The 115,343-nt window shown below is 40.3% G+C and carries 121 protein-coding genes, 1 pseudogene and 2 riboswitches (2 of these 124 only partly in view); of the genes and pseudogenes, 45 read left to right on the top strand and 77 right to left on the bottom strand.

Going from position 1 to position 115,343, the window contains the following annotated elements:
* Positions 1-829, top strand: partial view of a BCCT family transporter gene (locus tag IR135_RS06290; RefSeq protein WP_135097784.1) — the 3' portion only. Its footprint begins 800 nt before the window's first position; the window shows 829 of its 1,629 coding nt (coding positions 801-1,629); the start codon falls outside the window, past its left edge; its stop codon occupies positions 827-829.
* A gap of 52 nt (positions 830-881) precedes the next feature.
* On the opposite strand, the gene IR135_RS06285 is transcribed toward IR135_RS06290, so the two are convergent.
* The 3 genes from IR135_RS06285 to IR135_RS06275 all read right to left on the bottom strand — a co-directional run bounded on the left by IR135_RS06285 (position 882) and on the right by IR135_RS06275 (position 3,384).
* On the bottom strand, positions 882-1,988 hold the full coding sequence (locus IR135_RS06285; protein WP_135097782.1) for an alanine racemase: 1,107 nt from the start codon (positions 1,986-1,988) through the stop codon (positions 882-884).
* Between the two features lie 20 nt (positions 1,989-2,008).
* Positions 2,009-2,386, bottom strand: a complete 378-nt coding sequence (locus IR135_RS06280; protein ID WP_135097779.1) for a RidA family protein — start codon at positions 2,384-2,386, stop codon at positions 2,009-2,011.
* An 80-nt stretch (positions 2,387-2,466) separates the two neighbouring features.
* Positions 2,467-3,384 (bottom strand): cation diffusion facilitator family transporter, encoded by a 918-nt coding sequence (locus tag IR135_RS06275; RefSeq protein WP_228063440.1) that lies wholly within the window; start codon positions 3,382-3,384, stop codon positions 2,467-2,469.
* Here IR135_RS06275 and IR135_RS06270 point away from each other — a divergent pair.
* From IR135_RS06270 to IR135_RS06260, 3 genes are all read left to right on the top strand, one after another.
* Positions 3,343-4,647, top strand: a complete 1,305-nt coding sequence (locus IR135_RS06270) for an MFS transporter (protein WP_318272293.1) — start codon at positions 3,343-3,345, stop codon at positions 4,645-4,647. The two genes, IR135_RS06275 and IR135_RS06270, sit on opposite strands and share 42 nt — an antisense overlap.
* A 142-nt stretch (positions 4,648-4,789) precedes the next feature.
* Positions 4,790-5,779: an NAD(P)/FAD-dependent oxidoreductase gene (locus IR135_RS06265; protein ID WP_135097776.1), complete on the top strand. Its 990-nt coding sequence runs from the start codon at positions 4,790-4,792 to the stop codon at positions 5,777-5,779.
* Between the two features lie 211 nt (positions 5,780-5,990).
* The gene (locus IR135_RS06260; RefSeq protein WP_135097774.1) at positions 5,991-6,188 is read left to right on the top strand and encodes a hypothetical protein; all 198 of its coding nucleotides are present in this window, start codon (positions 5,991-5,993) and stop codon (positions 6,186-6,188) included.
* 13 nt (positions 6,189-6,201) lie between these two features.
* Here IR135_RS06260 and IR135_RS06255 read toward each other — a convergent pair whose 3' ends face one another.
* The 3 genes from IR135_RS06255 to IR135_RS06245 all read right to left on the bottom strand — a co-directional run bounded on the left by IR135_RS06255 (position 6,202) and on the right by IR135_RS06245 (position 7,831).
* A complete protein-coding gene (locus tag IR135_RS06255; RefSeq protein WP_135097772.1) occupies positions 6,202-6,519 on the bottom strand; it encodes a DMT family transporter in 318 nt (105 codons plus the stop codon).
* Positions 6,516-6,839, bottom strand: a complete 324-nt coding sequence (locus IR135_RS06250; protein WP_135097770.1) for a DMT family transporter — start codon at positions 6,837-6,839, stop codon at positions 6,516-6,518. The genes IR135_RS06255 and IR135_RS06250 overlap by 4 nt, the downstream gene beginning before the upstream one ends.
* A 70-nt stretch (positions 6,840-6,909) precedes the next feature.
* Positions 6,910-7,008, bottom strand: a riboswitch (guanidine-I (ykkC/yxkD leader).
* A gap of 31 nt (positions 7,009-7,039) precedes the next feature.
* Positions 7,040-7,831 (bottom strand): class I SAM-dependent methyltransferase, encoded by a 792-nt coding sequence (locus IR135_RS06245; RefSeq protein ID WP_135097768.1) that lies wholly within the window; start codon positions 7,829-7,831, stop codon positions 7,040-7,042.
* An 85-nt stretch (positions 7,832-7,916) separates the two neighbouring features.
* On the opposite strand from IR135_RS06245, the gene IR135_RS06240 reads away from it, so the two are divergent.
* On the top strand, positions 7,917-8,465 hold the full coding sequence (locus IR135_RS06240; RefSeq protein WP_135097766.1) for a DUF4256 domain-containing protein: 549 nt from the start codon (positions 7,917-7,919) through the stop codon (positions 8,463-8,465).
* A 25-nt stretch (positions 8,466-8,490) separates the two neighbouring features.
* On the opposite strand, the gene IR135_RS06235 is transcribed toward IR135_RS06240, so the two are convergent.
* From IR135_RS06235 to IR135_RS06210, 6 genes are all read right to left on the bottom strand, one after another.
* Complete coding sequence (locus IR135_RS06235) at positions 8,491-8,835, bottom strand: DUF488 domain-containing protein (RefSeq protein ID WP_135097764.1); 345 nt, start codon at positions 8,833-8,835, stop codon at positions 8,491-8,493.
* Between the two features lie 34 nt (positions 8,836-8,869).
* Positions 8,870-10,324: an APC family permease gene (locus IR135_RS06230; RefSeq protein ID WP_135097762.1), complete on the bottom strand. Its 1,455-nt coding sequence runs from the start codon at positions 10,322-10,324 to the stop codon at positions 8,870-8,872.
* Between the two features lie 64 nt (positions 10,325-10,388).
* Positions 10,389-11,105 (bottom strand): hypothetical protein, encoded by a 717-nt coding sequence (locus tag IR135_RS06225; protein ID WP_135097760.1) that lies wholly within the window; start codon positions 11,103-11,105, stop codon positions 10,389-10,391.
* A complete protein-coding gene (locus tag IR135_RS06220; protein ID WP_135097758.1) occupies positions 11,092-12,000 on the bottom strand; it encodes an ABC transporter ATP-binding protein in 909 nt (302 codons plus the stop codon). Before IR135_RS06220 ends, IR135_RS06225 begins: the two co-directional genes overlap by 14 nt.
* Positions 12,000-13,175 carry a hypothetical protein gene (locus tag IR135_RS06215; RefSeq protein WP_135097756.1) on the bottom strand — a complete coding sequence of 392 codons (1,176 nt, stop codon included), beginning with the start codon at positions 13,173-13,175 and terminating at the stop codon, positions 12,000-12,002. The genes IR135_RS06220 and IR135_RS06215 overlap by 1 nt, the downstream gene beginning before the upstream one ends.
* Positions 13,176-14,393, bottom strand: a complete 1,218-nt coding sequence (locus tag IR135_RS06210) for a hypothetical protein (protein ID WP_167753377.1) — start codon at positions 14,391-14,393, stop codon at positions 13,176-13,178.
* Between the two features lie 153 nt (positions 14,394-14,546).
* Between IR135_RS06210 and IR135_RS06205 the strand changes: the two genes are divergently transcribed.
* Positions 14,547-15,170, top strand: coding sequence for a LysE/ArgO family amino acid transporter (locus IR135_RS06205; protein ID WP_135097752.1), 624 nt, complete (start codon positions 14,547-14,549; stop codon positions 15,168-15,170).
* A 69-nt stretch (positions 15,171-15,239) separates the two neighbouring features.
* Positions 15,240-15,593: a hypothetical protein gene (locus IR135_RS06200; protein ID WP_135097749.1), complete on the top strand. Its 354-nt coding sequence runs from the start codon at positions 15,240-15,242 to the stop codon at positions 15,591-15,593.
* A gap of 38 nt (positions 15,594-15,631) precedes the next feature.
* Here IR135_RS06200 and IR135_RS06195 read toward each other — a convergent pair whose 3' ends face one another.
* The 4 genes and pseudogenes from IR135_RS06195 to IR135_RS06180 form a co-directional block, all read right to left on the bottom strand.
* Entirely contained in the window at positions 15,632-15,973 is a 342-nt protein-coding gene (locus IR135_RS06195) for a DMT family transporter (protein WP_135097747.1), read from the bottom strand.
* 12 nt (positions 15,974-15,985) lie between these two features.
* Entirely contained in the window at positions 15,986-16,303 is a 318-nt protein-coding gene (locus IR135_RS06190) for an SMR family transporter (RefSeq protein WP_318272291.1), read from the bottom strand.
* Between the two features lie 48 nt (positions 16,304-16,351).
* The gene (locus IR135_RS06185; RefSeq protein WP_135097741.1) at positions 16,352-17,017 is read right to left on the bottom strand and encodes an ABC transporter ATP-binding protein; all 666 of its coding nucleotides are present in this window, start codon (positions 17,015-17,017) and stop codon (positions 16,352-16,354) included.
* Positions 17,018-17,029: 12 nt separating this feature from the next.
* Positions 17,030-18,084, bottom strand: a pseudogene (locus IR135_RS06180) (ABC transporter permease).
* Between the two features lie 224 nt (positions 18,085-18,308).
* Between IR135_RS06180 and IR135_RS06175 the strand changes: the two are divergent.
* Genes IR135_RS06175 through IR135_RS06165 form a run of 3 tightly spaced genes read left to right on the top strand, consistent with a single transcriptional unit; the run spans position 18,309 to position 19,403 of the window.
* Positions 18,309-18,512: a helix-turn-helix transcriptional regulator gene (locus tag IR135_RS06175; RefSeq protein WP_135097738.1), complete on the top strand. Its 204-nt coding sequence runs from the start codon at positions 18,309-18,311 to the stop codon at positions 18,510-18,512.
* Complete coding sequence (locus IR135_RS06170) at positions 18,513-19,205, top strand: DUF3169 family protein (RefSeq protein WP_135097735.1); 693 nt, start codon at positions 18,513-18,515, stop codon at positions 19,203-19,205.
* 39 nt (positions 19,206-19,244) lie between these two features.
* Positions 19,245-19,403: a hypothetical protein gene (locus IR135_RS06165; RefSeq protein ID WP_167753376.1), complete on the top strand. Its 159-nt coding sequence runs from the start codon at positions 19,245-19,247 to the stop codon at positions 19,401-19,403.
* Positions 19,404-19,536: 133 nt separating this feature from the next.
* On the opposite strand, the gene hisIE is transcribed toward IR135_RS06165, so the two are convergent.
* From hisIE to IR135_RS06125, 8 genes are read right to left on the bottom strand one after another with little or no spacing between them, the layout of a single operon-like run.
* Positions 19,537-20,160: a bifunctional phosphoribosyl-AMP cyclohydrolase/phosphoribosyl-ATP diphosphatase HisIE gene (gene hisIE / locus IR135_RS06160; protein ID WP_135097732.1), complete on the bottom strand. Its 624-nt coding sequence runs from the start codon at positions 20,158-20,160 to the stop codon at positions 19,537-19,539.
* A complete protein-coding gene (gene hisF, locus IR135_RS06155) occupies positions 20,160-20,921 on the bottom strand; it encodes an imidazole glycerol phosphate synthase subunit HisF (RefSeq protein ID WP_135097730.1) in 762 nt (253 codons plus the stop codon). The genes hisIE and hisF overlap by 1 nt, the downstream gene beginning before the upstream one ends.
* Positions 20,918-21,619 carry a HisA/HisF-related TIM barrel protein gene (locus IR135_RS06150; protein ID WP_135097727.1) on the bottom strand — a complete coding sequence of 234 codons (702 nt, stop codon included), beginning with the start codon at positions 21,617-21,619 and terminating at the stop codon, positions 20,918-20,920. Before IR135_RS06150 ends, hisF begins: the two co-directional genes overlap by 4 nt.
* Positions 21,620-21,664: 45 nt before the next feature.
* Positions 21,665-22,249, bottom strand: a complete 585-nt coding sequence (gene hisB / locus IR135_RS06145) for an imidazoleglycerol-phosphate dehydratase HisB (RefSeq protein WP_135097725.1) — start codon at positions 22,247-22,249, stop codon at positions 21,665-21,667.
* Complete coding sequence (locus IR135_RS06140; RefSeq protein WP_135097722.1) at positions 22,242-23,228, bottom strand: pyridoxal phosphate-dependent aminotransferase; 987 nt, start codon at positions 23,226-23,228, stop codon at positions 22,242-22,244. Before IR135_RS06140 ends, hisB begins: the two co-directional genes overlap by 8 nt.
* A gap of 1 nt (position 23,229) precedes the next feature.
* A complete protein-coding gene (hisD, locus tag IR135_RS06135; protein ID WP_135097720.1) occupies positions 23,230-24,462 on the bottom strand; it encodes a histidinol dehydrogenase in 1,233 nt (410 codons plus the stop codon).
* Positions 24,459-25,064 (bottom strand): ATP phosphoribosyltransferase, encoded by a 606-nt coding sequence (hisG, locus tag IR135_RS06130; RefSeq protein WP_135097717.1) that lies wholly within the window; start codon positions 25,062-25,064, stop codon positions 24,459-24,461. The genes hisD and hisG overlap by 4 nt, the downstream gene beginning before the upstream one ends.
* Positions 25,061-25,867, bottom strand: a complete 807-nt coding sequence (locus IR135_RS06125) for an ATP phosphoribosyltransferase regulatory subunit (protein ID WP_135097714.1) — start codon at positions 25,865-25,867, stop codon at positions 25,061-25,063. The genes hisG and IR135_RS06125 overlap by 4 nt, the downstream gene beginning before the upstream one ends.
* Positions 25,868-26,010: 143 nt before the next feature.
* On the opposite strand from IR135_RS06125, the gene IR135_RS06120 reads away from it, so the two are divergent.
* A complete protein-coding gene (locus tag IR135_RS06120) occupies positions 26,011-26,298 on the top strand; it encodes a YerC/YecD family TrpR-related protein (protein WP_115884926.1) in 288 nt (95 codons plus the stop codon).
* 50 nt (positions 26,299-26,348) lie between these two features.
* On the opposite strand, the gene IR135_RS06115 is transcribed toward IR135_RS06120, so the two are convergent.
* Complete coding sequence (locus IR135_RS06115; RefSeq protein ID WP_135097712.1) at positions 26,349-27,218, bottom strand: LysR family transcriptional regulator; 870 nt, start codon at positions 27,216-27,218, stop codon at positions 26,349-26,351.
* 146 nt (positions 27,219-27,364) lie between these two features.
* On the opposite strand from IR135_RS06115, the gene IR135_RS06110 reads away from it, so the two are divergent.
* From IR135_RS06110 to IR135_RS06100, 3 genes are all read left to right on the top strand, one after another.
* Positions 27,365-28,783, top strand: coding sequence for an MFS transporter (locus IR135_RS06110; RefSeq protein WP_228063439.1), 1,419 nt, complete (start codon positions 27,365-27,367; stop codon positions 28,781-28,783).
* A 25-nt stretch (positions 28,784-28,808) separates the two neighbouring features.
* On the top strand, positions 28,809-29,768 hold the full coding sequence (speB, locus tag IR135_RS06105; protein ID WP_135097707.1) for an agmatinase: 960 nt from the start codon (positions 28,809-28,811) through the stop codon (positions 29,766-29,768).
* A gap of 266 nt (positions 29,769-30,034) precedes the next feature.
* Positions 30,035-31,063, top strand: a complete 1,029-nt coding sequence (locus tag IR135_RS06100) for an acyltransferase family protein (protein ID WP_135097704.1) — start codon at positions 30,035-30,037, stop codon at positions 31,061-31,063.
* 54 nt (positions 31,064-31,117) lie between these two features.
* Here the strand turns inward: IR135_RS06100 and IR135_RS06095 are convergent, their stop codons facing one another.
* The gene (locus IR135_RS06095; RefSeq protein ID WP_167753375.1) at positions 31,118-31,939 is read right to left on the bottom strand and encodes a PepSY domain-containing protein; all 822 of its coding nucleotides are present in this window, start codon (positions 31,937-31,939) and stop codon (positions 31,118-31,120) included.
* 147 nt (positions 31,940-32,086) lie between these two features.
* On the opposite strand from IR135_RS06095, the gene IR135_RS06090 reads away from it, so the two are divergent.
* Positions 32,087-34,048, top strand: coding sequence for a fructose-1,6-bisphosphatase (locus IR135_RS06090; protein WP_135097699.1), 1,962 nt, complete (start codon positions 32,087-32,089; stop codon positions 34,046-34,048).
* Positions 34,049-34,108: 60 nt separating this feature from the next.
* On the opposite strand, the gene IR135_RS06085 is transcribed toward IR135_RS06090, so the two are convergent.
* Positions 34,109-34,837, bottom strand: coding sequence for an SDR family NAD(P)-dependent oxidoreductase (locus tag IR135_RS06085; RefSeq protein WP_135097696.1), 729 nt, complete (start codon positions 34,835-34,837; stop codon positions 34,109-34,111).
* Between the two features lie 201 nt (positions 34,838-35,038).
* On the opposite strand from IR135_RS06085, the gene IR135_RS06080 reads away from it, so the two are divergent.
* From IR135_RS06080 to IR135_RS06070, 3 genes are all read left to right on the top strand, one after another.
* Entirely contained in the window at positions 35,039-36,148 is a 1,110-nt protein-coding gene (locus IR135_RS06080) for a hypothetical protein (RefSeq protein ID WP_135097694.1), read from the top strand.
* 18 nt (positions 36,149-36,166) lie between these two features.
* Positions 36,167-37,282 (top strand): 5,10-methylene-tetrahydrofolate dehydrogenase, encoded by a 1,116-nt coding sequence (locus tag IR135_RS06075; protein WP_135097691.1) that lies wholly within the window; start codon positions 36,167-36,169, stop codon positions 37,280-37,282.
* A gap of 68 nt (positions 37,283-37,350) precedes the next feature.
* Positions 37,351-38,196 (top strand): aldo/keto reductase, encoded by an 846-nt coding sequence (locus tag IR135_RS06070; protein ID WP_209307407.1) that lies wholly within the window; start codon positions 37,351-37,353, stop codon positions 38,194-38,196.
* Between the two features lie 343 nt (positions 38,197-38,539).
* Here IR135_RS06070 and IR135_RS06065 read toward each other — a convergent pair whose 3' ends face one another.
* Together IR135_RS06065 and IR135_RS06060 are read right to left on the bottom strand one after the other, a co-directional pair.
* Positions 38,540-40,057 carry an ABC transporter permease/substrate-binding protein gene (locus IR135_RS06065; RefSeq protein WP_135097688.1) on the bottom strand — a complete coding sequence of 506 codons (1,518 nt, stop codon included), beginning with the start codon at positions 40,055-40,057 and terminating at the stop codon, positions 38,540-38,542.
* The gene (locus tag IR135_RS06060) at positions 40,054-40,992 is read right to left on the bottom strand and encodes an ABC transporter ATP-binding protein (RefSeq protein ID WP_135097686.1); all 939 of its coding nucleotides are present in this window, start codon (positions 40,990-40,992) and stop codon (positions 40,054-40,056) included. Before IR135_RS06060 ends, IR135_RS06065 begins: the two co-directional genes overlap by 4 nt.
* A 136-nt stretch (positions 40,993-41,128) precedes the next feature.
* Between IR135_RS06060 and IR135_RS06055 the strand changes: the two genes are divergently transcribed.
* Together IR135_RS06055 and IR135_RS06050 are read left to right on the top strand one after the other, a co-directional pair.
* The gene (locus IR135_RS06055; RefSeq protein ID WP_135097683.1) at positions 41,129-42,490 is read left to right on the top strand and encodes an aldehyde dehydrogenase; all 1,362 of its coding nucleotides are present in this window, start codon (positions 41,129-41,131) and stop codon (positions 42,488-42,490) included.
* A 36-nt stretch (positions 42,491-42,526) separates the two neighbouring features.
* Positions 42,527-43,192, top strand: coding sequence for an NAD(P)-binding oxidoreductase (locus IR135_RS06050; protein WP_135097680.1), 666 nt, complete (start codon positions 42,527-42,529; stop codon positions 43,190-43,192).
* Between the two features lie 111 nt (positions 43,193-43,303).
* Here the strand turns inward: IR135_RS06050 and IR135_RS06045 are convergent, their stop codons facing one another.
* From IR135_RS06045 to IR135_RS06025, 5 genes are all read right to left on the bottom strand, one after another.
* Positions 43,304-44,716 carry a YfcC family protein gene (locus IR135_RS06045; protein ID WP_135097677.1) on the bottom strand — a complete coding sequence of 471 codons (1,413 nt, stop codon included), beginning with the start codon at positions 44,714-44,716 and terminating at the stop codon, positions 43,304-43,306.
* A gap of 96 nt (positions 44,717-44,812) precedes the next feature.
* Positions 44,813-45,493 carry an ABC transporter ATP-binding protein gene (locus IR135_RS06040; RefSeq protein WP_135097674.1) on the bottom strand — a complete coding sequence of 227 codons (681 nt, stop codon included), beginning with the start codon at positions 45,491-45,493 and terminating at the stop codon, positions 44,813-44,815.
* 1 nt (position 45,494) lies between these two features.
* A complete protein-coding gene (locus IR135_RS06035; protein ID WP_135097671.1) occupies positions 45,495-46,523 on the bottom strand; it encodes an ABC transporter permease in 1,029 nt (342 codons plus the stop codon).
* Positions 46,524-46,604: 81 nt separating this feature from the next.
* The gene (locus tag IR135_RS06030) at positions 46,605-47,990 is read right to left on the bottom strand and encodes a sensor histidine kinase (protein WP_135097668.1); all 1,386 of its coding nucleotides are present in this window, start codon (positions 47,988-47,990) and stop codon (positions 46,605-46,607) included.
* On the bottom strand, positions 47,987-48,664 hold the full coding sequence (locus IR135_RS06025; RefSeq protein ID WP_135097666.1) for a response regulator transcription factor: 678 nt from the start codon (positions 48,662-48,664) through the stop codon (positions 47,987-47,989). The genes IR135_RS06030 and IR135_RS06025 overlap by 4 nt, the downstream gene beginning before the upstream one ends.
* Before the next feature lie 133 nt (positions 48,665-48,797).
* Between IR135_RS06025 and IR135_RS06020 the strand changes: the two genes are divergently transcribed.
* Together IR135_RS06020 and IR135_RS06015 are read left to right on the top strand one after the other, a co-directional pair.
* Positions 48,798-50,132: a PepSY-associated TM helix domain-containing protein gene (locus IR135_RS06020; protein WP_135097663.1), complete on the top strand. Its 1,335-nt coding sequence runs from the start codon at positions 48,798-48,800 to the stop codon at positions 50,130-50,132.
* An 11-nt stretch (positions 50,133-50,143) separates the two neighbouring features.
* Complete coding sequence (locus tag IR135_RS06015) at positions 50,144-50,608, top strand: FixH family protein (RefSeq protein ID WP_135097661.1); 465 nt, start codon at positions 50,144-50,146, stop codon at positions 50,606-50,608.
* 48 nt (positions 50,609-50,656) lie between these two features.
* Here IR135_RS06015 and IR135_RS06010 read toward each other — a convergent pair whose 3' ends face one another.
* The 3 genes from IR135_RS06010 to IR135_RS06000 form a co-directional block, all read right to left on the bottom strand.
* Positions 50,657-51,799: a globin domain-containing protein gene (locus IR135_RS06010; RefSeq protein ID WP_135097658.1), complete on the bottom strand. Its 1,143-nt coding sequence runs from the start codon at positions 51,797-51,799 to the stop codon at positions 50,657-50,659.
* A gap of 170 nt (positions 51,800-51,969) precedes the next feature.
* Complete coding sequence (locus IR135_RS06005; RefSeq protein ID WP_167753374.1) at positions 51,970-53,325, bottom strand: MFS transporter; 1,356 nt, start codon at positions 53,323-53,325, stop codon at positions 51,970-51,972.
* A gap of 14 nt (positions 53,326-53,339) precedes the next feature.
* Complete coding sequence (locus tag IR135_RS06000; protein ID WP_135097652.1) at positions 53,340-54,431, bottom strand: 5-methyltetrahydropteroyltriglutamate--homocysteine S-methyltransferase; 1,092 nt, start codon at positions 54,429-54,431, stop codon at positions 53,340-53,342.
* A 122-nt stretch (positions 54,432-54,553) separates the two neighbouring features.
* On the opposite strand from IR135_RS06000, the gene IR135_RS05995 reads away from it, so the two are divergent.
* Both IR135_RS05995 and IR135_RS05990 read left to right on the top strand, forming a co-directional pair.
* Positions 54,554-55,468 carry a LysR family transcriptional regulator gene (locus IR135_RS05995; RefSeq protein WP_135097649.1) on the top strand — a complete coding sequence of 305 codons (915 nt, stop codon included), beginning with the start codon at positions 54,554-54,556 and terminating at the stop codon, positions 55,466-55,468.
* Positions 55,469-55,532: 64 nt separating this feature from the next.
* Positions 55,533-55,817, top strand: coding sequence for a GNAT family N-acetyltransferase (locus IR135_RS05990; protein ID WP_135097647.1), 285 nt, complete (start codon positions 55,533-55,535; stop codon positions 55,815-55,817).
* Between the two features lie 42 nt (positions 55,818-55,859).
* Here IR135_RS05990 and IR135_RS05985 read toward each other — a convergent pair whose 3' ends face one another.
* From IR135_RS05985 to IR135_RS05965, 5 genes are all read right to left on the bottom strand, one after another.
* The gene (locus IR135_RS05985) at positions 55,860-56,729 is read right to left on the bottom strand and encodes a cation diffusion facilitator family transporter (RefSeq protein WP_135097645.1); all 870 of its coding nucleotides are present in this window, start codon (positions 56,727-56,729) and stop codon (positions 55,860-55,862) included.
* A gap of 174 nt (positions 56,730-56,903) precedes the next feature.
* A complete protein-coding gene (locus tag IR135_RS05980) occupies positions 56,904-57,752 on the bottom strand; it encodes a DUF368 domain-containing protein (RefSeq protein WP_135097642.1) in 849 nt (282 codons plus the stop codon).
* Between the two features lie 48 nt (positions 57,753-57,800).
* Entirely contained in the window at positions 57,801-58,628 is an 828-nt protein-coding gene (locus IR135_RS05975; RefSeq protein WP_228063438.1) for a sulfite exporter TauE/SafE family protein, read from the bottom strand.
* Positions 58,629-58,646: 18 nt separating this feature from the next.
* Entirely contained in the window at positions 58,647-59,234 is a 588-nt protein-coding gene (locus IR135_RS05970) for a class I SAM-dependent DNA methyltransferase (protein WP_135097637.1), read from the bottom strand.
* Between the two features lie 8 nt (positions 59,235-59,242).
* Positions 59,243-60,103 (bottom strand): fructosamine kinase family protein, encoded by an 861-nt coding sequence (locus IR135_RS05965; RefSeq protein ID WP_135097635.1) that lies wholly within the window; start codon positions 60,101-60,103, stop codon positions 59,243-59,245.
* Positions 60,104-60,269: 166 nt separating this feature from the next.
* On the opposite strand from IR135_RS05965, the gene IR135_RS05960 reads away from it, so the two are divergent.
* Positions 60,270-60,752: a CHAP domain-containing protein gene (locus tag IR135_RS05960; protein WP_135097633.1), complete on the top strand. Its 483-nt coding sequence runs from the start codon at positions 60,270-60,272 to the stop codon at positions 60,750-60,752.
* A 12-nt stretch (positions 60,753-60,764) separates the two neighbouring features.
* Here IR135_RS05960 and IR135_RS05955 read toward each other — a convergent pair whose 3' ends face one another.
* A complete protein-coding gene (locus IR135_RS05955; protein ID WP_135097631.1) occupies positions 60,765-61,136 on the bottom strand; it encodes a YbgA family protein in 372 nt (123 codons plus the stop codon).
* A gap of 158 nt (positions 61,137-61,294) precedes the next feature.
* Between IR135_RS05955 and IR135_RS05950 the strand changes: the two genes are divergently transcribed.
* The 4 genes from IR135_RS05950 (at position 61,295) to IR135_RS05935 (ending at position 65,174) form a co-directional block, all read left to right on the top strand.
* A complete protein-coding gene (locus tag IR135_RS05950) occupies positions 61,295-62,098 on the top strand; it encodes an ABC transporter ATP-binding protein (RefSeq protein ID WP_135097628.1) in 804 nt (267 codons plus the stop codon).
* Entirely contained in the window at positions 62,091-63,146 is a 1,056-nt protein-coding gene (locus IR135_RS05945; protein WP_135097625.1) for a FecCD family ABC transporter permease, read from the top strand. The genes IR135_RS05950 and IR135_RS05945 overlap by 8 nt, the downstream gene beginning before the upstream one ends.
* Positions 63,143-64,174 (top strand): FecCD family ABC transporter permease, encoded by a 1,032-nt coding sequence (locus IR135_RS05940; protein ID WP_135097623.1) that lies wholly within the window; start codon positions 63,143-63,145, stop codon positions 64,172-64,174. The genes IR135_RS05945 and IR135_RS05940 overlap by 4 nt, the downstream gene beginning before the upstream one ends.
* A gap of 94 nt (positions 64,175-64,268) precedes the next feature.
* Positions 64,269-65,174: an iron-hydroxamate ABC transporter substrate-binding protein gene (locus IR135_RS05935; RefSeq protein WP_135097620.1), complete on the top strand. Its 906-nt coding sequence runs from the start codon at positions 64,269-64,271 to the stop codon at positions 65,172-65,174.
* Positions 65,175-65,237: 63 nt separating this feature from the next.
* Here the strand turns inward: IR135_RS05935 and IR135_RS05930 are convergent, their stop codons facing one another.
* From IR135_RS05930 to IR135_RS05915, 4 genes are all read right to left on the bottom strand, one after another.
* Complete coding sequence (locus IR135_RS05930) at positions 65,238-65,588, bottom strand: zinc ribbon domain-containing protein YjdM (RefSeq protein WP_135097617.1); 351 nt, start codon at positions 65,586-65,588, stop codon at positions 65,238-65,240.
* Positions 65,589-65,681: 93 nt separating this feature from the next.
* Positions 65,682-65,903, bottom strand: a complete 222-nt coding sequence (locus IR135_RS05925; RefSeq protein ID WP_115884963.1) for a heavy-metal-associated domain-containing protein — start codon at positions 65,901-65,903, stop codon at positions 65,682-65,684.
* Between the two features lie 91 nt (positions 65,904-65,994).
* Positions 65,995-67,848: a heavy metal translocating P-type ATPase gene (locus IR135_RS05920; RefSeq protein WP_135097615.1), complete on the bottom strand. Its 1,854-nt coding sequence runs from the start codon at positions 67,846-67,848 to the stop codon at positions 65,995-65,997.
* A 140-nt stretch (positions 67,849-67,988) separates the two neighbouring features.
* Complete coding sequence (locus tag IR135_RS05915; protein WP_115884965.1) at positions 67,989-68,633, bottom strand: Crp/Fnr family transcriptional regulator; 645 nt, start codon at positions 68,631-68,633, stop codon at positions 67,989-67,991.
* Between the two features lie 123 nt (positions 68,634-68,756).
* On the opposite strand from IR135_RS05915, the gene IR135_RS05910 reads away from it, so the two are divergent.
* Positions 68,757-69,329: a thymidine kinase gene (locus IR135_RS05910; RefSeq protein ID WP_092595880.1), complete on the top strand. Its 573-nt coding sequence runs from the start codon at positions 68,757-68,759 to the stop codon at positions 69,327-69,329.
* Positions 69,330-69,440: 111 nt separating this feature from the next.
* Here the strand turns inward: IR135_RS05910 and IR135_RS05905 are convergent, their stop codons facing one another.
* Positions 69,441-70,223: a hypothetical protein gene (locus IR135_RS05905; protein ID WP_135097612.1), complete on the bottom strand. Its 783-nt coding sequence runs from the start codon at positions 70,221-70,223 to the stop codon at positions 69,441-69,443.
* Between the two features lie 137 nt (positions 70,224-70,360).
* Between IR135_RS05905 and IR135_RS05900 the strand changes: the two genes are divergently transcribed.
* A complete protein-coding gene (locus tag IR135_RS05900) occupies positions 70,361-71,392 on the top strand; it encodes a S66 family peptidase (protein ID WP_135097610.1) in 1,032 nt (343 codons plus the stop codon).
* Positions 71,393-71,421: 29 nt separating this feature from the next.
* On the opposite strand, the gene mgtE is transcribed toward IR135_RS05900, so the two are convergent.
* Both mgtE and IR135_RS05890 read right to left on the bottom strand, forming a co-directional pair.
* The gene (gene mgtE, locus IR135_RS05895; RefSeq protein WP_135097607.1) at positions 71,422-72,774 is read right to left on the bottom strand and encodes a magnesium transporter; all 1,353 of its coding nucleotides are present in this window, start codon (positions 72,772-72,774) and stop codon (positions 71,422-71,424) included.
* Positions 72,775-72,792: 18 nt separating this feature from the next.
* On the bottom strand, positions 72,793-73,425 hold the full coding sequence (locus IR135_RS05890; protein WP_167753373.1) for a helix-turn-helix domain-containing protein: 633 nt from the start codon (positions 73,423-73,425) through the stop codon (positions 72,793-72,795).
* A gap of 113 nt (positions 73,426-73,538) precedes the next feature.
* Here IR135_RS05890 and IR135_RS05885 point away from each other — a divergent pair, with 113 nt between their 5' ends.
* Positions 73,539-74,219 (top strand): phosphatase PAP2 family protein, encoded by a 681-nt coding sequence (locus IR135_RS05885; protein WP_135097602.1) that lies wholly within the window; start codon positions 73,539-73,541, stop codon positions 74,217-74,219.
* A gap of 39 nt (positions 74,220-74,258) precedes the next feature.
* Here IR135_RS05885 and IR135_RS05880 read toward each other — a convergent pair whose 3' ends face one another.
* The 8 genes from IR135_RS05880 to IR135_RS05845 all read right to left on the bottom strand — a co-directional run bounded on the left by IR135_RS05880 (position 74,259) and on the right by IR135_RS05845 (position 81,261).
* Positions 74,259-75,929 carry an ABC transporter substrate-binding protein gene (locus tag IR135_RS05880; protein WP_135097599.1) on the bottom strand — a complete coding sequence of 557 codons (1,671 nt, stop codon included), beginning with the start codon at positions 75,927-75,929 and terminating at the stop codon, positions 74,259-74,261.
* Between the two features lie 99 nt (positions 75,930-76,028).
* On the bottom strand, positions 76,029-76,736 hold the full coding sequence (locus IR135_RS05875; RefSeq protein WP_135097596.1) for a gamma-glutamyl-gamma-aminobutyrate hydrolase family protein: 708 nt from the start codon (positions 76,734-76,736) through the stop codon (positions 76,029-76,031).
* Positions 76,737-76,820: 84 nt separating this feature from the next.
* Positions 76,821-77,525 (bottom strand): gamma-glutamyl-gamma-aminobutyrate hydrolase family protein, encoded by a 705-nt coding sequence (locus IR135_RS05870; protein WP_167753372.1) that lies wholly within the window; start codon positions 77,523-77,525, stop codon positions 76,821-76,823.
* A 166-nt stretch (positions 77,526-77,691) separates the two neighbouring features.
* Positions 77,692-78,285: an alpha/beta hydrolase gene (locus IR135_RS05865; protein ID WP_135097591.1), complete on the bottom strand. Its 594-nt coding sequence runs from the start codon at positions 78,283-78,285 to the stop codon at positions 77,692-77,694.
* Positions 78,286-78,303: 18 nt separating this feature from the next.
* Positions 78,304-78,918, bottom strand: a complete 615-nt coding sequence (locus IR135_RS05860; RefSeq protein ID WP_135097588.1) for a flavin reductase family protein — start codon at positions 78,916-78,918, stop codon at positions 78,304-78,306.
* 13 nt (positions 78,919-78,931) lie between these two features.
* Entirely contained in the window at positions 78,932-79,825 is an 894-nt protein-coding gene (locus IR135_RS05855; RefSeq protein WP_135097586.1) for a VOC family protein, read from the bottom strand.
* Between the two features lie 17 nt (positions 79,826-79,842).
* Positions 79,843-80,802, bottom strand: coding sequence for a ring-cleaving dioxygenase (locus tag IR135_RS05850; protein ID WP_135097583.1), 960 nt, complete (start codon positions 80,800-80,802; stop codon positions 79,843-79,845).
* Between the two features lie 18 nt (positions 80,803-80,820).
* Positions 80,821-81,261, bottom strand: a complete 441-nt coding sequence (locus IR135_RS05845; RefSeq protein ID WP_135097581.1) for a MarR family winged helix-turn-helix transcriptional regulator — start codon at positions 81,259-81,261, stop codon at positions 80,821-80,823.
* A gap of 198 nt (positions 81,262-81,459) precedes the next feature.
* Between IR135_RS05845 and IR135_RS05840 the strand changes: the two genes are divergently transcribed.
* The 4 genes from IR135_RS05840 to IR135_RS05825 are packed head-to-tail and all read left to right on the top strand — an operon-like array spanning position 81,460 to position 85,739.
* Positions 81,460-82,269 carry a GNAT family N-acetyltransferase gene (locus IR135_RS05840; RefSeq protein ID WP_135097578.1) on the top strand — a complete coding sequence of 270 codons (810 nt, stop codon included), beginning with the start codon at positions 81,460-81,462 and terminating at the stop codon, positions 82,267-82,269.
* A complete protein-coding gene (gene menC, locus IR135_RS05835; RefSeq protein ID WP_035809937.1) occupies positions 82,269-83,375 on the top strand; it encodes an o-succinylbenzoate synthase in 1,107 nt (368 codons plus the stop codon). The genes IR135_RS05840 and menC overlap by 1 nt, the downstream gene beginning before the upstream one ends.
* A gap of 18 nt (positions 83,376-83,393) precedes the next feature.
* The gene (locus IR135_RS05830; RefSeq protein WP_135097576.1) at positions 83,394-84,443 is read left to right on the top strand and encodes a hypothetical protein; all 1,050 of its coding nucleotides are present in this window, start codon (positions 83,394-83,396) and stop codon (positions 84,441-84,443) included.
* A gap of 24 nt (positions 84,444-84,467) precedes the next feature.
* A complete protein-coding gene (locus IR135_RS05825) occupies positions 84,468-85,739 on the top strand; it encodes a M20 family metallo-hydrolase (protein WP_135097573.1) in 1,272 nt (423 codons plus the stop codon).
* Positions 85,740-85,781: 42 nt separating this feature from the next.
* Here the strand turns inward: IR135_RS05825 and arsC are convergent, their stop codons facing one another.
* The 12 genes from arsC to IR135_RS05765 form a co-directional block, all read right to left on the bottom strand.
* A complete protein-coding gene (gene arsC, locus IR135_RS05820) occupies positions 85,782-86,183 on the bottom strand; it encodes an arsenate reductase (thioredoxin) (protein WP_135097570.1) in 402 nt (133 codons plus the stop codon).
* Between the two features lie 13 nt (positions 86,184-86,196).
* Positions 86,197-87,486, bottom strand: a complete 1,290-nt coding sequence (arsB, locus tag IR135_RS05815) for an arsenite efflux transporter membrane subunit ArsB (RefSeq protein WP_265588369.1) — start codon at positions 87,484-87,486, stop codon at positions 86,197-86,199.
* On the bottom strand, positions 87,486-87,800 hold the full coding sequence (locus IR135_RS05810; protein ID WP_135097564.1) for an ArsR/SmtB family transcription factor: 315 nt from the start codon (positions 87,798-87,800) through the stop codon (positions 87,486-87,488). Before IR135_RS05810 ends, arsB begins: the two co-directional genes overlap by 1 nt.
* A gap of 59 nt (positions 87,801-87,859) precedes the next feature.
* Positions 87,860-88,864 (bottom strand): sensor histidine kinase, encoded by a 1,005-nt coding sequence (locus IR135_RS05805; RefSeq protein ID WP_135097562.1) that lies wholly within the window; start codon positions 88,862-88,864, stop codon positions 87,860-87,862.
* Positions 88,854-89,519 (bottom strand): response regulator transcription factor, encoded by a 666-nt coding sequence (locus tag IR135_RS05800; protein ID WP_135097559.1) that lies wholly within the window; start codon positions 89,517-89,519, stop codon positions 88,854-88,856. Before IR135_RS05800 ends, IR135_RS05805 begins: the two co-directional genes overlap by 11 nt.
* A gap of 224 nt (positions 89,520-89,743) precedes the next feature.
* A complete protein-coding gene (locus IR135_RS05795) occupies positions 89,744-90,472 on the bottom strand; it encodes an ABC transporter permease (RefSeq protein WP_135097557.1) in 729 nt (242 codons plus the stop codon).
* Positions 90,469-91,305, bottom strand: coding sequence for an ATP-binding cassette domain-containing protein (locus IR135_RS05790; RefSeq protein ID WP_135097553.1), 837 nt, complete (start codon positions 91,303-91,305; stop codon positions 90,469-90,471). Before IR135_RS05790 ends, IR135_RS05795 begins: the two co-directional genes overlap by 4 nt.
* 111 nt (positions 91,306-91,416) lie before the next feature.
* On the bottom strand, positions 91,417-92,757 hold the full coding sequence (locus IR135_RS05785; RefSeq protein ID WP_135097551.1) for an MATE family efflux transporter: 1,341 nt from the start codon (positions 92,755-92,757) through the stop codon (positions 91,417-91,419).
* Between the two features lie 288 nt (positions 92,758-93,045).
* A complete protein-coding gene (locus IR135_RS05780; protein WP_135097549.1) occupies positions 93,046-93,381 on the bottom strand; it encodes a DUF779 domain-containing protein in 336 nt (111 codons plus the stop codon).
* Entirely contained in the window at positions 93,382-94,902 is a 1,521-nt protein-coding gene (locus IR135_RS05775) for an aldehyde dehydrogenase family protein (RefSeq protein ID WP_135097546.1), read from the bottom strand. It lies immediately after the preceding gene.
* A 135-nt stretch (positions 94,903-95,037) separates the two neighbouring features.
* Positions 95,038-95,442 (bottom strand): universal stress protein, encoded by a 405-nt coding sequence (locus IR135_RS05770; RefSeq protein WP_135097544.1) that lies wholly within the window; start codon positions 95,440-95,442, stop codon positions 95,038-95,040.
* A gap of 17 nt (positions 95,443-95,459) precedes the next feature.
* Positions 95,460-96,911 carry a SulP family inorganic anion transporter gene (locus tag IR135_RS05765; protein ID WP_135097542.1) on the bottom strand — a complete coding sequence of 484 codons (1,452 nt, stop codon included), beginning with the start codon at positions 96,909-96,911 and terminating at the stop codon, positions 95,460-95,462.
* A 159-nt stretch (positions 96,912-97,070) separates the two neighbouring features.
* On the opposite strand from IR135_RS05765, the gene IR135_RS05760 reads away from it, so the two are divergent.
* A complete protein-coding gene (locus IR135_RS05760; RefSeq protein ID WP_135097539.1) occupies positions 97,071-97,412 on the top strand; it encodes a DUF6176 family protein in 342 nt (113 codons plus the stop codon).
* An 88-nt stretch (positions 97,413-97,500) separates the two neighbouring features.
* A complete protein-coding gene (locus IR135_RS05755; protein WP_135097536.1) occupies positions 97,501-100,518 on the top strand; it encodes an efflux RND transporter permease subunit in 3,018 nt (1,005 codons plus the stop codon).
* A 41-nt stretch (positions 100,519-100,559) separates the two neighbouring features.
* On the opposite strand, the gene IR135_RS05750 is transcribed toward IR135_RS05755, so the two are convergent.
* Genes IR135_RS05750 through ribD form a run of 5 tightly spaced genes read right to left on the bottom strand, consistent with a single transcriptional unit; the run spans position 100,560 to position 104,341 of the window.
* Positions 100,560-101,039 (bottom strand): nucleoside deaminase, encoded by a 480-nt coding sequence (locus IR135_RS05750; protein WP_135097534.1) that lies wholly within the window; start codon positions 101,037-101,039, stop codon positions 100,560-100,562.
* Between the two features lie 17 nt (positions 101,040-101,056).
* On the bottom strand, positions 101,057-101,524 hold the full coding sequence (ribE, locus tag IR135_RS05745; RefSeq protein ID WP_135097532.1) for a 6,7-dimethyl-8-ribityllumazine synthase: 468 nt from the start codon (positions 101,522-101,524) through the stop codon (positions 101,057-101,059).
* Positions 101,525-101,536: 12 nt separating this feature from the next.
* Positions 101,537-102,706, bottom strand: coding sequence for a 3,4-dihydroxy-2-butanone-4-phosphate synthase (gene ribB / locus IR135_RS05740; protein ID WP_135097530.1), 1,170 nt, complete (start codon positions 102,704-102,706; stop codon positions 101,537-101,539).
* The gene (locus tag IR135_RS05735) at positions 102,699-103,313 is read right to left on the bottom strand and encodes a riboflavin synthase (protein ID WP_135097528.1); all 615 of its coding nucleotides are present in this window, start codon (positions 103,311-103,313) and stop codon (positions 102,699-102,701) included. The genes ribB and IR135_RS05735 overlap by 8 nt, the downstream gene beginning before the upstream one ends.
* Complete coding sequence (ribD, locus tag IR135_RS05730) at positions 103,298-104,341, bottom strand: bifunctional diaminohydroxyphosphoribosylaminopyrimidine deaminase/5-amino-6-(5-phosphoribosylamino)uracil reductase RibD (protein WP_228063437.1); 1,044 nt, start codon at positions 104,339-104,341, stop codon at positions 103,298-103,300. Before ribD ends, IR135_RS05735 begins: the two co-directional genes overlap by 16 nt.
* Positions 104,342-104,483: 142 nt before the next feature.
* A riboswitch (FMN riboswitch) is annotated at positions 104,484-104,626 on the bottom strand.
* Positions 104,627-104,858: 232 nt separating this feature from the next.
* Here ribD and tcuA point away from each other — a divergent pair.
* Positions 104,859-106,361 (top strand): FAD-dependent tricarballylate dehydrogenase TcuA, encoded by a 1,503-nt coding sequence (gene tcuA / locus IR135_RS05725; protein WP_135097526.1) that lies wholly within the window; start codon positions 104,859-104,861, stop codon positions 106,359-106,361.
* A gap of 37 nt (positions 106,362-106,398) precedes the next feature.
* Here the strand turns inward: tcuA and IR135_RS05720 are convergent, their stop codons facing one another.
* Positions 106,399-107,268, bottom strand: coding sequence for a LysR family transcriptional regulator (locus IR135_RS05720; RefSeq protein ID WP_135097524.1), 870 nt, complete (start codon positions 107,266-107,268; stop codon positions 106,399-106,401).
* Between the two features lie 168 nt (positions 107,269-107,436).
* On the opposite strand from IR135_RS05720, the gene IR135_RS05715 reads away from it, so the two are divergent.
* The 6 genes from IR135_RS05715 to IR135_RS05690 all read left to right on the top strand — a co-directional run bounded on the left by IR135_RS05715 (position 107,437) and on the right by IR135_RS05690 (position 114,047).
* Positions 107,437-108,552: a Bug family tripartite tricarboxylate transporter substrate binding protein gene (locus IR135_RS05715; protein ID WP_135097522.1), complete on the top strand. Its 1,116-nt coding sequence runs from the start codon at positions 107,437-107,439 to the stop codon at positions 108,550-108,552.
* A gap of 10 nt (positions 108,553-108,562) precedes the next feature.
* Positions 108,563-110,047 (top strand): tripartite tricarboxylate transporter permease, encoded by a 1,485-nt coding sequence (locus IR135_RS05710; RefSeq protein WP_135097520.1) that lies wholly within the window; start codon positions 108,563-108,565, stop codon positions 110,045-110,047.
* Position 110,048: 1 nt separating this feature from the next.
* The gene (locus IR135_RS05705; protein WP_135097518.1) at positions 110,049-110,492 is read left to right on the top strand and encodes a tripartite tricarboxylate transporter TctB family protein; all 444 of its coding nucleotides are present in this window, start codon (positions 110,049-110,051) and stop codon (positions 110,490-110,492) included.
* 20 nt (positions 110,493-110,512) lie between these two features.
* Positions 110,513-111,682, top strand: coding sequence for a 2-methylaconitate cis-trans isomerase PrpF family protein (locus IR135_RS05700; protein ID WP_135097516.1), 1,170 nt, complete (start codon positions 110,513-110,515; stop codon positions 111,680-111,682).
* Between the two features lie 157 nt (positions 111,683-111,839).
* Positions 111,840-113,279: a phosphate--AMP phosphotransferase gene (locus IR135_RS05695; protein ID WP_135097514.1), complete on the top strand. Its 1,440-nt coding sequence runs from the start codon at positions 111,840-111,842 to the stop codon at positions 113,277-113,279.
* A gap of 39 nt (positions 113,280-113,318) precedes the next feature.
* Positions 113,319-114,047, top strand: coding sequence for an SDR family NAD(P)-dependent oxidoreductase (locus IR135_RS05690; RefSeq protein WP_135097512.1), 729 nt, complete (start codon positions 113,319-113,321; stop codon positions 114,045-114,047).
* A gap of 39 nt (positions 114,048-114,086) precedes the next feature.
* Here IR135_RS05690 and glnA read toward each other — a convergent pair whose 3' ends face one another.
* Positions 114,087-115,343: the 3' portion of a type I glutamate--ammonia ligase gene (glnA, locus tag IR135_RS05685; protein ID WP_135097510.1), read on the bottom strand. 78 nt of this gene lie beyond the right edge of the window; the window shows 1,257 of its 1,335 coding nt (coding positions 79-1,335); its start codon lies beyond the right edge, outside the window — the gene reads right to left on this strand; it ends in the stop codon at positions 114,087-114,089.

The raw sequence follows: 115,343 nt of genomic DNA, 5'->3' as shown, positions 1-115,343 counted from the left end.
TGCAGGTCTGCTGTTTGTCATTATTCTTGTTGTCGGACCGACAATGCTTATCTTAAATGTAATGACGACAGGCACAGGCGGCTATTTAAGTTCATTCTTATACAATAGCTTTGACGTTGCGCCACTAAATGCACAAAAAACTGAGTGGCTGAGTTCATGGACAATTTACTACTGGGGCTGGTGGATGAGCTGGAGTCCATTTGTCGGTATCTTCATCGCCCGCGTTTCTAAAGGACGTACAATCAGAGAATTCATCATAGCAGTTCTCCTCGTACCGACTGTTATTGGTATTATCTGGTTCAGTGTATTCGGTATTACAGGTATTTCAACGGGTCTTGCAAATAATGAAATATTCAATATGGCGACTGAAGTACAATTATTTGCTATATTTAATGAATTACCGATGGGAACAATCTTATCGATGCTTGCTATTTTATTAGTATCATCATTTTTTATCACATCGGCAGACTCTGCCACATTCGTTCTCGGCATGCAAACATCTCACGGTGATTTGACGCCTTCAGGAAAAACTAAACTTACATGGGGCATCGCTCTTTCCGCCATAGCTTTTACATTATTAGCTGCCGGCGGAGAAACAGGATTAAACGCCTTGCAATCTGCAGCAATTATCGCGGCGCTGCCTTTCAGCTTTGTCGTTATTGCGATGATGGTTGCCTTTTATAAAGACGCGAACAATGAACGTAAGTATTTAGGGTTATCCATTACTCCAAATAAAGAACGCATGAAAAATTATAAGGAAAGCTCTCTTGAAGAATATCAAGAGGAACTTGAAGCTTATGCTGACGAAGATAAGCCTAGAGGTGTATAGATATAAAATAAAAAAGCGTTCCGGTGATTTAAATCACCGGAACGCTTTTGTTTTATTGAAGTTTTCCCTGAGCTGCAATATCTATTTCTTTAACAATTTCATCATTATTGATGAGATAAGCTTTATGATATAAATTCGAAACTGGACATATATGGTTCGGAATAATACGGACTTTATCGCCGATATTTACTTTGTCACTGAATTCTCTATTGTAAATAATTGCATGTTCATCAAATACACCGTGAACATAAGCTCCGTCATATTCTTTAATCTTACCGAACCCTTCTGTCGCGGTCAGTCCTTTGCTGCGCGACTGCGCTGTCAGTCCCTTAGCCCCGACATCTGTAATAACACGTTCATGTGTCGGCTTACTGATCACAGTAGTCAAAACGCTCGCTGCTGAATAATCATATGAATTAATCGCATTAGATTGTGATCCATCCATTAAAATATACGTTCCCGGTCTGATTTCAGTCACCCCTTCCGGTATGTCAAAACCAAACATAAACGGAGGAGTTGAACCGATGCTGACTGTTTCAATATCAAAATCCATATCTCTCGCGATATTTGCAAAATGCAGTGTACGGGTTGTTGCTGTCATAAATAAGTCATAACAGTCATCTTTGTCGACAGCCTTATATGTATGACCATCATGAGAGAATATTCCTTTCAATTCCACGTTTTTAGATGCACGTATACTGTTTAACAATAATTTATAGTCGATTTCCTCAATGATACCGGAACGCTCCTCGCCGACTTCTATTTCAATCAGTACCTGTGCTTTTTTATCGGCACCTTCAAATACTTCGTCAATTTCTTCGATATGGTGAACGCTGTCCACGCCGAAAGAAATATTTATCTGTTCAGCCAGTTTTTTAATTCTTTCCAGCTTTTGTTTTCCAACAATCTGATTGGCGATAAAAATATCCTTGAGTCCATATACAGCCATGATTTCCGCTTCCCCTACTTTAGCAACTGTGATGCCTGTTGCACCGTGCTCTCTTTGCTTCATTGCTAAATACGGCATTTTATGCGTTTTCGTGTGCGGGCGCAGCTGAACATTTTGCTTTTTCGCATAATCACCCATGTACTCCAGGTTTTTATTAAGCACAGTTTCATCAATTAACAATGCAGGTGTATCTATGTCTTTATAATTCATCATTACATCCCCTTAGTTCATTATTTTATCGCTGCGACGGCTTCAATCTCAATCAAACATCCATAATGCAGTTCTCTCGTCGGAACAACTGCACGTGCAGGCTTGTGGTCTCCAAAATAATTGCTGTATTCTTCGTTAATAATATCCCAGTTATCAACGTCAGATGTGTACAGCCTGACCATTACGATATCTTTTTTAGTCAAATCTGCTTCTTTCAATACCATTTCCATGTTCTCAAGCGCTCTTTTAGTTTCAGCAGCAATACCGCCCTCGACTATTTCCCCGGTGTCAAGGTCCAATGATAACTGCCCTGAAATGTATAAAGTATCGTTATGTATCATTCCCGGTACGTAGTGCCCTTTACTGTTTCGTGAGTATTTTGTATGAATTGCCCTCATTAAATCCTCTCCTTATAATTGTTCATAAATCTATAATAACAAAAAGTATTCTGAAAATTGAATTCCAGAATACTTTATAACTAATTGCACAAAATTTGATCATGATGATCATGGTGCTTACATTCCACCTGAACCGTTACATGTTCGATGCTTTCATGTTTCATCTGTTCCTCAATACGCTGAATAATCTTTTGTGTTTCATGAACATTCAGCATACCATTAACTACAATGTGAACACTCAACGCATTCATTCCGCTTGTAATGCTCCAAACGTGAATGTGATGTGCGTCTTCAACCCCGTCTACATTGTTAATTTTTTCGATAATACGATTGAAGTCTAGAGTCTCCGGTACACCTTCCATAAGAATATTCAAAGATTGACGGAGTATTCTAAAGCCGCTGATTGAAATTAATACCGCGACGATAACACTCGCCAGCGGGTCCATAATTCCCCAGCCGAAGAACATAATTGATAAAGCAGCAACAATCGCCGCAACTGACCCGAGCAAATCTCCTAAAACATGCAGCAGAGCACCTTTCATATTTAAGTTATCGTGTGTATCTCCAGACATTAATATTTTTGCAACAACGATATTTACCAAAAGTCCAAGAACCGCAATAATCAGCATACCCGTGGTTGCCACTTCAGGTGGATTTATAAAACGGCCGGCCGCTTCTATAATGATAAACACCGCAATAACAATCAGTGTCACACTATTAAAAACAGCTGCCAGTATTTCAAATCTTCTGTAGCCGTATGTCCTTGCTGAATCAGCAGCTTTCTCACCCATTTTAAATGCAGCAAGAGCCACTGCCAGCGATATAGCATCGCTCAGCATATGACCAGCATCAGACAGCAGGGCAAGACTATTTGTCAGCACTCCCCCGATGACCTCAACAATCATAAATGATGCAATTAATATTAAACTTATTGTCAGTGCTTTTTTATTCGCTCCATGTGTATGATCGTGGTGATGATTATGATTATGCTCCGTCAAAATTCCCACCTCAATTTATCTATTTTTTACTATTATTTTCCTATTTTCGAGTGTAATATATACCTTAGCATATGCAAAAATGTAAGAAGGTGCAATTTTATGAAGAAAAAATATCAACTCTATTTATTATATAGCAGTATTTTCCTGATTTTCCTAGGAATAAGTCTTGTCATCCCGGTTCTCCCGTCAATCATGAATGAATTGAATATCAGCGGTGCAGGTGTCGGTTATCTAACCGCCGCTTTTGCTTTTACGCAATTAATTTTCTCTCCATTTACAGGTCGTGCCGCAGATAAGTTCGGACGTAAAATTATTATCGTTCTCGGGCTGTTTATCTTTGCATTTTCCGAGCTCTTATTCGGTCTCGGACAATCGATTGAAGTACTATTTGTTTCGCGAATGCTCGGCGGTTTGGCCGGTGCATGTATTATGCCTGCTGTAACAGCCTTTATCGTAGATCTGACAACTGATAAAAACAGAGCCCGGTCGCTAGGTTTTATGACCGCAGCAATTAATTTCGGATTTATTATCGGCCCCGGTGTCGGCGGTGTTCTGGCAGAAGTTGGTACACGTCTGCCGTTTTTCGTCGCAGCAGCACTTGGTTTATTGGCAGCATTCGGAGCTATATTCATGCTCTCTGAACCTAAAAAAATAACAGAAGTTGCAGCTGATAAAACTGAAGTTACAACAAGTAACTTCAAACGTCTATTTACACCGATATTTTTTATTGCCTTCCTCGTTATTTTTATATCATCATTTGGACTCGCAGCTTTTGAATCTTTCTTCAGTCTGTATTTCGATCGTAAACTCGGATTTACACCGACTGATATTGCAATCGCAATTACAGGCGGCGCCATGATTGGCGCTTTTGCACAAATCTTTTTATTCGAGCGTCTCACACGCAGCTACGGCGAGTTGAACATTATAAGGGTATCGATTATATATACCGCAGTGCTTGTTTTTGCAATTACATTTTTAGAATCATACTGGTCGGTTATGGCCGTCGCCTTTATCATCTTTATAGGTTTTGATTTGATACGCCCGTCCGTGACAACCTTCCTGTCCCATATCGCCGGTAATAACCAGGGATTTGCAGGCGGCATGAACTCGTTTTTCACATCGCTTGCAAACGTTGTTGGTCCTGTTATTGCCGGTATCTTATTCGATATGAATTTGGATTTTCCGTACTACTTCAGTGCAGCCGTTCTCGTCATCGGATTCTTTATCACAGTATTTTTCTGGCGTGATCCGCGTAATGCATAATGTCATTCGAAAGTCTGAATTACGCGTTACATCGACGTTACAGCATGCCAAACACTTTTATTTTCATCCCTCCTTGTGCAATAATGTTTAATGGAATGAAAATATAAAAACATTTTTCGTATATTACTGGAGGGTTATATTCATGAAAGACGAAATTGTAGATGTAACCATAATCGGTGGCGGACCTACCGGTTTATTTTCTACTTTTTATGCGGGCATGAGACAGATGTCTGTCAGACTGATAGACAGTCTGCCTGAACTAGGCGGTCAATTAACGGAATTATATCCGGATAAATATATTTATGACGTCGGCGGGTTCCCTAAAATCCTTGCTAAAGATTTAGTTTCCAATCTCGTGACACAGGCGCAGTATGCAGAACCTGACCTTCACCTTGGAGAAACAGTTCAGTCATACGAGCGCAAAGATGATCACTTTGTTTTGAAAACTGATCAAGGTGAATACCTTACAAGAACTATCTTAATTACAGCAGGAGTCGGTGCTTTTCAACCGCGTAAAATCGGCCTCGATAACGAAGCTGATTTCGAAGGAATTTCACTGCAGTATGCCGTTAGAGATCTTGAGAAATTCAGAGACCAGGATGTTGTCGTACTCGGAGGGGGAGACTCTGCTCTCGACTGGGCACTGATGCTGCAGGAACTTGCTAAATCAGTAACACTGGTACACCGTCGCAACCGCTTTACGGCACATGAAACGAGTGTGCAGCAGGTCATGGACTCACCTGTAGAAGTTAAGACATCATTGAATGTCACTGAAATTAAAGGTGAAAATGGGCAGATTGATGAGCTGGTACTGACTGCAAAAGACGGTACTGAAGAAGTCATTAAAGCAGACCAGCTGATTGTTAACTTCGGTAATATTTCGTCACTCGGGCCATTAAAAGAATGGGGTCTTGAGCTTGAGAAAAACTCCATTAAAGTTAATGCTCATATGGAAACAAACATACTCGGCATATTTGCTGCAGGTGATATAACGACATTTGAAGGTAAAGTTAAACTGATTGCGACAGGCTTCGGTGAAGCACCGGTAGCAATTTCATACGCTAAATCTTTTTATGATCCAAAATCACGCTTACAGCCTAAACATAGTACAAGCGTCTTTAAACAAGACTAAAAAAATTCCGTATGCAGATTTAATGCATACGGAATTTTTTTGTGTTTGCTTCTGGTGTTTCATGTGAAACTCGTTCTTTCAATCGCTAGTGTATAAACGATAATGCAGATATTATTTATGTCTGATATAGTAGAATCATTCGCAGTTATTGGAGGGTTTCACTATTTCTTCTTTTATTATTATTATCATTGCAGCAGTAATTATTCTAAGCTTGTCTCACCAAAATAAAAAGCTCCAGCAGTCAGCTTTCAAAGCTGCATTACAAAATTCAGAACTGTACCGTGATATCCGCAGCATGATCAGCTCGAACAAAATGGATGTTCAAATTATTAAATATATAAGAGAAGAAACTGGTCTTGGTCTTGTTCATTCGAAAAATCTTCTTGAAGAAGTAAAAGTTGGAGAATAATCTCTAACTTTTACTATCCTGTCACAAGTCTTAAACCAATTACTGCAATGATAATAAACGACAGGTACATAACACGTTTATAACTCGCAGACTCTTTATAAAAGATAATTCCAATTAACGCACTTCCTACTGTTCCGATTCCAGTCCATATAGCATAAGCAACACCTAAAGGAATAGTTTCCATAGCAAATCCAAGCAGGCCAAGACTGATCGGAAATCCGATGAGCAGCATCAGCCAACCTTTTAGTTTTTTACTCTGGCCGATTAAAGACATACCTGTTACGCCCGCTACTTCCATGAATCCTGCTAATATTAATATCAACCAGCTCATTTAACATCCTCCTCATAATCTGTCACTGTTTTCAGACCGATAACTCCAAATACAAGCAGTGCCACAAATATAATAATGCCAATGTTGAATGCTCCGCCGAAAACGATAATATCTACTAGCACTGTCCCGACCGCCCCAATACCGACAAAGACCGCGTATACTGTGCTTGCCGGCATTTTCGTCGACACGTATACGAGCAGTCCAAAGCTGACAACGACAGCAATAACCGTCAATCCCCATTCAAACCACGTATCAGCATATTTCAAGCCTGTTGCCCAGCCGATTTCAAACATAGCTGCAATAATGACTAATAACCACATAATTTTTCTCCTTTTAATTCTTAAATTTAAGAATTAAGAATAAACAAGCCCGGAAGAATAACTTTCGTTACTCTCCCAGGCTTTTATCCTTCCGTGTACTGGAATTAATTCCAGCGTTTCCTCTCGGTCCAGACTTAAATAATTTAACGGAACCCTAGAAAACTTCTTATTCAGTTACTTACATCATAAATTATTATTTTCTAAGAGTCAACTTCAGTCTCAGTATTGATAACTCCGTAATGCACTTTACTCGTCTTTCTGATTTGTTGGATGAAACCGAATTGTTCAAATCGTCTGCTTCTGAAGTGATCTTTCAAAACAACTGTTTTGGCTGCCACACGTTTTGCCTCATTTATCGCAGTTTCTGACAATGTTTTGGACTGTGTCACTGCGGAGATTGCTCTTAAGCTCTCGGAATTACTGATTTCTTCTTCGAACATCGGATCAAAATAAACAATATCAAAACTGTTATCTGCCAAGGTTTTTAAATATGTCTCGTGGTCTTCATGCAGCACTTCAACATTTTTCATTGCATCGCTGATAACTCCAATATTCGCATCATATGACGACAGTCCTTCTTTAGTCAGCAGGTAAAGTATTAAACTGTCTTCCAGTGCCGTCACTCTGCCAGAGTTTCCGACTGTTAAACTCGCGATAACACTATCTGCTCCGAGTCCCATCGTGCAGTCTAAAAATGACATACCAGCTGTAAGTTCTGCCGCTTCGACCAGGGCGTCGTGTTCATTTTTCAATAATCTTTTAGCACGGACCATGGAAAAGTTCGGATGGTACTTGACCGACTCGTTTCCAGTGAGTGGTGTAATACTGATTCCATCTCTTCCAACGACTAATACATCGTCATTGTAACGCTCCCGAAGTTCTTTAACAGAGCGCTTTTTACGCATTACAAAGTCCAGCTTATAACGCATAGCGATATCCTTAGCTTTTTGTAATGAATGTTCATTATAACGGCCGCCTGTTGTTACTATCATCATCTTTCTCCGTTCTGTATAATATGTTTATCAGTATAGTTTACCATGGTATTATTAACTAAATAAGATAAACGGAGGATGCTGAATGACATTAAAGAATAAGCTTACTCAATCAGAACAGGAAGAACTGCTGAACACTCTCGAATCCCGTTTTAATACTCATATGGAACGCCACGAAAATATCTCATTTCAGAATATCGCTGATAAACTGAATGATACACAGCTCACTGCACTTTACAATATGGAAGCCACAGAAGGTGAACCTGACGTTATCGATTTTGACGGCACGCTTTATTTTGCAGACTGTTCAAAAGAAAGCCCGAAAGGACGGCGCAGCGTTTGTTATGATAGAGCTGCCCTTGAAGCGAGAAAGAAATATAAGCCTGATAACTCGGCTGTGGATTTAGCAAAAGAAATTGGCATCGATTTACTCACTGAAGAAGATTACAGACTCCTGCAGCAGTTCGGCGACTTTGACCTGAAGTCTTCAAGCTGGGTTAAGACTCCTGATGAGATTAGAAATCTCGGGGGAGCTTTATTCTGTGATAAACGTTACAACACCGTCTTCCTTTACCATAATGGAGCCGATTCTTATTACGGAGCACGCGGTTTTAGAGGAAAGTTAAAAATCTAAGAAAAAAGACGGCAGCCGCCGTCTTTTATTTGTTTTCGATATATTCTTTTATCACCACTGCCTGATTGTGCTCTTCGTCTTTAGCTGCGTATAACAGTGTGACATTGTGGCCGTCTGAGTCCTTTTTAATTTGATCTACCAGACCTTTTTGTTCTTTTAATTCTTTTTTATATTTCTTTTTAAATTCTTCCCACTTATCAGGATCGTGATCAAACCACTTTCTTAAATCCGACGAAGGTGCGATTTCTTTATACCACTCATCATGTTCCAAATCTTCTTTTTTAATGCCGCGCGGCCAAACACCGTCTACCAGAATCCGCTTGCCGTCCTGTTGTGAAACGTCATCGTAGACACGTTTTAATTTCAGCATAGTATCATCTCCGAATAATATATTATATTATTCTTTACCCTTCTTTTTTTGTTTCATTCATCGCTGCTTCTCTCGTCTTGTTTAAAATCATAAAGTCCAGCTCTTCTTTCGACATCGATTTTAATGTTTTATATTTTAACAGGAGGAAGACCGCACCGAGTATAATCCAGCAAAGTAAAGCATAGTAAGATGGTGCTGTTAAGGCTGCCGGCGAACCCGGGAATAATAGCAGTATCAGGAATACTAGTGAAATGATTACACCGAGTACACCAAATATTACATAAACAATATTTTTATGTTCAGCTCTTGCAAAGAATTTAACAGTCACTGCACTCGTTGCCAGAAACGCTACTGATACACCCACTGACGACATATCAACAATCCAGCTTAAAGCAGTTCTCCCGAGCCAGGGAGCAATCAAACACACTCCCAGCACGAATAAGACTGCATAATGCGGTGTTTTATTTTTCTTATGCACTCTGGCAAAAACTGCCGGTACAAAGTTTGCACGCCCCATCGCGAAAATCAGTCTGGAAGATGACATATAAAACCCGTTAAGCCCCGTAAAAATACCGAATGATATTGAAAATGCGAGAAATACCATTCCAACAGTGCCCATAGACGACTGTATAACAGAACCTGTTACCCAGACCGCCCCGTCCATTGAGTTCTGGTCAGGATAGATCCATGATGTTACTAAAATCATTGCAACATAGGTTAAAATAGACGCGACAATCCCAAATACAATTAATTTAAATGTTTTGTCAGCACTGAATTTAAATTCTTCAGCTGCCTGAGGAATGTTATCAAATCCTACATACATCCAGGGCGCTATTGCCACGATTAAGATAATCGAAGTCCATACTCCCGCTTCATTATTAAAGAGCGGCTGTGCATTTTGAAATGAAAATTCTCCGGTGAAAAATGACGCGAACATTAACCCTGCTACAACAAAGGCCATGAACAAACAGAATATAAACTGCAGATTCCCGGAAAGACCAGAACCTTTCATACTGATAAACGCGAATACTATGAGTACTGCTGACGACAGGATGACTTCCATAATGTAAACATCCCATCCTGCGATGGTGTATAAGTAACCAGTCTCGAGAAAATCCGGGAGTACAAATTTAAACAGCAGACTAAACGCACTCGCATTCAGAGCAACTACACATATATAACCCAATACTAAAAACCATGAGGCAATAAAGGCGCTGAATTTACCGAATCCCGCGTATGTAAATGCGAACTCTCCGCCGGAGACGGGAAACTTGGCTGTTAATGCACCGTAGCCTACCGCAATAATCAGCATCAGTATACCGCCGATAGTAATTCCGAGTGAAGCCCCGAGTGTACCTGATGAAATCAGCCAGTCTCCCGGTAAAATAAATGCACCCCAGCCGATTGACGACCCGTAAGCTATTGCCCATATGAAACGTTTCGACATCGTATTATCTAATTCTGTTCTCGTCTGATTATCAGCAGACATATTTCCAACTCCAGTTTTTTTATTAATTCTTGTGACTAAGTATCGCATAGTAAAAGATCTATCGCTAGTGCTTTTCCAGTACGAGCGGATGTTCTGTAATTATTGTATCCCCTTTATACAGCGTGACAGGAATCCCCGATTCTCTGTCTATCTCGTTATCCGGGTTGGATAAACTCATCGAATTCATCCCCGCTGCATTGAAATAAATATTATCTTCAGAGTTCTCGCGTCTGACAGGCAATTCTTTTGTTAAAAGGGTGTAACCGCCTGCTTCAAGATGTGTTCCAACTGTATGGATGCCTGCAGGAAGCACAGTGTCATATCCTTCGGCGAACGGCATGAGAGTAATCTCACCCTGTCTGGTGATGTAATCGACACGGTAACCTTCCTGCAGTTCCAGCACGGCTTCTGTACTGTAATAATTTAAGGCTGTTTCCAATACTCTGTCCCCCTGGTCATCATACACAACGATTGCAGAGGCTGAATCTGTTGCCGCCTTGTAACGCCCCGGTTCTATATCTTTGCCGGTCATGTATGAACCAGGAGAAAATGTTTTTTCCACCCCGCCTTCTGTAATGCCTTCAAAGACAGTATTGCTATTCAAAAAAGCATAACGGGATTCCAAACCATCCTTTATTAAAAGATTTTCATCTTCAAATAATTCAGCAGCCTCCTCATCAGTCTGCACCTTTTCACCATTATACGACTCACTCATAAGACCGTTAAAACTACACCCCATCAAAAACAGTACAAAGAAAAATAAAACGCTAAACCGTTTCATATTTTCTCTCCCCTTTATAAATACGCAAATAATGTTCATGCGTACCTAACGCTCCCAGTGATACTTCTGTTGAACTGTGTTTTTTCAAAGTGCTCATCATTTTGAATACTTCTTCTTCTGGTAGATCGTCAGCGGGGATACATATACGATCTCCGTCCAGATACAGCGTGCCTTCTCTAAGCGGACTGAGAAACTTTAATTTATCTTCTGAAATATAACCTTTAACGTACTCTCTGTGTGATTCATTGCGGACATATGTGTAATAAATTTTCTGTTCATTTAAAAAATAAATCTGGTCCGCGTAATCATCAAGATTTTCCAGTAGATGAGATGCGACAATAATAATTTTTCCATCTTCTTTTATTTCCTGAAGCACCGAGCTGACCAGCTCCACATTCACCGGGTCCAGGCCGTTCATGATTTCGTCCATAAACATAATCTTTGTATCTGCAGCAATCATCATCGCAAAACAGAGCCGCTGCCTCATCCCGAGAGAATAAGTTTTTACTTTATTTTTCACATAACCTTCCATATTCAGCCGTTCTATTACCTCTTCTATATTGCTGCTGTCTGGATTCCATATATCTCTGTACATCTCAATATGTTCAACACCAGAAAAATCTTCATAGAGTTCAGCCTGATCCGGGAAGAATGTAATTTTACTGTGCAGCGCTTTAACATCTTTTGTCGTATTTTTATACACAATATCATCGATCAAAATTTCTCCCGTATTAATCGGAATGAAACGTATAATTGCATTAAATAAAGTTGTTTTCCCCGTGCCGTTCGGCGCAACCAGACCGATAATTGTGTTATCCGGAATATTAAAATTAACATTCTTCAGTACCGTCTTAGTTCCGTAATTTATCGTTAAATTCTTGACTTCCAATGACATTAGTTCTTCCTCCTTTCAAGCTTGCCTGTACGGGTCGGTATCAATTTAAAAACAAAGTGAAACACGACTTCAACGATTATATATAATACCGCCATACTGATGAGCAATTTGGTAATTGTCACATTATTTAATGACTCCCATGACCCTTCCAGCACCGGTATTATCTGCAGGTACAATAGAGGGTTCCAGGCCGCAGCAGACCCGGTCAGAGCAATGACATAAGGCAGATAAAATATGGCAACTGCGATGGTAATTGTCAGGTAGATATTCCTGAATACAAAGGACAGCCCGGTTGAAAACTTAACGATGATGTAACTCAAAACCATCGTCATAAAGACTGTGATTAAAACATACTGCATTATACTGATATATACGGTTTCTTCACCTGCATACAGCGGCACTGGATATTTCAGTGTTCCACTGTCTGTATAAAATGTACTGAGTAAATATGAGACGAAGATGCCGCTCAAGGTAATAATCCATATCAATCCCCAGCTGATAAATGTCCTTTGCCTCCATTGATAGGCAAAGGAATAAGGTATTCCTTGGGAAATACTCCAGTTAAATTCCTGATCCCGACTGAAGCGGTCAGCCCCGAATACCGCTGCAATAATAAATATAAATACGCCGGCAACAATGTTAATCAGATTAAATAAAACAAGTGACGGTGATAACGGATTCCAATCAATATCAACATTATTCTCTTTCAAATATTTTAAAATTTTTAAATCATTCTCAATTTCTTCCCGGCTTGGCATAAAGGAGAGCAGTAGTTCCTGCGATTCAAAATCATCCGCTTCATAAAAGAACAAACGGTTTTCCGCAAGCTCAAGGCCCTGATCGACGTAATCGCTGACCACACTCTCAAGCCCGGAAACTGTATTGCCTTCCTGTTCGCTTAAAATATACCGCTGCATACCAATTATGCTTTGCTGGCGGGCAAGTTTATCATAGATTTCTTGTCCCCGAGCCGATTCAAAGTGGTCTTCCGGAATCGCATTGAAAATCTGCTGTGTATCTTCGTATTCGCTCCGCAATTCTTCCAAAGGAAGTGCAAGATCGCGGTCCTGGTAAAATGCCGAATAACTTGCCAGAAAAAGAAACAGCGCTACTAAAAGTATTCTTACTTTCCAGTCTCTTATAATTTTAAGGAAATCCCATTTGAACAGTTTCATTCAGTCCACCTGCCTGACAAATTTCTGACGTGTCATCCAGCCCGCAAGAAGCCCTAATATTATTTCGATAATAATAATTGTTATAAGCAGCACCATGATGCCCGTCTCGAAGGTGAAATTATTTGATAAGGTTAAAAAGTTCTGACGGCCGCTTAAAATATTTCCAAACTCAAAATAGTTCTGCGGGAATAAATGAGCTCCAAGGCCGAGAAAACGATCTTCACCGCCGCCGCTGTATAAACGGTTAAATGCGATAATTGCAAAGCCTGCAATCATCACGATAACGTCATGTCTGAATAGCAGGGAAAGTACAGCATTTAAACGTATGAAAAGATACAAAAGCACTGCTGTTAATATCAGCGACTCCAAAATCAAGTCAATGACAGGCGCGGTAAAGAAATTCTCTTCGGCTGCTCTGTATCCTTCAGTGTATGCGTAATGGGTAGTTAACAGAGACATATCACCAAAACCGTAGAGCAGTGATATAAGCAGGAAGAAGAACATCAGGAAAAAAGCGATACCAGTTGCGATAAAGATAAATACCGACACAGACTGATAAAATATGTACTTTCTCCATCCGAGCGGCTGGCCAGCTTTTAAAGTATGGTGCTTCCGGTCATCAACCAGTACTTCACTCGCTACAAAAATAGTTATAAATAATAAAATTAAAGGACCGTAATTTAAGAAGAAGGAATACAACTGCTGTATTCCTGTTTTACCGTTAAATTCATGTGTTGTCGGGTGGTCTATCTCAGACAGCGCAAACAAATTATTATTAATTACCGCCCTTTCAAAATCCATATCTAAAAACTGGCCGTCGTGTTTCCGCTCCAAATAATCATTCAGTGCATCGACCGTAAACATAGGAACATAGTCGGTACTTTTCAACTCGAAAAGACGTGAAATATCACCTTTTTGCAACGCATCATAAAACATAAAATTATTCTCGTAATCATATTTAGCGAGACTATATGTATCGACTCCTGTAAAGCTGTTTACAGCAATATCACCCTCAGCAAGTCTGCTTTCTTTCATGCCGTATGCTGATTCAGTTTCAAGGGCCAGCTCATCTGCATCAATTGTCAACGGGTTATTCACCGTCGGCAAATATAAAAATGAGTATAATATTATGCCGATAAATGCCAGCAGAAATAACAGTCTGTTCTTTTTATTACGGTATAATTTTTTAAACGTTTCTAAAAATACAGTTCTAAACATCATCCATCCCCATTTGTCTTTATTATGACGTATTTATAACTATTATAGAAAACGCTTCCATAATTTACAAACTATTTTAAAAATTTTCTATTGTATCTTAGCTGTTATTATATTAATCTTAATTTACTTATTTCATCAGTCAGGAGCTTTACTATGTTTCTCGCTTTTTTGCACGGATTCGTTTTATCGGCAGGATTAATTCTTCCTCCCGGCGCTCAAAATGTGTTTTTAATTAACCAGGGAGCCAACCATAAAAAATTTATTCATACTCTGCCGGCCATAATTACTGCAGGACTCAGTGATACACTATTGATTATACTCTCTGTAGCCGGTGTCTCCTTAATTATCCTGTCCATTCCGACACTGCAGCTCGCTATGTATATTATCGGATTTTGTTTTCTCACTTATATGGCAATAACGTTATGGTTTGTAAAACCCGAGACTGCTCACGCACCCGCCAAGCTCAACCCTTTTAAACAAATTGGTTTTGCTTTATCAGTATCATTGCTCAATCCTCATGCAATACTGGATACAGTTGGCATTATCGGAACAAATTCCACAGCTTATACAGGCAGCGATTTACTGGTATTCACCTTATCCTGCATCGCAGTTTCATGGATTGCTTTTGTGATTCTCGTATTCTTCGGCAGAATTCTCGGCAGTATAGATAATAATGGTAAAATTATTGTCTATATTAATAAAATATCTGCAGCCGTAATATTTATAATTGCTTGTATTCTTCTTATTAATATTATTAAAATGATTTCAGGAATCTGATCTTTTAAGTTATCCGGCCTCTGGTCAGGGTAAATATAAATATCAATTCTATAAGGAGAGAGGAAGAAAATGAAAACTATTATGAGATATATACTCGCAGCTGTTTTCGGTGTTGCAGGTGTCGCGCACTTCACAAGGACAGAAGGTTTTACCAATATCGTTCCGCATTATTTGCCGTTTAAAAACTTTATCGTTAAAGCAAGCGGAGTGGCAGAACTGATTATCAGTTTCCTCTTGTTAATTAAACGGCCGGGCAATTTTTTAAAGAATGTCATCAACAGCTTCCTGATGCTTGTTCTTCCGGCTAATGTTTACATGGCCCGAAAAGCATTGCCGCTTGGCAATATTGAAGTTCCTAAGCCGCTGCTCTGGGCAAGAGTCCCGCTTCAGTTCGTTCTCGTAAAAATGGTAAATAAATTATAAAATAAAAAAGGATAGCGACCCTGAGTCGTTATCCTTTTTTACTGCGCAGTTTCTTCCTTATCTTTTTTAGAAATATTCATTATAATGACACCGAGTATAATGACGCATAAACCGATAATATTTACTGCAGACAGCTGTTCATTAAATAAAAATACTCCGATAATTCCTGCTCCCGCTGTACCGATTCCTGCCCACACGCTGTAAGCGATACTTAACGGAATGGTTTTAAGCGCGCCGATTAAAAATGTAAATGATAATCCGAAACAGATAAACATAATAACCGTCGGCACGATGTTCGTAAAGCCGTCCGATAAATTCAGCATTGTTGTCCCCGTGACTTCGAACACTATTGAACCCATTAAAAATAATATTGCTCTCATTTCCGCGTCCTCCTATACTCTCATCAAAATCAGACCGATAATCAAAATAATAATTCCGATGACCGTCGTGGCTTTGATTTCTTCTTTAAATATGGCAAAACCAATGATTGCAGTCAGCATCGTGCCGACACCGCTCCATGCTGCGTAAGCAAAACTCAGCGGTAAGGTTAATAACGCCAGCGACAGCAGATAAAATGCCAGAACATAGCCTGCCGCAACACCGATAATCGCTTTTTTAGAATTGTTCACAGCTGTTATTTTCATCATGCTGGAACCGAATACTTCTGATATAATCGCACCGGCTAAATAGACAAAGCCCAATTTATTCACCTCTTTAAATTTAAAAACACATTCTAAAATTCAGAATGTGTTTTCATTTTAATCTTGTTTTTCTAATATACCATCTGTCATTTTATAAACTGCATCACAATACTCAGTTAGACGTTCATCATGAGTAACGATAATACATGTTTTCATACGCTGCTCTGTTTCTTCTTTTAGAATCTGCATTACTTTCAGTGCATTTTCCGTATCTAAAGAAGCTGTAGGTTCATCTGCCAATATAATGCTCGGATTAGTATATAATGATTTCGCAATAGCTACACGCTGTTTCTGACCGCCTGATATTTCACTCGGCAGCTGGTCCTTCACTTTTTTTAAAGACAGCTTTTCAAACAATTCATCCAGTTCACTATCAGCCATCACATCTTTTTTTGATTTTTTTAAGAGCTGAAACTGCTGTTTAACTGAAAGGAAAGGTACCAAATTACTCGCCTGCAAAATAAATCCGATTTCATTCAATCTCAAGTGCGCGAGTTCCTTACTATTCATTCCTGAAATACTTTGGCCGTTAATTTTAACATCACCTTCGGTCGGCGTTTGAAGTGCACCTGCAATGGTTAAGAAAGTACTTTTCCCTGAACCTGAAGGTCCGATAATTGCGATACATTCCCCTTTATTAAAAGTAATCGATGTGTTTTTGACCGCTTCTATCGTCTGGTCGCCATCTTTGAATGATTTTATAACATTTTCAAATTTAAGCATTATTTTCTCCTCCTATCCAATCGCTTTTAACGGATCGACTTTCCGCACGCTGATGACTGAAAATAAACTTCCAAGCATCGCAACTGCAATAAGGACAACCATATAAATAATCATCGTTAAATAATTAAACTCAACCGGTACTGCTGGAGGCAGGAACAGTCCTGTAAGGAATGTTAATCCCAAACCGATTACAGTTCCTATTACTGCAATAATAAATGTTTGTGCCAGTACCGTTCTTGCAAGATAACCGTTTGAAAAGCCCTGTGCCTTTAACACACCAAACAGACTCGTTTTCTGGAGTGTCAGCACATATAAGAAGATGCCGATTACTGCTGCAGATATTACAAACAGGAAGATAATCATAAAGTTCAGCGTTAAGCTTTGAGCTGTATAACCTGGAAGACTTTCTATAAATTCTTCAATTTCCAGCACTTCAAGTTCATCATTAACTTCACTATCCTGCCAATCAGCATCACGGATAACCAAAGCATTAATGATATCTTCACTCAGCATCGGATTCAGTTTTTCGATTGTTTTATTATCCGTAAATAATACTGATGATGCACTGTATTTAGCACTTTCAGTAAAGCCGGTGAGCGTCAGTACTTCATCACCGTTTGACAATGTCAGTTCGTCCCCGACTTCAAAACCTGTTTCTTTTAATGAATAGTCTGCCACGACTTCATTTTCTTTTTCAGCTTGCTCACCTTCTGTGAGTTCCGGAAGGAGGAATGAATCTTCTTCTATTCCGAAAACAAAAGCATTCTCTTCAATATCGCCGTTTGATGCAATAACTGAATGCTGTTTCAATGTTGCCTGTTCCTCAAAAAGGTTTTCGACATCATCTTCCGCTATCATAGACTGCTGAATTGTCTGGTTTGCTTCACTTCATCATTTAAAATGATTGCATCTGCTTCCCATTGATCCACAGCTTCTCTATTCATATCCATTAAACCGCTTGCCAGTCCAGATAATAAAAACAGCAGGTAGCTGATCATCACAAGGACTCCGATAATTAAACTGAACTTCAGCTTATTTCTTATCATTTCATTCCATGCTAAAAACATAGTATTACTCCTTCTCGTTCATCGGCTTCGTAAAAATTTATATCTTACCTATTATAAACTTGCTGCTAAATTCATTGGTGCTGTAAAATCAACAATATTATGTTTTTTATTCTTTTGACTATTTTATTTATTATATTGACAAGTAAAGTTGTCAATAAGACAAATATATGTTACATTATAAATAAGAAAAATATAGATAACTAAAACAAAGCGAAGGTGAAGCTATGAAAACAAGATTGCGTGAACTGCGCGCGAGGGACAGTTTAAACCAGACCCAGCTCGCAAAACTCGCCAAAGTATCCCGGCAGACCATCAGCTTGATTGAGCGCGAAGAATATATCCCGTCCCTTTTAATTGCTAAACGAATGGCTAATATATTTAACGAACCAATCGAGAATATTTTTATCTTCGATGAGGAGGAGTTATAAATGAAAACCATCTTAAAAATGCTGCTGTACGCTGTGATCGGCTTTGCAGCGGGTTATTTGACACTCGAACTGCTTTACGGACGAAACATAGGCGGCACACTTGACGTTGTCTACTTCTGGCTGAGTATCGTGATGATTATAATAATAATCGGCCTGCTTTTATACGCATTTATACGACGCAGAAATTTAATCAGCTTAACAAAAGATAAAAACCGAAATATGACTGACGATGAATTCGACGCATACAGCTATAACTCATTCAATGTTATTACTGTAATGACTTCTGTATCATTGATACTTTCATTCATGTCACTTGCCATCCAAACCATGGCCGCAGAAAATCCTTGGCTTATCGTACTGACGGTGATATTGGTGTTTATTTCTCTGTATATGAGTATTCGGGCCTCAGCCCTTATCAACATCGTTTATCCGGATAGAAATTTACCGGAACCCGGCGAAAAGAAATACAATCAAAAACTGCTGGCTGCTACAGACGAAGGTGAATTATTTGTGATGGCGAAAGCACTGTACACTTCAGGCGCTCTCACGTCTGCTCTGTTGTTTTTCGCAATGATTCTGATGATTTTTTATTCAATTATCACAGAAGAATCACAAATTTTCAGTATTATACTCCTCGGTCTCATCATGATTATCAATCAGCTGAAATATTCATATGAAATCAGAGAGAAGTAAATGGAGATTATTATAAAAATTATTAAGGATGAATAATTTATGAGATGCGGTACGAAGCGCTTTGAGGTTACTGTAAAGAAAGATAACAGGATCGCAACACAGGAAATCTGCGCACGTGATCAAATCGATGCAAGAAAAATTTGCCGGCGTATGTTCGATAGTGACGAAGTCATTATTTCAGTACGAAAAAAGAAATAAATGATAAATGACCGCTGAAAATTTTATTTCGATAAATTTTCAGCGGTCTTCTTATTTTTATGAGCACATAGAATTGAAGGAAAGCAAAAAACCGGAAAGAATATCATCTTCCCGATTTATCCACTCTATTTATTTACCATTTTTGAATTTCATCGCGTATGCTGTATTCTTGTTTTTTCCCGTGTCTTTCTTCGAGTTTATTCTCAACATCCTGCAGCGATATACCCTCATTATTAAGCATAACAAGCAAATGATAAAGTAAGTCACTCGTCTCGTCGGTAAGCTCCTGCTTATCTTTATTTTTCGCCGCGATAATCACTTCGGTCATTTCTTCGCCGCATTTTTTCAAAATTTTATCTGTGCCTTTATCGATTAAGTACTTAGTATAAGAACCTTCCTCAGGGTTTTGCATTTTTTCCTGCACAGTACGTTCCAAGGCCTGAAGACTGAAGTAGTCGTCGCCAAAACAGCTTTTTGTTCCTGTGTGACAGGTTGGACCCTGCGGCTTCACTTCAAGCAGAAGTGCATCCTGATCGCAGTCCAGCTTCATCGAGATAACTTCCTGTGTGTTGCCGCTCGTTTCTCCTTTTTTCCATAAGCGTTCTTTCGAACGCGAGTAAAACCATGCTACTTGATCTGCCTTCGTCTTCTCAAATGCTTCTTCGTTCATAAAACCATTCATCAGTACTTGTTTTGTTGCCGTATCCTGCAGTATTACTGATAATAAACCGTTATTTTTACTGAAATCCGGTTCCATTACAAACGCACCTCAATTCCATTGTCAGCGAGTTCCTGTTTTAATTCACCGATCTTAACTTCTTCTCTGTGAAATATAGATGCTGCAAGCCCGGCTGATACTTCTGTTTTCTTGAATAGTTCCGTAAAATGACCAATGCTTCCGGCACCGCCGCTTGCAATAACCGGAATACTGACAGTCTTTGCTGCCTGCTCAAGGAATTCGATATCAAATCCATTCTTCACGCCGTCGTGGTCCATACTTGTAATCAGCAGTGACCCGGCACCAAGAGCTTCACATTCCTCAATCCAGTCCGATGCTTTTTTATCGGCTCTTTTTGTTCCGCCGTGCGTGTATACATAATAGTCTTCCAAGTCATTGCTGTATTTTACATCCACAGCAAGTACAATACGTTCGTTGCCGAATTCTTCAACTGCTTCACGGATAAACTCAGGATTTTTCAGTGCGGCGGAGTTGATGCTGACTTTGTCTGCTCCTGCTTCGAGCAACTGTTCAATATCTTTTACTGTTTTAATGCCGCCGCCTATTGTCAGGGGAATCGACAGTTCTTTTGCTGTTTCCCGAATTGCATCCAGCATCAGTCCGTGCCCTTCCTGCGTTTTAGATATATCGAGAAAGACGAGTTCATCTGCGCCTTCTTCGTTATATCTTTTTGCCAGCTCTGAGGGTTTCCCAATATGCTGCAAATCTACAAAATTAACGCCTTTGACTACAGCACCGTCTTTAACATCGAGACATGGTATTATTTTTTTCACTGTCATTTAATTCCCTCCCAAAACTCTTCGGTGTGACTGGATTTTCCGACAATTGCCTCTGTTATCCCCAGACTTTCCAGCTTATCGAAATCCGCTTTATTTCTAATGCCGCCGCTTGCGACTACTTTATGACGGGTCATATTATTGATCCTCGCTGTATTTTCAAAGTTCGGACCGAGTCCCATACCGTCTTTATTTATATCTGTATAAATAACCCCTGCAAGATCCAGCGTTTCTATCTCTTCTAAATAGTCATCAGTTTTAATGCCGCTGTTTTCTGTCCAGCCATTAATGTAAATATCATCTTCTTTTGCATCCACACCCACGAATATTTTCCCGGGAAATTTTTTAACCGCTTCAGTCAGCCATGGCACATCAACAATTGCACGGGTACCGAGAATAAAATATTCAACACCCATGTCATGATACTGCTCAATCGTTTCAAGCGAACGCAGTCCCCCGCCTATTTCTAGCGGCAGTGAAGATAGTTCTGCAAGCTTCTTAACAAGATTCGATTCCAGTGCTTCCTGTTTTAAAGCACCCATCAGATCAACAACATGAATTCTCGTTACCGATTCAAAGCCCGCATAAAACTCCAATGCTTCTTCAGGTGTTCTTTTCATCTGTGATTTTTTCGCGTAATCTCCTTGTGATAAACGGACATTCTGACCGTCAATTAAATCTATCGCAGGAATAATATTCATGTTAAAACTCCCTTTTCCCGTACTGTTTTATCTGTCTGCCAGTAATTACTCAATTACGCCTTTCGAGGACGGAATACCGCTTTTTGACGGCTGCAGTGCAAGCTTCAAACTGCGTGCAAAGCCTTTAAATATTGCCTCTATTTCGTGATGCGAATTTCCTGATTTTAGTAAATCAATATGGAGCGTCATTCTTGAATTCATAGCGACAGCGTTAAAGAACTCTTCTGTGAGTTCCGTATCGAAATCCCCTACCTTATCTCTCGATATAACCGCATTAAAGCTGAGATGTGGTCTTCCAGATAAATCCAGCACTACACGTGCAAGTGATTCATCCATCGGCAGATACATCGATCCGTATCTCTGATAGCTTTCTTTTTCAGCGTACAGCTCTCTCAAAAGCTGTCCGAGGACGATACCGATATCCTCAACGGTATGATGCCCGTCGATATGTAAATCCCCCTCGGCCTTAATATTGACATACAGCTCCGAGTGAAAACTGAACAGTGTCAGCATATGGTCAAAAAAACCGAGACCCGTTTCTATTTCAGATTCTTTAAAATTTCGTTCGTCATCTATTTCGATGCTTATTTTGGTTTCTTTGGTTTCCCTGTCTTTACTGTATTTAGTCATGAGACTCACCCCACTTCGTAATAAGTTCTTTCAGTTTTGGATACTCTTTTTCATGAACAATTGAAAATCGGGCTGCATTTTTAAGATTCGCATCATCATACACTCTGCCCCTGTACCCATTTTGATAAAGATATTCATATAAATCCCGGGCTTTATCACCGTATATAAACACAAAATTCGTATGTGTAGGTTTAATTTTAATATGACGGCGGACTGTTTCAAATGCATCAGCAAGTGATTTCTGCAGGTCTTTCTGGTATTCGAACCATTCGTTCAGCCGCTTCTGATCGCTGAGCAGTGCGCTTCCGAGATTAAGTGTCAGGCCATTTAAAGGATACGGGTGATTAATTCGCGTAATCGCTTCATAAGTTTTTCCTGTCGCAATCGCGATACCGATTCTGAGTCCTGCAAGACCATATACTTTACTCATTGTCCGCACAATTATAATATGGTCCCCTTCGGGAATTGGGCGCTCCAGAGCAAATTCCCCATATGCTTCATCAATGACCAGATATCCTCCAACAGACTTCATTGCATCAGCGAGTTCTTTTATAAAATGACTTGGCAGCAGTACACCTGTCGGATTATGCGGATTTGAAATAAAAAATACAGATGGCTTTTTAGCCTTAATTTCATTTACTGCAAGTTCATAATCAAATGAGTAATCTTCACGCGCCGGTACAGAATAATAACGGTATCCGACCTGGTTTGAGTAGGTCTGATACATTACAAAATCCGGACTGAGCGACATTACACCATTCTTTCCCAGCGTCATAATAATTTTTTGCAGCCATTCATCCGAGCCGTTCGCCACTTCAATGTTCTCTGCCGAAAATCCGTTTTGTTTTGCGTATAATTCTTTAAAACGTCCGAGTTCTTCTTCCGGGTACAATTCAATATCGGTGCTATTTACCGCCTCAAGAATCTGTTCCTTCGAGAGAGGCGACTTTGGTGAGGTATTTCTGTCCATACTGATCATTTTACCGCTCCGTTCTAATATTTAATGATTCATAATGGGCATCGAGCCCTTCTTTTTTTGCGATTGTTTTCGCAGCTCCTGCGATATTACTGTATGTTCCCTCTTTTAGATTAATCACTGCATGACTTGTCAGAAAATCATTTACATTCAAACCGTGACTGAAACGGCCTGTCTGATTTGTCGGTAATACATGTGAGGGTCCCGCTGCATAGTCGCCGATTGCTTCCGGTGAGTATTTGCCGATAAAAACCGCACCTGCATAGCGTATTGCACGGGCAATATCTTCTTCATCCCGGTGCTGAATTGATACGTGTTCCGGAGCGATAAAGTTAATAATTTCTATAAGCTTTTTCCTGCTGTCAATAATCTGATAGTGATTATTCTCGAGCGATTTTTGGATGACATCTGCTCGTGTCTGCGAGTCAGTCAGGCGATTGACTTCAAGCTGGATACCGTCAATAACATCCTGTGATTCTGTTATGAGGAAGGTTCTTGCATTTACATCGTGCTCAGCCTGGGCGAAAATATCATACGCGACTGCTGTATAATCTGCAGAATTATCGACGTACAGAAGGATTTCACTCGGTCCCGCGATCATATCAATGCCGACATCTCCAAATACCTGTTTTTTTGCCAGTGCAACATACTTATTACCGGGGCCGACAATCTTATCTACTTTCGCAATAGTTTCTGTTCCGTAAGCCAGCGCCGCGACAGCCTGAGCGCCTCCCACCGTATACACTTCTGTAACGCCTGCAATGTAAAGTGCAGCGAAAGTAATATTTTCATCGTCGAAAGTCGGCGTTACAGCAACGATATTCTCCACCCCTGCCACTGCTGCAGGAACTGCTGACATCAGTACACTTGAAGGATATAACGCTGTACCTCCCGGAATGTAAATGCCAATCCGTTCCAAGGGATGGTAGACATAGGAAAACTCTCCATCCTCGAAATCCTTATATTTTATCGACTGCTGGTAATCAGCAATGCGTTTTTTAATAAGAACCAGCGCATTCTTTTCTTCTTCACTTAAATTATCAAAACTGTTTTTCAGTTTTTCCTCGGGCACTTTAAAATCATCCAGCTTCCGCCCGTCAAACTGTGCTGTATATTTCTTTAAGGCTTCATCTTTGTTCTGCTTCACATCTTCAATTATAGACAGAACATTATCTATGTTTTCTTTATCTGTGCTGTCCTCACTTGTAAATATCTGTTTAAAGGTTTCCGCGTTCATCCAATCACTCCAATTTCACTTAAAAATTCATAGATGCTGTCTTCCTTCGTATAGAACGTCTGCTTATTCGCAATCAGACGCGCCTGTACATCGAGAATTCTTTCATACTCAAGCAGACCATTATCACGTAAAGTATTCCCTGTCTGTACAATATCCACAATACCGTCTGCCAGTCCGAGGATCGGCGCGAGTTCTACTGAACCATTAAGGTGAATCAGCGACACCGGCTGCTGCTGTCCGTTGAAATAGTTACGGGCAATATTAGTATATTTAGAAGCTACAGTATTAAAATGTTCTACATCCGGCGGACCCGCCAGCGCAAAATGACATTTTCCGAAAGGCAGTTCAGATACATTTAAATAGCTGAACACCTCTTCTTCAATAATGTCACTGCCAACAATACCGATATCTGCCACTCCGCGTTCAACATAGACAGGCACATCCGGTCCTTTTGCAAAAATGAAGCGGATATTATCCACAATCGTATAGAGCGCGCGTGATTCATCTTTCAGTACCTTGCTGTATTTATAAAGTTCATATTTCTCTAAATAAGAAACAAAATCATCAAACAAACGTCCTTTGGATAATGCTACTGTAATCATAAAAGACCTCCGTCTGTGAGATTTAACGCAATGCCGAATGCATTGCTGTTATATTGCCCGCCGCTTAATATCGGTGAGTTAGAATTTAAAAATGCCTGAAAATACAAACCGTTATAGTAATTTTGAGGCGAACGGAACGATAAATCCAAAATGAATTTTCTATCTTGTGATGAAATCTTTGTTTTTAAATGTGTAATTGCCTGCATAACTTCCGTATCGCCGAAAATCTCACTCACCATCTTAAACTGATCGCTTACCTTGGCACTCATAATCTTATACAAATCATGATCTTTACCGAGCTGCTGACGCAGCTCCGAAATGTTCTTTGTATAAATGAGCTGGCGCACTGAATCAGGAAGCTTATATTTTTCAATAAATAAATCAATCAGCTGATCATTATTTATAACGAGTGTTTTGATTTGTGTTTCTGCACATTCTTCAACAAAATTCATATGCATTAACAGCGCTTCGATAATATCCTTTTCCGCTGCCTTATAAATTTCTACACCTGCCTGATAGAATGATTCATTCTCTCTGACAACAGGCCCAAAATAACCAAAACGCTTGTCATCTGAATAAAAGTTGCTGTTGAAATTCAGCAGCGTCCTTGTCCAGTCACTGCGAATGGCGTACATTGCATTATTTCTTTCAAAAACTACACTTGTCGGGTGATGATATTTATCATCGATTGAAAAAGGTTCTATCATATTCATATCAACCAGAGTGTACCCTGAATCATCAAGCTGCTCCAGATATTTTTGTCCAAGAGCGAGCCGCTGCAAAATGAATTTGTTGTTTGTCATAATTACTCTCCTTTAACACTTTAGCGAGATAAAGAGTTGCCAATAAATAAAATAGTAACAAAGATATTTAATATACACAACCATTTTCTTTACCACTTTAGTATGTTAAAGTATTATTATCTTATTTATACGGAGCTGAGGCTATGCAAATAGATAAATTAAAAGGTCAGGAACTCGACGATCTGTTCGACGGAATTCTGTCACTTGAGACGAAAGAAGAATGCTATAAGTTTTTCGATGATATTTGCACATCCAATGAACTTGTGGCATTAAAACAGAGATTTCAGGTCGCAAAGCTTATCGATGAAGGCAAAACGTATTCTAAAGTTCAGGAAGAAACAGGAGCATCGAGCGCCACTGTATCACGGGTGAAACGCTGTCTTGATTACGGCAGTGACGGCTATCGCACTGTTTTGAATAAAATAAAGTAACGGTAGGCGTTACAGAGAAAGGGAGTGCATAACGTTATGCACTCCCTTTCTTAATTCTCCAAATATTCTTTTGTCACATTTATAAACTTTTCAATATCCGACGTAAAATACCTGTTTTTCATATATGACAGATATAAATCAGGACCTTTTAAATCATAATCTAAAGAAACACTCGTTACATCATCATCTGTATAGTTACTCGCATAAAGTTCTGGCATAACTGCAATTCCAAGTCCTTTTTTCACTAAACGTACTGCGGTACCTATAGTATCGACCCTAATGACATTTCTGAATTTCAGATTATTTTTATGAAGAAATTCATTTAACTCATATGATCCCTCGCTGAAAATTAAAGTGTGATTCTGGTAATTCTGGAGGCTGACATTGTTAAGCTCCGACAGAGGAATATCTCTGTGGACGAGGAGTGAATGAAGATTCGGACCTAAATATATTGATTCCATATCTTCGTCTAAGTAACTTAAGGTTGTTAAACCAAAATGAAGCTGATGCATACGCAGCTGATCTATGATATGCGAAGTCGTTCCTTCAGTTAATTTAATGTCGAAGTTATTGTTGCTCTCGAGAAATATATCAAATAATTCCGGTATTACAGCTCTGAAAAGTTCTGTAATCCCCATTTTCAATTGTCCGCTGCCTCTTTTACCAATATATTCAACTTCATCTTCCATATTTTCGAAAATTGATAGCACCAGTTTTACATGTTTGTAAAACTCCGCTCCGGCATCTGTAAGCTTAAAAGTCCCATCATTACGTTCTAATAGTTTAAAACCAATTTCGTTTTCTAACTTGCTCAAAGACATGCTGAGTGACGGCTGGGAGACATATAATGAATTCGCCGCTCTACTGACCTTTCCGTGTTTAACTATTTCGTGAAAATAACGCAATTGTTTAATATCCATCACAATTCCCCTCACTTATTATAAATATTATTTATAGTTATATAAAAATTATATATTTTTAAAATATAATTGTATCACTTACACTGAAGTTATCCTATTAAGCGCTTACATAACGGATGATCAGTTTTTCAAATACTAAGGGGTGGTTGAAAATTTCATCAACTAACAAAAAAGCTAACTTATATATTGTCGGTATTGTTCTGGCTGTATTAACGTTTTGGATGTTTGCTCAATCTATGATTAACATCCTTCCCGCTATGACGGCAGACATGGACGTTTCGCTTGGTACATTAAATATCTCCACAAGCTTGACTTCCTTATTTTCCGGTTTGTTCATCGTGGTGGCAGGAGGTCTTTCCGACCGTTCAGGTCGTAAAAAAATGACTTTTTTCGGGTTGGGGTTAAGTATTTTAGGAAGTTTTTTAGTAATTATTGCACAGGGGCCTTCACTTCTTATCATAGGCAGGGCAATACAAGGGATTTCCGCTGCATTTATCATGCCCGCTACCATTGCTCTTATTAAGACAGCCTTTAATGAAGCTGACAGACAGCGTGCACTAAGCTACTGGTCCTTCGGTTCATGGGGAGGAGGAGGCGTAGCTACGCTGGCAGGAGGTCTCGTTGCGACATATATGGACTGGAGATGGATTTTTATATTCTCGATAATCGTTGCTCTTATCTCGATGTGGATTCTCCGAGATATCGAAGAAAGTAAAGTGAACGATTACAAGAAAGAACCTTTTGATTATATTGGATTCGCAATTTTCATCTTCTTACTTCTTGGTGTCAATATCGTAATTACGCAGGGGCAAGAGTTCGGCTGGTTCAGTCCAATTATTATCGGCTTGATGATTGTTACTTTAATATTAGCAGTTTTATTTTTCATGTATGAGAAAAAACGTAAATTTCAATTTATCGATTTCAATTTATTTAAGTCACGTCCTTACACCGGGGCTGTAACTTCCAATTTTCTGCAAAACGGCATCGCAGCCACTATAGTAGTAGCAAACACATATGTTCAAATAGCAAGAGGATTTTCGGCATTCGAAACCGGACTTCTGACTATTGGAAATATAGTCGCTTTACTGATAATGATACGTGTCGGTGAGCGTATGCTTCAAAAAATTGGCGCAAGAAAACCTATGCTTTGGGCAATTTTTATTGCCGCTATAGGTATGAGCTTAGCCGCAATGACATTTCTACCTGACATACTTTATGTCATCGTAGTTTTCATCGGCTTCCTAATCGCTGGAATAGGTATTGGAATGTATGCGACACCATCCCTTGATACTTCAGTCGTTCATATTAGTAACGATAAAGTTGGAGTCGCTTCAGGCATCTACAAAATGGCCAGCTCGCTCGGTTACTCGTTTGGCCTGGCTATATCAACAGCTGTATATGGAACTGTGGAAGCCATAACTTCAAATATTCATCTCGCCGCTTCTGGCGGCATGTTCACAGCATTGGCTTTCGGAGCTGTGTCGATTTGGATTGTAGCTAAAACAATGAGTCCGGAAGAAGGCCTTAAAACTAAACCTATACTCGCAACGAGTAAAATAAACTAATGGTTAAATATTGGAGGAAATTATTATGGTTAATCCTGATGAAAAACAATTTTTAAATCTGCCTTTTACAGGCATCACGACTTTTGGTAAATATCCGGTATGTGCAGACTTAGATGAACTCGACGCAGATGTAGCAGTCATAGGTGTCCCGAATGACATGGGGACTCAATGGAGATCTGGTGCAAGAATGGGACCTCGAGCCGTCCGGGAAGGCTCTACTTTATACAGCTTTGGTTTAGATGGTGCATATGATATTGAAAATGATATTACTTATTTGGGCCCAAGATGGAATGTAGTGGATTGCGGAGATGTAGACATTATACATGGTGATATTATGCAATCACACGACAATACTGAAGAAGCAATTCGTAAAATTGTGGATAAAGGCGCAATGCCTGTTGTAATTGGTGGAGATCATTCTATTACTGCGCCTGTCGGCAAAGGATTAGAAAAATTAGGCCCTTTCCATGTAATTCAAATAGATGCACATCTCGACTGGGCTGATCATCGTTCAGGTATGCGTTACGGACACGGTAACTGTATTAGACGATTATCAGAACTGGAACATGTTAAAGATATATTCCAGTTTGGTATCAGGGGTATCAGCAGCAGTCTGAAAGAAGATGTCGATGCAGCCAGAGAATATGGAGCGACGATTTTATCACCAAATAAAATGCGCGAAAAAGGCATTGAAGGTCTTTTGGAGTTATTGCCTAAAGGAGAAAAATACTATATTACAATTGATATAGATGGTATCGACCCATCAGTTGCTCCAGGAACAGGAACACCTTCTCCAGGCGGTTTGTACTATGACGAAGTAAATGAGTTGTTAAAAGCTATTTCAAATCATGGAGAAGTTATTGCATTTGATTTGGTTGAAGTTGCACCTCAATATGATTTAACCGGTATGACTGGTCAAACTGCTGCTAGAATCATGCTTGATTTACTGAGTTATGTTACTAAGAAAAAAGAACAGAATGATTAATAGAATGATTTCTGCATAGGAACAAAGAACTTTAAGAAGATAAAACATTTCATAAAACACAGTTAAAATCCGTGCATTAGACTCTTTTGGGAAACTAATGCATGGATTATTTGTGTTGAATATATTTATATTCATCCCTTTTTTCACTCAGCCGCTTTTTATTTGAATTTTCTCCCGCTGATGATATATAGTGATTCAATCATTGGAAACACCGCAAAATACGCAGAGAACATATAAAAATCTGCCGGACTATGAGGGGTATCATAATGGCTGAAAAGAAAAGATTTACTGAAATTGATGCATTGAGAGGTATCGCGGCCATTGTCGTCGTGCTTTACCACTACATTGTTTTTTATGATGAAAAGTTTGGACATATAAAAGAAAATTATATAGATATACTGTCGTTCGGACATTACGGCGTTCAATTATTTTTTATCATCAGCGGATTCGTTATTTACATGTCGGTTCTGAAAGTAAAATCGACACCTGACTTCTTAACGAAAAGAGCAATCCGGCTGTATCCTACTTACATTTTTGCGATTATCGTCACCTTCATCGTAGTTGGAATATCTTCTGTCGATACCCTTAAAGCGGGGGTTGCTGATATGTTTATTAACATGACAATGTTTCAGGACTTCTTCGGTGTTAAGAATGTCGATGGCGTGTACTGGTCACTGCGCGTGGAATTGACATTCTATCTGTTAATGGCACTGCTCCTGATTTTCAATCTGCAACGAAGAGTGATGCTGTTTACGGGTGTCTGGCTCGCTGCTTCTGCACTGATACAAATTACAAATGGTCTTGCAGGCAATGAGACAACGGCACTAATTGAGAAGTTTTCAATGTCCAATTACTGTCAGATGTTCATTATCGGAATTATGTTTTATTATATATGGCAGCACGGCAACCATTTAAAATATCATTTGATGATTGCCCTGTCCCTTATTTACGATTTTTCATTTGAAGGTTTCACAAATGGTCTCTTTACTGTATTTTTTATCACAGTCTTTTACCTGGTACTGAACAATAAAATGCAGTGGCTGAAGTCAGATACGCTTGTTTATCTCGGCGCCTTATCTTTTCCGCTGTATTTAATTCATCAGAATATCGGTTATGTCATTATTCAAAAACTCGAATCTCTAGGCTATGTACACGAAGTCTTTCTCGTCGTACCGCTTGGTATCAGTCTTGTGCTAGCACATCTTATACTTCATTACGTTGAGAAACCAAGTCATAACGTGCTGTTTAAACTATATAAAGAAAGACAGACCGCAATGCTGAATGTCTCAAGATAAAAAGACGCCCCGTTTTTGGGGCGTCTTTTTATTGACTTAAAAGTACTTCTTAATTTAGTCATCCTGTTCGCTATTAAGGATTTCTAAGCTTTCCGCATCAATTGTGTATTCATATTTCTGATTTTCGTAAATAAGGTCGATGTCGTATTCAGCTACTCCGTCATCCATACTTAAAGACCATTCTCTAACTTCACCACCGCCGAGATCGGCAATTGCTTCATCGATAGCATCATATGCTTCGTTTAATGAACCGTAATCGACAACGTCATTCTGATCATCGTTATCATCATCGTCTTCCTGTTCAGTTCTGACATCAACGATTTCTTCTGTGTCAAGATCGACTACGACTTCAGATTCTTCGCTGCCGTTATTTAAATCTACTTTATAAACCCATCCATTCCCCTCATTCTCGAAAGAAATCTCATGGAGATCACCTTCAGCTTCTCCTTCAGCAAGAGAAATAGCATCATCTGCAGTTAAGCTGATGTCTTCCAGCGCTATTGTTTCAGAGTTGGTTTCAGAACTAGAACTGCTGTCACTGTTATCATTTGATGTGCCTTCTGTTTCAGTACTTTCAGCTTCTTCAGATGTATTACTGTTAGGATCGCTCGAACCTGACGGGTCTGCAGATGTTTCTTCGTCTGATTCATCACTGCTGTCTTCGTTGCCGTCTTCAGTATTTTCTTCCGTCGCAGCATCGTTGTCCGTGCCGCCGTAGTCCGTACTTGTTTCCTGATCCTCATCAGTTGTTTCCTCGTCAGTTATCGGACCGCCATCAGTTTCCGTTGTATCTTCATTAGCAGATTCTTCCTCATTGCCGCATGCTGCTAAAACCAGACTCGAAGCCAGCAGCAGGCCAAATATTTTAATTTTCACTGTAAGCTCTCCCTTCGACTTGTTATTCATATAATATCCTGTTATTTTTACAAGCAAACATTTTCATACGCGATAAATCATTTATCATTTATACAGTTACGGATATAATGGAGATATTATGAGATTTTACAATAGGAGTGTTAATCAGTGACTGTATCGGACAACAATAATACAGATTATAAAGCACGTTACTTTCAGCTCCTCGCTGAAAAGTTTAATTCAGAAGAAAAAGTTGCAACAGAAATTATAAATTTGGAATCTATTCTGGAATTGCCTAAAGGAACTGAGCATTTTGTGAGTGATCTGCACGGGGAATTCCAGTCCTTCCAGCACGTGCTCAGAAACGGTTCCGGCAACGTGAAAGTAAAAATTGACGATATGTTTAAAGACCGTCTGACCGAATCTGAACTCAGCGAACTGGCTGCTCTCGTTTATTATCCTGAAGAAAAATTAAAGCTGATTACAAATCAGTTTACGGATAAAAATGAACTGGCTGACTGGTATAAAGCTAAGATTGAACAGCTGATAGAGCTTGTCGCTCATTCTTCTTCAAAATATACTCGTTCCAAATTACGTAAAGCACTGCCTCAGCAGTTTGCTTACATAATTGAAGAGCTGCTGTACAAAAAAGATGAGCACGATAATAAAAAAAGATACTACGATCGTATTTTAAGCGAAATTATCGAACTTGGTCAGGCAAACAAATTAATTACCGGTCTTTCTTTTACCATCCAGAGACTGGTCGTTGATCATCTGCATGTCGTCGGCGATATATATGACCGCGGTCCCGAGCCTGATCAAATCATGGATACTTTAATCGATTATCACTCTGTCGATATTCAATGGGGAAATCACGATGTCCTCTGGCTCGGAGCATATGCCGGTTCCAAAGTATGTCTGGCAAATATTATACGTATCTGTGCCCGTTACAATAATCTCGATATTATTGAAGATGCGTACGGTATTAATCTCCGTCCCCTCTTTACACTCGCTGAAAAATATTATGATGATAATTCTGCCTTCCACCCGAAAAAAACATCTGACAAAATTTTATCTGCGCACGAACAGCTCCAGATGACAAAAGTTCAGCAGGCTATATCGATTATCCAGTTTAAGCTGGAAGCACCGATTATTAAAAGGCGTCCGAACTTCGACATGAATGACCGGCTGGTGTTAGAAAATGTTAATTACGACACGATGGAATATATGGTGGACGGTAAAGTTTACCCGCTTGAAAACACGTGCTTCCAAACGGTTAATCCTAATAATCCCGCGGTACTTACCGATGAAGAAATGAATGTTATGAATACGCTCCTTATATCAGTGCAGCAATCAGAAAAACTTAAAAGGCATATGAATTTCATGATGAAAAAAGGTAACCTTTACTTGCGTTATAACGGTAACCTGCTGATACACGGATGTATTCCGGTGACGGAAGACTGCGAAATGGAAGGTATGGAAATCGACGGGCAAGTATATTACGGCCGGGAACTCCTCGACCAGTTCGAAAAATACTTGCGCCGGGCATTTGCGAATCTCGATGAAACCGAGGATCTCGCCACGGATTTAATCTGGTACTTATGGACCGGAAAAAAATCATCGCTGTTTGGAAAACGGGCAATGACAACTTTTGAGAGATACTTTATCAGTGACAAAGCAACTCATAAGGAAGAAAAAAACCCGTACTATTATTTGCGGGAGCAGCCTGAAATGGCAGAAGCATTCTTAAAAGAGTTCAATTTAGATCCTGAAGAAGGCCATATTATAAACGGGCATACACCTGTTAAAGAAAAAGAAGGTGAAAACCCTATTAAAGCCGACGGCAAACTGATTGTTATCGACGGCGGTTTTTCCAAAGCTTATCAGTCGACAACAGGTATTGCCGGCTACACACTGCTGTTTAATTCATACGGCATGCAGCTGGTGGCTCATCAGGAATTTAACTCCAAAGACAAAGTGCTGGAAAACGAGTCTGATGTACTCGCAGTCAGAAGAATTGTCGATGAAGAACTCGAACGTAAAAAAGTCAGAGATACAGAAATCGGTAAACGTTTAAGATATGAAATTTCCATGCTGAAAGACTTGATGAAACACCGTTATATTAATTAAAGATAAGCACTAAAAAACAACGTCCGCAAACTGCTGCGGACGTTGTTTTGCCGTTATAATTTATTGTGCTGTAAATCCTCCGTCGACAGTTAAAGTATTTGCTGTCATAAACGAAGAGTCATCCGAAGCCAAGAATAAGGCTGCTTTAGCCATCTCTTCAGATGTACCGAGACGACCGATTGGAGTAATATCCGATAAAGACTGCTTCATTTCTGCCGGAATAATCGGTGTATCAATGAAGCCTGGGCATAATGCGTTTACCCTGATATTTTCTTTAGCATACTCGATACCGAGCGAGCGTGTCAGGTTAATGACACCGCCTTTCGCTGCGTTATAAGCAGCATTACCCGCTGCACCAATCCAGCCATACATGGAAGCTGTGTTAATAATATTTCCGCTTCCCTGCTCCCGGAAGTAATCGATTGCGAGTTTTGAGAATAAGAATACTGCATCGAGGTCGACATTTACAGTCTTGCGGTATTCTGCATAAGAAACTTCATGTGTCGGTTTAGTTGCCCCGATCCCCGCATTATTGAACAGAATATCGATACGTCCGAATTTCTCTGCTGTTTTATCAAATACTCTTTTAGCGTCTTCTTCACTCGTTACATCTGCCTGCACGAAAATAGTCTCACCGCCGAGTTCTTCTGCAACTTTTTTCCCTTTTTCTTCATCTAGATCTACAAGTACTAATTTGGCTCCTTCTTCTTTAAATAAATCTGCTGATGCTTTGCCGATTCCTGAAATACCACCTGTGATAACGACGACTTTGTTCTGCAGCTTTGCCATTGTATTACCTCCAAAATGATTTTCTTTCTTAAATTCATTATATCATTAGAATCTTCAGATAATATGGAGAAACTGCTAAAACATTATGTGATTTTGTTCACAAATGACAAAAATATAATTTATATGTCTGTAAACAGGGTAAAAAGGGTAATAGCTGATAATGCTGCGCTTTACTTAAATGATTACAGAAAGGAGAATTCTATGCCTTCTTTAACTGTTGGTTTGATTCCAGCTCCCCGGATGCCGCGGGTACTGATTGATAAAATTCTTGAAGATCTGCCGAAGCTTGCCGAAGAGTTCATAGACAGTGATTATGACTGGAAATTTGAATGTGAAGAAAGTATTCTGACGAGTTCTTCTGAATATATTAATGAAACGATTCACAGAATGGTTAATATAAAAGAGCGGAATAAATGGGATTATGTAATCGGCATTACCGATTTACCGAGCTTATCCAACCACAAAGTTGTTGTATCGGAGTTTGATTCCCACAAGTCAGTCTCCCTGCTCTCTCTTCCTTCCCTCGGGTTTTTAATTTTAAAAAGAAAATTAAAACGGATGCTCATACATCATCTCGAATATCTTTATCAATATAATGTGGACAGTGCAGCATTCGACAGCAGCAAGCTCAGTACGCCTACGGTGATGAATATCTCTCCTGAAACACCTGTAGAAGAAAACGAGAGTACCAACCGCTACATTATTAATTCATATGTTATCGGCTGGTTGAAAATTATTTTAGGTATGACCTATATGAATGAGCCCTGGTCGATTGTCACTAATTTTAAAACGCTGGTATCGCTGGCTTTTGCGACCGGTACATACATTTCCATATTCTCCACCCCTTGGCAGCTCAGTATAGATTACCATGCCTGGCGTCTGATAACGTTAGCACTGTTCTCTGTAATAGGGATGGTCTTTTGGTTAATTTATGCTCATAAATTATGGGAAGGGCAATCGTCAAAAACATCAGTTCATTACCGGTGGCTCTACAATCTTACAACCTTTATGACACTTTTGTTTGTTACTGTCATTAACTACTTTATTCTTTACCTGCTTCTTACGGTATCGATTACTATGTTTGTGCCGCCGGCAATCTTTAATGACTGGACACAGGCTGATACGGATTTCACTGTAATGAATTATGTAAATCTGATATGGTTTACAACTTCTCTCGGTATATTGGCAGGCGCCCTGGGTTCTACTGCCGAAAGCGAGGAGAAAATTCGCAGTGTGACTTATTCTTACCGTCAACAATACCGCTATAATCAATTACAGGAAGATGATGAAGAAGACGATGAATCTAATTAAAAAGTCAGGAGGAATATTATGGCTCGTTTGGGTATAATCGCTGCGCCGGGTACGGCAAGAAATATCGCCAGTAAAATTAAAGATGAGCTGGCCGATAATTTAAAAGAACGGCTGTCTGAAAATGATGATTGGGAAATAGATATCATTGTTGATCCCCTGACCGGTGAAACTGAATTCTCAAAAAAGATATACGCAAGAACAGAAGAATATTTACAGGAAAACGAGTGGGATTATTTAATCAGTATTACGGATCTGCCTTTATTTTATAATGATAAGCCAGTAGTCATTGATATAGATACTTCCGATGGCATTGCTATGATGTCTATTCCTGCTTTTGGGTGGCGGCCGCTTAAAAAGAGAGTTCAGACCGCGATTATTAATACTGTCAGCATTATAAAGAAAATTATTGATAACGGTGATGACATTGAAGCGGAAATTCAGGAGGAAATTCACTCTTTAAATAATATGTTCACCTTCTCAAAACTGCAGTATGCAAAAGATTTCTTTGAGGAATCCGAAACAAAACATCTTTTATTTCATATGAATACCAAAACCGGAGGAACTTTCAGACTGGTCACCGGAATGACTTTCGCCAATAATCCTTATAACATGATGCAAAGTTTAAGCGGAGTTACAGCTATAGCATTTGCTACCGGCGCGTTTGGTATTATTTTCTCGACGATGTGGAATCTGAGCTACCTGTTTCCAACATGGCGTTTAGCAGCGATTTCGGTGCTCTCCATTTTTGGAATGCTGCTCTGGATTATTGTATCTCATGATTTGTGGGAGAACTTTAAGGAAGGACAAAGCCGCCGCATGACTTCGCTGTATAACAGCACGACCTTGCTCACCTTATTTATCTCACTGCTGTTTTATTACTTGTTACTCTATCTTCTATTCTTGACAGCCGGAGCGACATTGCTTCCGCCGGACTTTATCGCAACAACTATAGAAGTTGAAAATATAGGAGTCAGATTCTATCTCGAACTGGCCTGGTTTGCGGCATCACTGACGACAGTTGCCGGCGCTATCGGGGCCGGTTTCCAGGATAAAGAGACTATTCAGGAAAGTACTTACGGTTATCGTCAGCGTCTCCGTTATCAGGAAAGCCGGGAAGAAGATTCTGAAGAATAGAGGTAGTTTATAAATACAGCAAGAGGGAAGAATAGAAAATGTACAGATAAAATAAAAAAAGGATGATGATTTTGACTAAGGATATTCCAATGTATAAACTTCACGATGGTTACCAAATACCTTCAATTGGATTCGGCACTTCGGGTATCACTGGTAAAAAAGGAGCTGAAAGCGTTGAAAATGCTCTTCATAATGGTTACCGCTTGATTGATACGGCCATCCGTTATGAAAACGAAGGTGCTGTCGGCGCAGGTATACGCCGCAGTTCATTGCCGAGAGAAGAAATTTACGTTACTTCAAAACTGCGCGGCGGATTGTATGATTACAGTACAGCACTTGCTTCTATAGAAGAATCATTGTTCCGCACAGGATTAGATTATTTCGATTTGTTTCTTCTGCACTGGCCAAACCCGAGACAGGACAAATATGTTGAGGCCTGGAGCGCGCTAATTCAAGCTCAAAAAAACGGCTATGTCCGTTCAATTGGTGTATCCAATTTTGAACCGGAACATATCGACCGTCTCAAAAAAGAAACAGACGTCACACCTGTAATTAATCAGATTGAGCTGCACCCTTACTTTTCACAGGAAAGAGTCAGAAAATATAATTCAGACAACGAGATAGTTACTCAGGCCTGGAGCCCTCTCTCACGTGCGAGAACTGTTTTGCAGGATGAGACTTTAAATACATTAGCCAAGGAGAAAAATAAGGACGCGGGTCAAATAGTGCTGCGCTGGCATTATCAGCATGGCGTCATACCTATTCCAAAAGCTTCCGGCACTGAACACCAGCTGTCCAACCTGGATATTTTCGACTTCGAGCTGTCAGATGCCGAAATGAAGAAAATCGATTCTCTTACTAGAGAAGACGGAAGAATTGATAAACAAGATCCGAATGAACACGAGGAGTTTTAAAGAAAGCATTGAGACTGGGACAAAAATCCTGAAGTAAAAAGAGAAAAGGCTTGGAAATCTTGAAGTTAAGATTTCCAAGCCTCTTTTTATAGAAAGAAGTATATTAAAGATGGGTTGCTGGACAATTTTTCTCAAACTCATGGTCCTTAAAGTAACGCTATGCTTTTTGGGTTGGCATGACGGATTTTCATGTGTATCCGGGAGCTCCGGGGTTGGTATGATTGAGTTTCATGTGTATCCGGGAACTCCAGGGCTGGCATGACGGAGTCTCATGTGTATCCGGGAGCTCCAGGGTTGGCATGACAGAGTCTCATGTGTATCCCCACATCTCCATGCTTTATTTTCACTCTATAATATTATTTTCTTTTAAATATTCTTCCGCCATATCGTAAGGGCTTTCGTCTTCCACAGAGACACGGTAGTTCATATCCTGCATTTCTTCATCCGTAATCTTGCCTGCGAGTTTATTTAACGGTTCGACAATCTCCGGATATTCTTCAAGAAACTCCTGCTTAAACATCGGCGCGCCCTGGTAAGGCGGGAATACCGCTTCTGTATCTTCGAGTATCACCATATCGTATTCTCTCAGCTCGGCATCTGTTGCATAAGCATCCATCAGGTTGATATCTCCGCTTTCAATTGCCTGATAACGAAGCTGAGGTTCCATCGTTACCACATCAGTGAAGTTCAGATTATACGCTTCTTGAAGCGCAGGATAACCATCTTCTGTTCTGTCATTAAATTCCATCGTAAAGCCTGGTTTCACAATGTCTTCAATTTCTCTCAGGTCTCCAATTGTTTCAAGACCGTGTTCTTCTGCAAAGTCTCTTTTCACAGCAAGTGTATATGTGTTATTAAATGCCATCGGTTCGAGCATCGTCATCTCAAATTGTTCATGCAGTGCAGCGTTAGCCTGCTCATATACTTTATCTGTCTCATTTGAATCCGGCGGGATATTCACAAGCTCTCCGAGCACTGTACCGGTAAATTCAAGATATCCATCGATATCATCAGATTCCAAAGCATTGAAAAGGAAGGATGTTTTACCCAGTCCATCTTCCACATTAACATTATAATCTGTTTCTTCTTCAATCAGTATTTTATACATATTTGTAATTATCGACGGTTCTGCTCCCAGCTTCCCTGCAATTGTCATACTGTCACCGCGGTTTGTTAACAGCGGTGCAAGTGCTACAAGCAGTATAACGATAAAAATTGTGCCTACCAGAGTCACTGCTTTTTTATACGACAGATTTTGAATAACTCTTAAAATAACATCGAAAAGTATCGCAAGCAAGGCTGCCGGTATCGCTCCGATTAATATAAGGTGCGTGTTATTACGATCAATCCCAAGCAGTATTAAATCTCCGAGTCCGCCTGCTCCAATTAGTGCAGCGAGCGTTGCGGTACCAATAATCAGCACCATTGCTGTACGTACACCCGCCATAATAACCGGCATCGCTATCGGCATTTCCACTTTTAAAAGCCGTCTCATCGGTTTCATTCCAATACCGCTGGCCGCTTCCACCAGTGAGTCATCCACCTCGGCGATGCCTGTATAAGTATTTCTCAGTATAGGAAGCAACGCATAAATAACGAGCGCTATAATTGCAGGCACAACACCGATACCAAACAGCGGTATCATCAATCCAAGCAGGGCAAGGGACGGTATTGTCTGGAGTACTGCCGCAATATTAATAACTACTTCTGCTGTACGCTTCGTCTTCGTTAAAATAACGCCTAGCGGTATACCGATAACAGCTGCAATCAGCAGTGCTATAAACGATATCTGAATATGTTCTATCAGTGTCGATAAAAGTTCACCTTTACGTGAATTGAGAGTTTCTAAAAATGTATTCATGCACTGTCACCGCGCTTATCTGATAAATGTTTAAAGACATCCCGCCTGCTTAACAGCTTATTCCCTTTTGCGGTTTTCACTGCAACAGTCTCATGCTCAGCAAATACTTTAAATGCATCTTCGATCTTAGTACTTTCTTCTACAAGCGGATAAACAGCTTCCTCAGCTTCAGCAGAATCTGCTCTGATAAATTCACCGATCGTCTCATTTTCTTCTTTCTGATAACCTATAAACTCCTGAACAAAGTCGTTTTTAGGAGCTGTTAAAAATTCTTCCGGCGTCCCAATCTGTTCGATTCGCCCTTCATTAAACAGGCAAATCCGGTCGCCAAGTTTCATTGCTTCTTTAATATCATGCGTGACAAACACTATTGTTTTTTTAATTTCCTGCTGCAGCGCTGTTAGATCATCTTGAAGACTTTCTCTCGTAATCGGATCGAGGGCGCTGAATGGCTCATCCATCAGAATAACGGGCGGGTCTGCTGCCAGTGCACGGATTACACCGACACGCTGCTGCTGGCCGCCGGAGAGTTCAGCTGGTTTACGATCTTTGTATGTATCAGGATCGAGCCCCACCATCGTCATTAACTCAGCTGTTCTTTGATCGATATCTGCTTCTTTCCATTTTTTCATCTGGGGAACCTGAGCAATATTCTCTTTAATTGTCATATGCGGGAATAAAGCGATCTGCTGCAGCACATAGCCGATATCCCAGCGCATTTCATGCACTTCATAATCGCTTACCGGTTTATCTTTAAAGTAAATATAGCCTTCAGTCAGCGGAATCAGTCTGTTAATCATTTTAAGAGTAGTTGTCTTTCCGCTTCCCGAAGGACCGATTAAAACGAAGAATTCTCCTTCTTTCACGTAAAAACTTGCATCTTCCACCGCAGTTTTGCTGCCGTAGCATTTTGTTACATTTTTAAATTCAATCATGTATTATCCGCTCCTCATAAATTTTAAGTCATTCATTATATGTATTAGAATAGGGAATAATAATATATACCCTAATTAGAACAAACATAAAAAGGGAATACTATAAATTATAAGATATTTTTTGGAGGCGATAATTATGTCCATGCAGTCAATAGTCGAAAATCAGCGCAAATATTATTATAAAAATCATACAAAATCGGTCAGTTTCCGTATCCGCCAGTTAAAAAAATTGAAGCTTGCTGTCGAGACTAATGAAAAGATGATTCTTGAAGCTTTAAATAAAGATCTCGGAAAATCAGAAGCCGAGGCTTTTATGACAGAAATCGGTATCGTTTATAAAGAATTTGATTACGTCATTAAACATCTAAGAAGCTGGAACTCTCCTGAAAAAGTGTCAGGTTCAATGATGAGTTTCCCAGCTAAAAATTATGTATACCGCGACCCCTACGGTGTTGTTCTTATTTTGTCGCCGTGGAATTATCCATTTAATTTAACGATGATGCCACTGATTGGCGCTATTGCAGGCGGGAACTGCGCGCTTGTGAAACCTTCTGAAACCAGTCCGCATACAGCTGCAATTATAGAAAAAATATTGAATTATACTTTCAGCGAAAAGTATGTGTACTGCGCTCCCGCTGACACACCGCATGATGAAGTCAACAAACAGCAGTATGATTATATATTCTTTACAGGCAGCACCAGTGTCGGCAAAGAGATTATGGGTATTGCCAGCGAAACGCTGACACCAGTCACATTGGAGCTCGGCGGCAAAAGTCCCGTTGTAGTTGATGAAACTGCAAATATAGATGTTGCAGTTAAGCGTATCGCCTGGGGTAAATTTGTCAATGCGGGACAAACCTGCGTCGCTCCCGATCACGTGATTATTCACAGCTCTAAAAATCAGGAGTTTATCGACCGGTTGCTCAGTGAAATTGAAGAACGTTACAGTGACGCTGTGCACCGGGAAGACTATCCTAAAATTATTAATGAAAAACACTTTAAACGTTTATCAGGGCTGCTCGAAAATGAAATAGTTCTCGGCGGCAGTAAAAGTTCAGAAACGCAAAAAATTGCGCCCGCCCTCATGCCGAACAGCACCTTTGAATCGGAGGTCATGAAAGAGGAAATATTCGGTCCGATTCTGCCGGTAATCACTTACGATAACCTTGAGGATCTGATTGCTTATCAGCAGACGTTGCCCAAACCGCTCGCCTTTTACATTTTCTCAGAAAACGACCGCAATGTTGAAACTCTCTTGTCACGCTTGTCCTTCGGCGGCGGCTGCGTAAATGATACTCTGATGCATCTGTCACATCACGATATGCCGTTTGGAGGCGTCGGTGCGAGCGGAATGGGTCACTATCACGGCAAGTATTCATTCGATACTTTTACCCATGAAAAGAGCGTCGTAAAAAACAGTACCATCATTGATATTCCTGTACGCTATGCCCCATTTACCCAGGCAAAAAACAAGCTTTTCAGAAAGTTTTTAAGTTAGACTGGTGCTAATAAAACATTTAAGGAGTGTATACAGATGAGTATTTTAGTTATTGGTGCAAACGGCGGCGTAGGGACCCACCTCGCGTCACAGCTTAAACAAAATTCAGTGAATTTCACAGCCGGTATCCGTAAAGAAGAACAGATTGCTGATTTTGAAAATAAAGATATGAAAACGCTGCTGATTGATGTCGAGAACGATTCTATAGAAGAAATGGCCGATAAGATGCAAGGCTTTGAACAGGTTGTTTTCTCAGTAGGTTCAGGCGGCAGCACAGGTGCCGATAAAACGATTATCGTCGATCTCGACGGCGCTGTAAAAGCAGTCGATGCCAGTAAACAGGCAGGAGTTGAACACTTTGTTATGGTCTCGACATGGGATTCAAGAAGAGAAGCTTTCGATACGCCTGATGCACAGAAAATTAAACCTTACACGATTGCGAAACACCATGCAGACGTCTATTTAAGGAATTCCGGTCTTACCCACACGATTGTTCATCCCGGTATGCTGACTGACGAAGGCGGTTCCGGCAAGGTCGATATCGATTTATACTTCGGCGATATTAAAAACGTTGCACGTGAAAATGTGGCGGGGGTAATTTACGAAGTCGTTACTAAAGAAGAAAACCGCGGCAAAGAGCTGCAGGTGCTGGACGGCGGCACTGATATAGCAGATGCTGTTAAGAACTTTAAGAATAAATAAGGTAAATTAAAAAGGCAAAAATCCGAATGGATTTTTGCCTTTTTGCTAGTTTTAAAACGTTTGGAAGCTGCGGAATACTTTTATTTTAACTCCGCTTCAACTTTTAATTGTTTACGACCAGCTGGTTATTTGAGCAACTACCAGAGCTCCTAAAGATATAAACATAAAAATTAAGAATAGCGGGAAAAAGAATTTAATCCACTTGTGCCACTCTACTCCTGCTATAGCGAGGGCTGCCATAAAGTATCCGCTGGTCGGATAAAGAATATGAGCAAAACCATCTCCAAGCTGAAATGCAAGAACAGCTGTCTGCCGCGTTACATCAACAAGATCGGCGAGCGGCGCCATAATCGGCATGGTAACCAGTGCCTGCCCCGATCCTGAAGGGATAACGAAGTTGATAATTAACTGGACGAAGTACATTCCTGCCGCTGCAAGCACAGGCGGTAATTCTCCTACTGCACTGCCGAGCCCATTTACTATAGTGTCCATTACCTGGCCGTCTTCCAGAATGACAGCAATTGAACGCGCCAATCCGACAATTATGGCACCCATCAGCACTTCTCTGAAACCTTTCGTAAATGCTTCACTAATACGCGTCAAGTTCAGTCCTGAAACTAGACCAACTACAACACCCATAATAATGAACAGTCCTGACATCTCTATCATAAACCAGTCTTGGGTAGTTACACCCCAAATCAGTACGGCAAAAAACAGCAGTACAGCGAATGCTCCTGCAATCTGACGGCCCGTCGCTTTCAGCGGTTCATGTTCACCTATTGATGAATACATTTCACGTTTTTCAGCATCTTCTTTATATACTAAACTTGATTCCGGATTTCTCTTTACTTTTTTTGCATATCTCATTATAAACAATGCTGTAATGAACAGAACAATAATAAATAAAATCAACCGGAATCCGAGACCTGAAAATGTAGGTATCTCTGCAATCGTCTGTGCAAGACCTGTATTTATCGGGTTCAGCACTCCTACAGTATAGCCGATTACAGTACCGCAAAGTGCTATGGCCGCGGCTGTCATCGAATCGTACCCGAGAGCAATAACCAGAGGTATAATAACTGGAATATATACAAGAGACAATTCGGCTGTACCGATTAAAGTGGCAACTGCGGCAAATACGGTAACAAGCACCGGTATAATAAATATACTTTTCTTTGAAAACTTACGTGCCATTTTATCGACTGCAATTTCTATAATGCCGCTCTCACGCAGTACCATAAACATTCCGCCAATAATCAGCGTAAAGAATACTACTTCCCCTGCATCAACTAATCCCCTTGGAATCGCTGTCAGGAATTCGACTGCACCAGTTGGTGTGGATTCAACATATGTAAACGACTCCGGATCAACCGCAGCACGCCCGTTTTCCAATTCCACACGGTCAAATTCACCTGCTGGTATTAGATATGTAGCTGCTGCTGCAACGATACCAAATACAAACAGGATGACATATATATGCGGCATTTTAAAGCCATTTTTCTTTTTCTGCTTATCATCACTCATGAGTAAACCCCTTTTTATTTTTCATTGTAACTCATATAAATGCCTCCTAAAAGTATGAATGTCGATAAAAAAAGACGGGTCTATGACCCATCTTTACTAAGATTCGATAATTTTACCGTCTTTCATTTCCACAATACGCTCTGCATATTTCAACATATCATTATCATGGGTTACCATCAGCACGGTAATATTCAATTCACGTGCCAGTCTTTCTATTAACTCCATTACTTCCACTGAGCGTTTTGAGTCGAGACTTGCTGTCGGCTCGTCGGCAAATAATATTTCCGGCTCATGAATAATTGCCCGGGCAATTGCCACACGCTGTTTTTCTCCGCCTGACATGTTTTCCGGATAACTGTCTCTATGTTCCCACATGTCAACGGTAGTAAGCGCATCTTCAATACACGCTTCTCTCGATTTTTTGGACCATTTGGTTTCTGCAGTATCAAGCATCAGCTCGAGCTGTTCTTTCACAGTTAAAAATGGTACCAGATGTGCATGCTGGAAAACAAAGCCGAAATATTTCGCCCTCACTTCACGAACCTCTTCGGCATTCATTTCCGACATATTTTTCCCGCTGAATTTAATTGAACCGCCGCTTAAATCCTGGAGCCCGGCAGCTATCGTCAGCAGCGTGCTTTTTCCTGAACCCGACGCGCCCACCAGCGCCGTCAGTTCACCTTTATTTAACTCCAGATCAATTCCCTTTAATATCTGCTCTTTTGTACTTCCATGCTTAAATTCTTTTTTTATATCTTCTAATTGAAATAAACTCATCTTAAGCACCTCCTTGGTTAATTGCCTGCATCGGTTCTACTTTTTTAATCTGGATGCCCGACAGCGTCGCCCCGATAAAGCCGATAATAATAAATGCAAGTGATGAGAGCATTACCATATTAAGCGTTAAGTGGAATGGCATGCCGCTTGGTGCCAGTACATTAAACAGCTGACTGATACCGACAGCTAACAGCAATGAAATAATGGTGATAATAAACATCTGCGCCCACATCATTTTAAACAGTGCAGAAGTCTTAACCCCAATCGCTTTTAAAATGCCAAATGTGCCTAATTTCTGCACGTTGATCATGTAGAAGAATATCGCAAACAGCATACCGCTGATAACGTACAGGAATACTATAATCATATTAAGCGACAGCTGCTCTGCACTGTAGCTTGGAATTGTGTTTAAGAAGTCTCCATTGCCGAATGCTGACAGTTCATCAATCGGCTGATCCGTTTCAGTTGTAAACGCCAGCTGGAATGTATCTGTATTATACATTTCAAAGAAATCTTCAGTGTTAATAAAACCGACGGAAGAGTGGCTGAACTTTTCTTCTTCGGCAAATCCTGTAATTGTCAGCTCTTTATCCAGGAGACCGCTTGAAATTGTATCGCCAATTTTAAATCCTTCTTCTTCAAAAGCCTGGTCCAGCACAATCTCACCAGGTTCTGTTTCAGGGAAATACTCATTATCCGAAGCACTCACAAAGGCTAGACTGTGTTTCTGGTCGCCGGTATCATTGAATTCACCCATTTGAATTGAAAATAATGTTACATCCGGATCTGCAGCTTCCAAATTACTAATCTGCTCATCCGACAATGCAGAGAAACTGTGATTTTCTTCTGCACTTTCTTCCATATAAAATGTACTTTCCGGCATATTTTTAATCAATGCCGCATTGTCCTGGGACAAACCGTTCGCAAGTCCTGAAATACTTAATGTTAACAGACTAATCAGAAATATAATCGAACCGAGAATTGTATACCGAAGTTTATATTTCTTCATTTCTTTCCATGCCATCTTCATTAAAAAAATCCTCCTCGTTTTCATCTATGAGTCATACTATATACCTGCAATATGAACTCATTGTGAACGGGGAGGAAAAAATTATTCTGTTGTATTTACAGGCAGCCGGACTGTAAAGGTCGTGCCGCTTCCGCTGCTTCTTACATTGATTGTACCGTTATGCAGTTCAAGTATTTTCTTAACGATGGACAAACCGAGACCGGTGCCGCCGACACTGCTCGTCCGTGCGGTATCCACCCTGTAAAATCTGTCAAAAATTTTATCGATACTTGTATTATTTATACCTTTTCCTGTATCGCTGATTGTTATAACTGTATGAGCTTGATATCTGGTCATTTCTATATCGATGCTGCCTGCATCTCCGTTATATTTAACAGCATTCGACAGCAAATTGTCCCAAACGGTATTCATCAGCGCTTTGTCCGCCTTGATTTCAGTATCCTGAAGTTTGTGAGAAAGCATCAGGCCTTTTTCATTAATCTTCCATTCGTAAACTTTAATCAGCCGCTCGAGCTGTTCTTTCAAATTATAAGTTTCCTTCCGCAGCATGTAATCTTCATGATCGATGGATGACAGAATCAGCAGCTGCTCTGTCATCGTCGACAGCCTGTCTATTTCAAAATCCACTGTTTCTGTATATTCACTCCGTTCAGCTGCTGTGAGCGGTTTATTTAACAGCTTATTGTAGCCTTTAATACTCGACAGCGGCGACTGAATATCATGGGATATATTTGAGATAAAGTCCTTCTGAATTTTATCATTGTATGCAATCTGTTTTGACATCCTGACGAAGTTCGCTGACAGTTCACCAAGCTCATCTTTCCGGTTTGTATCGAGATCGTGAATCGAGTAATCCCCGGAAGCCAACAGCTTCGTTGCTTCACTCAATTTAGTCACGGGCTTAATCAGGAAATGCGCACTGATAAATACAAGTATGATACTTAACAGCACAGTCAGCATAAATAAAATACCGAACAAAAGATGCATCTCGTTAAACAGCAGATTAATATCCGGACGCATAAATAAAGCATAAACGGTGCCGTCATGCTGAACCGGCACACCGATAGTATTGCTCAGTTCGTTAGCAAAAAAACCGGTCACAAATATTTCCGCTTCAAAATTTGCCATCCCGTGATATATTTCACCGGCAAGCACATCGCTGACCACATCCGGAGACAGATTGTGCTCATTGAACTCCGCTCCAAAAAACTGAGTGTTGCCGCTGTCGTCTGCCAGATACATCTGATAACCGGCATCAGCAATTGTTTTCAAGTATTCCTCGATGTTCATTTCCGGCTGAGTTTCGATAAATGTACCTACCTCAGAAGCAATTGCTGTATTTTTTTCATCGTTGCTTGCTTTTAAATTATATTGATAATAAGCGTTCGACACGACAAAGGCGATAAAGAAACTGAGTATCATAATGCCGAGCGTCATAATAACAAATTTTACGTATAATGATTTCATAAAACAGGCTCCAGAAAATAGCCGACGCCCCGTACAGTCTTAATTTTAAAATCAGATGTTAATTTTGAAAACCGTGTTCTCAGTCTCTTAATATGAACATCGACAGTACGTTCATCCCCTTCGTAAAACACTCCCCATATTTGCTCAATCAGCTGTTCTCTTGAAAAAACCTGTCCGGGGTGACCTGCCAATAGCTGCAGAAGTTCGAATTCTTTTAACGGCAGCATGTAGGTCTTATCTTCAATTTCGACGGTATACTTATCAGGATAAATACTGACATTTCCGATACGTATTGAATCAGTCTCTCCTTCCGCTTTATAACGGCGCAGCAGCGCCTCCATTCTGAAAATCAGCTCTTTCGGTTCAAACGGTTTGACGAGATAATCATCTGTTCCTGCTTTAAACCCTTCTGCTTTATCATCAATGTGGCTTTTTGCCGTCAATATAAGCACCGGAATATCGTACTCATCGCGTATCGCTTTGGTCAATTCAAGCCCGTCCATATAAGGCATCATGACATCGACCACCGCCAGGGAGCACGGCGTTTCTTTTAAACGCCTGAGAGCTTGTCTTCCATCGTTCGCCGACGCAACACGGTATCCTGCTTCAGTTAAATTCAATGTTACAAACTTTACTATGTTAGGGTCGTCATCGACGACCAGTATTCTCTCCATAATGGTTCCCCCTCCGGCAGTTGTTATCCGTAGTATATCATCAAATGACACTTCTTTTTAACATCGCGGTATGTACAAAACGATAAATATTCTCCATAATTAACAGTTGAATCAATGACAGGAGGATTTAAACTTGAAAAAACAAATACAGCCTTTGATTTGGCGCTGGCATTTGTTTGCAGGCTTAATCTTGGCGCCTTTTCTTCTTATTATTGCCATTACAGGAGCAATATATCTATTCAGAGTAGACATCGAAGAATACATATATAAAGATTATTATAATATCGAGGCTGAAAGCGAACAGCTTCCGCCAAGCGATCTTGCTTTCACGGCTTTAAATACCGTTGGCAGCGGAGACATTACCCGCTACCGTCCAGGCGAAGATGATACTCGTTCTGCGGAAGTCGGTATAACGGACGGAGACGGTGAATCATTAACGGTCTTCATTAATCCCTACAACCGCGAAGTGCTGGGTATTATCAACGACAGCAACCGGCCGATGGAAATCCTCGCCGCTCTGCACAGTGAACTGATGGCCGGAACTTTCGGCGACCGGATAATCGAACTGGTGGCATGCTGGACAATTATTATGCTGATTTCAGGCTTGTTTCTGTGGTTTCCTAAAGCAAAAGAAAAAATTAAAGGTGTTTTCACCATCCGCTTTAATAAAGCCGGACGTATCAGGCGCCGCGACCTGCATGCCGTCCCTGCCTTTTGGATCTCCGGAGGATTATTATTCTTCCTCTTATCGGGCATGCTGTGGACAGGCTTCTGGGGTACAGGCGTGCAGCAGCTGACAACTGCTTCCGGCGCTGGCTATCCGCCGTCAATCTGGGTAGGTCCGGCTCCAGAATCCGAGACTGTCGCAGAAGATATTGCGGATGTCTCATGGGCTGCAGAACAGATGCCGGTCGCAGATTCTGACCCTTCGTCAGGCTTCAGACAGGTTTCCATAGATGAAGTTATTAAGACTGCTGATGCAGCAGATACTCATCCGAGCTACGACATATTTTACCCTGCTTCTCCGGAAGGTGTCTTTACCTTATCCGTTTTCCCTCCGAAAGCACAGGATGAGGCAACGATACATATCGATCAGTATACAGGTGATGTTATCGCTGACTACCGCTATGATAATTACGGTCCGCTCGGCAAGGCAATGGCGCTTGCAATTACGATTCATAAAGGTTTGGAGTTCGGTCTCTTGAACCAGATTATTGGAGTGATTATCTGTCTTGGATTAATCGGTATGGTCATTACGGGTGTATACATGTGGTGGAAGCGGAAACCGAAAGGTAAAAGCGGTGCACCAAAAGCTAAAAGTATATTTGAATTTAAAGGTCTGCTCTCTGTACTAATCATACTCGGCCTTATATTCCCGCTCGTCGGTCTGTCGCTGATTATTTTATTCCTGCTGGACAGGCTTATTATTAGAAACAACGAAAAACTCCGCCGCTGGCTGAATTATTAAGGAGGGACAGCATGTATAAATATTTAATTTTAATAATTTCTCTTCTGTTCCTTTCCGGCTGCAATATTGTAGATGACGATACACACGATAAATATAATAAGACACCGAAGGCAAATATCGTTATTGATACAGAAGACATTACATCTGTCGGCCCTGCCGAACCGCTGACAATTCATGTTCTGGAAGACGGCAGCCCGGTTGATGATGCCGATATTACCCTGTCTATGTGGGCAGCGAAAGAAGCTGAAGTATGGAATGAAGAATACGAAATGTCACATCTATCAAACGGAGAATATACAGCGGAACTAAATATTCCGCGGGATGGTTTGTATCTGATTAAAGCACACGTTTCAAGTGATAATATCGATGCTGTTCCGACTAAATACTTTACTGTCGGTGAACTGGATATGTTTGAAGAAGTATTTCTGCAGGAATTCAGTAATGACGACAGTATTGAAATAAACAGCCACCATTAAAAAAATGGCACTCCGTTTCATATGAACGGGGTGCCATCTTCTTTTAATTTATACAGCCAGGCTTAAACGCGGGATAAAGATTTCGTAGTGGATACGATCTTTATCAACACCTGCCTTGCCTAATTCTTTAACGATGGACTGAATGAATGTCACACCGCCGCAGACGTAGATTTCCTGATCATCTTTAATGAACTTCTGCAGCTCCTCACTCATCAGGTAACCTTCTTTATCTCTTAAGTGAGTGTGCAGCTGTGCATTTTCGGCAGCTGCGATATTTTGAAGTTCAACTTCAAATGCAACGTTATTTGCATCATCTGAAACCTGGATGAACTGTGCGTCAGCATCAGTACCGGCTGTTTCACGGCACATCGGGAATAACGGCGTTACACCGATGCCTGAACCGATAAATAGCTGCGGTTTATTTGTGTTTTCAAGGCCGAACACACCAACCGGCGCTGATAAATTGATTGTATCGCCTGTATTAATCTGCTCGTGCAGATACGTCGATACTTCTCCGCGGTTGCCATCCAGATTTTCTTTCCTTACTGCAAATGTCAATTTGCCATCCTGCACATCGACGATTGAGTAATGGCGTTTTGCTCTGTATGGCAGGTTTGGAACTTGTACGTCGACCGTAATATACTGTCCCGGCGAGTACGGTATATCTTTAATCTCATCTGAATGAACTGTAAAGGCTTTAATAATACCCGTTTCTTCTCTCACACCGATTACTTCAAACGGCTTAAAGCTCTGCCATGCCATGCCTGCATAAATATCTTTCTCAATACCGATAAACGCATCGGCAATTTCACCATACGCCTTGCCCCATGTTTCTATAATCGGATCATCTGCCGCAAGTCCGGTTACTTCCTGAATTGCAGCGAGAAGGTTTTCTCCTACGATAGGGTAATGTTCAGGAAGTACTTCGAGACCGCAGTGTTTATGCGCAATCGGCATTACTACAGGTACTATCGGCGTTAAATCTTCAATGTGCTGCGCTGCTGCCAGAACTGCTGTTGCAAGAGCTGTAGACTGCAAACCCTGCTTATGGTTCGGCTGATTAAACATATCTCTCAGTTCCGGATGTCTATCAAACATTCTATTATAGAATTTAGAAGTAATTTCAACACCTTTTTCCTGTAAAATTGGAATTGTGCTGTGAATAATCTCAACTTCTTCTTTGTTAACCATATAAACACTCCTAATTGTTGTATTTATTTCATTATCTAATATATTTCTTCTTATCTCAATAAAATCCAATCAGCTTGTTAAAATATTCACATGTTTGTGAAAATTTTTCGACATTCTTCCATATATATGGAAAAAAGACACGAATCGGAGTAAGATTCGCATCTTTAAATTTAAGAAATAATTGCTTCTTCCGCTTTTCGGATTCGTCCTTTCTGCACTTCCGCACCGTGCTGTTCCTGCACAAACAGAAGCGCACAAAATGCAAACAGACATGGAACTGCGAAGCCTAAAAATGAAAGCTGCGCCGGCATATTGGTCATCAGCACCCAGCCGATCAGGAGCGGCCCCGTAATTGAGCCGATACGCCCCATACCGACCGCAGCACTTAAACCTGCACCGCGTACATCCGGTGGATAATACATCGTTATATACGGATTAATCAGGTTTTGCGAGCCGGCCGTACATGCCCCGGCTGCAGCGATGAGAATATAAAGCAAAAACGCATTGCTCGTTAAGCTGAGCAGAATAAATGCCGCTGCCCCTGTCCCGAGAAGCGTTAAGAGCACATTGCGGTGACCGATTTTATCAACCATGTAACCGCCGGCAAGTGATCCGCTCATCTGACCGATTGCCAGTGTAATAGTAAATATCATGGCTGATGAAACTCCGTAGCCTGATTCCTGCATAATATTCGGCAGCCACGTACCGAGACCCGCAATCATCATCAGACAGCATATAACAGCAATCCAAAACATAATTGTCGACAGTGTTTTACGTTCATTAAATATCTTTTTAAACGGTACTCCTTTTTCCGCAGTGTCAGTATCTGTAATTTCATAGTGATCCCGAACACTGTAATTCTCAGTGCCGGTAGCTTTATTTAAAATGTCTGCAATTTTGTCTTTATTTCCCCGCGCAACATGAAATGTTATTGATTCAGGGAATTGTTTCAGGAAAAACGGAGTGATTATTACCGTAAAAATACTAATCCAGAAAAATAATCTCCAGCTTAAGTACTCCAGAAAGTAAATGCCGAGCAGCGATGCCCCAATTGTTCCAATTGAATAGCCACAATACATTAACGCAACAATCATTGCCCGGTTTTTACGGGGAGAGTATTCAGCCATCAGTGAAATAACTGCCGGCATAAGACCGCCCATTCCAATCGAAGCAATAAAGCGGAAGATGACGAATACTGTTGCATTAGGTGCAAAGCCTGCTAAAAAGTTAAATAAACCAATCATAACTAGACATATTGCCAATATTCTTTTGCGGCCGATAACATCGGTCAACGCGCCTAAGACAAAAGTCCCCGCCATCATACCCATCATGGCATAACTGCCAACCGCCCCTGCTGCTGCAGGAGTAATATCAAAATCGTTCATCATCTGCGGCAAACCGAGTCCATACACAGCTATATCGAAACCGTCAGAAGCAATTGCGATAAAACACCATATAAAAACGAGCAGATGGAACTTATTGAACTTACTGCCTGCAATAACCGTCTCCGGGTTAATTGTTGCCATTCGCATTCTCCTTTCTATTGCCAGACTTCAGCTGCGATGTCTACGACGTATTTTAATTTCTCCCATTGCTCTTCTTCTGTCAGCACGTTGCCTTCTTCTGTCGAAGCGAAGCCGCATTGCGGACTGAGCGCCAGCTGATCCAGCGGCACAAACTGCGCTGCTTCATTAATACGCGCTTTAATATCTTCAGCATTTTCAAGTTCACCGCTCTTCGATGTAACAAGACCCAGTACGATGACTAAATCTTTACGGCTGACATGACGAAGCGGCTCAAATCCGCCTGCACGGTCACTGTCATATTCTAAGAAGAAACCGTCGATGTTTAAACGCCCGAATAATATTTCTGCTACCGGCTCGTAGCCCCCTGAAGAAATCCAAGTTGAGCGGAAATTTCCGCGGCATATATGCATCGTAATTTTAAAATCATCCGGTCGCCCGTCTACTGCTTTATTTAACACTTCCAGATATTTCTCTTTTAAGTACTCCGGATTTTGTCCTTTATCAATTAACTTTTGTCTTTCTTCATCTGAACAAAAGTATCCCCACGAAGTGTCATCGAGCTGCAAATAACGGCAGCCGGCGTCGTAAAAGCCCTGCAGCACTTTTTTATATGCCGCTGCAAGATCTTCAAAAAATTCATCTTCGTCAGGGTAAACATTCTTGTCGATTTCTCCCCTGAAATGCAGCATACTCGGGCTTGGAATAGCATATTTTGCTGTTGCATCACCGACCTGCTCTTGTAAATACTTAAAGAAATCAATTTCTCGATGTCCGTCGAAATCCACTTTCCCTGTTACTTTAATTGCCCGGGATTTTGTCTGGCGTTCTTTAAAAGCAATTCCGCCGCCTGTGTCCGAACCTTCGACCCCCTGCAGTCCTTCGAGAAAGTCAAAATGCCACCAGGCACGGCGGTATTCGCCGTCAGTCACTGCTTTTAATCCCGCTTCTTTCTGTTTTTTAACAGCATGTGCAATCGCTTTGTCTTCTGCTTCTCTTAATTCTTCCAAAGTTATCTCTTTACTTTCAAATTGTCTCCGGGCATCTTTCAACTCTGCCGGTCTTAACAAACTTCCTACATGATCTGCTCTGTATATTTCTTTAGTCATATGTATGTAACACTCCATCTCTTTTAATGTTGTTTAAATACTATCATGTCTGTAAGATATAGACTAACTCATTAATTTCATTACCCGCTATGAATTTAAGCTATAACCTAAGGAGAATCTTTATGACACTTCAACAGTTAAAATATTTAATTGCCGTCGTCAACAGCGGCTCAATTAATGAAGCTGCAAAAAAACTGTATATTTCCCAGCCCACTTTATCTAAAGCAATTAAAGAACTTGAACGCGAAATGGGGATTACGATTTTAAAGCGGACATCAACAGGTATTGTATTGAGTCCGGACGGCGCGGAATTTCTCAGCTATGCCCGCCAGATTACAGAACAGGTAGAACTGCTCGAGAATAAGTATCTTGATATGCCTTATCAGGAGCAGCTGCTCTCTGTTTCAACTCAGCACTATTCTTTTTCCGTCGATGCAATGGTCAGAATGATTGAGCATCACGGCGGTGATAAATATCAGTTTTCACTGCGCGAAACACGCACTTACGAGATTATTGATGATGTTAAAAATTTAAAAAGTGAAATCGGCGTCCTGTATATGAATACTTTCAACGAAAAAATACTGACTCAGCTGCTGAAAGAAAATCGTTTAACCTTTGAACTGCTTTTTACAGCGAAACCGCACGTATTTATCAGTAAGACAAATCCGCTTGCCAAAAAAGAGAAAGTGACACTGAAAGATCTCGAGCCGTATCCGCGGCTGTCTTTTGACCAGGGAGAACACAGTTCATTTTATTTCTCTGAAGAAATACTGAGCACACTGCACAGCCCGAAGAATATTCTGGTCAGTGACAGGGCAACAATTTTTAACTGTATGATTGGTTTAAACGGCTATACGATTTCAAGCGGAATTTTAAGCGAAGAATTAAACGGCACCGACATCATTCCGGTTCCTCTCGATGTCGATGATGAAATTAAAGTCGGCTGGATAACAAATAATAAAACTCAGCTCACGAGAGTCGCGAAACTTTATCTGGAGGAACTGGTTAAAACAATTGAAAGCTACAATCTGCTATAAAAAAGTGTAAATAATTTTCCGGAGGGTATAGTAACATTATAGAAAGTTACGGAGGTGTCCTTAGATGGAGATTAAGCACGGAACAAACAAGTTTTATTTTGGGGAAGATGCTCAAAATCCTGATGGCGAACTGACTTATCTTCCAGATGACAAAAATAAACTTGTTATAGACAGCGTGGTAGTCAAAGAAGAGCTGCGCGGTGAAGGATACGGAGATGTACTGCTCGATGCCGCTGCTGATTATGCACGTGAGAATGATAAAAGATTAATCGGGCGCTGCCCGTTCGTCGCTAAACGTTTTGAAGAGTTTCCGGAAAAATATAAAGATGTTGTTTTTGTGGAAGCATAATAAAAATTCCTTCAGACTTTACTGTAAGTCTGAAGGAATTTTTTATTCATCTAATTTTGGTTCCGGGTGCACATAGAGAGACATAATACCTTTATCATGCATGTGTTCTTCGACCCGGTCGCATATATGGTGCGCTTCAGTGATTGATATTTTGGGATCGACAATAATAGTTACATCCAGAAATATGCTGCTGCCGTGATAGCGTCCTTTTATAGATTTAACATCCAGAACACCGTCGACTTCAAGCACATCTTCTTTGTGGTCTATTAAATCCGCATCATTATAACCGTCACTTAAGGCGAAGACCGCACCTTTTAATATTTTAAATCCCGTATACATAATCAGAAGTCCGAGTACAGATGCCAGGATAACATCCACTATCGGCAGACCCAGCTGTGTAAAAATTAAACCTGTAGCAGTGCCAAAACTAATCAATCCGTCAGAGAAATTGTCCATTGCGGCAGACTTTAAAGAGCTGCTGTTTGTTTTTTTCGCCAGCTTTGAATTAATGAAATAGACAGTGAGCATTATTATCCCGCTCACCAGACTTATATAAATGACAATCGGATTTGGAGCGGCAGCAGCAGGTGAGAATATTGCCGGAAAGTTTTCAATCAGCACCTGGAGACCGACAAAGATTATAATGAAAGAAACTACCAGAGATGCAATGTTTTCTGACTTTAAATGACCATACGGATGATTATCATCCGGCGGACGAATAGAAATCTTTAAACCGACAAGAACAGCAACCGAGGCAAAAATGTCTGTCATATTGTTTATGCCATCAGCGCGTACTGCCGCAGAATCATAATAGATACCGAAATAATATTTCAAAAAAGATAAAATAATATATGTGATTATACTTAAATAAGCGCCTCTTTGGGCAAGTTTCAATTTATTTAAATTACCCATAATGACAGCTCCTAAAAGTTAATGGAGATTCATTATGCACTGCTTTCATTATATTTTCAACCATTTTTTATACATTACTTTAAGTTTCTATAAAGTGAAATATTTTTTTAGCTGACCCTAAATATTTCCAATCTTTTTTCATGATTCACCCTAAAATAAAAATGACACACCTGATTAAGGCGTGTCATTTTTATTTTGCTGCTTTCCAAATATATAACTGATAAAAAGACCTGACAGAAATAAAATCACAGACAAGAACCAGCTTGTTCCGCTTGCCGGCAGTCCAGGATAAATAGCGAACACTGAACCAAAAAGCAAACCTATAATCGCTGCATAAGTCAGATAAGTATAATTTTTAAGGAAATGAGAGATTACTCTGCTTGCAAGAAGCACTCCCGTAACTATACCAAGACCAGTTGATATCAAAATTGGCAAAACAGTAAAATTAAGCGAGGTAAACTCATTTATCGCGTATATTACTATCGGGTACACTCCCAGAATAAGCATCACAAGCGATCCGGATATACCAGGAAGCAGCATCATCGAAGCTGCAAGCGCACCTGTAATAAAGTACTTCAGGAGATCACCAGCCGCCATTCCCGCATTGCTTGCCGGCGGTGCATCTGCATTGAACATAGACATTATAAAGAGTATAGCAATACCCGCAAAAATTAATATAAAATGTATGATCCGAAATTCTGCTTTTACATTTGAAATTCTTATCATCATCGGTATCACACCAAGCACCATCCCCATGAAAAACCAGTGGGTCGGTATTGTATGATTCTGCAGAAAATAATTAAGTACCGAGGACATCGTTAAAATTGCGATAGCCATACCGATTACAAGAGGCAGTAAAAATGCCAGTGCCTGTTTATAATACTTTGAAACAATTCGGCTGATAGCACCGAGAAACTGATCGTATATTCCTAATAACAACGCCATCGTACCGCTGCTGACTCCCGGTACAAGTTCAACTATTCCCATTAAAAAGCCTTTCGGCAAATTTCTCCACTTAAACATATATTCAATTCCATTTCATCAAATTTACTTTTTATATTTTACCATATTTTATAAGCTGTCTATAATCATATATATACCAAGCAACAAGAGAACCATCCGCAAGATGAATACAACAGTATTCGAGTCGAGGCTTCTATTCAGCTTAACACCCAATTTCGCTCCAAAATATGCAGCAGGAATCAGTATCACTGCATAAAGAAAATGAATATTCCCCTGCAGGAGATGTCCGCCCGCAGAAGATAAACTTCCAAACAATACTAAAAACATGCTCGTACCCACCGCAATTGACGGCGGCATCAGGAAAAGAATAATCATCATAGGTGTCATTAATGCTCCCCCGCCTACTCCGAATAGTCCAGCTGCAAAACCTGCCAGCAAGCTTCCAAACACACCTATGTATGGCGGAAAACCGTAATAATGAACTTTTCCTGCTCCGTCAGTATGCGGTTTGATATATTTTTCATTCTGAAATATTTTCAGAGGTTTGATTTTGCCTCGGACAAGCAGTATAAAACTGACTAAAATAATAAACAGGCCGAAATACAGCTTCAGACTGTCCACTGTAAACAGGCTGCTCGTATAGGAGCCAAGCATTGCACCGGGAATGATACCGAACAAAAGGTATTTCCCGTTACTCCAGTCGACCTGTTTGCTTTTATTATATGAAATAACAGATGATAAGCCGATAAACACAAGGACCAGACTGGATGTTCCAACAGCAACCTGAGGGGTAATCCCATCCAGCACACTAAGCTCGGTTCCTAAAAATATAAGAATAGGAACGATGACTATACCGCCCCCGAGTCCGATTAATGATCCCACAATTGCTGCAATCATACCGGTTACCGCAAGCAGTATGAATTCCATAGTCATCATTCCTCTTTTAATTATTGTCTATTTTCGGGCATTCGCGATAAACATGGAAGCATCTTTTTTCATGAAGATTTTTTCTCCATGGTAAAAGGTTTTAATATCAATGTTTTTAAAACCTGCGTCAGCTAAAGCAAATCTCATCTCATCATGTGTAAATCCATTATGAACTTTCTCATGATAAACCGAGTCATTTTTATCAAAATCAGCAATGAGCAGCTGCCCGGACTCATTTAAAATATCATATAATTTTTTAATCAATTCTCTATAGTCAGACACGTGGAGCATTACGAGCGATACAATAATTACATCAGCTTCTTCGCTGCCGAGCTCTTCTGTATGTTTAGTTTCAGCATTTCCAATTTTGTTCGCTTCGATTTTTTCATCAACAACTTTTAACATTTCCCCGGAAATATCACTGAAAATCAGCTTTTTAAAGTCATCCTTGAACTGCAGTCCAATCAGTCCCGTACCGCATCCATAATCCAGTAATATATTATTGGCATCATGTGGGAAATACTTTTTCATTTCCGCTGCGATGGTATTTGCTAAGGCAATTCTTTCTTCCTTATCGTATTTCCCTGCCATTCTATCGAACACATTCTCTGACATATAATCTCCTACCTTTTACTTAATATCTGTTTCATTGTACTATTTACGCTGCCGAGATACACGTCTCCAAACTTCACCAGGTGAACGAGAAGCAGATACAGTTTATAAAACTCTATACGCAGTGCCGCGCCTGCATCAAGTGGATATACATCATTATATGCTTCGTAAAACTCCTGACCAAAGCCTCCAAAGACAGTCGTAGCTCCAAGATCAAATTCCCGGTCACCGTATAATGGCGAAGGGTCAAATAAGGCGGGACTACAATCTTCTAAAAACATATAATTTCCGGACCATAAATCTCCGTGAAGAAGCGACGGCTCGCTTGTATGATTGTTTAGTTCTTCTCTGATTATGTCCAGTACGGTATTAAAGGTTTTATTATCCTGTTCGCTCCATAAGTTCCTTTTTAAAATCTCTTCATGCAGCTGTGAAAGTCGCTGGTTCACAAACAATTCACTCCACGACTTAAACCAGCCGTTTTCAAACTTTATATCGCTGCCTTCATATGGCAAATGATAGCCGAACTTCCCCTCTTCCTGATGAGTCAGATGAAGTTTTGCTACCATCTCTCCCAAATCCTTTTGACTGCCTGATACTCCCTCTTCCAAATAGCTGAGCAGCAGATACGCATCGCCTGAAATTTGGCCGGACTCTTCGACCCTCGGTGCTGTAATACCTGCTTTTTCAAAGTCCTGCAGCCCCGCAATTTCAGCAGCATAAAAATCTTCATCGCGTCCCCGCTGCACCAGGAGAAAACACTTTTTATCATCCGCTTCTATTTTGTACGCTTCATTTACATCTCCGCCGCTGACCGATGTTATACTTTTAATATTTTTTATCGGCAGCTCTGCCGTCCATTGTTCATCCATAAAACAACTCCCTTTCTTTAAACTTTCTACTTTTTTATATTTCCTTTAAAATATATGTAAAACGTCCTCACTTGCTCTTTGGGACAAAAGACCGTTCTAACAATACTTATAGCGCTCAGCATTATTTTATAACACTATGCGTTATACGTAAGAAAGGAGACTTTTCATGAAGAGATTTGCACTTATTTCTTTGCTTATAATTGCCGCTGTCTGCGGATTGATCTATGCAGATACAAGAACTGAGAACGGTTTAATAGAAGAGTTGGGCATAATATTGACACCTGATCCTATGAAAAATAATACATATGACCAGGGAGAATGTACGTATTACGTGTTTAACAAAGTGAAAGATGACGGCATGATGATAGAACGTTCATGGGGCGATGCAGAACACTGGGCAGACCGCGCTGAAAGAGAGGATTACACTGTAAATGAAACACCAGCAAAAGGTGCCTTAATGCAGACTGAAAGAGGAGAGATCGGGCATGTCGCCTATATAGAATCTGTCAATAATGACGGTTCATTCGAAATTTCAGAAATGAACTTCCGTAAACCGTATGAGATAACTGAACGCACTATTCTTGCAGAAGAGATTGCTGATTATAACTATATCCATCCTAAAGTAAATAAACATGCGAATCCGGAGTAATAATGCCATAGTTTATTTGTATAAAATTGTGGAGTTCTGAAGATATTTCACTTTGTATTTATTTGCCATCTTTCTAATAAACGAAAACAAGTCGTCAGGCCTATTTAGATTGTGTATGTACTCTTCTTTCAAACGCATATATTCGCGCTTTTCTTTCTCGCTGCACACTTTTTTAAAATATCCCCACATATGCTGAAACGTATTGATGACTGCTCCAGGGTCAGGTGTTTTTTCTAGTGCCTGGCCGATTAAAGTTTCTAACCATTCCATTTCTATATCCTGCTTTAATTCTTTTCTGATTAAATTGTAATGTCCTTGAGAATGCATCATCACTCTGTATTTTTCTTTTGCCCACAAATTCTCCATCAGTGCACGCCGCTTCATAAAATTACTCCTTTTTTGCTGATAGTTAATATTATCTTTTACCCCTTTTCAAATCGTTATACAGATTATATTGACAATCTTATAATATTAGCATAAACTTTCAGAGTGATAACGATTCTCAATTGCAATGGGGATCTCCTATATGAGAGGTGACTGTGTTGAACGCACTTGAAATAAATAATATAGCGGTTGGCTATCACAACCGTTCAGTAATAGATAACTTAAGCGTTACTATTCCAAAAAATAAAATAACAACTATTATAGGTCCGAACGGCTGCGGAAAGTCTACATTGATAAAAACAGTGTCCCGTATATTAAAAGCTGAAGAAGGCACTATTTTGCTTGATGGCAAAGCAATTAATACTCTCGACACGAGAGAAATCGCCAAGCAGATGGCTATTCTGCCGCAGACTGCCGAATCGCCAGACGGTTTGACCGTTTTCGAACTGGTTTCCTACGGCCGCTTTCCATACAGAAAAGCTCTCGGGTCTCTCAGCAAAGAAGATTATAAGTATATTGACTGGGCGATCGAAGTCACGGGTCTTAAAGATTTCGCCGATCGTCAAATCAGCGATATGTCAGGCGGCCAGCGTCAGCGTGTCTGGATTGCGATGTCCCTGGCACAGGGTACAGAAACACTTGTACTCGATGAACCGACGACATATCTCGATCTCGCTCACCAGCTCGATATTCTCTTGCTGCTGCAAAAGCTAAATATCGAAGAACATCGGACAATTATTATGGTGCTTCACGATTTAAATCTCGCTTCAAGATTTTCTGACTATATGATTGCAATGAAGGACGGCAAACTGATTACAAAAGGTATTCCTGCTGAAGTGATGACTCACGATAATTTAAGAACATTGTTTAATATCGAAGCCGATATTCAGCAGTGCCCTTACAGCAATCATCCGATTTTCACCTCTTATCATTTAAGCAGCCAGGAAAAAAATTATGAGTAAGTTCAATTCGGATTTAACAGATAAAGAACAAGTAAAAGCAGTTAAAAATACTGCAAAACCTGTACGCGGAACGATAATCATCTCCGGCGGGCTGGTTTTTCTGCTCTGTGCATTTGCAGTGTCTATTTCGCTTGGAGCAGCCGACATAAACTTATCGACAATATGGAGCGCTCTTTTCAGCTTCGATGAATCCGTCACACAGCATCAGATAATATGGGAACTCAGATTTCCGCGAATTATCGGTGCGGCGATTGTCGGAGCTGCTTTCAGTGTAGCGGGAGCATTAATGCAGGGGATGACTCGGAATCCGCTCGCAGATTCCGGTCTGCTCGGACTGAATGCCGGCGCAGTCATGATGCTCGCAATCAGTCTCAGTTTTTTCCCTGGCCTGCCTTATGTCTATGTTGTACTTCTCTCATTTTTCGGAGCGGCGCTTGGTGCGGGTGTCGTTTACGGTGTCGGTTCCATGAGCAGAAACGGTTTAACACCGCTGCGTCTGGTGCTGGCAGGAGCTGCTGTTACAGCCCTGCTGACAGCACTGAGTGAAGGTATTGCTCTTTACTTTAATGTCGGACAGGATATGGCATTCTGGTATGCCGGAGGTGTTTCAGGAACGCGCTGGAGTCATCTTTCTGTTATAACGCCTATCGTTATTATTATGTTATTTGCAGCGATGCGCATTTCAAAATCTATTACAATACTAAGTCTCGGGGAAGAGGTTGCAGTCAGTCTCGGAGAACGGACAGTCAGAACTAAATTTATCAGTGCGGGCATTATAGTTGTACTCGCCGGACTGGCAGTTTCAGTCGTCGGCGCTGTCAGTTTCGTCGGTTTAATCGTACCGCATCTGACCCGTAAACTCGTTGGTTATGACTACCGCTGGATAATACCGGTCAGTGCAGTTGTCGGTGCCATTCTTGTCGTTCTTGCAGATTTACTCGCACGGACTTTGAATGCTCCCTTTGAAATACCAATCGGCGCTCTTATTTCATTAATCGGTGTACCCTTCTTCTTATACCTTGCACGTAAAGGAGGTAAAGCGATATGAACCACTACAAGCCCGAAGGACTTATTAAAAAACAACGGCGTGCTGGGATCATCGCATGTATATTTATTATCCTGTTAATCATTTTATTTCTTATCAGTTTAAATACAGGTGTTATACGCATCGATCCCGTCACTGTAGTGAAAACAATTTTCGGCAGCGGTACTCCGCGTGATGAGCTTTTACTGTTTGAATTCCGCCTGCCGAGAATTACTATCGCCATGCTTATTGGCATGGGTCTTGCAGTATCTGGCGCCGTACTCCAGGGAATCGTTAAAAATCCGCTGGCCGACCCGGGAATTATCGGGATTAACGCTGGTGCTGGTCTTGCAGTAATGCTTTTTGTTTCGTATTTTTCAGCAGAGCTTGGCAACTCTGTTTTCATTATGCCGGTGCTGGCGTTTGCCGGTGCTGGGGCCGCTGCTGTTATTATCTATGCTTTCTCTTACAAGAAAGATGAAGGCGTATCTCCTATACGTTTAATACTCGTCGGAGTTGCTGTAGCTGCGGGAATTAGTGCTCTTATGATTGTTCTGACACTGAAACTTGATCCGAGAACATACGACTTTGTTGCTACATGGCTTGCCGGCAGCATCTGGGGGTCAAATTGGAATTTCGTGCTGGCACTCTTGCCATGGCTTCTTATTCTTATCCCGTTCGTTTACATGAAATCCCGGGTGTTAGACGTGTTAAATCTCGGAGACCATACTGCTGTCAGTTTAGGCATGGACCTTGAGAAGGAACGCAGAATTCTGCTTGCTGCAGCGGTAGGACTTGCTGCAGCAAGTGTCTCGGTCAGTGGCGGCATCGGCTTCGTCGGTTTAATCGCCCCGCATATGACTAGAAGACTGGTCGGCAATAAGCATAAGTATGTCATTCCAATCTGCGCGCTTGTCGGAGCTGTGCTCGTATTAACAGCGGATACAATCGGCCGCGTTATACTTCAGCCCGCTGAAATACCGACCGGTGTGGTCGTTGCTATTATCGGTGCGCCATATTTTCTGTATCTTTTAGCAAAATTAAATGATTAACCATCAGCATTCCTAATCCGGCTGTAAACAGCCGGATTATATAATAAACAGTCATTGAGAATCTATCTCAATTAGCTGAAAAAGGAGAAGAATTATGAAGAAATATTTTAGTTTTATCGTGTTGCTGTTAATGTCTTTTGCTCTTGGTGCATGCAGTTCAGAAGAAGCTTCAGATGATACCTCTTCCGCTGGAGGAACTGTTACATATGAGTCTGAGTTCGGTCCTGTAGAAGTTCCTGAAAATCCGGAACGCATTGTTGCTTTATCATATGCTCCAAACTTACATGCTCTCGATATTGAAATGGCCGGTGTCGACCAGTGGTCGAAAGCAAATCCGTTATTTGAAGAAGATCTGACAGATGCTGCACAGGTCACAGAAGCTGAACCTGAAAGTATCTTAGCTGAAGATCCCGATTTAATTATTGCAGGTGCTAATATGGAAAATCTGGACGAGCTTGAGAAAATTGCGCCCACTGTCACTTATACATGGGGTAAATTAAATTACCTGGAACAGCAGATTGAGATTGGGAAACTTGTCGGCAAAGAAGATGAGGCACGTGAATGGGCTCAGGACTTCGAAACACGTGCCAAAGCAATTGGCGACCAGATTAAAGAAAAACACGGAGAAGATATGACTGTTACTGTAATTGAAACAGACGGCAAAGGGTTTTATCTGTTTGGGGAAGCTTGGGGCAGAGGCACGGAGATTTTATATCAGGCCATGGATTTAAAGATGCCTGAAAACGTAAATGAAGCTGTATCTGCAGATGGATATTATGAAATATCTCAGGAAGTACTGGCTGAGTATGCAGGTGATTACATCGTCTTAAGCCGCGGCGAGGAAACAGATATGTCGTTTACTGAAAGTGAAGTATGGCAGTCGATTCCAGCTGTACAAAATGACAACGTTATTGAAATCGATACTGCAGCATCCAGCTACAGCGATCCAACAACATTGGAATATCTGCTTGAAATATACAGCAAAGGTTTAATGGAATAAAAAAATAATACGGTCCAGATTCCCTCACCTAAAGGTTCCGGACCGTATTTTCTAGTTTTAAACTTAATCTATTTTCTTCACAAATTCAGATTTCAGATTCATCTGACCGATACCCGGTATTTTACAATCAATGTCATGACCATCTTCCGGATCAACAAGTCTGATACCTTTAACTTTCGTTCCCTGCTTGATTACATTGGACGAACCTTTAATTTTTAAATCCTTAATTACCGTCACGATATCTCCGTCATTCAAGACGTTGCCATTGGCATCGTTTACGAGTGCCACCAGCGCTTCTTCTTCCGCTGATTCAGGCGTCCACTCATGCGCGCACATTGGACAAATTAAGAGCGGTCCATCCTCGTATGTATATTCCGAATTGCAGCTCGGACAATTTGGTAATGATGTTGTCATTATAATCCCCCATATCACTGTATTAATTTAAAGATACCACATTTTTTTATAAATAAAAGCCGGGGTTCAAATGAACTCCGACTTTCTTAATAATTATGCTTCTTTTACCTTCAGTACCTCATAGCCCAGATTCTCAATAACATTTTTCAGTTCTGCTGATGTTACTTTCTCCGGATCATATTCCGCTTTCGCTTTGCTCGCATTAAACAACAGTTTAGCGGATTCAACACCATCTGTTTTCGTCAGTGCACCTTCTATTTTCTTAATACATGTCGGACAGCTCAATGTTTCAAGTTGCATCGTTACTTTATTCATAATATATTCCTCCCGTTTTTTTGTTTTCCTTTTATCTTCTACCCTCATTATATTAGTAACCTGCCTATTTAAAATTGACCTGCATCAATTTTTACGGTTTAAATTTTATTAACCTCATCGCGTTGAGTATAACGATCAGCACACTCGCTTCATGGGCAAACATTCCTATAGCCAGGTTAACACCACCCATCAGCACTCCAACGAGGAGTAATGCTACTGTAACGAGTGCGATAATGATGTTTTGTTTCATGTTGTGCATCGTTCCTTTAGATAACGACAGTGCGTGTGCATACTGCGAAAGTTTATCCGCCATCAGCACTACGTCCGCTGTTTCCATCGAAATATCCGTACCACCTTTCCCCATAGCTAGTCCAACGTCTGCTGTTGCTATAGCCGGTGCATCATTAATTCCGTCTCCTGCCATAGAAATCATTCTGCCTTCTCCTTTAAGACTTTTCACATGCGTTACTTTATCCTCCGGCAACAGCTCAGCGTGTACTTCGTCAATACCGAGTTCAGCTGCGACTGCTGCTGCTGTATGACGGTTATCACCTGTCAGCATAACGACATGTTTAATCCCGTTGTTACGCATTGTTGCCAGAGCTTCTTTTGCATCGTCTCTGATTTTATCAGCAATAGATATTACTGCTGTTAGTTTCGAATCTACTGCTGCAAACACCGCAGTATTCCCTTTCTTTTCACGTTCAAGTGCGTAAGTTTCAATATCAGTCGGTATATCGATGCCGTTTTCTCTTAACAATTTTCTGTTCCCTGCAACGATTGAATGATCACTTATAGTACCTTCAATCCCCTGGCCTTTAACACCGGATGCTTGCTCCATTATATAAGCTGAAAGATCCGACGTTTTTTCTGCATACTCGACTATTGCTCTCCCAAGATGATGTTCAGATGCCGTTTCAAGTTTTCCTATCAAACCTGTAAGTTCTATTTCATCTCCAGCAAACACTTTAAAATCTGTTACTTCCGGACGTCCTTTCGTCAATGTACCTGTTTTATCAAAAACCAGTGTATCGACTTTAGACAGTTTTTCAATAACTTCTCCACCTTTAATAAGTGAGCCGTTTTTCGCGCCGTTTCCTATACCAGCAACGTTTGAGACCGGTGCACCGATAACAAGCGCTCCCGGACATGCAATCACAAGGAAGGTAATTGCAAGGTGAAAATCTTTCGTAATGAACCAGACGATTATCGAAAGTATTAAAACTCCGGGAGTATAGTACTGAGCGAATCTGTCGAGAAACCGTTCTGCATTTGATTTACTATCCTGTGCTTCTTCAACAAGTTCTATAATTTTTGAAAACGTCGTATCGTCTCCTACTTTTTCCGCTGTTATTTCCAAGTACCCAGAGTCCAGAATCGTGCCGCTTAAAACCTGGTCACCAGTAATTTTCGATACTGGAATTGATTCACCACTCACAGCTGCTTCATTAACTTCTGCTTCGCCTCTCATCACTTTGCCATCTACCGGAATCATTCCGCCCGGAAGTATTGCTATTTTGTCACCGATTTCTACATCATATACATCTATTAATTTCCGGCTGCCATCAGTAAGTATTAAATTAGCTTCCTGCGGTGCCATCTCAGTCAATTCTTTAATTGAAGAACGGGTTCTTTCAAGAGTTCTCGCTTCTAAGTAACTACCAAACAGAAATAAAAATGTAACGATTGAAGACTCGACATATTCTCCAATAAATAACGCTCCAATAACGGCGATAATTACCAGTAATTCAATACTGAACAGCTTCATCCGTGCTGCCTGATAAGCCTTAATACTGATCGGCAGCACAGCGATAACCGTTGCGCCGATTAAGGCAGTATTTCCTGCATCAGTATTGCCTGAAAATCTTAATATAAGACCCGCTGCGATTAAAATAAATGCAATAAGAGTAATCTTGTTTTCCTGTTTAAATATAAACCTGATCATTGTAAATCTCCTTCCCTCTTTTATAATATTTTCCGACGTCTATTCATTTATAATGTTACAGGCTTTAGTACTAATAGAAATTGACCGGGGTCAAGAATACAAAAAAGTTCCCGTTTCCGGGAACTTTCTACTTAATTTATCTATTTTAAAATATCGTAGGATTTATTATTAATTTTCTTAATGACACTTTCATTTTCCAGCTTCTTAAACGTTCTAGTCAGTGTCTCAGGCTGCATACTTAAATATGAAGCGAGATTTTTTTTAGTCATCGTCAAGACCAGTTTATCGTTCTTTGTATGTGTACGAATATACTCGATTAATTTTTCTCTACTGTTTAATAGGGAAATATTTGTAGTCAGAGATTCTGAATCATTCAATCTTTCTGCAAAACTCTCAATGATTTTAATACTGATATTCGGATATTTCTGCATCAGTCCGTATATATCCTCACGGTTAATACGGCATACTTCTGCATCTTCCAGCACCTCTGCATAGGATTTACTCTCTTCATCAGCACTAAAAAGGGAAAGCTCGCCTGTGAAGTCACTGTGAGTCAGCACTCTGATTAACTGCTCCTCCCCGTTGTCATTTAAACGGTAAATCCGCACTTTACCTTTATGTATGACAAATAGTGAAGACGATCGGTCACCGGCCATAAAAAGATACTCGCCTTTTTTCATACTCTGATGATTAATTCTCTGAAACACTTCTTCCAGTTCATCCAATTCCAGATGGCTGAAAATCGGAACTCTGCTGACGCACCGTTCATGCCCCTTTAATTCCATGTTACTTCTCCCTCCAAAGTGATTAATCTGATTGCTTCGATTATATCACGGGAAAATTAATAATATATAAAAGCAAAATCCATGTTAAAATTGATGCTGATTACGAGATGATAGGGGATACTTATGGCAAAACTCTACTACCGCTACGGCACAATGCAAAGTAACAAAAGCAACCAGATTATTACGACACACCATCAATACACGACCCAGGGGAAACGCTGCTTGGCATATACAACACCTATTGATTCAAGAAGCGGACATAAAAAAATTAAATCCAGAGTCGGTCTTGAACTTGACGCTGAATATATAACAGATGATATTTTCGACAAAGTAAAACAGGAACATGATAAACAAGAAGTACATGTTGTTCTCGTCGATGAAGCCCAGTTTTTATCGAAGAAAGATATTCATAACTTGAGCGACATTCCGGATCACCTGGGTATTCCTGTTATTGCCTTTGGTTTAAAAACAGATTTTAGAAATGAACTATTCGAAGGCAGCCGTATATTACTTGAACTTGCTGATGCTATCGACGAACTGAAAACAGTTTGCCAGTACTGCAATAAAAAAGCGACTCTTAATATGAGGCTCCATAACGGAAATCCAATTAACGTTGGAGAATCTATTCAGATTGGCGACGAAGAATATGTTCCTGTTTGCCGAAAGTGCTATAAAGAACGTCTTGAACTGATCTAGTAAAATTATATAATGTTTCCCGTGAAACTAAAGCACTTCTACTAGAAATCAAACAAGGAGTAACGCTATGCGTTACTCCTTGTTTGATGTTAATAACGCTGATATAACGTGCTACCTTTCTGTTAATGTTACCTCTGGCACATATCTCAAGTTCACAATATCTCCATCTTCAAAGGACATCGTAAACTCAGTCATGCCATCATATTTTGCATTCCCCAGTGTATGTCGCGATTTATTATAATCAGGATGTGATGACACCTCAAGCGATCCTGTTTCTTCAGTTTCAGGCACACTCACATCATATACACCTGCAGGGAAATCTTCACCGGCTACCCACTGACCAGGAAAAATTGTTTCCACAGATACTGTTTCATACGGAGTGAATGTTGCTTGCTCAAAATTAGCTATCTCAACTGAATATCCTTCGTCAAGAAATCCAACGATTTTAGTCGTCTGACCTTCAGGACTATCCGACTCTCCTGCTAACGTTTCATTGAAGCCTCCGCGATTTTCTTCGTTCTTAACATATATATTGCCGTATCCTGAGTCTGCTGTAATGACATAGCGGCCAGGCTCGATATCTTTACCGACTTCATGCATGCCTTCATCGAGTGTAACTGCCTCACCTTGATTCATTAAGTGACTGTAGTCCAAAGTTTCAATATCTTCAGTGTCACCAGCAGTATCATTATCTGCTTCGTTATTGCTTTCGGTATCGGTATTGTTCTCAGTTTCCTCCTCAGGATCAGTGCTTTTTTCACTTGTGTTCGTGCTGTCTGCACCCAGCCAGCTGTTAATTTCATCAGCAAGCTCATCAAAAGGGTTAGTGTTACTGCACGCACTTAATATAATAGAACTAATAAATAATACAGATAGTAATTTAAGTTTTCTCATTCATTTACACTCCATTCACAAATTCGTAACATTTTCTTAATTATAAAATTTAAGCGAACGAATAGCAAACTGATATATTTAGTAACTAATTACTTATTCTTTGCTATACTGTTGGAAAATACTTTGGAGGCGATCTTATGATTAAACCTAGTAAATTACAGCCTGGTGATACAGTTGCACTCGTATCTTTATCGAGCGGACTCGCAGGTGAAGAAGATATAAGATGGAGAACTGAACAGGGGATCGAGCGGCTGGAGAGTATTTTCGGCTTAACAGTAAAAGTAATGCCTCATGCCTTGAAGGGTCTTGATTACGTTTATAACCATCCTGAGAAAAGAGCAGAGGATTTAAATGAAGCTCTAAGAGATCACTCTGTTAAGGCAATTATCTGTGCAATCGGCGGTAATGAAACAGTGCGTATCTTGCCGTTTGTAGACACCGATGCACTGCAAAATAATCCGAAAATATTCACAGGTTATTCCGATACAACAGCGAACCATTTATTCTTTTATAAGCACGGTATATCGACGAGTTACGGTCCTGCTCTATTAACCGATTTCGCTGAAAATATCGCCATGGATGAGTATACTGTGAACTCAATTGAGAAAACATGGTTTTCAGCTGAACCGATTGGTGAAATTAAGACTTCTCCGCATATTAGAAAAATCGGACTCAGCTGGGATTCCGAAAACAAAAGTACCGAACGTCCAAAAGACAATAATCCTGGCTATGAAAGTATCGGCGCTTCTGGTAAAGGCCGCGGGCATTTAATCGGCGGCTGCCTCGAAGTCTTTAATAACTTACGCGGAACGCAGTATTTCCCTGACTTAGACAGTTTTGAGAATGCTATTTTATTCCTCGAAACTTCAGAATGCTATCTTGATCCAGAAATATTTGAAGATTACTTGCGAGCCATGTCTGTAATGGGTATATTCGAACGCATTAACGGTATTATTATCGGCCGTCCCCAGGAAGGCCAGTACTACGAAGAATATAAAGAAGTCTGGCAGCGTGTACTTGCTGAAGCACGGCGTGATGATCTGCCTGTAATGTATAACGCAAGTTTTGGTCATAATGAACCGAAGTGCATTATTCCATATGGACTGCAGGCTGAAATTGATACCGTAAATCTTAGTTTTACAATACTGGAAAGTGCAGTAAAAGATTAAAAATCCGAAGAGACTCCTCTTCGGATTTTTCACATTAAATGAGATAAGAATGCTGTTGCAATTCCAAAATAAATTAATAAAGAAAGTATATCATTAATTGTTGTGATTAAAGGTCCTGATGCTACAGCAGGGTCGACATTCAGACGATTCAGCACAAGCGGTATAATCGTACCTGCCAGTGTCCCGATAATCAGAGTGCATAACAGCGATGTGCCAATAACTAAACCTAAAATTGCGCTGCCCTGCCAAAGGTAGGCAATAACAAAAATGAGTGCTCCGCAAGTCAGACCGATAATTATACCGACCCTTAATTCTCTATACAAAAGCTTCAGCACCTGTTTTGTATTTACGCGTTCTTTCGTCAGCCCCCTGATAACGACAGCAAGTGACTGGGTCCCTGTATTACCGGTCATTCCCGCAACCATCGGCATGAAAAAGGCCAGCGCGACAACTTGTTCAAGCGTTTCTTCAAAACTTGCAATAATGCTTCCTGATACTATCCCGATAAAAAGCAGCAGTACTAGCCACGTCAGCCTTCTTTTCGCTGCAGTAAAAGGTTTCGTGTTAAAGTCAATCGCCTTTCCTGAGGCAGAAAATTTCTCAATATCTTCCTCAGCTTCCTGATAGACAACATCCAAAATATCATCTACTGTAACAATACCAAGCAATCTTTCCTCTTCATCAACGACCGGGATTGTTACAAAATTATAACGCTGAATTATTCTTGCTACTTCTTCCTGATCCATCATTGCATCTACTGTAACGATGCGCGTTTTCATAATATATTCTATTTTTTGCGGTAAATCAGCGAGCAGCAGGTCTCTGTAAGACACCACTCCGACGAGTTTTTTATCATTATCGATAACATACAGGTAGTTGAGATATTCTGCCAGTTCCGCAAAGTGTTTCAGCTTGTCCACCGCTTCACGCACGCTATAGGATTTATTAATCCAAACCATCTGGTTATTCATTATCCGGCCGGCTGTTTCCGGAGGATATTCCATCAATGTTTCTATATCTTGAGAAAACTCTTCATCTGTATCTGACAGAAGTTCCGTTGCTTTCTTTTCACCGAGATTGCTGAGCATTTCAATTAAATCATCATTATTCATCTGAGTGATGACCAGCGTTCCGGTATGCGGACTGATCATATCGATTACCTTGCGCTGATTATCACCATCCAGTTCTGATAATATATCTGCCAGCTGATGAATCGATATAAATTCTAGAAATAATTTTTGTTCCCCTGAAGACAGCTCCAAAAATATCCGGGTCAAATCATATTTTTGTAAATCTTTAATATTTTCCTGAAATGCATGTTCATCTTTCTGCTCCAGTGTATATGTTACGCTATGGACAATCTGATGTAAGTTTTGAACCATCTATTCCCGCCTCCTCAGCTACAGCAGTATATTTTTATTTTCCAGCCGCTGTGAAATTGCCTGCACAATAAATGCATCATCCAAAAGACCGACAGGCAGCAGATAGTCCGGCAGCAGGTCTGTCGTTACGATAAAATAAAGCAGGGCTGCACCAATTAATATTTGATCTTTAGGGTGACCGTTCCCCTGTAGAAAATGACAGTACATTGCCTTCAGCTGATCTATATATTTGCCGATGCCTGATGTTTTTTCCATCTTAGCTTTAAATTCTTTACGTATTTTTTCTTTACCAGATATTGTTTGACTCCGTTTTTTAAAAACTTCGATTTCCTGATTGACGCGTTCGTAAGTAATTTCTTCATCCGTTCCACCCAGTTCATGAACTACTTTTTGTACTGCTTTCCACGTCTGTTTAAGTTCATCATTTTCAGAATCCGTAAATCCTGCCATCTTTAATAATTGTTCCAGCTCTGTTCCGAAACTCTCTGAAAGTTTTTTTAAATGATTTAAATTTGCTGTCCTTTTGCCATTTATAATTTTAGACAGCGTTGCATGATCGATGTCCGTAAGTTTACTCAGTTCTCTTAACGAGAGACTGCGGCTTTTAACCTCATTTTTTAAAAAATTCTGCAGCTCTTTTTGATTATCCATAATATCACCACTCTTCTCTATATAAGCATAATGAATGTTATTAGAATGATGACAAATTGTCAACAACATGTTAGATTAGATAAATCTATCGTAAACAAGAAAGAAGATTAGAAATGAAAAAAACTTTTAATATTACAGCATTTATTTTTTTACTAATATTTTTAATCATTGCAGCCGGAGTTATGACGGGCAGCAGGTGGGTAGAAAAGATTGACTTATCGATAATTAGTCTTCTTCAGGCTAACGTTACAGAAACCGGAGCTTCTGTCATATCGATTTTGACTAATATTGGCGGAGTAGAAGAAATTATTATCTTTACTCTTGCCGCTGTTATCATTTTGTTCATCAGAAAAATGTACGTTGCAGGATTTTGGTTCGGACTGACAGTGTTTGTGAGTCCGGGAGTTCTCGTCAGCATCATAAAATTAATCGTTGACCGCGACCGCCCGGATTTTTTAAGGCTCGCTTTTGAATCATCTCAAAGCTTCCCAAGCGGCCATTCGACCGCATCTGCTGTATTTTATGGTCTGATAGCTGTCAGTCTTATATTGTTAATCCATACGTTATGGAAAAGAGTTCTGATTGGTATTCTGGCGCTTGCCCTCATCTCGTTTGTGATGGCTTCAAGAATATATCTGGGAGTCCATTTTCCAACAGACGTTCTGGCCGGCTTCTCTTTCGGTACTGCCAGTGTACTTTTCTCACTCGTTTTATACCAGTCTGTCAGAACAAAATTTCAAGCATGGCTGTCCACTAAAAATATACAAGATAAAAGCCCCTCCCTCTTCCATTAAAAAAAGCATTGCCGATTACGGCAATGCTTTTTTACTGTCTTATTCAGGGAATGTTACATTTTCAATTCTGACGATTCCCACCGGATCAAGTTCAACACCTTCTACAAGTGTATTGTTAACCCCTATACCGAGCTCACCGTAATACAGCGGTGTAATCGGCAGATCTTCCATTAGTATTTCCTGTGCTGTGGCATATGCTGCAATACGTTCTTCATCACCGGAAGTCTGCTGCCCTTCTTCAAGGTAACTGTCGAGTTCCGGATTAGAGTAGTTCCAGCGGTTGCCCGACCCTACAGAGTCCGTGTGGAACATCGGATACAGGCCGTAGTTTGGATCCCCGGTAACTGTAATCCACTGAAGCATGAACATATCATGATCACCCTGGTCCGCCATTTCTAAAAAGGCCCCATGTTCATATTGTTCAATTTCAACATTGATACCAAGTTCACTTAATGACTCCTGAATAATCAGAGCAATATCTCTGTTCTGTTCGGAATCAGAAGTCCAAATCACAGTATCAAAACCGTCAGGCACACTGGATTCAGCCATATACTCTTTAGCTAATTCAAGATCAAACGGTACTTCTTCCATATCAGCATTGTGTGCAAATACTGAGGGTGAAATATGGTTCTTCGCATGAAGCCCGCGGTCATTTAATACACCGCTGATAATCTGCTCTCTGTCAATCGCATGAGAAATTGCTTTTCTGACATTTTCATCATCAAACGGCTCTTTCTCGTAGTTGAATGCAACATAGGTCATGGATAAGCCATCCTGGTCGATAATATCTGTATCTTCATGATCCCGAACGCGGTCCATCGCTTCTGTATCGACGTTATCAGTAACGCCGATACCGCCGGTTTCAAGCTCGGCAAGACGTGCTGAGTTCTCAGGAATAACACGGTATGTCACAGTATTGAACTCACGTTCTCCGCCGTGGAAATCTTCAAATTTCTCAAGTACGATTTCATTACCCGGTATACGTTCCTGCAACTTCAAATGTCCTGTACCGTCAGGTTTCTCGGAAATTATTGCACCGACATGAGAACCGATTTCTTCAGACACCGCTTCGAACTCATCTCCGCCTTCTTCACGCAGTTCGTAATATTCTTCGAGCGTAACATCAGAGCCTGCTTCATCTAAAGCATTCTGATAATCTTCATCAATGACCTCCTTGCTTAAGATTCCCGCTGTATTATGCGCCAGATGACTCGGCAGCGGTGTAAATGGATAATCCGTCGTAAAGACAATTTCATGATCATTTACAATTTCAATATCGTTAATCATTTCAAACATAAAAGCAACGGATGAACCGACCGAAGGATCCATTACACGGTCGAGGGTTGCTTCAACATCTTCTGCAGTAAAATCTGAGCCGTTATGGAAGGTAACATCTTCTTTCAGCTGAAGAGTCCATTGATCATCATCCTGTTCAAAAGATGTTGCAAGTCCTTCCCCAAATTCCATGTCGACATTCTGTTCTACCAGCGTGTCAAAAATCTGAGTGCGCAGCTGAGCTGACGGAATATCATTCGATACGTGAGGATCCAGTGAAACTGCCTCATTAATCATTCCGATGACTAAATCCCCGCCACCTGCTGCTGTTTCTGAATCCCCTTCAGCAGCTTCGTCCACGTCACTGTCATCTGTACAGGCTGCCAAAACTAAAATCATCGTGAAAAGCATCAAAGACCAGAGCTTTTTCTGCATAAATTACTTCATCCCCTTTATTTGTATACGCTTACAAATGAGTATACCTTTCGGAAGTCGTAATTTCAAACAATAATTTAAAAATTCTGTAAATTCTTTTTATGATTCAGCTGCTGCTTTTATAAAAGCTCTGAATATTTTCTTCGAAGATTCATCTTTTAAATAACTGCCCTCCGGATGCCATTGCACCCCAAGCACAAACTTATGTTCGCTGCTTTCAACCGCTTCTATAATACCGTCTTCCGCCATAGCAGAAACTGTCAAATTATCCGCGGCACGTTTATTCGCCTGGTGATGAAAACTGTTTGTTCTGATTTCTATTTCCCCAAGTATTGCATGCAATTTTGTACCTTCTGCAACAGATATATTATGCGATAAATAATCTTTCGCTGCATCCTGATTATGCTTTATCGTACTGTCTCCGTGCTGAGAATATATATCCTGATACATTGTGCCGCCCTGCTGCACATTCAGTATTTGCGCACCGCGGCATATACCAAGAATAGGCTTTCCTGCTTCAAGCGCATATTCTATCAGCTTCATTTCGTATAAGTCCCGCCCCGGTTCTATAGCACCCATTTTCTGATGTGGACTTTCGCCGAAAAACGCCGGTTCAATATCATCTCCGCCTGAAAGCAGCAGCCCATCAATACTTTCAATCTGTCTTTTGATTAATGCTTCATTTTCTACTTTAGCGAGTATGATCGGGGCTCCGCCTTCACCTGCTATCGCTGTGCTGTATGTCTCCGGCAGTCTGAGACCATCACTGCTGATAAAAGTCGTGACCCCAATTATTGGTGATGTCATATGTTCTTTCCCCCTGTATTAATATTTACCTTAGATACTATCAGAACATATTAAATTTTCTACCCTTAAAAAAAGAAGCAGCCCTTAAACTCTGGCTGCTTCTACAAATTTGTTTATTATATTTTTTGAGGCATCATCGGTATGATAACGATCCTCCGGGTGCCACTGAAGACCGATTAAAAATCCTGGTTCCTTACTCTCTATGGCTTCGACAATGCCGTCATTAGTTCTTGCAGCCACTTTGAAGTTATCTGCGACTTTATTAACAGCCTGGTGATGATTACTGATTGTAAAAATCTCAGCCTCTCCGACTATTTCACGCATTTTTGTTCCTTCCTGAATATTTACTTTGTGTGTAAAATGCTCCTGCTTATCATGTCTCTGGTGTTTAATTAAGTCGGCATCAATCTGTTTGTAAATATCCTGATAAACAGTACCGCCGCCATGAACGTTCAGCATATGCGAACCTCGGCATATACCTAGAATCGGGATGGCGCGCTCCAAAGCATAATCAATCAGTTTCAGCTCATATTTATCCCGTTCAGGCTCGACGTTAGCAAGACTCTGATGAGGATCTTCTCCGTAAAGTGCAGGATCAACATCGTCACCGCCCGTTAAAAGTAAGGCATCGATGTTCATAACCTGTTCCCTGATTAATTCTTCATTTTCAATTTCAGGGAGCAGCATAGGGATGCCCCCTTCTTCACTGATTACATCTATAAAATTCTTCGGTACTTCTTGATTATTCTTACCAATAAATGTTGTGATTCCTATTACTGGATGCTTCATATCTATTGCTCCTTCGTTATTGAACTTTAACATACTCTCTATATATAGCCGCTTTTAATGCTTTTCAATCATTTGCGATTTTAAAGAGATGAAATCTCTAACATTATTTCTTTATATATAAACAGAGCGCAGACCTTTAAGGGTATGCGCTCTAAATATTTTAAGATTACTGATTCAGCCACTCTTTTCCTGCAATCAGAGCTTCCTGAGGCAATGTATGTCCGTTCACCCATACAGTCGTTACATCGGCGTTACGATCTTCAAATAATTTGATTACTCTCTCGCTCTCAGACTCTGGTACTATAGGATCTCCTTTACCTAATGACAGGAATACTTTAACATTGCTGAAGTCGTGTTTTCTTTCAAGGTCTGTTGGATATAACGGTGCAAACAACATTGCTTTTTTAAATTCACCTTCCTGCTGAAGCATCAGCTGGATTGCTATATTCGACCCGTTAGAAAATCCGACAAAGATGACATCTTCTAATTTAAAATCGTATTCATGTGCTTTTTTCGCAATAAATTCATACAGTTCTTTGCCTCGGAATTCCAGATCTTCCCAATCATAATTACCTTCTCCGAGACGTCTAAAGTAACGGTTCATGCCGTTTTCTTTTACATTCCCGCGTATACTGAGAACGTTATATTCAGGGTTTAAAGCACTCGCGAGCGGCAGTAAATCCGTCTCAGTACCGCCCGTTCCGTGGAGTAATACGAATACAGGGGCTCCCTTTTTATTCTCATTATAAATATATTCCATATATATCGCTCCTAAAAGTTATTTTGGTCTGTCGATTGTAAACATTCTTCCGATTTCCGCATAGTCATTGCCGGCCAGTCTGCTGACTGCACCGAGTTCCGCAACGTCTATATAGCCTTTTTCCTCATCATAAACTGATTCATCCAGATGAAAATGTTCAATTTTTAAAAATAAAACATCCGCTGTCGGTTCATCGCCGTCATAAATTAGCTTTGTATCGTAAAGACTCGTTTCGAATCTCGCTTTCGCTTCTTTCAAGCCTGGCGGCCGAACCGATACAGATTTAACCGGTGTAAAGTCCGCATAATTTAATTCGCTGTCTTCAGGTGCGAGGTTTGCAGCTGTAATGTTAGCAAGCTCCACATTAGATATATCGACAACATGAACTACCGCTTCTTTTCCAGCTGTAATATTTCTCGCTGTGTCTTTCTGCTTGCCGTTCGTTCTTTGCACGGCAATCGACAGTATCGCCGGCTTATAAGTGACGATATTGAAATAGCTGAAGGGGGCTATATTAACTACACCCTCTTCGGATTCCGTCGATACTAAAGCTATAGGTCTCGGCACTACAGTCCCTATGAGTATTTTATTTTTCTCTTTAGTTGTTAAATCATTTTTTGAAAAACTGAACATGTTATATCGCCCCTTAAAGGTTTAACTTCGGCATTGTTCTTTCATACTCTTCTCTTTTATGTTCGTATTGAGGCGGCAGCTGCAGCGCAGATCCGAGCTCCGACTTGTCTTCATCTACATCGAATCCCGGTTCGTCAGTCGCGAATTCAAAAACAACATCGCCTCGTTCACTTGTATAAATAGATTTAAAGTAGTTTCTGTCTCTGACTTCAGTAACACCGAAACTTTTGCCTTGCAGCAATGTTTGCCATTCTTCCAGAACTTTCAGATTCGGCACAGACCACGCAATATGGTGTACTGTACCAATTCCGAATCTGCCTATCGGTCTTGGCGGCAATTCAGTAATGATGTGATGCTGCTCCTCGCCGGCTGTTTCGAAGTGGTAGTTTCTGTCATTTATATTCAGCTCATTTAAGCCCATCGTACGTACGAGCAGTTCTTTCGTACCGTCCGGGTTACCCGACAGTAATACAGCACCATGAAAACCGGTAATATTTTTCTTGTCAGCCTCTTTCTCGCCTTCAACTAAAGCAAGTTCCAAGCCGTGGACATCATCGAACTGAAGAGTATCCTGTCCGAACAGCTGAGTGATTTCAGTTGTTATGTTTTGCTCTTTCAAATGATTATTCCATTCAGTCATGCTGCCTTTAGGAATTCTGAAAGCAATTCTGCCGACCTGGCCGCTGCCTTTTACTCCCGGTCTGTCGACCACCCAGTTAAAGAAAGTAATAATCGTCCCCGGACTGCCGTTATAATCTCCAAAATATAAATGATAAACTCCTGGATCATCAAAGTTAACTGTCTGCTTAACGAGTCTTAAACCGAGTACATCTCTGTAAAATTTTATATTTTCATTCGGATCCCCGACAATTGCGGTAATATGATGAATTCTTTTAATTGCTTCCATTTACGGTTTCCCCTTTATTATTTATTTCTTCTCGTATCAAACGGTCTGATTGCAGCTTCAATTTGTGCACGTTTTGGTTCCAGGAATGGAGGCAAGGCCAGACTTTCGCCTAATGTTTCATAAGGCTCGTCGCCCATGAATCCCGGCCCGTCTGTAGACAGTTCAATCAAAATGTGACCGATACGGGCGTATAATGCTTCAAAGTAAAAACGGTCTACGAGTCCTGAATTGCCAAGTCCCATCTTGCGGTATTTTTCTTCCCATGCTGCAAGTGCCGCATGATCTTCCACTCTGAATGATACATGGTGAACTTCACCGTAGCCCTGACGTCCTTCAGCACCTTCATCTCTACGAAGGATTACCTGGCCGCCGTTGCCGCCTGCTCCGACGTTTAACAGCGTTACGTTATCTTCTTCAATAATAGGTTTCATGCCGTATACATCCTGAAGTATTTTTTTAAAATCATCGTAATAGCTTACGGTAATTTCAATCGGTCCAAGACCGTAGACTGCTTTATCTTCAGGTACAGGACCATTTTTCCATGGTTTACCTGGTGCCACCCCTTCGTTGTTTTCATCAGAGAATAGCTGATATCTCTGGCCATCTGCTTCTTCAAAAGGCAGTACCTTTTTACCGAACAGTTCCTGAATACCATCATGTTTAACATTATTTTCTTCAAAACGGTTTAAATAATATTCTAAAGCTGCATCGTCTGGGACTCTGAGACCGGTTCTTGAAATTGAGTTTGTGCCTCTCGACCCTTTAGGATTATTAGGGAAGTCAAAGAATGTCATATCAGTGCCCGGTGATCCTTCGTCATCTGCAAAAAACGTATGATAAGTCTGAATATCATCCTGGTTCACTGTTTTCTTAACTAAACGCATACCGACAACTTCCGTCATAAATTTATAATTCCTCATCGCATTGTCTGTCATTGCTGTTACATGGTGTATCCCTTTTAAATTTTCATTAGTCATAATATCTTCCTCCGGTTTTTATTTGAGTAAACTTTCAGCGTGCAGCCCGATTCTTTTTAATAGATTAATTGCATCTTCTACTTCATGGTCATCCCACTCATCAAATATCGTATTGATGAGAGCCTCCTGTTCTACGACTCTTGTATCCATATACTGTTTACCATCACCTGTAATGCATGCAAACATTACTCTTCTGTCTTCGGGACAGGGATTTCTGTATAAAAAACCTTTCTTTTCAAGCTTATCTATAACGTAGGTAATACTGCCGCCGCCCATCAGTATTTTTTTGCCGATGGACTGGATAGGCTGATCTCCTTTGTGATACAACAATTCCATCACTGCATATTCATTAAGGTTAATTTCTTTCTTTAAAAAATCCTGTTTAATAAGTTTTTGTACGGATTGCGAGGACTTTATAAAAACAGTAAATGCTTTTATACGTGCTTCTTTTTCATTCATGTCTGCACCTCCTTCAATTAGTTCAGTTTTAAGTATATTAAATTTAATCTATATATAGTATAATACTTAGATTTAGAAATATCAAGCTTTATATATTACCTCTGATATACTATATGTTATCTGAATATTTATTGTATTCGAATAATAGTTATGCTAATGTTATGAAAAAATTACTTTTCTATATAAAGAGGGTTTGAAATGATTGCACTGAGAGAATTAACGACGATAAAAGATCTTGAACAGCTTGAAAAAATAGAACGGAATGTCTGGGATATGCCGCCGCTGCCAATACATCAAACGCTGACAGCAGTTAAAAACGGCGGCATAATTATCGGTGCCTTTGACAAGAAGGAAATTATAGGTTTCAGTTACGGTTTTGCCGGTTTTAAAGACAGTCAAACATATCTTTGCTCCCATATGCTCGGGATAGAAGAAGAATATCGTTCCAAAAAAATAGGGGAACAGCTGAAAAGACAGCAGCAGGAAATAGCGATTAGAAAAGGCTATTCAGAAATACACTGGACATACGATCCGCTGGAAACACGTAATGCATATTTGAATTTAACTAAGCTGAAGGGTATATGCTCTGTTTACATGGAGAATGCTTACGGAGAGATGAAAGACGGTTTGAACAAAGGACTGCCATCCGACCGTTTCGAAGTTCACTGGCATATATCAAGCGGGCATGTTAGAGAAGCTGAAACTGTAAATTACAAAAATGCAGTGCCGCTCAACGAAGTAAATATTAACAATGGTCTTCCTTCCTGCACTGTGTTTCACGAGGAACAATTGTCCGAGGATATTTACGGCTTTGAAGTCCCTAAGGATTTCCAGCATATAAAATCTGAAAATCAGGAAATTGCAATGGAATGGAGAATGCTGACCCGAAAGATATTTCAGGATCTTTTTAGAGCAGGATATGCTGCAGTACATTTAATTCCCGGGAAATATACTGCAACCTACATATTTGTAAAAGAGAATACATTAAATCTTGGAGGACATAAATAATGAAAATTGAACATATCGTTATCAGACATTTGGAAATGGATATGAAAGCACCATTCACAACCAGTTTTGGAACATTTGACAAAAAAGAGTTTTTACTTCTTGAAGCAATTGATGCGGATGGAACAATCGGCTGGGGTGAATCGGTAGCGTTCAATGTGCCTTTCTACAGTGAAGAAACAGTAAAGACGAACTGGCATATGCTGGAGGACTTTTTAATCCCGCTTATTTTACATAAGGAAATCATCCATCCAAGTGAAGTTAATGAGATTTTCTCAGCTATCCGCAAAAATAATATGGCTAAGTCTGCTCTGGAAGGTGCAATTTGGGATATTTACTCTCAGCAGACAAACCAGTCATTAGCTCATGCTCTTGGCGGCACAAGAAAAAATATCGATGTCGGCATCAGTATCGGCATCCAAAATTCTATTGAAGAACTTGTGGACATCGTGGCCGGTTTCGTTAAGGAAGGCTATAAACGCATCAAAGTTAAAATTAAACCGGACTGGGACGTAGAAGTGATGCGCACGCTGCGTAAAACTTTTCCTGATGTTGCAATTATGGCTGATGCTAATTCTGCTTACAGGCTGGCAGATACTGAGTTATTAAAACAACTGGACGACTTTGATTTAATGATGATTGAACAGCCTCTCGCTTCAGATGACATTATCGACCATGCTCAGTTGCAACAGGAACTGGCAACACCGATCTGTCTCGATGAAAGTATTCACTCCCTTGAAGATGCAAGAAAAGCTGTAGAGCTCGGTAGTACTAAAATTATCAATATTAAAATCGGACGTGTCGGCGGTTTAACTGAAGCTGTTAAAATTCACGATTACTGCAAGGAAAATAATATTCCTGTCTGGTGCGGAGGCATGCTTGAATCCGGTGTTGGAAGAGCACATAACGTTGCACTGACCACTCTTGAAAACTTCACTTTACCGGGTGATACAGCCAGTTCCAGCCGCTACTTTGAAAAAGATATTATCGAACCTGAAGTCATCGCAGAAAATGGTTCTATCGAGGTCCCGGAAACTGCAGGCATCGGTTATACAGTTAATCGCGATACTGTTGAATCCTACACCGTTGCAAAAAAAGAATATAAATAAAACAAAGGAACGATTACTATGAAAAAAAGTTTCCAGATAGGAAGTGCCTTTGTCGGTCTTATCGTCGGTGCAGGTTTTGCTTCCGGGCAGGAAGTCATGCAGTACTTTACCAGTTTTGGGATATGGGGAACAGCCGGAGGAATTGTTACAACGTTGCTGTTTATTTTTCTCGGCTACACATTCGCTAAGCTTGGTACGAACTTAAGAGCCAATTCCCACAAGACAGTACTGTACTACATAGGCGGTAAATTCATCGGCCCTATCCTTGATATCGTTATTACATTTTTCCTGTTTGGTGTCGCGGTAGTGATGTTTGCCGGTGCAGGATCAACATTTAACCAGATGTTCGGCATTACTGCTGTAGCTGGAAGCATTATTATGGCAGCTGCTGTTATCCTGACATTGCTTCTTAATACCAATAAGATAATCGGCATCATCGCTACTATTACACCTTATTTAATCGCTGTTATTTTTGTGATTTTGATTTATTCTATTTTTTCAATGGATTTATCAATTCCTGAAGCTGATGAGTTGGCAAAACAGCAGCCGTCAGCAGCATCAAACTGGCTGTTAGGCGCATTTCTATATGTATCTTATAACTTAGCCGCAGGAGCAGCACTCCTTATCATTATGACGGGAAATGAAAAAGACAAAAAAGCTGCCGGCATGGGCGGAGTGCTCGGCGGACTGATGCTCGGTATACTGATTATCCTGATTCATATTGGTATGTTTGCACGCATTGATGTCGTAGCAGGAAAAGATATGCCTACTCTGGAACTCGCCAATCAGATACATCCTGTAATCGGTCTGCTTACAGCTGTTGCACTGCTCGGTATGATTTATAATACCGCTGTTGGAATGCTGTACTCATTTACCGTGCGTTTTATAGCACCTGAAAGTAAATCTTATCGTCCTGCCGTCATTGTTATCGGCATACTCGGTTTTATTGCAAGTCTTATAGGCTTCACAACACTTGTCGGCAGCGTTTACGTAGTAATGGGTTACCTTGGGTTTGTTCTGATTATCCTCGCTGTTGCTGCATGGCTCCGGAAGCCGCAAAACAATTAATCCTTAAGGGAGGACTTTTCACACATGATAAATGAATTAGTGAAAGATTATAATACTGCGTTAAATTACGACGGGGTTGATGGCAAAAGACTGGCTGAGAGACTCGATGCAATCTCAAAAATTGGTGTACTTCCAACAGGCGGCGTCAGCCGTCAGGGGTTCTCACCGGAAGAAAAAGAGGCTAAGGAATTAGTTGCAGGCTGGATGAAAGATGCCGGACTTACTGTGGAAACTGATGCTGCGGGCAATGTTTTCGGCAGATTTAAGGGAAAAGATAATTCTCAATCCATTGCTTCCGGATCGCATATAGATACAGTGCCTGCAGGCGGGAACTTCGACGGTGTTCTCGGTGTGCTGGCTGCACTGGAAGTTGCAGAGGCCTGGAAAGCATCAGGCTGCATTCCCGAAAAATCATATGAAGTTGTGATATTTTCCGATGAAGAAGGCGCCAGATTTTCAAGCGGTGTATTCGGCAGCCGGTCCTATATGGGCTTGGTTGATGATGAGTTAATAGCATCTCTCAGAGACAGTGAAGGTTTAAATCTCGAAGCGGTTCTCGAACAATATGGATCTTCTTTATCAGACTACAAAAATATTCAGCAGCGGGACTGGACTTTTTTTGCTGAAGCGCATATCGAACAGGGTAAACTGCTCGAGAAAAACAAGCTTCCTGTCGGGATAGTTAACGGTATAGCAGGACAGGCATGGCTCGAGGTAGAATTTAAAGGACTTGCCGGGCATGCAGGGAATACTCCAATGAACGACAGACAGGACGCACTAGTTGCTGCAGGCCGCTTCGTCAGTGAACTGGAAGAAATTCCGAAACTGGTAAGCGATACCGCAGTCGCAACTGTCGGTAAACTTGCCGTTTTCCCAAATGGCGCCAACGTTATACCAGAATCCGTTAAAATGATTGTCGATATACGGGATATACACGAAAACACCAGAGACACGCTGCTTGAGCTCATCTCAGAACGGGCATATGACATTGCAAAAGAACGTAGTATCGACGTTGCAGTGAGCCGTACATCACGTGTTAAACCGGTTCCGGTTGAAGAAACTTACAAGGATGAACTCCGCGATATATTAACCGATTTAGATATTGAACCAATGGAGCTGCCGAGCGGGGCAGGTCATGATTCAATGAATATCGGGCTCGAGCTGCCTGTCGCAATGATTTTTGCACGCAGTAAAGATGGTATCAGTCATAATCCTAAAGAGTGGACCAGTCTAAATGACTGCGTGACGACCGTTCATGTATTAAAAAAATTCTTAGAAAAACAAATGAATAAATAAATTAAAAAATTACTGCCGCTTTGATTTAAGCGGCAGTAATTTTTATTTTCCTGTATTTTTGAACTGTAAAATTCGTTCGCCAATTTCATCTCTGACTCTTTGAAATTCCTGCCATTCTTTGCCTGCCGGGTCATCAAATCCCCAATGAGCTTTAGTCACATGAGCTGGGAGCACGGGACAGTTCTGATCCGCATCGCTGCACAATGTAACAACGAGGTCAGATGCATTGAGAATATCTTTTTGAATTAAATCTGATGTATTGTTGCTGATGTCAATGTTGATTTCAGCCAATGCCTCAATTGCTTTCGGATTCACACCATGCGCTTCTATTCCGCCAGAATACACATTCCATTCTTCTCCGAGAATCTCCTTACCAAGTCCTTCAGCCATCTGACTGCGGCAAGCGTTGCCTGTACATACAAAGTATATTGTCTTTTTAGCCATAGTTATCCCTCATTTAAAATATTAATAACGTAAAGTATAATCCGAGCAGTGTCATAATCAGCACAGGAGGCGTTATCAGTATGCCGATTTTAAAATACGTTCCCCATGATATTTTCATATCTTTTTTAGCTAGTACATGCAGCCACAGCAGCGTTGCAAGTGAACCGATAGGCGTTATTTTTGGTCCTAAATCAGAACCGATTATGTTCGCATAGATCAGACCTTCTTTAATAACATCCTGAGTCCCGGTTTCGCTGATTGCTATCGCATTAATCATCACTGTCGGCATGTTATTCATGACCGACGACAGAATTGCCGCGATTGCACCCATGCCCATAACAGTGGCTAAGAGTCCGTATTCAGTCATTGCAACAATAGAATCTGCAAGCAGATCCGTAAGGCCTGCATTTCTCAAACCGAAAACAACGACGTACATACCGATTGAAAAGACAACGATATTCCACGGTGCACCTTTGATCACACGTGATACACTGACCGCTTCTGATTTACGTGCCAGTACCAGAAAGACAAGCGCAATAGCTCCCGCGATAAACGACACAGGCACCGCGATAAATTCACTCAGTAGGTAGCCAACTAAGAGCATGATCAGTACTATCCAAGATATTTTAAACATTTTTTTATCTTTAATAGCTTCATGCGGCAGTTTCAAACTACTGTCATCGAAAGTACCCGGAATCGATTTTCTGAAGAAGAGCCATAACACCAGAATACTTGAGACAAGTGAAAACATATTAGGAATAATCATATGCAGAAAATATTCTATAAATCCGATATTAAAGTAGTCAGCCGACACGATATTCACCAGATTGCTGACAATCAGCGGAAGCGATGTCGTGTCCGCTATAAAACCGCTGGCTATAACAAATGGGAAAATCACTTTTTCCTTAAAGTTTAAATTCCGGACCATCGCCAGTACAATCGGTGTCAGAATTAATGCTGCACCGTCATTTGCAAAGAATGCTGCAACGACAGAACCGAGCAGCGCTATATAGATAAACATTTTAAGACCGCTGCCGTTTGAGGCTTTAACCATGTGTCGTGCCGACCATTCAAAGAATCCTATTTCATCCAGTATTAATGAAATCAGTATTACAGCGACAAACGTCAATGTCGCATTCCAGACGATCCCTGTCACTTCTATAATATCTCCGAATGATACAACACCCGTTACTACGGCAAGTACCGCGCCGACCATTGCCGTAATACCGATATCGAGCCCTCTCGGCTGCCAAATTACAAATATTAAAGTAATAATAAATATACTTACCGCCAGTATCGTCATTAGCAAACACCTTTTTTCATAGTTTGACATGCACAGTCTTCGCTGGCTGAATTAATAAGCTGAAGCTGATTTTCAATATTATGCATCACTTCGTGATTAAGCTCATACATCACTTTATTGCCATCTTTTCTTTTTGTTACAAAATTACTGTTTACGAGCACTTTCATATGATGGCTCAATGTCGGCTGGGAGAATTCAAAATGTTCCAGTAAGTCATAGCCGCACAATTCATCACACGATAATAAATCGAGTATTTCAAGGCGGCTTGGATCCGCTATAATTTTTAATAATGAAGCTGTTTCATGATAATTCATAAATATACCTCCGTAATCTTTTTATAGATTACCATCTATATAGATTGAGGTCTATTATATTATTTTCTTTTTTGATACATCGTATAGACGGTACCGCCATGTGATGAAGATATATTTAATTGAATTTCAAACTTTTGGCAAATATTCTCTATGACTGTAATTCCTGTTTTTTTAGCGGCTCCGGACTTATCAAATCCCTTGCCATAATCTTTAATAATCAATTGATTATCTATAATAATATCCAGTTTATTAGTGTGAGAATGCCTGAAGATATTAGATATAATATTTTCGAGCAAACGTTCAATCCATAAATCGTCCGCCGTCCATTTTAAAATTATTTTACGCTCAATATTTACCTCAATCTGATTTTTATTAAGCAGATAAAACCATTTCTCCATTGTCTTCTCTATCAATCCATTCAATTCAACTTCCTTTTTGAAAACATAGTAATTATTAATATCAAATAATGCTTGACTTGAAATAGTGTTCACTAACTTACTGATATAATCAACTTTACTGTAGAGAACACCGGCCTCATCCTGCGGGATACCATGTTCTTGATTATACAAGTAAATCTCCAGATTCAGGGCATTCAAGGGGGTATTTATGTCATGAGATAACTGTTTTAAATATTCTCTTCTTAAATCCTCCATCTGAGAAATTTCCAACTCTTTCGCTCTCAGCCTGTCAATCAGTGTATTAATAGAACGTGCAAGCTGATTGAGTTCATCTTCACTGTCATTTATCACTTCCAATTTGTCAGGAAAATCAGCATCTTCTGCAATTTTTTTAACGGTTTTCTCCATCTCTGTAACTCTTTCAATAACTCTCTTAAAATATCTCGCTCCCAGGAACATAAGACTAAATAAGATAGCAAAGAACATCAGATAAAAATAAGAAGTAATAATGCTTTCTTGAAAGGATTCATTTATATTCAATATCGCTGTAATCCATCGATGTCCGAAGAACACCATATATCCTAAAACGATAAAAACTAGTGGAATCGCTGCAATACTTATACTAATCATGAAATAGAATTTATAAAGCAGGCTTCTATTTTTCATGATAATTCATCCTGTATCCAATACCATGAATTGTAGTAATAATCTTGTTATTTTCATCTCCGATTTTATACCTGATTTTCTTGATATATACATTGAGCGTATTATCAAAAGCATCTCCATCCGGCCAAACATATTCAAGAATTTGCGATTTGGTCAAAGTCTTATTTATATTAGCAAAAAGGTAAAAAAACAAACGATTTTCCGTTCTCGTTAAAGTAATTAAATTTAGATTGCTGTCGTATATTTCGAAATGCTCCGGAGATACTGTGAGTCCAAACAGAGTTACAGGCTCTTTCTTGTAAAATCTTTCTGCTATATTCTCAATTCGGGAAATGAGTTCGAGGGGATGAAATGGTTTAGTAACATAATCGTCGCCCGAACGCAGTCCGACTATTTTACTGTCTATATCATTTCTTGCAGTCAAAAAAATGATAGGAATATCAACGTGCTGATTAATATACTCACTAATGGACAGTCCATCGTCAAACGGCAGCATAATATCGAGAAGGATAATGTGTATGTTTGCAAGATCTTCTAATACATTTTCACCGGTAGGATTTAAATACACATTGGCACCTTCAGCTTCAAGAATTTTACTTAAATTTTTGGCAGAGCTGATATCATCTTCAACGATTAGAATATTATAATTTTTCATACATCAATCCCCAGTCCTCTCATTTATACAAGAAAGTTTATCAAAACTAGAAATACAATTAAACATAAAAAAGCGGTTAGACCAGAGATATTGGCTAATCTGAAACTTCTATTTTCAGGACTTTTAGTGATTATTTCCAGAGCTATTAAACTCAGTGAAGCTAACGCTGACACCACCATTAAAATACCTAATATCGTAATTAATGTTTCCATATTTATCAACCTCTATTCATGTATTTTAAATTTTTTATAAGCTAAAAAGTAAAGGGATAAAGTTGTTATAACTGTAATCAGAAAACCCGTTAGTGTATGAATCAACGGTTTATCATAATAAAAGCTGCTATCTAAAAGTAAATGACCAATTCTATAGCCTAAAGTTGCGGGCAGCAGGTAGGAGAATGGCGCTGCTATTAAAATCATTGAAATAATCGTAAACACTATGCCTGCAGTAAAAGAAATAATAATATTTTTTGTTATATTAATAATGAACAGTGTGAGGGCGCCTACACTTACAATGATAAAAATATTCAGTGATATAAATGATAATGAAATTCTTCCAAGTGTCAGTAATCCTGCATTGTTAAAAGCATAAAAAATTATAATTATAAATAAATTAACTAACATAAGTTGAAGTGAAATCAGCAGGAAGGCCAGCACTTTTGAGTTGAAAAGTTTAAATTTATTCTTATCGTATGACAGCCATGTTAACAAAGTCCGATTAGTATATTCCATATAAAATATTGATGCAGCAATGACACTTGTGATAATTGGCAAAAGCATTAAGTACTGGTTGTATAATCTAAAATAAAAACCGTTCTTTAAACTTAAATTATCATCATTTATATAAAAATTTATCCCGTTCATCATGAAGGGTACTAAGCTCAATATTGTGATATAAACCATAAATTTCTCATATCTGATTTTATAAAATTCATTTTTTATATATTGAATCATAGTAACTTCATTCCTTGTATGTTCAGATTCATCACAGTCACATATAGAGACTCGAGACTATGCCTCTCGCAGTTTGAATAGAATGCGGATAATTCTTCATAATTCCCATATATCTTAAAATCGATATCTGTCTTAAGGATATTAACCGGATGCTGGAACTGTTTTTTGAATTCTGTATCAGTTTTTTCTATAAAATTGACAGAAACTAATCCGTAAGGGGCACGAGAATTAAAAAGATGACCTATGAGCACACCGTCTTTAATGAGTATAAGAGTGTCTGCAAAAGCTTTAAGTTCATGCAGCATATGACTGGAAATCACAGCAGTTCTTTCAGCAGACTTAATTTCTCTGGTAATTATTTCTCTCATATCTTTAATCCCTATAGGATCAAGACCATTTGTTGGTTCATCCAGAAGAATAATATCAGGATTATTCATCATGGCACGTATTAAACCTAATCGCTGCTTCATGCCTAATGACAAATTTTTAAATTTCTTTTCTTTCTCCTCACTCAGATTGAACTTATTAAACATATGACTGAAATCTAAATCAAATAAATTTATATAAGAAGCATGAAGACATAAATTTTCCTGACATGTAAGATTTGCGTAAAAACCAGGGTATTCTATTAAATGGCCAATAGTACTTTTCTTTAATGTGGTAACTGAACCTGAGTAAGGAACAAGATTTAAAATGGCTTTAAACAGTGTTGTTTTCCCAGAACCATTTGGACCAAGTAAACCGTATATTTGTCCAGCTTTAAAATTGTAAGTTAAATCTTTTAATGTTTGCTGTTTTTTATAAGACACAGATAATTTTTGAATATCTATCATATATAATCTCCTTTCATATCTATAAGTTAAGTATAAGAAGGAAATCTGAATTTATTATGAATACAATTTAAAAAGGACTGGAATTTTCTCCAGTCCGGTTAGTAACAATTATTAATTTTTAAACAGTTCTCTTTCTTTCCAATTACCAAACTTATAGTAAAGGTAGGCAAAAATACTGCTGATTATAAAGCTGACGCCCATACCCATCCCGACTCCGCTTTCTCCAAAGTGGGAAGCAAACAGGACAGATAGTGGATAACGAAGTATCCAGAACGAAATAATATTCAGTATAAGCACCTGGTACATCGCTCCTGATGCTCTAACAATACCGTTTAAGACAAAGTTTAATCCTAAAAATGGGTAGCACAGCGCGACAATTCTTAAGTAATCCGTACCGAATTCTACGGCTGCTTCGTCCTGGATGAACATTCTGATGCCTGCTTCTGCGAATATAATAACGACAGCCGCAACACTCAGCATTAACCCAAAGTTATAAAGAGCGGCATAACGTGCGATTTGTTTTACGCGTGACCATTGCTGAATACCAATATTTTGTCCTGCCATAGCATTCACTGCCGTACCCAGAGCCATTGCCGGCAGCATAATTAAACTGTCGAGGCGCTGTGCTGCGCTGAATCCCGCTACACTGTCTGCACCAAACTGTGTAACGACACTTAATATCGCTGCCATTCCCGCGTGAATCACTCCCATTTGCAGTCCGGCTGGAATACCCAGTTTTAAAATCAGCCCGACTTCATAACGTGCCGGTAACGAAGGTATTTTAAACGGCACCAGATTGCGTTTTACTGCGAGATAAGCACTGTACAGAAATGCAATTACTTGTGAACCCACTGTAGCGAGGGCAGCACCCTGGATACCGAGATCAAATACAATCATAAAGAGCGGTGACAGAACAGCATTCAGTATGACCGCAAGGAAGACGATTCTAAGTGGCGTCTTGCTGTCTCCAAGTGCTCTGAACACAGTATTAATAAAGTTATAGCCAAATAAGAAGAACATGCCGAGAAGGCTTATTTGAAGGTATGATGCCGCTATATCGAGAATAGCATCCGGTGTCCCTATAATCCCGAGCAAACTTTCTGCAAATATATAACCGATTACAGCAAAAACCACAGACATTACAGTCATAATAACGATAAAAGCATTTAAATAGCGCTTCAGACCCTCATCATCTTTACGACCATGCTGCTGAGATAAAATCGTCAGGGCCGCATTGTTTAATCCAAGGATGAAAGACAAGATAGTGACCAGTATTGTTGTTGCAATGGCCACAGCACCGAGCGCCTCTGCACCGAGAATATTTCCAACCCAGAGACTGTCGACGATTTGAAAGCTGGTCTGCAGTAGATTTGCCAGCATAATCGGCGCTGAAAATATAATCAGCGGCTTTAATATAGGACCGGTTGTAAAATCACTTTTCGAGCTTTTCATTTCTTCACCTGCTGATTTTTAGTTACTGTAAAACACAATGTAATATTATAAGACGAAGCAGCTGAAAAAGCTAAGTATTGGTTCTAAAATTATCGGTATATCTAGAAAAGAAAGGGTATATCAGTAACGATGTAAGAAAAAGGAGCTGTTTTTATGAAATGGGTTAAATGGGGATTGATATTCATCTTTGGATTAATCGCCGGATTGCTTCTCTCCGGTTTGTTTGGAAATGCGTTTAACTTTTTATAAGACAAGCAAAAAAACGGCCACCAAAGTGACCGTTTTTGTTTACTCTATCGGTGCGCTGCGAATATGGAATCTGACACCTCTCGGCCCCTCCACGCTGAACATACCGCCGATGCCTTTAACAACATCAAGCGTAATTTGCGTATGCTTCCAGTATTCATACTGCTTATGGTTCATATAAAAAGGCACACCTTCTATTTCACCAAGCTGCACGTCGACATCTCCTATAATCATCATGCCTTCTTTTAGGCACATCGGACTGGAACCGTCGCAGCACCCCCCTGACTGGTGAAAAATTAAGTCTCCGTGTTCTTCTTTTAATTCTTTAATAAGTGATCTGGCCTGATCAGTCGCGTAGACTTGTTCAAGTACTGCCAATTAGAAAAATCCTTTTGGTGATTCACTGTAGCTGACCAGCAGGTTTTTAGTCTGCTGATAGTGTCCAAGCATCATCTTATGGTTTTCCCGGCCAATACCACTCATTTTATAACCGCCAAATGCTGCGTGAGCAGGGTAGTCATGGTAAGTGTTTACCCATACACGACCCGCCTGAATTGCACGTCCTAAACGATATGCTCTGTTCTGGCTGCGTGTCCATACGCCTGCGCCAAGTCCGTACAGTGTATCGTTTGCAATTTCGATTGCTTCATCGTCATCTTTGTAAGTGGCTACTGCAAGTACCGGCCCAAAAATTTCTTCCTGGAAGATGCGCATCTTATTATGGCCTTTAAAGATAGTCGGTTCGAAATAATATCCGTTTTCGATATCGCCGTCGACTTCTTTTAAGTTTCCGCCTGTCAGTATTTCTGCGCCTTCTTTTTTACCGATATCCAGATAAGAAGCTATTTTTTCTTTCTGTTCATTTGAAGTCTGAGCGCCCATCATCGTATCCGGATCCAGCGGATTACCGACTTTAATCTGTTCGACACGCTTGATAACACGTTCCATAAATTCATCAAAGATATCCTCATGAACAAGCGCACGTGACGGGCATGTACACACTTCTCCCTGATTAAGCGCAAACATTACCAGGCCTTCGATTGCTTTGTCCAGATATTCATCGTCTGCATCCAGAACATCTTTTGCGAAAATATTTGGTGATTTCCCGCCAAGTTCCAGCGTTACAGGAATGATATTCTGACTTGCATTCTGCATAATGATGCGTCCTGTCGTTGTTTCACCGGTAAAGGCAATCTTATTAATGCCGGTGTGTGTTGCGAGTGACTGCCCTGCTTCCGAACCGAAACCGTTAACGATATTTAAGACACCGGCAGGAAGCAGGTCTCCAATCAGTTCCGCCAGATGCAGTATCGTAGTCGGCGTCTGTTCTGCAGGTTTTAAGACGATAGAGTTGCCGGCTGCAAGAGCAGGTGCGATTTTCCACGTTGCCATAAGCAGCGGGAAATTCCATGGAATAATCTGCCCGACGACTCCAAGCGGTTCATGATAATGATATGCCACTGTATCGTTGTCTATTTGTGAAATACCGCCTTCCTGTCCGCGGATAACACCTGCAAAATATCTGAAATGGTCGACAACAAGGGGCAAATCGGCATTTAATGTTTCACGCACAGCTTTACCATTTTCAAAGGTTTCTAATACAGCAAGCTCTTCCAGATGTTCTTCTACACGGTCTGCTATTTTTAAAAGAATATTACTTCGCTCCGTTACAGATGTTAATCCCCACGACTTCTGCGCCTCGCGTGCTGCAGCAACTGCTTTATCGACATCTTCCTGTTTAGAACGGGGCACTTTAGACACGACTTCACCGGTTACCGGAGACTCGTTTTCAAAATACTCGCCATCTGCAGGCGGTGTCCACTCACCGCCGATGTAGTTTTCGTATTGTGTTTTAATCTTATACTTGGCGCCTTCTTTATTTGGAAATTCAAATACCATTTCTTTTCCCCCTTATTATGTTTTTGATACTTTCATTCTACCTAATAAGAGCACTTAATGTAAAGGCTTTCAATTTACAGATAATTCTATTTTAAGTTTTAAAAAAGACGGATGCTTCTATGCATCCGTCTCTCTTTATTTAACTATAAGCACCGGTATATTGGCCCGTTTTGCTACTTTATAGCTCACACTGCCCATCATCATTCCCTGCAAAGCATTTAATCCTCTATTGCCTAGTATTACAATGCCATAATCTCCGCTGTTAGAGACTTTAACCACAGTTTCATCAGGTATACCTCTTTCAAAAATAACGTTATAATCAACGTTATTTTCTTCGTATAACTCAATAATATCCGACAGTTTCACTTTTTGTTCCTGGATGGTATTTTCACCATGAAGGATTGCATCTTTTGACTTTTCTATTTGGATTACATTCAGTATTGTAACCTTTGCAGTTTCATTAATGAAATTCAGTGTTTCTTCTGCGGCCCTGAAACTGTTATTCGATCCGTCCGCTGCAAGCAGTATCGATTTATACATTTAAATCCCCCCGTTCTCTAAGTTAAATGCTGTTCATTCAGCTGACTGAGTTCTTTAACGATTTTTCGGCTGTCTGCATTTAATTTATCCACGTATACCGTGTTTCCTTTATCTTCAAACTTCCTGACCATTGTATCTATTGCATCTACTGCGGAATCATCCCAGAGGTGCGCCTGTGAGAAATCCAGACGGATGTCCTTATCGTATTGCTTAAATTCAATTTGTTCAATCATCGTATCTATCGAAGCGAAAAATATTTGTCCTTCGAACAGAAAAATGTAATGGTTTTCTGTTAATTTAGAAGTCACTTTTACTTTTGATATCTTTGTTGCAAAGAAAATTGCGCTGAAGAATACTCCTGCAATAACACCGACTGCCAGATTGTCAGTAACTAAAATAATCCCTACAGTAAGCAGCATAACAAATACATCCGTGCGCGGAGCAGCTTTCATATACTTAAATGTTTTCCAGTCAAATGTGCTGATAGTAACGACCACCATAATTCCTGCGAGTATCGGCATAGGTATTTGCACGACCAGATCCCCGAAGACAATGATGAGCAGCATTAAGACAACACCTGCTGTAAATGTGGATAAACGCGTCGTAGCTCCTGATTTAACGTTAATCACTGACTGTCCAATCATCGCACAGCCGCCCATGCCGCCAAAAAAACCAGTCACAAAGTTTGCAATACCCTGGCCGCGTGATTCTTTGTTCTTACTGCTGTACGTATCTGTTGCATTATCAACAATGCGTGCTGTCAGAAGACTTTCAACCAGACCTACAATAGCCATCGATAATGAATAAGGGAAGATAATTTTTAATGTTTCGAGAGTGAGAGGCACATCAGGTATAATGAAGCTCGGCAATGATTTTTCTATCGCTCCCAAATCACCGACTGTGCGTACTTCAGCCCCGAAAAATATATAACATGCTGTTAATACAACCAGCGCAACCAGCGGAGCGGGTATTTTTTTGAGAAATTTCGGCAGTAGGTAAAGAATCGCAATTGTTATCGCTACATAGATATATGTATCAAATGAAATGCCGAAAATATGCTGCAGCTGCGCCATGAAAATCATTATAGCCAGTGCATTGACGAAGCCGATCATAACCGAATTCGGAATGAATTTTAAGAGCTTTCCTACTTTAAAAATCCCGAGAATGATCTGTATTATTCCCATCAGTATCGTTGCGGCAAATAAATATTCCACACCGTATTCTCTGACAAGCGGTACGACTAATAATGCAACTGCACCCGTTGCAGCTGAAATCATCGCCGGCCTTCCTCCGACTAAAGAAATAATTACCGCGATGAGAAACGAAGCATAAAGCCCGACCATTGGATCTACTCCAGCAATTATAGAGAACGCTATAGCTTCCGGAATGAGTGCCAGCGCGACGACAATTCCCGCCATAATATTCGTCCCGGGCGAGGTCAGCCATTCTCTTTTAAACTTTTCTATCATATATTTTTGTCTCCTAAAATTTATTACTTATATAAAGTATAGCAGATGAAATCAATAAATTTCTTTATAAAATAACCTTATAAAATAGCATACGGGTTAAGTTTCATATAAAATGTATATGAGAATGCTGTTTAAATTAAAAATACCAGGAGGGATGAAATGAGAGCAGAACTGACAAAGTTCAAAGTAAAAGAGGGTAAGAGCGCTGTAGTTGATGAATGGATTGAATACATGCGTGATAATATGGACGATGTTCTTTTAAACCTTGAAGGTGAAAAGATGTACGTCGAAACAATTTTCCGGGAAGTCTTTATGGATGTTGAATACTTATACTGGTACAGCATCCAGAGTGATGAAAACGGCGAGAAAATTGACGATACCCACCTGGATGAAAAACATCTTGAATATATGGATGAATGCATTGATAAAACTTTCCGCCCTGCAGATATGCAGGCAGAAGTAGTCATGCTGCCTGAACACCTCAGACAATTACTTAGATAAAAATTACCCGCCAATGTTATTGGCGGGTAATTTTACTATATAATGACAGTAGAACATAACTTTTTTGTTATCTTAATGGAGGATGCATATGAAAAAACTGGCTGATATATTATTAAAACGAAGCCTGCTGTTCATAGTTTTAATTTTTACAGTGTCGGTTGTCGGCGTGTATACTTTTTTAACTATCGATCAGCGTGAAATTCCGGAAACAGAAGTGAATTTAATTAATGTTATCACTGCCTGGCCGGGGGCAGATAAAGATGACATTGAAGAGAACGTTACAAACATTATTGAAACGGAAATGTTCAGTATCTCAGATATTGAAGATGTATCGTCCGTATCGGAAGATAATGTTTCAGTACTTACGCTTTCTCTCAGTGACGGCAGCACTCCGGATAATGTGCTTAATGATGTTAACAACCTGGTGCAGAGCATCAGCGGTGATCTGCCGGAAAATGCTGCCCAGCCGGAAGTTGAATCCATCACAAATGCCTTTCCGCTCTTAAGCTATCAGATACATAGTGATTCCTTCGAAAATCTGGAAGCAGTCAGAGGAGACGTTGAAAGCTTAAAACAGGAAATTATACAAATGAACGGTGTCGACAGCGTAACAATCAAAGGTTACCGCGAGTCGGCATACGAAATTCAGCTGGACTGGGATGCTTTGGCAGAAGAACAGCTGAATCCAAATGAAATTATGAATGAAATTGATTTATCGCTCAGTCCTGTCATACTTGGCCAGGATGTTGAAGATGAAGAGATAATACGTCTTGCTTTTGAAGATGAAACCGCTCTTGAAACACTGGAACAAGTGCGTGTTGGTGAAAACAAAGTACCGCTTCTGGATATTGCCAGCATCGAATCGGTTGAAAGTACACCGGATGATATCGTTCAGTACAACGGCAGCGATGCAATATCATTCACCGTGTTCTTATCAAGCGGGGAGGATGTACCCTCGGTATCTGAAAATATAGAGGCCGTGATAAATGACGGCTTTGACAGTATGCCTGACAATGTAACTGTCGATAATATTTCATCGGAAAGAGAAAACGTCGAAGATATATTTGTCGGTTTATACACATCACTGCTGATTGCAGTTATTGCGGTAATTATCGGTACTTCAATCGGACTGTCACTGTTCGGTTCGATTACAGTGATGGTAACGGTACTGATTTCAATATTTATCGGATTTATCCCTATACCGTTAATCGGTGTTGATTTAAACCAGATTTCTGTGATTGGTTTAATTATTGCACTCGGTATACTCGTCGATGACTCGATTGTCGTCAATGATAATATCGAACGCAGGTTTACACTCGGAGAGAGTAAAGGAGATGCGATTTATAACGGTGTGAAAGAAGTCGCGCCATCAGTTATCGCATCAACAGCTGCAATTGTCTTTACATTCTCGCCGCTCCTGTTCTTATCCGGTGCAAACGGCGACTTTATTAAAGCACTGCCGAGTATTTTAATCTCTACAATGATTGTTTCAACAGTACTGGCATTGACATTTATTCCTGCGATGCGTCAGGTTATTCCGGTCAGGAAAGTACCTAAGCATCCGGGATTACTGGGTAAAGTATTTACATGGGGCAGTAGAATTTATGCCGATAAAGTACTGCCTAAAGTATTAAAGCGTCCATTGCTGACGTTCCTTGCAATACTTATTGTAACTCTGCTGTCAGTAGGTCTTGTCAGATTCACACCGTTCGAATTTTTCCCTGAAGCGGATCGCTCGGAAGTGACAATCGATCTGATTTTTGATGAAGGACAGACGATTGAGAAAACGCACGAAGATACTCAGGAAATACTCGATCATCTGCTCTCTGAAATGGACCATGTTAAAGGTTCATCAATCTTTACCGGCGATGGGCTGCCGAACTTATTCGGTGCATCGTTAGATCAGTCAGGTGAAAACACCGCCCAAATCGCACTTCAAATAGATAAAGAAAAAATGAGTGCTTCAGCAACAATTGATGAGTACGAAGAACCATTAAGAGATGCCTTCCCGGATGCAAAAATATTTATGAGTACAATTATCCAGGGTCCGCCGGCGAGTGCGCCGATTACAGTCGAGTTCTTTGAAGACGACCTTGAAACGCTCCGTGAGGAAACAGCAGCACTCACTGAACAGCTCGAAGAATCAGGCGACATCGTTACTTCAAGCATCGGCAGCCCTGTAGAAACACTCCAGTACAGTATCGATTACGATGCACTGGAAGAGAACGGTATTTCCATATCACAAGTTAAAAATGAACTGAACATGATTTCAGAAGGCATTCCAATGCAGGAAATCATTGAAGACGGCAGCAGTAAAGAGCTGTCTCTGAAATATGCAGATGAGTTTAATCTCGATAACGTCGATATTGTAAATATCGAAGACGGCCGTCCTGAAATGTATCCGCTAAGCGACTTTGTTACAGTATCGGAAACTGAAGATACACCTGCGATTCAGCACAAGAACGGTGAAAGAACAGCCGAACTTCAAGTATATGCAGCTGATGAAGCAGCGACTGAATCACTGATTAATGAATTCAGTGATGGACTTGACGGCAGCACTGAATTAATTGTCGGCGGAGAATCTTCCGACCAGACAGACTTCTTTGTTGAAATTGGTATTTTGTTCTCAGTTATACTGATACTTGTCTATCTTGTTATCGCATTTGAATTTAATTCGCTCGTTCTGCCGCTGATTATTGTCTTCAGCATCTTCCTCGCAATAAGCGGAGGAATTATCGGACTGTTTGTGACACAGACACCAATCAGCTTCCTCGGTATAATGGGGATGGTTTCACTGACCGGTATCGTCGTCAGAAATGCAATTGTCCTTATAGACTTTATCGAAATGCGCAGAAAAGACGGCAGTGTAGACGATATATACACTGCAATCTATGAAAGCGGACGCGCAAGATTCAAACCGATTATTTTAACTACTGTAACGAGTATACTCGCATTAATTCCTGTTGCTTTCAGCGGTGATGTTCTTTTTGAACCTCTTGCTGTAACAGTAATTGCCGGACTTGCCTTCTCGACACTCCTGTCGATGGTTGCAACGCCTGCCTTGTATTACTTCTACTACAAGTTCAGATACGAAAAAAAGAAATAATATAAAGTAAAAAGGACTTCCCGATCGGGGAGTCCTTTTTATCATTTTCTATAATATTCTATTTGCAGCTGTTTAACCTGCTGCGACAGTTCCTCATCAGGCCCATCAACTTCTGTATCATTAATAACTTCCTCAATACTCAGACCTTTTAGTGCACCGCGTTTTGTAACGCCAAGTTCTTTCTGCCAGTCTTTCAGCTGTGCTGATGAGCTTACGTAGACAATCCGGCCAAGCCCTGCCAGTGCATGTGCTGAAGAACACATCGAACAATGTTCACCAGATGTGTAAACTACTGCATTTTTACGATCTGATGGACTTAAATTTTCTACTGCCCATTTCGCGATTGCATATTCCGGATGTTTCGTTTGGTCTCCGTCTTTGTCGCGGTTGTGGTCTTCAAACAACACACTACCGTCTTTTGACACGAGCAGCGATCCAAAGGGTGAATTACCTGTTTTTAATGCCTCTTCAGCGAGTTCCACACTGCGTTTTAAGTATGCTTTATCTGATTCAGTTATCATTCAAGAACCTCCTTGTATTATTTTTTAATACTTTGGATGACTCCCGCCATTTCTATTGCCGTTACAGCCGCTTCAGAGCCTTTGTTGCCCACTTTCGCGCCAGCACGATCGATTGCCTGCTCGATGTTCTCAGTAGTTATAACGCCAAATATAACGGGCACGCCTGTTGATAATCCTGCATGGCTTATACCTTTTGCTGCTTCGTTACAAACATAATTATAATGAGTTGTACTGCCCCGGATTACGCAGCCGAGCGTGATAACACTGTCGTACTTCTTCGTTTCTGCCAGTGTTTTTGCTGTCAGCGGCAGTTCAAAGGCTCCCGGTACATATACTAAATCGATATTCTCATCTTTCACACCGTGCTTGAGTAATGTTTTATGTGCACCATCCAGCAGGCGATCGGTAATAAAATCGTTAAACTCTGCCGTAACTATTGCTATCTTCAAATTTTCACCGTTCATCGTTTTCTGTAATTCATTCATTATTTTTTCCTCCTATAACAGATGTCCCATTTTTTCTTTTTTTGTATTTAAATAATCTTCGTTATATATATTTGCAGTCACGATGTGTTCTCTCGAATGTACTGTAATACCTTCTTTTTGCAGTCCTTCAATTTTCTTCGGGTTATTGCTCAGCAGCGTTACCTCATCCACTTTTAAGTGTTTCAGCATAGCTGCTGCTTCTTCATATGTGCGCAGATCCGCATCAAAACCGAGATGTTCATTAGCAGTCACTGTATCGTAACCCTGTTCTATGAGTTCGTATGCTTTTAGTTTATTTGTCAGCCCGATACCGCGTCCTTCCTGGCGCATATACAGGATGATACCGTCTTCCTCACTGATAATCTGCATCGCTTTATCCAACTGATCCCCGCAATCACAGCGCGCACTTTTAAAGACGTCTCCGGTCAGACATTCAGAATGAATACGTACATTCATATGCGGAGTAATTTCTCCATGGACAAGAGCAAGATGCTCCTTGCCTTCACGGTCGATAAAGTCATACATTATAAACTGTCCAAATTTCGTCGGCATAGAAATAGTGCTTGCCAGCGTTACAGCGTGCTGCTGCATTATATATTTTTTCAAATTTTCGATAGTAATCATTTTTAAGCCGTGTTTTTCTTTATAGACTTTCAAATTATCAACACGTGCCATCGTCCCGTCTTCATTCATAATTTCACAAATTACACCTGCAGGTTTTGCTCCTGTAAGTCTTGCAAGGTCCACCGCAGCTTCTGTGTGACCTTGACGTTCCAGCACACCGCCATCCTTGGCAATTAGCGGAAATACGTGTCCCGGGCGGTTAAATGTTTCAGGTGAAACATTTATATCAAGAAGTGCTTTTACCGTATCGAATCGTTCGAAGGCACTGATACCTGTTGTCGAGTTGACGTGATCTATAGAAATTGTAAAAGCAGTCTGGTATTCGTCACTGTTATGTTCAGTCATCGGAGCCAGTCCTGCCTGCTCGGCAATATCAGCTGAAACAGGTGTACAAATCAGTCCTCTGGCATGTGCGGCCATAAAGTTAATCGCTGACGCATCGATAAACTCTGATATACCAACGAGATCTCCTTCATTTTCCCTGTTTTCATCATCCACAACGATGATTAATTTTCCTACTTTTAAATCTTCCAGTGCACTGTGTATTGAATCAAACATGAGTACCACCCGCTTTCTCAAAATTAAGCAGATGATTGATATGTTTAATCATCATATCCGCCTCTATATTGACAACATCCCCTTGTTTCTTTTGTCCGAGCGTCGTTTTGCTTTGTGTTTCAGGAATGATATTTAAAATAAATGTATTATTCTCAAGGTTAATATCGAACAGCGTCAAGCTGATACCGTCAATTGTTACAGATCCTTTTAAGGTCATGTATTTCATTAATTCTCGAGGGCATTCCACAGTGATTACTAAAGCATCACCGTCGTTATAAATACCGGCAATAACTCCTGTGCCGTCAACATGGCCGGATACGATATGGCCGCCAAGCCGCTGGTCCAGTCTCATCGCGCGTTCAAGGTTAAGCAGATCTCCATTCCTCAGTTCCGATAACGACGTTATTTTGTTCGTTTCATTAATAATCTCAACAAAGAATGACTGTTCTTCAAGTTTTGTAACGGTCAGGCAGACACCGTTCACTGCGATAGAATCACCAATATTTAAATCATCAAAAGTGGTGTTCTGTATTTCCAATTCAGTTAATGCGGATGTTTTATTAATAGAAAGTACGGGTGAAGTTTGTTCGATTAATCCTGTAAACATGCTTGAGTCCTCCTGTAAGTAAGTTTGATGTCCGACTCGAGCTTTTCAACATGATGCAATATCAGATTCAGCTGACCGTCTGGGTCGCCTTGATGAAGCTGATACTCAGAATAACCAAATATTTTCGGGGCAATGTAAATGATGAGGTCATCGAATAAGTTTTCGTTTAAAAATTGTGTGTGGATAGACGAGCCGCCCTCCACCAAAAGTGAAGCTATATTCCGTTCATATAATATATAAAGTACTTCGCTTAAATCGTAAGATCCAAAGTATAGTTCTGCACGATCTTCAAATGCTGCGTTCTCTTTATTGCTGGTAAAGATGATTGGCTTATGCGGATGTTTGAAAATATTCATATCCGCCTTCAGTGTTTGAGAGCCCAGCAGAATAACTGGTACAGGATGTGAATCGTTATCTGATAAACGGGTGGTCAGACTCGGATTATCGTTTAACAAAGTATGGCCGCCAATTAGTATACCGTCATGCTGCTGTCTGAGGTGATGCACATCCAGGCGTGAATATTCATTACTGACCCAGTGACTGTCACCGTTTTGGTGTGCAATTTTACCGTCAAGACTCATAGCACCTTTTAGTGTAATAAATGGCCGCTGATTCAGTATGCCGGTATTAAACGGACGATAAAGTTCTTCGACATCAGAGTGTTTCAGGTAAATCGTTTCTATACCCTGATCGTTTAATACCTTTAAGCCATCGACCTTGTCATTCACATCCCGGGCCGCATAATATACACGTTTAATGCCGGCTTCGATTACAGCATCCGTACACGGCGGTGTTTTTCCATGATGCGAGCATGGCTCAAGCGTGACATATATATCCGCTCCTGCTGCAGATTCAATGCAGCTGTTTAATGCGGCTCGTTCTGCATGCAGTTCTCCCGCTTTTAAATGTGCACCGTAGCCGATGAATCTGCCGTTTTTGACGACGACAGCGCCGACCGGCGGGTTCACTGACGTTTGACCCGCTGACATCCTGGCCAGGTTTACAGCCATATCCATATATCTGTTCAAGTTTTTACCTCCTGAATAAAAATAACGCCCTCGAATAAAAACATTCGAAGGCGTTAAAAAATGTATGCTAAAGTAACACAGTATTTTATACAATGTTAAATAAACGTATTAAAATGCTTAAAAACATTTCTACGCTGCTGCATTATTCTCTCTCCCATCCAGACTCTAACTGTCGGCTTCAGACTTTAACTGAATCAGCCATACGATAATAAATACCGTACGGGTCGCGGGCTTTCTAAAAAGATTACCGCCGGTTGGGAATTACACCCTGCCCCGAAAGAATAGTATTCAGTTGAAAAACTCTATATAAAATATAGTACACTGGTAGGAAAAAGGCAATGTATTGATTTGTCAGAATATTAATTAGCTTATTTTAACGGTAGTTTTAAAGTGTTAGAGCTTTACCTCTCTGTGTTATAGAATATTTTTATTGCATTTAATATAAAACTGATATTTCATTTATCATATTAAATACTCTACTCTTAAGTCATACATCCATAACAGGGGGAATTATAAAATGACAAATTATGAATATGATTTAGTTGTAGTAGGGTCAGGTAATGCTGCTTTAAGCGCTGCAGTGTCTGCGAGTGAAGATAATCTAAAAGTTTTGGTTGTCGAAAAAGGGCCGCAGCACAAGCGCGGGGGCAACTCATTTTTTACCGACGGTGCAATACGTTTTGCCTATAATGATCTCAACGGATTAAGCAAAGTTGTAGACAATCTGTCCGAAGATGACTTGAAAGCGATTGAATTACCCGAATATACTGCAAAAGATTACCACGGCGACTTAATGAACGTTACTAAAAATAAGAGTAATCCGAGCCTGGCTGAGCATTTGACAGGAAAATCATATGAAACTATTCTGTGGATGAAAGAGCAGGGTGTTCAGTTCCAGCTGAATGAAAACCAGTTCTTTGAAAAAGACGGGAAGAAAGCATTCTGGGGCGGGCTGCCGGTTAAAACAGTCGATAAAGGTATAGGACTTGTAAAATCATTATTCAAAAAAGCTGAAGAAAATGGTGTAGACTTCTGGTATGCATCACCTGCCGAAAAACTTGAGAAAACAGATGGTAAAATTACAGGTGTTTACGTAAACAGTGAAGAGCACGGAAAAGTTCTCGTTAAGACTAAATCAGTTGTTTTAGCAAGCGGCGGATTTGAAGCAGATAAAAAGAAACGTATGGAATATCTCGGCAAGCAGTGGGAAAATGCGATTGTCCGCGGCAGTGAGTACAATACAGGCGACGGTATCTCAATGGCACTTGAAGCCGGCGCAGTAAAAGCAGGCCAGTATGACGGCTGTCATGCACATACTACAGACTATAACTCACCTAAGACAGGCGACTACAGCAAACCTGGTGACATCTATAAGAAATCATCATATCCATTAGGATTAATCGTTAATGTCGAAGGCGAACGTTTCGTCGATGAAGGCGCTGACTTCAGAAACTACACATATGCCAAGTACGGCAAGGAAACACTGAAGCAGACTCAGCAAAAAGCATTCCAGATTTACGATAGCCAAGTAAGAGACATGTTAAGAGTAGAGTACAACCTTGAAGAGGCAACCATGCTAAAAGCTGATACCATCGACGAACTTGCAGTGAAAATGGGCGTCGATAAAGAGAATTTCTTAGAAACAATTAACAGCTACAACGATGCAGTACAGGACGGCGATTACAACCCGAGTGTGAAAGACGGTAAAGGAACCTCGGGGTTATCACCAAACAAAACAAACTGGGCGCTTAAGTTTAACAAAGGTCCATTTTACGCTTACCCCGTTACCTGCGGCATCACATTTACTTTCGGTGCAATAAAAGTAAATAGCAATTCCGAAGTGCTGGATGAAAACGAACATCCAATTGAGGGTCTGTACGCTGCAGGTGAAATGGTTGGAGACCTTTTCTATCACAATTATCCGGGCGGTTCCGGGTTAATGTCAGGGTCGGTTTTCGGTAAAACTGCAGGAGACTCAGTTAAAACTTATTTAAAATCAAAGAAACAGCTTGAAGTTTAAAACATAAAAAAGAAAGCATCTCCCGATGCTTTCTTTTTCACTTTATATTCCCCCATGATTTCATGTGCTCAATAAACTTATTTACTATAACCAGATTTTCATAATCCGCATTATACATTAACCACGTATCTCTTTTTACAGTTAAATCATCTTTAGATTCCACTTCTTTTTTATACAATTTATCCTCTTCTTTTAAACAAATTTCAGGAACGATTGCGTAACCCAGTCCGCTTTTCACTAATTCTTTGCATGTCTCGAGACGATCCACTTCCATCTCTATATTTGCTGGCGAGGCAAATTCAGCCAGCCACCAATGATTAATAATTCCTTTAAGTGACGAATCCGTCTTATAATCTATCTGTTTATATTCAGGCAGTTTCATAACGTCAATCTCGCTCTGAGAAATTATATACAGAGATTCTCTGTTCAACAAATGTTTTCTGCCGCCATGCCACTGGTAATCTCTTCTTAAAATACCAATGTGAATCGATGAGTCATTCAGCATGCGATAAACATCTGAACTCACGCCCGTACTGACATTAAAATGTACTTTAGGATATTTATTTGAAAAAGATTTGAGTAAATTAGGTAAAATATACTGGGCAAAGTTACTAGATACTCCAATTTTTAAAGTTCCTGATATTTCTTCGCTCATATCATTAATATTATCTTTTAAAACCTGCAGTCTCTGAAGCATTTCTTTAGCATAATTCACCAGATATTCACCTTCGGAAGTGAATTCAATACCTGTCTTAGTTTTGAAAATTATATCCGTTTCCATCTCTCTTTCCAAATTCTTTAAGCGATAGCTTAATGAAGGCTGTGAAACAAATAATTTCTCAGCAGTTTTCGTAATATTTTTCTCTTCGTGTAGAATCTTTAATATTTTCCAATCCTTCTGGTCCATTTTTATCCCCCTTTAAAAATTTCTAAATATTTAGTATTTAAATAGTATTATGATGCTTATACTTAATGTTATCAATTTTTTTTATGAAGTTAGATAGAAATTCAATCTTTTACTTATGAAATGAAACCGCTTACTCTTATGTAAAGTCATACAAAAGGGGATAAGAGTATGAAAAAAATAATTACAATGATTGCCATTATAATTTTTTGCGGGGGCTTAATGGCCTTAAGTCCAATAACAAAAGGGAGCTCTTCAGATACAGATGAAAAAGGAGAAGAAAGCGGACATGATTTACTTAAATTCACCGTACCTTTCGAAGCTGGAGGCGGTACGGATATTTACGGAAGATTTATGACACCTTACTTCTCAGAGCACACTCCAAATAATCCAAAAGTACAAGTTGAGAATATTCCGGGCGGTGCCAGTATTACAGGAACGAATCATTACGCGAATTCGGTTGCTCCGGACGGCGCAAATCTGCTGACTTCAAGTGCATCTTCACACGTTCCATTTATGCTTGAACAGTCTTCCGTTGACTACGATTTAACTGAGTTCAAGCCTATTATTGGATCACCTTCAGGAGGTGTTGTTTATACAACACCTGAAAATGCAGAAAAAATTCACAACGGTATCGGAGATATGGAAAGTACTTTATTCCATGCCGGAATCTCTCCAACTGGCTTAGATCTTTCCACCTTACTTTCTTATGAAGTATTAGGTATGGATGTTAAAGCTGTCTTAGGATATGAAGGCCGCGGTCCATCGCGCGTAGCTTTTGAACAGGGTGAAAGTAATATCGATTTTCAAACAACAACTGCATACAATAACAACGTTCAGCCTATGATAGAAAATGGCAAAGCAGTGCCGTTGTATTCACTTGGCCAAATTGATGAAAAAGGAGAATTAGTACGTGACCCTCAATTCCCTGACATACCAACTGTCAAAGAAGTTTACATGGAACAGTATGGTGAAGAACCTTCAGGGGAGGCATGGGAAGCTTATACACAATTGATTAATGCGTCATACACAATGAACAAAGTTATCTGGGTGCATAAGGATGCGCCTCAGGAAGAAATTGATAAATTACAGGCAAGCGCCGAAACTATTGCACAGGATTCCGAATTCAAAGAAGCTTCATTGAAAATACTAGAAGGATACGATGTTTATACAGGCGATGATTTGCAGCAGCGCATTAATAATGCTTTTAATATTTCAGATGAAAACAAAGCATGGATACAAAATTACCTATACGAAAATTATGAAGTAGACATCACGAAATTATAGGAGGGGTAGTATGATTCAAAGTGCAATAGATGCTCTCTTTATCGTCCTTGATCCCGCGAGGCTCGGATATATGTTCCTCGGCATCTCAATCGGAATAGTAGTAGGACTTTTACCAGGATTAAGCGGCACTGTCGGTATGGCCTTGCTTTTACCATTTGTGTTCGGTTTGGATCCGTATATAGGAATGGCGTTGCTCATCGGTATGATTGCAGTTATTCATACCGGAGATACATTTCCTTCTATTTTACTAGGAATCCCGGGAACTTCGGGATCACAGGCAACGATAATGGATGGCTTCCCGCTCGCTCAGCGGGGACAAGCCTCCCGAGCCATGGGAGCAGCCTTCTTCTGCTCCATGGTCGGAGGTGTGATTGGAGGTATTGCCTTATTTCTGACAATTCCAATAGCAGAACCTCTAATTACATCATTTAGTTCGCCTGAACTGTTTATGCTGACGATGCTCGGACTGAGCATGGCAGGAATGCTAGCAGGAAAGTCAGTATTCAAAGGAGTTATGGCCGGATTGCTTGGCCTGTTAATTGGATCAGTCGGCAGTGCGCCGGCAGTTCCAGAGTACAGATACACATTTGACACTTTATATTTAACTCAAGGCATCTCACTGCCTGTTGTCGCAATTGCAATTTTTGCTTTTCCAATTATTATTACAATGCTGACAGACCGTACTACAGTATCAAAAACAGGAGAACTTCAAAATGGTGTGCTCCGCGGAATAAAAGATTCTATTAAGAATAAATTCCTAGTAATCAGAAGCGCCGTTGTCGGTGTCTTAATAGGTTTCATTCCAGGTCTCGGGGGCAGCGTAGTTGACTGGCTCGCTTACGGTTTCGGCAAGAAGACAGTTAAAAACAACCACTTCGGTGAAGGTGATATTCGAGGCGTTATCGCTCCGGAGAGTGCCAACAATGCAAAAGAAGGCGGCTCGTTAGTCCCTACACTCTTATTCGGTATTCCGGGGAGCGGTACAACAGCAATACTTCTTGGTGGTTTAACTCTGATGGGGCTGCAGGCTGGACCCCAGATGATTACATCAGATCTTGATATCACGCTTTCTATCGTCTGGACACTCGTCCTCGCCAACGTATTCGGAGCAGCTCTTTGTATTATTCTGATTAAACCAATTTCGAAACTGAGTCTGATACCTGGTGAAAAAATCGTTCCTTTCTTATTAGTACTGCTGGTTATCGGCGCATATCAGAGCACTATGTCATGGGGAGACCTCGTTATCTTTGTAATTATCGGATTGCTTGGTTATGTTATGACAGTTCTCGACTGGCCAAGACCGCCTTTACTAATCGGGTTTGTTTTAGCTATGTCTGCTGAACGTTACTACTGGATTTCAATAGAAAGATACGGATGGGACTGGATTTCAAATCCTCTTGTTATCGTTCTCGCATTATTAATTGTCGGCCTCTTATCCGGCGGTGCAATTATGAAAAAATTCAGCAAGCAAGTCGAAACTAAAGGTGGTAACTAATATGAACAAAAGTTTGGCTAATATATTATTTACGGCATTTATCTTTATATTATTTACGGCGGCAGCCTTCGAAGCATTAACCTTTTCACGGCTGGCGCAATTTTTCCCGCTGTATATTTCAATAGCCGGATCAGTTTTAGCTTTGATTTACTTAATAAAAATAATTATCGAACACATTAAAGAAACTTCACCTGAAGAGCGCTATGAACAGCTTCAGATACTAAAACCATTCAGATACATCGTGTGGGTTCTTGCATATTTATTGCTGATTTATGTATTCGGCATGCTTATTGCTACGACAGTGTTCTTATTCGTTTTCTTAATATGGGAATCCAAAATGAAAATACTCCCGTCGATTCTTTCAGTTGCTGTAATGCTGGTGCTTATTACTTACTTAAGTGCAGCGATTAATATCGCATGGCCGACCAGTTTATTAGGATTTTAATTAAAGAAGGAGAATGAAGTATGCATGAATTTGAAAAGATTCGTTCGTCTATAATCAGAGGCGGTACGAGCAAAGGTGTTTATATCATGAAAAAGGAACTCCCTAACGATGAAACTGTCCGTGATGAAGTGATTTCTTCTATCTTTGGAGGGGCTGATGAACGCCAGATTGACGGTCTTGGAGGGGCGAATTCATTAACCAGCAAAGTGGCAATCGTCAGCGTCTCAAACAGAGACGACGCGGATATCGATTATACTTTCGGACAGGTCGACATCACCACCGGCCGGATTGACTATAATTCAAACTGCGGCAATATCTTAAGCGGCATTGGTCCATATGCCATCGATGAAGGGCTGGTCAGCGTGACAGAACCTGTAACCTCTGTCCGGATATACAATACAAACACGAATAAAATCAGCATTGCTGAAGTTCCTGTACAATACGGCAGAGCAAAGTCTGATGGTAATTACTCCATCGATGGCGTACCGGGTAGAGGCGCGAAAATTGTTCTCGATTTCCTCGATGCGGCAGGATCTAAAACAAATAGTCTTTTTCCGACAGGCAACAGAACCGACACCTTTGAAATTCCCGGATATAAAACTGTTGAAGTCAGTATTATTGATATTACAGCGCCAGTTGTCTTCGTCAAAGCATCAAGCATCGGTTTAAAAGGAACAGAACTTAGCAGCGAACTGACTGAAGAGCAGTCTGATTTACTTGAAACTATCCGCGGAATGGCTGCAGAACGTATCGGTTTTGTGGAGCATTACAGTGAAGCAAAATATACAACACCTTCCACTCCGAAAGCAATTATCGTATCAGACGCCGAAACCTATATAACCGAATCCGGAACGAAGATTGAAGACAGCAGCATTAATTTAACAAGCAGAGCGATGTCCATGCAGAAAATGCACAAAGCTTTTCCTGTAACAGGCGGACTGTGCACAGCTGCAGCATCACAGCTGAAAGGTACAGTGGTGTACAACTGCTCGCAGGATACAGCTAATATTAAAGAGGTTGTCATCGGACATCCAAGCGGCACCATGGAGTTCGTCATTGATATTGAAGATGATGGCACCAATGTCATTTTTAATAAGACAGCTGTCGCCCGTACATCTAGAAGACTGATGGAAGGCTATGTCTATGTTCCAAAAGAATTATTCTGGAATATCAGAGACAAAGTCATCTGAAGACAAGAACAAACAGACGTTGAATTAAGGCACCGTCAGATAATCTTATCTGACGGTTTTATATTTTAAAAATGCAGTTTATCCTGCACAAAGTTATACTGAAATTAACAAAGATTTTAAAATTAATGACATATCTTCATATAAGGGATGGTTGTACATGATTTCAATTGATAAAGAGCTGGAATTTGAACTTGGAGAGATCACACGCCGAACGCATGATTTAAATATTCCTGTCATGATTATTATTGAAGGTGCGCCTGCCTCGGGAAAATCCAGGCTGTCAAATGCACTGTATATGTCGCTCGATGCAAAATATACGGATTTTATCGCTACACGACCGCCGAGGGAAGCTGATTTAAGATATCCTTTTCTGCACCGCTACTGGTACCATTTACCAAAAGACGGCGATATCAACATTCATTTCAGGAGCTGGTACTCACAGTTAATAGAATATAAGGATTATAGGATCAAGCGCAATATTAACGCTGATTTTAAACAAATCGAAGATGATATGAGAAACTTTGAAAAGACTTTAACTGATAACGGCTATGAGATTTTAAAGTTCTATATTAATACTGATAAAGAAGTTCGGGAGCGTCATCTTCAAAAACTTAAAAATAATCCTGTCTTGAAATGGAAAGCTGAAGAATTTCAGAGTCGTCTGCAGCATCATGACTATGACCTTGAGATGGAGCATTTTCTTATGGATGAAACGGTTTGTCCATGGACCCGCATTGATTTCCATAACAAAGAAGAAGCTGCGAATACTTTGTACTCCTCGATTATTAAACAGTTAAAAATCAGAATTAAGAGGGAACAGGAAAATAAACCGCAAATAGACGGTATGTTCCAGCGTGACTTTAAAACCGGCTTGTTTACCTTCGATTTTGACAAAGAAAGTATTGGAAAAAATGAATACAAGGACATGCTGCCCGCTCTGCAGTCAAGAATGCGTGAAATACAATTCCAGCTCTATCAGGCAAAAATTCCTCTTGTACTTGTTTACGAAGGAATGGACGCTGCCGGCAAAGGCGGCAATATTAAACGTACAAGGGCGCTCCTCGATCCAACAGGCTATAAGAACAACGCGATTGGTGCGCCGGCTGATATTGAACTCGCTCACCATTACTTGTGGCGGTTCGCCAAACGGACGCCGAGAAGCGGTCATATCGGTTTTTTTGACCGCAGCTGGTATGGCCGGGTGCTTGTTGAACGCATTGAAGGATTCACGCCGGCGAGCGCATGGCAGCGGGCCTATGACGAAATTAATAATTTTGAAAAATCGCTTTATAATTCCGGTGCAATTATTATAAAATTTTTCCTGTCTCTCGATAAGAATGAACAGCTTGAACGTTTTAAAGAACGTGAAAACAATCCTGAAAAACGCTGGAAAATTACAGATGAAGACTGGCGCAACCGTGAGAAATGGGATTTATATTTAGAAGCTTCAGAAGATATGATTCGTAAAACAGATACTGCACATGCCCCCTGGAAAGTCATCCCTGCAAACGATAAACGCTATGCCCGTATTACTGCTCTCAGAACAATTATAAAAATATGCGAAGAACATTTAGCGAAAGCTGATAAAAGAGTATAATGGAATTGTTGTAACATAAAAACAAGGGGGAAATATTAAATGAAATATGTATTTTTAACAGGTACTAACAGAGGGCTCGGTGAAGCTGCCGCTAAAGCATTCACAGACAGCAGAATTATCAGTATTACAAGAAGCAGCGTAGAAAATACAGATAATATCTATAAAGCATTCACAATGGATTTCAATGATACTGATGCTATGGAGCAGTTTGTTCCGGAAATCTTTAACTCTGTCGACCCTGACGAAAATGATGAAGTATATTTACTGAATGTTGCGGGAATCGTTGATCCTGTAAAAGCTGTAAGCAACTTATCCGCAGAGGAAATGCTTACCAACTATAAAGTGAACGTCGTTGCACCAACGCTGCTTATTCAAGGGTTTGTAAACCGCTTCAAAGAGTTCGGAGGAGAAAAGCGTATCGTTACTGTGACAAGCGGTGCTGCACGCAGCCCCGTAGAAGGCTGGAGTGTGTACTGCAGTTCAAAGGCTGCTGTAAATATGATTCACAGCGTGCTGGATAAAGAAAATATCCATCAGGGCAACAACATCAAGAGCGCCGTATTTTACCCGGGCGTTATCGATACAGGAATGCAGGAAGTAATCCGAGCATCGGATATTGAAGAGTTCCCTAATCTCGACCGTTTTAAAGAATACAAGGAAACAAACAAACTGGCGAAAGCAGAAGACGTTGCAGCAGCATTATATAAAGTGGTAACCTTGGAAGACTTCGGCAGTAAAGAAAGCTATGATGTTAAAGACTATATCTAAAAAAAGAGGAGTAACGCATAGCGTTACTCCTCTTTTATATTAATACTGCGTTAAATATTCTTCTTTTTCCCACGCTGTAATCTGTGCGCTGTACATCTTCCATTCATAGGTTTTATTTTCTATAAAGTGGTCGCAGATATGTTTACCCAATGCGTCCTGAATAACTTCATCAGCCTTTAGTGCCTTCAGAGCTGTATACAATGTCGTCGGCAGGTCTTCCACATCTTCTGCTTTACGCTCTTTATTTGTCATTTCGAAAATATTTTCATCTACCGGTGTTGTTAAATCCTTCTGATGCTGGATACCGCTTAGTCCTGCTTTCAGGATTACAGCGGTTGCGAGATAAGGATTAGCTGAAGGGTCCAGCGATCTCACTTCTGCACGTGTACCTGCACCGCGGGTTGATGGAATTCTGAGCAGCGGCGTACGATTACTCCCGCTCCATGCAATATAACGGGGAGCTTCAAATCCCGAACTCAGACGCTTATACGAGTTTACGAGCGGGTTGCAGACGGCTGTATATCCTCTCGCATGATCTAAAAGACCGGCCATGAAGTATTTCATTTCTTCACTCAGTCCGTACTCATCATTTTCATCATAAAAAGTGTTTTTACCATCTTTAAATAACGATACATTATAATGCATGCCGCTTCCAGCTTCATTGTACAGCGGTTTAGGCATGAATGTAACATGCAGTCCATATTTTCTCGCAACTGTTTTCGCTACTAGCTTAAATGTCTGGATATTATCGCTCGAAGTCACAGCATCACTGTACTTAAAACTGATTTCATGCTGGCTCGGCCCCGCTTCATGGTGAAACATTTCCACTTCAAAATCCATTTCTTTCAATGTTCTAGCTATTTCACGGCGGCATGTTTCACTTGAATCCGTAATCGATAAATCGAAATATCCGCTTGTATCATTTACAATTGTCGTTGGATTACTGTCGGCATCCAGTTTGAATAAATAGAACTCTGGTTCGGGCCCTAAATTAAAAGCATCATAACCCATATCTTCCATTTCTTTGATGATGCGTTTTAAATTACTTCTCGGGTCTCCCTCGAACGGTTCATTATTAAAATTGTACACGTCGCAAATCAGACGTGCTACTCTGCAGTCTTCATCCGACCATGGGAAAATAGCCCATGTATTATAATCAGGTTTTAAAAACATGTCCGATTCTTCAACACGCACAAAGCCTTCGATAGAAGAGCCGTCGAACATAGTTTCGCCATCCAAAGCTTCTTCCAGCTGTTCAACTGGAATTTCCACGTTTTTAAGCGCACCTAATATATC

It is taken from the genome of Jeotgalicoccus nanhaiensis (assembly GCF_015235105.1).
Lineage (GTDB): Bacteria > Bacillota > Bacilli > Staphylococcales > Salinicoccaceae > Jeotgalicoccus > Jeotgalicoccus nanhaiensis.
The sequence above is the reverse complement of the archived record's forward strand: the minus strand, read 5'-3'. Positions and strand labels throughout refer to the sequence as shown.

What these genes read in the sequence shown, in the direction of transcription:
- IR135_RS06285 (WP_135097782.1), bottom strand. Translation starts at nt 1,988, where the DNA reads ATGAATTATAAAGACATAGATACACCTGCATTGTTAATTGATGAAACT.
- IR135_RS06280 (WP_135097779.1), bottom strand. Translation starts at nt 2,386, where the DNA reads ATGAGGGCAATTCATACAAAATACTCACGAAACAGTAAAGGGCACTAC.
- IR135_RS06270 (WP_318272293.1), top strand. Translation starts at nt 3,343, where the DNA reads ATGTGTATGATCGTGGTGATGATTATGATTATGCTCCGTCAAAATTCC.
- IR135_RS06265 (WP_135097776.1), top strand. Translation starts at nt 4,790, where the DNA reads ATGAAAGACGAAATTGTAGATGTAACCATAATCGGTGGCGGACCTACC.
- IR135_RS06255 (WP_135097772.1), bottom strand. Translation starts at nt 6,519, where the DNA reads ATGAGCTGGTTGATATTAATATTAGCAGGATTCATGGAAGTAGCGGGC.
- IR135_RS06250 (WP_135097770.1), bottom strand. Translation starts at nt 6,839, where the DNA reads ATGTGGTTATTAGTCATTATTGCAGCTATGTTTGAAATCGGCTGGGCA.
- IR135_RS06245 (WP_135097768.1), bottom strand. Translation starts at nt 7,831, where the DNA reads ATGATAGTAACAACAGGCGGCCGTTATAATGAACATTCATTACAAAAA.
- IR135_RS06240 (WP_135097766.1), top strand. Translation starts at nt 7,917, where the DNA reads ATGACATTAAAGAATAAGCTTACTCAATCAGAACAGGAAGAACTGCTG.
- IR135_RS06235 (WP_135097764.1), bottom strand. Translation starts at nt 8,835, where the DNA reads ATGCTGAAATTAAAACGTGTCTACGATGACGTTTCACAACAGGACGGC.
- IR135_RS06230 (WP_135097762.1), bottom strand. Translation starts at nt 10,324, where the DNA reads ATGTCTGCTGATAATCAGACGAGAACAGAATTAGATAATACGATGTCG.
- IR135_RS06225 (WP_135097760.1), bottom strand. Translation starts at nt 11,105, where the DNA reads ATGAAACGGTTTAGCGTTTTATTTTTCTTTGTACTGTTTTTGATGGGG.
- IR135_RS06220 (WP_135097758.1), bottom strand. Translation starts at nt 12,000, where the DNA reads ATGTCATTGGAAGTCAAGAATTTAACGATAAATTACGGAACTAAGACG.
- IR135_RS06215 (WP_135097756.1), bottom strand. Translation starts at nt 13,175, where the DNA reads ATGAAACTGTTCAAATGGGATTTCCTTAAAATTATAAGAGACTGGAAA.
- IR135_RS06210 (WP_167753377.1), bottom strand. Translation starts at nt 14,393, where the DNA reads ATGTTTAGAACTGTATTTTTAGAAACGTTTAAAAAATTATACCGTAAT.
- IR135_RS06205 (WP_135097752.1), top strand. Translation starts at nt 14,547, where the DNA reads ATGTTTCTCGCTTTTTTGCACGGATTCGTTTTATCGGCAGGATTAATT.
- IR135_RS06200 (WP_135097749.1), top strand. Translation starts at nt 15,240, where the DNA reads ATGAAAACTATTATGAGATATATACTCGCAGCTGTTTTCGGTGTTGCA.
- IR135_RS06195 (WP_135097747.1), bottom strand. Translation starts at nt 15,973, where the DNA reads ATGAGAGCAATATTATTTTTAATGGGTTCAATAGTGTTCGAAGTCACG.
- IR135_RS06185 (WP_135097741.1), bottom strand. Translation starts at nt 17,017, where the DNA reads ATGCTTAAATTTGAAAATGTTATAAAATCATTCAAAGATGGCGACCAG.
- IR135_RS06175 (WP_135097738.1), top strand. Translation starts at nt 18,309, where the DNA reads ATGAAAACAAGATTGCGTGAACTGCGCGCGAGGGACAGTTTAAACCAG.
- IR135_RS06170 (WP_135097735.1), top strand. Translation starts at nt 18,513, where the DNA reads ATGAAAACCATCTTAAAAATGCTGCTGTACGCTGTGATCGGCTTTGCA.
- IR135_RS06165 (WP_167753376.1), top strand. Translation starts at nt 19,245, where the DNA reads ATGAGATGCGGTACGAAGCGCTTTGAGGTTACTGTAAAGAAAGATAAC.
- hisIE (WP_135097732.1), bottom strand. Translation starts at nt 20,160, where the DNA reads ATGGAACCGGATTTCAGTAAAAATAACGGTTTATTATCAGTAATACTG.
- hisF (WP_135097730.1), bottom strand. Translation starts at nt 20,921, where the DNA reads ATGACAGTGAAAAAAATAATACCATGTCTCGATGTTAAAGACGGTGCT.
- IR135_RS06150 (WP_135097727.1), bottom strand. Translation starts at nt 21,619, where the DNA reads ATGAATATTATTCCTGCGATAGATTTAATTGACGGTCAGAATGTCCGT.
- hisB (WP_135097725.1), bottom strand. Translation starts at nt 22,249, where the DNA reads ATGACTAAATACAGTAAAGACAGGGAAACCAAAGAAACCAAAATAAGC.
- IR135_RS06140 (WP_135097722.1), bottom strand. Translation starts at nt 23,228, where the DNA reads ATGATCAGTATGGACAGAAATACCTCACCAAAGTCGCCTCTCTCGAAG.
- hisD (WP_135097720.1), bottom strand. Translation starts at nt 24,462, where the DNA reads ATGAACGCGGAAACCTTTAAACAGATATTTACAAGTGAGGACAGCACA.
- hisG (WP_135097717.1), bottom strand. Translation starts at nt 25,064, where the DNA reads ATGATTACAGTAGCATTATCCAAAGGACGTTTGTTTGATGATTTTGTT.
- IR135_RS06125 (WP_135097714.1), bottom strand. Translation starts at nt 25,867, where the DNA reads ATGACAAACAACAAATTCATTTTGCAGCGGCTCGCTCTTGGACAAAAA.
- IR135_RS06120 (WP_115884926.1), top strand. Translation starts at nt 26,011, where the DNA reads ATGCAAATAGATAAATTAAAAGGTCAGGAACTCGACGATCTGTTCGAC.
- IR135_RS06115 (WP_135097712.1), bottom strand. Translation starts at nt 27,218, where the DNA reads ATGGATATTAAACAATTGCGTTATTTTCACGAAATAGTTAAACACGGA.
- speB (WP_135097707.1), top strand. Translation starts at nt 28,809, where the DNA reads ATGGTTAATCCTGATGAAAAACAATTTTTAAATCTGCCTTTTACAGGC.
- IR135_RS06100 (WP_135097704.1), top strand. Translation starts at nt 30,035, where the DNA reads ATGGCTGAAAAGAAAAGATTTACTGAAATTGATGCATTGAGAGGTATC.
- IR135_RS06085 (WP_135097696.1), bottom strand. Translation starts at nt 34,837, where the DNA reads ATGGCAAAGCTGCAGAACAAAGTCGTCGTTATCACAGGTGGTATTTCA.
- IR135_RS06080 (WP_135097694.1), top strand. Translation starts at nt 35,039, where the DNA reads ATGCCTTCTTTAACTGTTGGTTTGATTCCAGCTCCCCGGATGCCGCGG.
- IR135_RS06075 (WP_135097691.1), top strand. Translation starts at nt 36,167, where the DNA reads ATGGCTCGTTTGGGTATAATCGCTGCGCCGGGTACGGCAAGAAATATC.
- IR135_RS06065 (WP_135097688.1), bottom strand. Translation starts at nt 40,057, where the DNA reads ATGAATACATTTTTAGAAACTCTCAATTCACGTAAAGGTGAACTTTTA.
- IR135_RS06060 (WP_135097686.1), bottom strand. Translation starts at nt 40,992, where the DNA reads ATGATTGAATTTAAAAATGTAACAAAATGCTACGGCAGCAAAACTGCG.
- IR135_RS06055 (WP_135097683.1), top strand. Translation starts at nt 41,129, where the DNA reads ATGTCCATGCAGTCAATAGTCGAAAATCAGCGCAAATATTATTATAAA.
- IR135_RS06050 (WP_135097680.1), top strand. Translation starts at nt 42,527, where the DNA reads ATGAGTATTTTAGTTATTGGTGCAAACGGCGGCGTAGGGACCCACCTC.
- IR135_RS06045 (WP_135097677.1), bottom strand. Translation starts at nt 44,716, where the DNA reads ATGAGTGATGATAAGCAGAAAAAGAAAAATGGCTTTAAAATGCCGCAT.
- IR135_RS06040 (WP_135097674.1), bottom strand. Translation starts at nt 45,493, where the DNA reads ATGAGTTTATTTCAATTAGAAGATATAAAAAAAGAATTTAAGCATGGA.
- IR135_RS06035 (WP_135097671.1), bottom strand. Translation starts at nt 46,523, where the DNA reads ATGAAGATGGCATGGAAAGAAATGAAGAAATATAAACTTCGGTATACA.
- IR135_RS06030 (WP_135097668.1), bottom strand. Translation starts at nt 47,990, where the DNA reads ATGAAATCATTATACGTAAAATTTGTTATTATGACGCTCGGCATTATG.
- IR135_RS06025 (WP_135097666.1), bottom strand. Translation starts at nt 48,664, where the DNA reads ATGGAGAGAATACTGGTCGTCGATGACGACCCTAACATAGTAAAGTTT.
- IR135_RS06015 (WP_135097661.1), top strand. Translation starts at nt 50,144, where the DNA reads ATGTATAAATATTTAATTTTAATAATTTCTCTTCTGTTCCTTTCCGGC.
- IR135_RS06010 (WP_135097658.1), bottom strand. Translation starts at nt 51,799, where the DNA reads ATGGTTAACAAAGAAGAAGTTGAGATTATTCACAGCACAATTCCAATT.
- IR135_RS06005 (WP_167753374.1), bottom strand. Translation starts at nt 53,325, where the DNA reads ATGGCAACAATTAACCCGGAGACGGTTATTGCAGGCAGTAAGTTCAAT.
- IR135_RS06000 (WP_135097652.1), bottom strand. Translation starts at nt 54,431, where the DNA reads ATGACTAAAGAAATATACAGAGCAGATCATGTAGGAAGTTTGTTAAGA.
- IR135_RS05995 (WP_135097649.1), top strand. Translation starts at nt 54,554, where the DNA reads ATGACACTTCAACAGTTAAAATATTTAATTGCCGTCGTCAACAGCGGC.
- IR135_RS05990 (WP_135097647.1), top strand. Translation starts at nt 55,533, where the DNA reads ATGGAGATTAAGCACGGAACAAACAAGTTTTATTTTGGGGAAGATGCT.
- IR135_RS05985 (WP_135097645.1), bottom strand. Translation starts at nt 56,729, where the DNA reads ATGGGTAATTTAAATAAATTGAAACTTGCCCAAAGAGGCGCTTATTTA.
- IR135_RS05980 (WP_135097642.1), bottom strand. Translation starts at nt 57,752, where the DNA reads ATGTTTAAGTGGAGAAATTTGCCGAAAGGCTTTTTAATGGGAATAGTT.
- IR135_RS05975 (WP_228063438.1), bottom strand. Translation starts at nt 58,628, where the DNA reads ATGATGACTATGGAATTCATACTGCTTGCGGTAACCGGTATGATTGCA.
- IR135_RS05970 (WP_135097637.1), bottom strand. Translation starts at nt 59,234, where the DNA reads ATGTCAGAGAATGTGTTCGATAGAATGGCAGGGAAATACGATAAGGAA.
- IR135_RS05965 (WP_135097635.1), bottom strand. Translation starts at nt 60,103, where the DNA reads ATGGATGAACAATGGACGGCAGAGCTGCCGATAAAAAATATTAAAAGT.
- IR135_RS05960 (WP_135097633.1), top strand. Translation starts at nt 60,270, where the DNA reads ATGAAGAGATTTGCACTTATTTCTTTGCTTATAATTGCCGCTGTCTGC.
- IR135_RS05955 (WP_135097631.1), bottom strand. Translation starts at nt 61,136, where the DNA reads ATGAAGCGGCGTGCACTGATGGAGAATTTGTGGGCAAAAGAAAAATAC.
- IR135_RS05945 (WP_135097625.1), top strand. Translation starts at nt 62,091, where the DNA reads ATGAGTAAGTTCAATTCGGATTTAACAGATAAAGAACAAGTAAAAGCA.
- IR135_RS05940 (WP_135097623.1), top strand. Translation starts at nt 63,143, where the DNA reads ATGAACCACTACAAGCCCGAAGGACTTATTAAAAAACAACGGCGTGCT.
- IR135_RS05935 (WP_135097620.1), top strand. Translation starts at nt 64,269, where the DNA reads ATGAAGAAATATTTTAGTTTTATCGTGTTGCTGTTAATGTCTTTTGCT.
- IR135_RS05930 (WP_135097617.1), bottom strand. Translation starts at nt 65,588, where the DNA reads ATGACAACATCATTACCAAATTGTCCGAGCTGCAATTCGGAATATACA.
- IR135_RS05925 (WP_115884963.1), bottom strand. Translation starts at nt 65,903, where the DNA reads ATGAATAAAGTAACGATGCAACTTGAAACATTGAGCTGTCCGACATGT.
- IR135_RS05920 (WP_135097615.1), bottom strand. Translation starts at nt 67,848, where the DNA reads ATGATCAGGTTTATATTTAAACAGGAAAACAAGATTACTCTTATTGCA.
- IR135_RS05915 (WP_115884965.1), bottom strand. Translation starts at nt 68,633, where the DNA reads ATGGAATTAAAGGGGCATGAACGGTGCGTCAGCAGAGTTCCGATTTTC.
- IR135_RS05910 (WP_092595880.1), top strand. Translation starts at nt 68,757, where the DNA reads ATGGCAAAACTCTACTACCGCTACGGCACAATGCAAAGTAACAAAAGC.
- IR135_RS05905 (WP_135097612.1), bottom strand. Translation starts at nt 70,223, where the DNA reads ATGAGAAAACTTAAATTACTATCTGTATTATTTATTAGTTCTATTATA.
- IR135_RS05900 (WP_135097610.1), top strand. Translation starts at nt 70,361, where the DNA reads ATGATTAAACCTAGTAAATTACAGCCTGGTGATACAGTTGCACTCGTA.
- mgtE (WP_135097607.1), bottom strand. Translation starts at nt 72,774, where the DNA reads ATGGTTCAAAACTTACATCAGATTGTCCATAGCGTAACATATACACTG.
- IR135_RS05890 (WP_167753373.1), bottom strand. Translation starts at nt 73,425, where the DNA reads ATGGATAATCAAAAAGAGCTGCAGAATTTTTTAAAAAATGAGGTTAAA.
- IR135_RS05885 (WP_135097602.1), top strand. Translation starts at nt 73,539, where the DNA reads ATGAAAAAAACTTTTAATATTACAGCATTTATTTTTTTACTAATATTT.
- IR135_RS05880 (WP_135097599.1), bottom strand. Translation starts at nt 75,929, where the DNA reads ATGCAGAAAAAGCTCTGGTCTTTGATGCTTTTCACGATGATTTTAGTT.
- IR135_RS05875 (WP_135097596.1), bottom strand. Translation starts at nt 76,736, where the DNA reads ATGACATCACCAATAATTGGGGTCACGACTTTTATCAGCAGTGATGGT.
- IR135_RS05870 (WP_167753372.1), bottom strand. Translation starts at nt 77,525, where the DNA reads ATGAAGCATCCAGTAATAGGAATCACAACATTTATTGGTAAGAATAAT.
- IR135_RS05865 (WP_135097591.1), bottom strand. Translation starts at nt 78,285, where the DNA reads ATGGAATATATTTATAATGAGAATAAAAAGGGAGCCCCTGTATTCGTA.
- IR135_RS05860 (WP_135097588.1), bottom strand. Translation starts at nt 78,918, where the DNA reads ATGTTCAGTTTTTCAAAAAATGATTTAACAACTAAAGAGAAAAATAAA.
- IR135_RS05855 (WP_135097586.1), bottom strand. Translation starts at nt 79,825, where the DNA reads ATGGAAGCAATTAAAAGAATTCATCATATTACCGCAATTGTCGGGGAT.
- IR135_RS05850 (WP_135097583.1), bottom strand. Translation starts at nt 80,802, where the DNA reads ATGACTAATGAAAATTTAAAAGGGATACACCATGTAACAGCAATGACA.
- IR135_RS05845 (WP_135097581.1), bottom strand. Translation starts at nt 81,261, where the DNA reads ATGAATGAAAAAGAAGCACGTATAAAAGCATTTACTGTTTTTATAAAG.
- IR135_RS05840 (WP_135097578.1), top strand. Translation starts at nt 81,460, where the DNA reads ATGATTGCACTGAGAGAATTAACGACGATAAAAGATCTTGAACAGCTT.
- menC (WP_035809937.1), top strand. Translation starts at nt 82,269, where the DNA reads ATGAAAATTGAACATATCGTTATCAGACATTTGGAAATGGATATGAAA.
- IR135_RS05830 (WP_135097576.1), top strand. Translation starts at nt 83,394, where the DNA reads ATGAAAAAAAGTTTCCAGATAGGAAGTGCCTTTGTCGGTCTTATCGTC.
- IR135_RS05825 (WP_135097573.1), top strand. Translation starts at nt 84,468, where the DNA reads ATGATAAATGAATTAGTGAAAGATTATAATACTGCGTTAAATTACGAC.
- arsC (WP_135097570.1), bottom strand. Translation starts at nt 86,183, where the DNA reads ATGGCTAAAAAGACAATATACTTTGTATGTACAGGCAACGCTTGCCGC.
- arsB (WP_265588369.1), bottom strand. Translation starts at nt 87,486, where the DNA reads ATGACGATACTGGCGGTAAGTATATTTATTATTACTTTAATATTTGTA.
- IR135_RS05810 (WP_135097564.1), bottom strand. Translation starts at nt 87,800, where the DNA reads ATGAATTATCATGAAACAGCTTCATTATTAAAAATTATAGCGGATCCA.
- IR135_RS05805 (WP_135097562.1), bottom strand. Translation starts at nt 88,864, where the DNA reads ATGAAAAATAGAAGCCTGCTTTATAAATTCTATTTCATGATTAGTATA.
- IR135_RS05800 (WP_135097559.1), bottom strand. Translation starts at nt 89,519, where the DNA reads ATGAAAAATTATAATATTCTAATCGTTGAAGATGATATCAGCTCTGCC.
- IR135_RS05795 (WP_135097557.1), bottom strand. Translation starts at nt 90,472, where the DNA reads ATGATTCAATATATAAAAAATGAATTTTATAAAATCAGATATGAGAAA.
- IR135_RS05790 (WP_135097553.1), bottom strand. Translation starts at nt 91,305, where the DNA reads ATGATAGATATTCAAAAATTATCTGTGTCTTATAAAAAACAGCAAACA.
- IR135_RS05785 (WP_135097551.1), bottom strand. Translation starts at nt 92,757, where the DNA reads ATGAAAAGCTCGAAAAGTGATTTTACAACCGGTCCTATATTAAAGCCG.
- IR135_RS05775 (WP_135097546.1), bottom strand. Translation starts at nt 94,902, where the DNA reads ATGGTATTTGAATTTCCAAATAAAGAAGGCGCCAAGTATAAGATTAAA.
- IR135_RS05770 (WP_135097544.1), bottom strand. Translation starts at nt 95,442, where the DNA reads ATGTATAAATCGATACTGCTTGCAGCGGACGGATCGAATAACAGTTTC.
- IR135_RS05765 (WP_135097542.1), bottom strand. Translation starts at nt 96,911, where the DNA reads ATGATAGAAAAGTTTAAAAGAGAATGGCTGACCTCGCCCGGGACGAAT.
- IR135_RS05760 (WP_135097539.1), top strand. Translation starts at nt 97,071, where the DNA reads ATGAGAGCAGAACTGACAAAGTTCAAAGTAAAAGAGGGTAAGAGCGCT.
- IR135_RS05755 (WP_135097536.1), top strand. Translation starts at nt 97,501, where the DNA reads ATGAAAAAACTGGCTGATATATTATTAAAACGAAGCCTGCTGTTCATA.
- IR135_RS05750 (WP_135097534.1), bottom strand. Translation starts at nt 101,039, where the DNA reads ATGATAACTGAATCAGATAAAGCATACTTAAAACGCAGTGTGGAACTC.
- ribE (WP_135097532.1), bottom strand. Translation starts at nt 101,524, where the DNA reads ATGAATGAATTACAGAAAACGATGAACGGTGAAAATTTGAAGATAGCA.
- ribB (WP_135097530.1), bottom strand. Translation starts at nt 102,706, where the DNA reads ATGTTTGATTCAATACACAGTGCACTGGAAGATTTAAAAGTAGGAAAA.
- IR135_RS05735 (WP_135097528.1), bottom strand. Translation starts at nt 103,313, where the DNA reads ATGTTTACAGGATTAATCGAACAAACTTCACCCGTACTTTCTATTAAT.
- tcuA (WP_135097526.1), top strand. Translation starts at nt 104,859, where the DNA reads ATGACAAATTATGAATATGATTTAGTTGTAGTAGGGTCAGGTAATGCT.
- IR135_RS05720 (WP_135097524.1), bottom strand. Translation starts at nt 107,268, where the DNA reads ATGGACCAGAAGGATTGGAAAATATTAAAGATTCTACACGAAGAGAAA.
- IR135_RS05715 (WP_135097522.1), top strand. Translation starts at nt 107,437, where the DNA reads ATGAAAAAAATAATTACAATGATTGCCATTATAATTTTTTGCGGGGGC.
- IR135_RS05710 (WP_135097520.1), top strand. Translation starts at nt 108,563, where the DNA reads ATGATTCAAAGTGCAATAGATGCTCTCTTTATCGTCCTTGATCCCGCG.
- IR135_RS05705 (WP_135097518.1), top strand. Translation starts at nt 110,049, where the DNA reads ATGAACAAAAGTTTGGCTAATATATTATTTACGGCATTTATCTTTATA.
- IR135_RS05700 (WP_135097516.1), top strand. Translation starts at nt 110,513, where the DNA reads ATGCATGAATTTGAAAAGATTCGTTCGTCTATAATCAGAGGCGGTACG.
- IR135_RS05695 (WP_135097514.1), top strand. Translation starts at nt 111,840, where the DNA reads ATGATTTCAATTGATAAAGAGCTGGAATTTGAACTTGGAGAGATCACA.
- IR135_RS05690 (WP_135097512.1), top strand. Translation starts at nt 113,319, where the DNA reads ATGAAATATGTATTTTTAACAGGTACTAACAGAGGGCTCGGTGAAGCT.